82 protein-coding genes (1 of these 82 only partly in view) are annotated in these 82941 nt (G+C 70.1%); 36 read left to right on the forward strand and 46 right to left on the reverse strand.

The features are described 5' to 3' along the window. Positions 1 to 116, forward strand: the 3' portion of a protein-coding gene (locus NVS83_RS21880) for a TRAP transporter large permease (RefSeq protein ID WP_258734377.1). Its footprint begins 1156 nt before the window's first position; the window shows 116 of its 1272 coding nt (coding positions 1157–1272); its start codon lies beyond the left edge, outside the window; the stop codon is at positions 114 to 116. A 127-nt stretch (positions 117 to 243) separates the two neighbouring features. Here NVS83_RS21880 and NVS83_RS21885 read toward each other — a convergent pair whose 3' ends face one another. The 3 genes from NVS83_RS21885 to NVS83_RS21895 all read right to left on the reverse strand — a co-directional run bounded on the left by NVS83_RS21885 (position 244) and on the right by NVS83_RS21895 (position 1772). Beyond that, entirely contained in the window at positions 244 to 429 is a 186-nt protein-coding gene (locus NVS83_RS21885; RefSeq protein WP_258734378.1) for a hypothetical protein, read from the reverse strand. Between the two features lie 53 nt (positions 430 to 482). Next, entirely contained in the window at positions 483 to 890 is a 408-nt protein-coding gene (locus tag NVS83_RS21890; RefSeq protein WP_258741273.1) for a hypothetical protein, read from the reverse strand. Positions 891 to 965: 75 nt separating this feature from the next. Further along, positions 966 to 1772 (reverse strand): sterol desaturase family protein, encoded by an 807-nt coding sequence (locus NVS83_RS21895; RefSeq protein WP_258741275.1) that lies wholly within the window; start codon positions 1770 to 1772, stop codon positions 966 to 968. Between the two features lie 174 nt (positions 1773 to 1946). On the opposite strand from NVS83_RS21895, the gene NVS83_RS21900 reads away from it, so the two are divergent. Next, positions 1947 to 3056 carry a Zn-dependent alcohol dehydrogenase gene (locus tag NVS83_RS21900; RefSeq protein ID WP_258741277.1) on the forward strand — a complete coding sequence of 370 codons (1110 nt, stop codon included), beginning with the start codon at positions 1947 to 1949 and terminating at the stop codon, positions 3054 to 3056. 46 nt (positions 3057 to 3102) lie between these two features. On the opposite strand, the gene NVS83_RS21905 is transcribed toward NVS83_RS21900, so the two are convergent. From NVS83_RS21905 to NVS83_RS21930, 6 genes are all read right to left on the reverse strand, one after another. Further along, positions 3103 to 3831, reverse strand: coding sequence for a GntR family transcriptional regulator (locus tag NVS83_RS21905; RefSeq protein WP_258734382.1), 729 nt, complete (start codon positions 3829 to 3831; stop codon positions 3103 to 3105). Between the two features lie 70 nt (positions 3832 to 3901). After that, positions 3902 to 4699, reverse strand: coding sequence for an alpha/beta fold hydrolase (locus tag NVS83_RS21910; RefSeq protein ID WP_258741279.1), 798 nt, complete (start codon positions 4697 to 4699; stop codon positions 3902 to 3904). A gap of 19 nt (positions 4700 to 4718) precedes the next feature. Then, on the reverse strand, positions 4719 to 5015 hold the full coding sequence (locus NVS83_RS21915; protein WP_258734384.1) for a DUF6166 domain-containing protein: 297 nt from the start codon (positions 5013 to 5015) through the stop codon (positions 4719 to 4721). A gap of 87 nt (positions 5016 to 5102) precedes the next feature. Then, positions 5103 to 6614 carry a tripartite tricarboxylate transporter permease gene (locus NVS83_RS21920; protein WP_258734385.1) on the reverse strand — a complete coding sequence of 504 codons (1512 nt, stop codon included), beginning with the start codon at positions 6612 to 6614 and terminating at the stop codon, positions 5103 to 5105. A gap of 7 nt (positions 6615 to 6621) precedes the next feature. Further along, complete coding sequence (locus tag NVS83_RS21925) at positions 6622 to 7119, reverse strand: tripartite tricarboxylate transporter TctB family protein (protein ID WP_258734386.1); 498 nt, start codon at positions 7117 to 7119, stop codon at positions 6622 to 6624. Positions 7120 to 7222: 103 nt separating this feature from the next. Further along, on the reverse strand, positions 7223 to 8206 hold the full coding sequence (locus NVS83_RS21930) for a Bug family tripartite tricarboxylate transporter substrate binding protein (RefSeq protein WP_258741280.1): 984 nt from the start codon (positions 8204 to 8206) through the stop codon (positions 7223 to 7225). Positions 8207 to 8557: 351 nt separating this feature from the next. Here NVS83_RS21930 and mdcA point away from each other — a divergent pair, with 351 nt between their 5' ends. Genes mdcA through NVS83_RS21965 form a run of 7 tightly spaced genes read left to right on the forward strand, consistent with a single transcriptional unit; the run spans position 8558 to position 14733 of the window. Beyond that, on the forward strand, positions 8558 to 10216 hold the full coding sequence (mdcA, locus tag NVS83_RS21935) for a malonate decarboxylase subunit alpha (protein ID WP_258741281.1): 1659 nt from the start codon (positions 8558 to 8560) through the stop codon (positions 10214 to 10216). Between the two features lie 11 nt (positions 10217 to 10227). Next, positions 10228 to 10548, forward strand: coding sequence for a malonate decarboxylase acyl carrier protein (gene mdcC, locus NVS83_RS21940; protein ID WP_258741282.1), 321 nt, complete (start codon positions 10228 to 10230; stop codon positions 10546 to 10548). Next, complete coding sequence (locus NVS83_RS21945) at positions 10545 to 11441, forward strand: biotin-independent malonate decarboxylase subunit beta (protein ID WP_258741283.1); 897 nt, start codon at positions 10545 to 10547, stop codon at positions 11439 to 11441. The genes mdcC and NVS83_RS21945 overlap by 4 nt, the downstream gene beginning before the upstream one ends. Then, complete coding sequence (locus NVS83_RS21950) at positions 11438 to 12175, forward strand: biotin-independent malonate decarboxylase subunit gamma (protein WP_258741284.1); 738 nt, start codon at positions 11438 to 11440, stop codon at positions 12173 to 12175. Before NVS83_RS21945 ends, NVS83_RS21950 begins: the two co-directional genes overlap by 4 nt. Positions 12176 to 12179: 4 nt before the next feature. After that, on the forward strand, positions 12180 to 12920 hold the full coding sequence (gene mdcG / locus NVS83_RS21955; RefSeq protein WP_258741285.1) for a malonate decarboxylase holo-[acyl-carrier-protein] synthase: 741 nt from the start codon (positions 12180 to 12182) through the stop codon (positions 12918 to 12920). Continuing rightward, complete coding sequence (gene mdcB / locus NVS83_RS21960; protein ID WP_258741288.1) at positions 12917 to 13813, forward strand: triphosphoribosyl-dephospho-CoA synthase MdcB; 897 nt, start codon at positions 12917 to 12919, stop codon at positions 13811 to 13813. The genes mdcG and mdcB overlap by 4 nt, the downstream gene beginning before the upstream one ends. Beyond that, positions 13804 to 14733: an acyltransferase domain-containing protein gene (locus NVS83_RS21965; protein WP_258741290.1), complete on the forward strand. Its 930-nt coding sequence runs from the start codon at positions 13804 to 13806 to the stop codon at positions 14731 to 14733. Before mdcB ends, NVS83_RS21965 begins: the two co-directional genes overlap by 10 nt. A 28-nt stretch (positions 14734 to 14761) precedes the next feature. On the opposite strand, the gene NVS83_RS21970 is transcribed toward NVS83_RS21965, so the two are convergent. The 9 genes from NVS83_RS21970 to NVS83_RS22010 form a co-directional block, all read right to left on the reverse strand. Continuing rightward, positions 14762 to 15112: a RidA family protein gene (locus NVS83_RS21970; protein ID WP_258741292.1), complete on the reverse strand. Its 351-nt coding sequence runs from the start codon at positions 15110 to 15112 to the stop codon at positions 14762 to 14764. Positions 15113 to 15130: 18 nt separating this feature from the next. Next, positions 15131 to 16750: a hydantoinase B/oxoprolinase family protein gene (locus tag NVS83_RS21975; RefSeq protein WP_258741293.1), complete on the reverse strand. Its 1620-nt coding sequence runs from the start codon at positions 16748 to 16750 to the stop codon at positions 15131 to 15133. A gap of 1 nt (position 16751) precedes the next feature. Then, entirely contained in the window at positions 16752 to 18884 is a 2133-nt protein-coding gene (locus tag NVS83_RS21980; RefSeq protein ID WP_258741294.1) for a hydantoinase/oxoprolinase family protein, read from the reverse strand. Between the two features lie 36 nt (positions 18885 to 18920). Further along, the gene (locus tag NVS83_RS21985; RefSeq protein ID WP_258741295.1) at positions 18921 to 20333 is read right to left on the reverse strand and encodes an aldehyde dehydrogenase family protein; all 1413 of its coding nucleotides are present in this window, start codon (positions 20331 to 20333) and stop codon (positions 18921 to 18923) included. A gap of 19 nt (positions 20334 to 20352) precedes the next feature. Further along, entirely contained in the window at positions 20353 to 20964 is a 612-nt protein-coding gene (locus NVS83_RS21990) for a thiamine pyrophosphate-dependent enzyme (protein WP_258741296.1), read from the reverse strand. A 14-nt stretch (positions 20965 to 20978) separates the two neighbouring features. Continuing rightward, complete coding sequence (locus tag NVS83_RS21995; protein ID WP_258741297.1) at positions 20979 to 21503, reverse strand: thiamine pyrophosphate-binding protein; 525 nt, start codon at positions 21501 to 21503, stop codon at positions 20979 to 20981. Positions 21504 to 21783: 280 nt separating this feature from the next. Continuing rightward, on the reverse strand, positions 21784 to 22224 hold the full coding sequence (locus NVS83_RS22000) for a PaaI family thioesterase (protein ID WP_258734401.1): 441 nt from the start codon (positions 22222 to 22224) through the stop codon (positions 21784 to 21786). Next, entirely contained in the window at positions 22221 to 23765 is a 1545-nt protein-coding gene (locus tag NVS83_RS22005; RefSeq protein WP_258741301.1) for a class I adenylate-forming enzyme family protein, read from the reverse strand. The genes NVS83_RS22000 and NVS83_RS22005 overlap by 4 nt, the downstream gene beginning before the upstream one ends. Then, positions 23762 to 24757, reverse strand: coding sequence for a zinc-binding dehydrogenase (locus NVS83_RS22010; RefSeq protein WP_258741302.1), 996 nt, complete (start codon positions 24755 to 24757; stop codon positions 23762 to 23764). The genes NVS83_RS22005 and NVS83_RS22010 overlap by 4 nt, the downstream gene beginning before the upstream one ends. 515 nt (positions 24758 to 25272) lie before the next feature. Between NVS83_RS22010 and NVS83_RS22015 the strand changes: the two genes are divergently transcribed. From NVS83_RS22015 to NVS83_RS22035, 5 genes are read left to right on the forward strand one after another with little or no spacing between them, the layout of a single operon-like run. Further along, positions 25273 to 26151 (forward strand): FAD binding domain-containing protein, encoded by an 879-nt coding sequence (locus NVS83_RS22015; protein WP_258741303.1) that lies wholly within the window; start codon positions 25273 to 25275, stop codon positions 26149 to 26151. Beyond that, positions 26151 to 26636 carry a (2Fe-2S)-binding protein gene (locus tag NVS83_RS22020; RefSeq protein ID WP_258741305.1) on the forward strand — a complete coding sequence of 162 codons (486 nt, stop codon included), beginning with the start codon at positions 26151 to 26153 and terminating at the stop codon, positions 26634 to 26636. The genes NVS83_RS22015 and NVS83_RS22020 overlap by 1 nt, the downstream gene beginning before the upstream one ends. Further along, on the forward strand, positions 26633 to 29044 hold the full coding sequence (locus tag NVS83_RS22025) for a xanthine dehydrogenase family protein molybdopterin-binding subunit (protein ID WP_258741306.1): 2412 nt from the start codon (positions 26633 to 26635) through the stop codon (positions 29042 to 29044). Before NVS83_RS22020 ends, NVS83_RS22025 begins: the two co-directional genes overlap by 4 nt. Further along, positions 29028 to 30014, forward strand: a complete 987-nt coding sequence (locus tag NVS83_RS22030; protein ID WP_258741311.1) for an ABC transporter substrate-binding protein — start codon at positions 29028 to 29030, stop codon at positions 30012 to 30014. Before NVS83_RS22025 ends, NVS83_RS22030 begins: the two co-directional genes overlap by 17 nt. A gap of 39 nt (positions 30015 to 30053) precedes the next feature. Further along, a complete protein-coding gene (locus NVS83_RS22035; protein WP_258741312.1) occupies positions 30054 to 30644 on the forward strand; it encodes an SRPBCC family protein in 591 nt (196 codons plus the stop codon). A 36-nt stretch (positions 30645 to 30680) separates the two neighbouring features. Here NVS83_RS22035 and NVS83_RS22040 read toward each other — a convergent pair whose 3' ends face one another. From NVS83_RS22040 to NVS83_RS22060, 5 genes are all read right to left on the reverse strand, one after another. Continuing rightward, positions 30681 to 31613: a LysR family transcriptional regulator gene (locus NVS83_RS22040; protein WP_258734409.1), complete on the reverse strand. Its 933-nt coding sequence runs from the start codon at positions 31611 to 31613 to the stop codon at positions 30681 to 30683. A gap of 173 nt (positions 31614 to 31786) precedes the next feature. Then, on the reverse strand, positions 31787 to 32362 hold the full coding sequence (locus tag NVS83_RS22045) for a tripartite tricarboxylate transporter TctB family protein (RefSeq protein ID WP_258734410.1): 576 nt from the start codon (positions 32360 to 32362) through the stop codon (positions 31787 to 31789). Continuing rightward, entirely contained in the window at positions 32359 to 33867 is a 1509-nt protein-coding gene (locus tag NVS83_RS22050) for a tripartite tricarboxylate transporter permease (RefSeq protein WP_258741314.1), read from the reverse strand. Before NVS83_RS22050 ends, NVS83_RS22045 begins: the two co-directional genes overlap by 4 nt. Positions 33868 to 33963: 96 nt before the next feature. Next, positions 33964 to 35031 carry a Bug family tripartite tricarboxylate transporter substrate binding protein gene (locus tag NVS83_RS22055; RefSeq protein ID WP_258741315.1) on the reverse strand — a complete coding sequence of 356 codons (1068 nt, stop codon included), beginning with the start codon at positions 35029 to 35031 and terminating at the stop codon, positions 33964 to 33966. An 84-nt stretch (positions 35032 to 35115) separates the two neighbouring features. Beyond that, on the reverse strand, positions 35116 to 36180 hold the full coding sequence (locus NVS83_RS22060; protein WP_258741316.1) for a Bug family tripartite tricarboxylate transporter substrate binding protein: 1065 nt from the start codon (positions 36178 to 36180) through the stop codon (positions 35116 to 35118). A gap of 877 nt (positions 36181 to 37057) precedes the next feature. Between NVS83_RS22060 and NVS83_RS22065 the strand changes: the two genes are divergently transcribed. Genes NVS83_RS22065 through NVS83_RS22075 form a run of 3 tightly spaced genes read left to right on the forward strand, consistent with a single transcriptional unit; the run spans position 37058 to position 40266 of the window. Continuing rightward, positions 37058 to 38185 (forward strand): type III polyketide synthase, encoded by a 1128-nt coding sequence (locus tag NVS83_RS22065; RefSeq protein WP_258741317.1) that lies wholly within the window; start codon positions 37058 to 37060, stop codon positions 38183 to 38185. Between the two features lie 12 nt (positions 38186 to 38197). After that, positions 38198 to 38707: an isoprenylcysteine carboxyl methyltransferase family protein gene (locus tag NVS83_RS22070; RefSeq protein WP_258741319.1), complete on the forward strand. Its 510-nt coding sequence runs from the start codon at positions 38198 to 38200 to the stop codon at positions 38705 to 38707. Positions 38708 to 38721: 14 nt separating this feature from the next. Continuing rightward, positions 38722 to 40266 carry a DHA2 family efflux MFS transporter permease subunit gene (locus NVS83_RS22075; protein WP_258741415.1) on the forward strand — a complete coding sequence of 515 codons (1545 nt, stop codon included), beginning with the start codon at positions 38722 to 38724 and terminating at the stop codon, positions 40264 to 40266. A gap of 43 nt (positions 40267 to 40309) precedes the next feature. Here NVS83_RS22075 and NVS83_RS22080 read toward each other — a convergent pair whose 3' ends face one another. The 6 genes from NVS83_RS22080 to NVS83_RS22105 all read right to left on the reverse strand — a co-directional run bounded on the left by NVS83_RS22080 (position 40310) and on the right by NVS83_RS22105 (position 44672). Next, complete coding sequence (locus NVS83_RS22080) at positions 40310 to 40879, reverse strand: cytochrome b (RefSeq protein ID WP_258741321.1); 570 nt, start codon at positions 40877 to 40879, stop codon at positions 40310 to 40312. 99 nt (positions 40880 to 40978) lie between these two features. Then, positions 40979 to 41776, reverse strand: a complete 798-nt coding sequence (locus NVS83_RS22085) for a zf-HC2 domain-containing protein (protein WP_258741322.1) — start codon at positions 41774 to 41776, stop codon at positions 40979 to 40981. Beyond that, positions 41773 to 42381: an RNA polymerase sigma factor gene (locus tag NVS83_RS22090; protein WP_374115102.1), complete on the reverse strand. Its 609-nt coding sequence runs from the start codon at positions 42379 to 42381 to the stop codon at positions 41773 to 41775. The genes NVS83_RS22085 and NVS83_RS22090 overlap by 4 nt, the downstream gene beginning before the upstream one ends. Before the next feature lie 43 nt (positions 42382 to 42424). Next, the gene (locus tag NVS83_RS22095) at positions 42425 to 42955 is read right to left on the reverse strand and encodes a tetratricopeptide repeat protein (RefSeq protein WP_258741324.1); all 531 of its coding nucleotides are present in this window, start codon (positions 42953 to 42955) and stop codon (positions 42425 to 42427) included. Positions 42956 to 43133: 178 nt separating this feature from the next. Beyond that, the gene (locus tag NVS83_RS22100) at positions 43134 to 43349 is read right to left on the reverse strand and encodes a YjiS-like domain-containing protein (protein WP_258741325.1); all 216 of its coding nucleotides are present in this window, start codon (positions 43347 to 43349) and stop codon (positions 43134 to 43136) included. Between the two features lie 105 nt (positions 43350 to 43454). Next, the gene (locus NVS83_RS22105; protein WP_258741326.1) at positions 43455 to 44672 is read right to left on the reverse strand and encodes a cytochrome P450; all 1218 of its coding nucleotides are present in this window, start codon (positions 44670 to 44672) and stop codon (positions 43455 to 43457) included. A gap of 326 nt (positions 44673 to 44998) precedes the next feature. On the opposite strand from NVS83_RS22105, the gene NVS83_RS22110 reads away from it, so the two are divergent. The 5 genes from NVS83_RS22110 (at position 44999) to NVS83_RS22130 (ending at position 52262) form a co-directional block, all read left to right on the forward strand. Continuing rightward, entirely contained in the window at positions 44999 to 46630 is a 1632-nt protein-coding gene (locus NVS83_RS22110; RefSeq protein ID WP_258741333.1) for a bifunctional AfsR/SARP family transcriptional regulator/alpha/beta hydrolase, read from the forward strand. 138 nt (positions 46631 to 46768) lie between these two features. Continuing rightward, positions 46769 to 47599 carry an aldo/keto reductase gene (locus NVS83_RS22115; protein ID WP_258741335.1) on the forward strand — a complete coding sequence of 277 codons (831 nt, stop codon included), beginning with the start codon at positions 46769 to 46771 and terminating at the stop codon, positions 47597 to 47599. A 121-nt stretch (positions 47600 to 47720) separates the two neighbouring features. Next, on the forward strand, positions 47721 to 49049 hold the full coding sequence (locus tag NVS83_RS22120; protein WP_258741339.1) for a PQQ-dependent sugar dehydrogenase: 1329 nt from the start codon (positions 47721 to 47723) through the stop codon (positions 49047 to 49049). A 304-nt stretch (positions 49050 to 49353) separates the two neighbouring features. Further along, a complete protein-coding gene (locus tag NVS83_RS22125) occupies positions 49354 to 50346 on the forward strand; it encodes a TRAP transporter substrate-binding protein (RefSeq protein WP_258741342.1) in 993 nt (330 codons plus the stop codon). A gap of 53 nt (positions 50347 to 50399) precedes the next feature. Next, positions 50400 to 52262, forward strand: coding sequence for a TRAP transporter large permease (locus NVS83_RS22130; protein ID WP_258741347.1), 1863 nt, complete (start codon positions 50400 to 50402; stop codon positions 52260 to 52262). Between the two features lie 16 nt (positions 52263 to 52278). Here NVS83_RS22130 and NVS83_RS22135 read toward each other — a convergent pair whose 3' ends face one another. Further along, positions 52279 to 53217: an AEC family transporter gene (locus NVS83_RS22135; RefSeq protein WP_258741348.1), complete on the reverse strand. Its 939-nt coding sequence runs from the start codon at positions 53215 to 53217 to the stop codon at positions 52279 to 52281. Positions 53218 to 53619: 402 nt separating this feature from the next. Here NVS83_RS22135 and NVS83_RS22140 point away from each other — a divergent pair, with 402 nt between their 5' ends. Continuing rightward, complete coding sequence (locus NVS83_RS22140; RefSeq protein ID WP_258741350.1) at positions 53620 to 54402, forward strand: alpha/beta hydrolase; 783 nt, start codon at positions 53620 to 53622, stop codon at positions 54400 to 54402. A gap of 75 nt (positions 54403 to 54477) precedes the next feature. After that, the gene (locus NVS83_RS22145) at positions 54478 to 54903 is read left to right on the forward strand and encodes an organic hydroperoxide resistance protein (RefSeq protein WP_258741351.1); all 426 of its coding nucleotides are present in this window, start codon (positions 54478 to 54480) and stop codon (positions 54901 to 54903) included. Between the two features lie 37 nt (positions 54904 to 54940). Here the strand turns inward: NVS83_RS22145 and NVS83_RS22150 are convergent, their stop codons facing one another. Together NVS83_RS22150 and NVS83_RS22155 are read right to left on the reverse strand one after the other, a co-directional pair. Further along, entirely contained in the window at positions 54941 to 55591 is a 651-nt protein-coding gene (locus tag NVS83_RS22150) for a Vgb family protein (RefSeq protein WP_258741353.1), read from the reverse strand. A 9-nt stretch (positions 55592 to 55600) separates the two neighbouring features. Beyond that, positions 55601 to 56821, reverse strand: a complete 1221-nt coding sequence (locus NVS83_RS22155) for a helix-turn-helix domain-containing protein (protein ID WP_258741358.1) — start codon at positions 56819 to 56821, stop codon at positions 55601 to 55603. Positions 56822 to 56930: 109 nt separating this feature from the next. Between NVS83_RS22155 and NVS83_RS22160 the strand changes: the two genes are divergently transcribed. Further along, on the forward strand, positions 56931 to 57185 hold the full coding sequence (locus NVS83_RS22160; RefSeq protein WP_258741359.1) for a hypothetical protein: 255 nt from the start codon (positions 56931 to 56933) through the stop codon (positions 57183 to 57185). Positions 57186 to 57207: 22 nt separating this feature from the next. Then, entirely contained in the window at positions 57208 to 57948 is a 741-nt protein-coding gene (locus tag NVS83_RS22165; protein WP_258741360.1) for a DUF899 domain-containing protein, read from the forward strand. Between the two features lie 14 nt (positions 57949 to 57962). Here NVS83_RS22165 and NVS83_RS22170 read toward each other — a convergent pair whose 3' ends face one another. The 6 genes from NVS83_RS22170 to NVS83_RS22195 are packed head-to-tail and all read right to left on the reverse strand — an operon-like array spanning position 57963 to position 62903. Beyond that, positions 57963 to 59114, reverse strand: a complete 1152-nt coding sequence (locus NVS83_RS22170) for an S-methyl thiohydantoin desulfurase domain-containing protein (protein ID WP_258741362.1) — start codon at positions 59112 to 59114, stop codon at positions 57963 to 57965. Then, positions 59111 to 59761, reverse strand: a complete 651-nt coding sequence (locus NVS83_RS22175) for a DUF1989 domain-containing protein (RefSeq protein WP_258741365.1) — start codon at positions 59759 to 59761, stop codon at positions 59111 to 59113. The genes NVS83_RS22170 and NVS83_RS22175 overlap by 4 nt, the downstream gene beginning before the upstream one ends. Before the next feature lie 46 nt (positions 59762 to 59807). Next, positions 59808 to 60632, reverse strand: coding sequence for an amino acid ABC transporter ATP-binding protein (locus NVS83_RS22180; protein ID WP_258741367.1), 825 nt, complete (start codon positions 60630 to 60632; stop codon positions 59808 to 59810). Further along, entirely contained in the window at positions 60629 to 61342 is a 714-nt protein-coding gene (locus tag NVS83_RS22185) for an amino acid ABC transporter permease (RefSeq protein WP_258741368.1), read from the reverse strand. The genes NVS83_RS22180 and NVS83_RS22185 overlap by 4 nt, the downstream gene beginning before the upstream one ends. Before the next feature lie 18 nt (positions 61343 to 61360). Beyond that, positions 61361 to 62020, reverse strand: a complete 660-nt coding sequence (locus tag NVS83_RS22190) for an amino acid ABC transporter permease (protein ID WP_258741369.1) — start codon at positions 62018 to 62020, stop codon at positions 61361 to 61363. Positions 62021 to 62048: 28 nt separating this feature from the next. Continuing rightward, on the reverse strand, positions 62049 to 62903 hold the full coding sequence (locus tag NVS83_RS22195) for a transporter substrate-binding domain-containing protein (RefSeq protein ID WP_258741370.1): 855 nt from the start codon (positions 62901 to 62903) through the stop codon (positions 62049 to 62051). 227 nt (positions 62904 to 63130) lie between these two features. On the opposite strand from NVS83_RS22195, the gene NVS83_RS22200 reads away from it, so the two are divergent. The 4 genes from NVS83_RS22200 to NVS83_RS22215 are packed head-to-tail and all read left to right on the forward strand — an operon-like array spanning position 63131 to position 67188. After that, the gene (locus NVS83_RS22200) at positions 63131 to 63784 is read left to right on the forward strand and encodes a DUF1989 domain-containing protein (RefSeq protein WP_258741371.1); all 654 of its coding nucleotides are present in this window, start codon (positions 63131 to 63133) and stop codon (positions 63782 to 63784) included. 10 nt (positions 63785 to 63794) lie between these two features. Further along, on the forward strand, positions 63795 to 64946 hold the full coding sequence (locus NVS83_RS22205; protein WP_258741372.1) for a RidA family protein: 1152 nt from the start codon (positions 63795 to 63797) through the stop codon (positions 64944 to 64946). Then, positions 64943 to 66439: a leucyl aminopeptidase family protein gene (locus tag NVS83_RS22210; protein WP_258741374.1), complete on the forward strand. Its 1497-nt coding sequence runs from the start codon at positions 64943 to 64945 to the stop codon at positions 66437 to 66439. The genes NVS83_RS22205 and NVS83_RS22210 overlap by 4 nt, the downstream gene beginning before the upstream one ends. Next, a complete protein-coding gene (locus NVS83_RS22215; protein ID WP_258741375.1) occupies positions 66436 to 67188 on the forward strand; it encodes an amino acid ABC transporter ATP-binding protein in 753 nt (250 codons plus the stop codon). Before NVS83_RS22210 ends, NVS83_RS22215 begins: the two co-directional genes overlap by 4 nt. Here NVS83_RS22215 and NVS83_RS22220 read toward each other — a convergent pair. The 3 genes from NVS83_RS22220 to NVS83_RS22230 are packed head-to-tail and all read right to left on the reverse strand — an operon-like array spanning position 67172 to position 69415. Further along, positions 67172 to 67867 (reverse strand): ABC transporter permease, encoded by a 696-nt coding sequence (locus NVS83_RS22220; RefSeq protein WP_258734453.1) that lies wholly within the window; start codon positions 67865 to 67867, stop codon positions 67172 to 67174. The genes NVS83_RS22215 and NVS83_RS22220 overlap by 17 nt on opposite strands. A 3-nt stretch (positions 67868 to 67870) precedes the next feature. Next, positions 67871 to 68572: an ABC transporter permease gene (locus tag NVS83_RS22225; protein WP_258734454.1), complete on the reverse strand. Its 702-nt coding sequence runs from the start codon at positions 68570 to 68572 to the stop codon at positions 67871 to 67873. Between the two features lie 30 nt (positions 68573 to 68602). After that, positions 68603 to 69415, reverse strand: a complete 813-nt coding sequence (locus NVS83_RS22230; protein WP_258741377.1) for a transporter substrate-binding domain-containing protein — start codon at positions 69413 to 69415, stop codon at positions 68603 to 68605. A 171-nt stretch (positions 69416 to 69586) separates the two neighbouring features. Here NVS83_RS22230 and NVS83_RS22235 point away from each other — a divergent pair, with 171 nt between their 5' ends. Further along, a complete protein-coding gene (locus NVS83_RS22235; RefSeq protein ID WP_258741378.1) occupies positions 69587 to 70489 on the forward strand; it encodes a LysR family transcriptional regulator in 903 nt (300 codons plus the stop codon). A 26-nt stretch (positions 70490 to 70515) separates the two neighbouring features. Here NVS83_RS22235 and NVS83_RS22240 read toward each other — a convergent pair whose 3' ends face one another. Both NVS83_RS22240 and NVS83_RS22245 read right to left on the reverse strand, forming a co-directional pair. After that, positions 70516 to 71415 (reverse strand): sugar phosphate isomerase/epimerase family protein, encoded by a 900-nt coding sequence (locus NVS83_RS22240; protein ID WP_258741380.1) that lies wholly within the window; start codon positions 71413 to 71415, stop codon positions 70516 to 70518. A gap of 122 nt (positions 71416 to 71537) precedes the next feature. Continuing rightward, positions 71538 to 72500, reverse strand: a complete 963-nt coding sequence (locus NVS83_RS22245) for a LysR family transcriptional regulator (protein WP_258741385.1) — start codon at positions 72498 to 72500, stop codon at positions 71538 to 71540. A 147-nt stretch (positions 72501 to 72647) separates the two neighbouring features. On the opposite strand from NVS83_RS22245, the gene NVS83_RS22250 reads away from it, so the two are divergent. Genes NVS83_RS22250 through NVS83_RS22270 form a run of 5 tightly spaced genes read left to right on the forward strand, consistent with a single transcriptional unit; the run spans position 72648 to position 79173 of the window. Further along, positions 72648 to 75017, forward strand: coding sequence for a xanthine dehydrogenase family protein molybdopterin-binding subunit (locus NVS83_RS22250; protein WP_258741386.1), 2370 nt, complete (start codon positions 72648 to 72650; stop codon positions 75015 to 75017). Continuing rightward, entirely contained in the window at positions 75014 to 76711 is a 1698-nt protein-coding gene (locus NVS83_RS22255) for an FAD-binding protein (RefSeq protein ID WP_258741388.1), read from the forward strand. The genes NVS83_RS22250 and NVS83_RS22255 overlap by 4 nt, the downstream gene beginning before the upstream one ends. Next, positions 76708 to 77049 carry a 2Fe-2S iron-sulfur cluster-binding protein gene (locus NVS83_RS22260; protein WP_258734461.1) on the forward strand — a complete coding sequence of 114 codons (342 nt, stop codon included), beginning with the start codon at positions 76708 to 76710 and terminating at the stop codon, positions 77047 to 77049. The genes NVS83_RS22255 and NVS83_RS22260 overlap by 4 nt, the downstream gene beginning before the upstream one ends. Positions 77050 to 77074: 25 nt before the next feature. Beyond that, entirely contained in the window at positions 77075 to 77950 is an 876-nt protein-coding gene (locus NVS83_RS22265) for an FAD binding domain-containing protein (protein WP_258741389.1), read from the forward strand. After that, entirely contained in the window at positions 77947 to 79173 is a 1227-nt protein-coding gene (locus NVS83_RS22270; protein ID WP_258741391.1) for a xanthine dehydrogenase family Fe-S subunit, read from the forward strand. The genes NVS83_RS22265 and NVS83_RS22270 overlap by 4 nt, the downstream gene beginning before the upstream one ends. Positions 79174 to 79234: 61 nt before the next feature. Here the strand turns inward: NVS83_RS22270 and NVS83_RS22275 are convergent, their stop codons facing one another. The 3 genes from NVS83_RS22275 to bamA all read right to left on the reverse strand — a co-directional run. Further along, positions 79235 to 79714 (reverse strand): cupin domain-containing protein, encoded by a 480-nt coding sequence (locus tag NVS83_RS22275; RefSeq protein WP_258734464.1) that lies wholly within the window; start codon positions 79712 to 79714, stop codon positions 79235 to 79237. A 49-nt stretch (positions 79715 to 79763) separates the two neighbouring features. Next, positions 79764 to 81278 (reverse strand): FAD-dependent monooxygenase, encoded by a 1515-nt coding sequence (locus NVS83_RS22280; protein ID WP_258741396.1) that lies wholly within the window; start codon positions 81276 to 81278, stop codon positions 79764 to 79766. A 519-nt stretch (positions 81279 to 81797) separates the two neighbouring features. Beyond that, positions 81798 to 82941 (reverse strand): outer membrane protein assembly factor BamA (gene bamA / locus NVS83_RS22285; RefSeq protein WP_258741400.1); only part of this gene is annotated, 1144 nt, incomplete at its 5' end.

Below are 82941 nucleotides of genomic sequence, written 5' to 3' on the forward strand. Positions count from 1 at the left end.
TCGGCGAGGTGATGAAGTACAATTGGTGGTTCATCCTCATCATGTTCGTCGTCCTGCAGATCGTCACCTATATGCCGAGCATCTCGCTGTTCCTGCCCGCCGTCCTGATCAAGTAGACGCCCGCGACCCGGAGCCCGCTCCCCGCCCCGAAACGGGCGCCGCCCGCGGCTCGCCGGAGAACCGGGAGCGCGCGGGCGGCGTGGCGATGTCGGGGGTTTGCGCGGTGCCTGGGCTCAGGCCGCGTCACCTGTGGCGCTTTTCATCGCGCGTCACTTCGGGGAACAGCCACATGGCAACGACCATGAAGATCCCCAGCAGGACCACGGCGTATTTCGGGCCGACCTGCCCGAGATGGGCCTGCAGGGCATAGCCCGCAGCCGCGGCAAGAATCACGATCAGCGAGATGGTCAGCTTCACGACGGCGGGCATTGTTACCTCCGGACGAAAGATCGAGGATGGCGTGGGTTGTCACGTCGGCCTCCTCAGGCGAGAGGGGCGAAGACCGCGGCGCCCACATGGTACAGCGCGGCGATGGTGGCGACCTGCACCACCAGCAGGGTGGCCAGCACGGCCCGGCCGTCGCGCAGGCGCTCGGGCCAGATCTCGTAGGTCGCCGGGGCGAACAGGAAGGCGAGCCCCATGACGATGATCAGCGAAGTCACCTTGAGCTCGCTGAAGCCGTAGAAGACGGTGGCCCCGACCAGCACGCACATGAGCGCGCCGTTGACGAGCGCCAGCGCGACGCTGGCCGGCCGGCCGAGGATCCGCGCTCGCTCCAGCATGACGCCCAGCGGGAAGGAGCCGGAGAGCACGAGCAGCCCGATGCAGCACAGCGTCCAGAACAGGCTGAACCAGGCGAGCGGCACGATATTGGGTTCGATGGCAGCCATTGCGACCTCTTCGCGATTGAGCCGTTTCGAGGATGAGAGGCGGGCCGGCCCGCGCGGCGGCGGGCCGGTGGACGCCTATTCAGCCGGTTCGACGACGGGAGAGGAGCCGCCCATCGGCGCGGCGGGCCTCGGCGTGCGCGAGGTCTTGCGCATGTCGCGCTTGATGTAGCGGGTGTCGTAGCCGTTGAAGAGATGGCCGAAGAACCCGCGGTTGAGGTCGGAGGTGCCGAACAGCCAGTCCATGATCGGGAAGGTGAGGTTCATGTTCCTCTCCATCATGATCGACTGGTTGTGGTGCGCGGCATGGTGGCGGCGGTTCGTGTTGATGAACGGCATCGTCCGCACGAACCAGTTCTCGTCGATATGCGTGGTGAAGTGCATGAATTCGTAGAGCAGGTAGACCGAGCTCGTGGTGATGATGAACAGCCAGCCGACATTCGGCGAGATCAGCCAGGACAGCGCGATCGCGCCTGGGATCGACATCAGCGTGAAGGTCACCAGCGCATAGGGCGGGAAGAAGGTCACGCGCCAGTCGTGATGGCCGGCGAAGCGCATCTCCTCCTCGGTGAAGAACTGGTGGTGCATCAGCGTGTGGCGGTTGTAGACCGCGCGCAGCAGCGGGATGCGCGAGGGCCGGTGCATCACGAAGCGGTGGATCGCCCATTCGAAGAAATTGCAGAACAGGAAGACCACCGGGACGGTGAGCCATTCCCACCAGCGCACGTCGTGCACGTTCGAGACGTAGACGTAGAGTGCGGTGAAGCCGATCGTGTAGATCACCGCGATGTGCAGCCAGCCATTGTACCAGCCGGCGACCCGTTCCCTGTAGGTCGCGCGGTACTTGCGCTGGCGATCGGTCATGGCGCTGACAGCGAGTTCCATGTCGTTCTCCTCAAGCCTTCCCTCACATCGCGCTCGCTCGCGCAGGCCGGTCGAGCGCTTGCCTTCTGTTGAGATGCAACTAATATATCAATGCTACATCAGATGGCAAGTGCCTGTCGCCGCTCGGTTCGCGACGCGGACCGGGGAGCGGGGCACGTCAGGGGAGGAAGACGAGTGCCGTTGAGTTACCAGGCCGCCGTGCTGCATGCGCCGCACGCGCCGCTCGCGATCGAAACGGTGATCGCGGAACCGCTGAAGCCCGGCGACGTGTCGGTGCGAATCAAGGCCGCGAGCCTGTGTCACACCGATCTCGAGGTGATCGAGGGCGGCCTCAGATTTCCGATGCCGATCGTGCTCGGCCACGAGGCGGCGGGCATCGTCGAGGAGGTTGGATCGGATGTGTCGGGGGTGCGGCGCGGCGACCATGTGGTGCTGTCGTGGAACCCGCATTGCGGCGGTTGCTTCTACTGCGACCGCAGCCAGCCGATCCTGTGCGAAGGCTATCTCGCCAACGGCCCGCAGGCGTTCGGCTTCGACGGCGAGCCGCGCGCCCGGCTGCAAGACGGGCGGAGCCTGCGCCAGCTCATGTATCTTGGCGCGTTCGGCGAGATCTGCATGGTGCCGGCTCAGCAGGCGATCGTGATGCCGAGGGATCTGCCCTTCGACCGCGCCTGCCTGATCGGCTGCGGCGTGATGACCGGCGCCGGCGCGGCGATGAACGTTGCCTCGATCCGCGACGGCGACACGGTGATGGTGCTGGGCTGCGGCGCGGTCGGCCTTGCCGCGGTGCAGGGCGCCCGGCTCGCCGGCGCGGGGACGGTGGTCGCGGTCGACCTCAATGCCGACAAGCTCCGGCTCGCCGCGCTGATGGGGGCCGATGTCGGGGTCAACGCCGCCGAGGAGGACCCGGTCGAAGTGGCGCGCCGGCTCACCAACGGGCGCGGCGCCGACGTGGTGATCGAATCGGCCGGCAATGCGGGCGTCTTCCGCACCAGCGCCGAGGCGGTGCGCCCGGGCGGCGAGATCATCTGGCTCGGCAAGATCGACGTCGAGAAGGACGTCGCCTTCCGCTGGGGCTCGCTGATGGGCGAGAAGCGCATCCGCCGCTCGAGCTATGGCGGCGCCCGGCCGCAGCGGGACTTTCCCCTGCTCGCGCAGGCCTATCTCGACGGGCGCCTGAAGCTCGACGAGCTCATCTCCCGCCGCATCGCGCTCGACGAGATCAATGCCGGCTTCACCGCCCTGAAGCGCGGCGAGACCATCCGCAGCGTGATCATGTTCTGAAGGCGGGCGACGCCGGCGATGCCGCGCGCATCGCCGGCATCAACGCTCAGTCGTCGAGCGTCTTGCGGGCGAAGGATTCGATGTAGTCCATCAGCCGGTCGGAGGCCGCCGCGGCCCCCGCACGATCGCCGCGGGCGATGGCGGCGGCGAGCTCGGCGTGGAGGTTCGCCGCCAGCGGCAGGTCGGCGACGCGCTTGTAGTGCTGGTACCAGAAGCGGCGCGAGAGCGCGTGCATCAGCCCCATCGAGCGGGCGGCGAACTCGTTGCGGGCCGCCTCGGCCGCCAGCGTGTTCAGCTCGCGGTCGTACCGCATGAACTCGATCCCGTCGGAGCGCTCCGCCGCTTCGCGCATGCCGCGCGCGATCTCGTCGAAGGCGGCGCGCTCCTCCTCGCTGGCGCGCTCGGCCGCCAGCTCCGCGATCAGGCGCTCCAGTACACGCCGCGTCTCGAGCAGGCGAAGCTGGGTGCGCAGGTTGATCTCGGAGACCAGGATGCCGCGGCGCGGCAGCACGATGACGAGCCCGTCCCGGGCGAGGCGCTGCAACGCCTCGCGTATCGGCGTGCGGCCGATGCCGAGCCGGTTCGCCAGCGTCAGCTCTGCCAGCACCGTGCCCGGCGGAAGCTGCAGCGTGGAGATCAGTTCCTCGAGCTCGCGATAGGCGCGATCCGTGAGGGTGAGATCCTCGTCATCCTTGTCGCGTGGCCGACGTCCGCGGGAAGTCGAGGATTTCTGCGCGTCGGACTTGCTGACCCGCTTGATGCCTGCACTCGGCATGGGCACTCCTGAACAACATGCGCCAGCGATAGTGCCGACAGTGATGCACTATTGCAATGCCACTGGAATATCACTGGAATCCGACAATGGTATTATACGATTCCGCGGCACATGAGCACAGGATCCTGCGGGCGAAGCGGTGCGGGTCTTGGGCCATCAGATTGTGGCCGGCGCCGCTCCATTCCTCGTAGCGCGCGCCCGGGATGAGCGCAGCGATTCGCCTTCCGTGGCTGGCGGGGCATTCCTCGTCGGCCTCGCCGTGAAGCACCAGAGTCGGCAGGCCGATGCGAGGAAGATCGGGTTCCAGGTCGCATCCGCGCACCGAGGCCCAGGCCCCGGCGACGGCGAGCGGGTCGGCATATTCGCGCAAGGCGAGACGGGTCGCGCGCTCCTGGGCTTCCGCCACCAGCGCCTCGGGCGTCTGCGCGCGGAACCACACCGCCTCGCCGCCCGGCCGGGCGGTGCCGCTCGCGAGCACGAGCCGCTCCAGCCCGTGCGCGCCGTGGCGCCTCAGCGTCTCGATCACCACCAGCACGCCCATGCTCCACCCCACCAGCACGGCGGGCTTGGGAGCCATGGCGAGGATGGCGGCAAGGTCGTCGGAGAAGCCGGCCAGCGTGTAGCCGTCGAGCCCCGCCGGGCGGTGCGAGCGCCCGCGCCCGCGAAGATTGGGGATGATGAGCGCGCGCGGGGCGTCGAGCCGGCCGGCCACCGCCTCCCAGCTCGCCGCGGTGCCCTGAATGCCGTGCACCAGAACGATGGAGCCGGCATTCGCCGCGTTCGCCGCCCTGCCCCCGTCCGCCGCGCGGCCGTACCACTCGACCGGGCCCGCGGGCGTGTCGAGCAGGTGAGCCTCAAGACCATCCACGTCCGTCACGCCCTTGCGATCAGGCCGCGACGGCGCCCAGCGCGGCGTCGATGTCGGCGCTGGTGTATTCCCACTCATTGCCGAAATTCGCGACCACGTCGCGCATGAAGCGCTCATAGTGGCTCTTCGCCAGCGTGGGATTGCCGAAATGGTCGACCAGCATGGCGAAGGCGAGCTGCGCGGGGGCGTGGCCCTCATAGCTCCACTCGAAGCCGTCGCGGCTGATTTCGAGCAGGTCGGTGCGCTCCGGCAGCGGCGCGCCGTCGACCGTGACGGCGACGCCGTCGATGGTTCGGTCTCCACGATAGTTCTTCATGTTCGTGCTCTTCTTTCGCAGTGACGGATGGCTGGGAGGGGGGCGCGGCCGGAAGGCATGCGCCGCCCCTGTCTCACTTGGCGCGTCTCACTCGGCCGCCACCGGCCGGCGCGAGCGCAGGCGGCTGAGGCCGTCGGAGATCGGGCCCCACAGCAGCAGCGCGAGGGCGATCACCATCAGGCTGGTCACGAGGCCGTTCTCCCAGAACACCGAGAGATCGCCGCCCGAGCCGATCAGCGCCTGGCGGAACGCGTCCTCCGCCCGATCGCCGAGCACGAGGGCGAGGACCATCGGCGCGAGCGGGTAGTCGAGCTTCTTGAACGCGTAGCCGACCACGCCGAAGATCAGCATCAGCCAGATGTCGAACTCGGCATTCGCCACCGTGTAGGCGCCGATCGCGCACATCATCAGGATCACCGGCGCGATCAGCGCGAACGGGATCCGCATGATGGCGGCAAACAGCGGGACGGTGGAGAGCACCACGATCAGCCCGACGATGTTGCCGAGATACATGGAGGCGATGAGGCCCCACACGAAGTCGCGCTGCTCGACGAACAGCAGCGGGCCGGGCTGCAGGCCCCAGATCATCAGGCCGCCGAGCAGCACCGCCGCCGTGGCCGAGCCGGGGATGCCGAGCGCCAGCATGGGCAGCAGCGCCGCCGTGCCGGCCGCATGGGCCGCGGTCTCGGGGGCGATGACGCCCTCGATCTCGCCCTGCCCGAAGCGCTCGCCGCGCGAGGAGAAGCGCTTGGCGAGGCCGTAGCCCATGAAGGAGGCCGCCACCGCGCCGCCCGGCGAGATGCCGAGCCAAATGCCGGCGAGGCAGGAGCGGATGAAGGTGAAGATGTAGCGCGGCATCTGTGCCCAGGTGCGCAGCACCACGATCGGGTCGATCTTGGCGTTCTTGCCCCGGAAGCTCATGCCCTCCTCGAGCGCCAGCAGGATCTCGGAGATGCCGAACATGCCGATGACGACGACCAGGAAGTCGACGCCGCTCATGAGCTCGGTCACGCCGAAGGTCATGCGCATGTCGCCGGAGATGGTGTCGATGCCGACGCCGGCCAGGATGAAGCCGAAGGCGAGCGAGACGATGATCTTCGCCTTGTTCTCCTTGCCCATGCCGATGAAGCTGCAGAAGGTCAGGAAGAACACCGCGAAGAATTCGGCCGGGCCGAAGCGCAGCGCGAACTTCGCCACCAGCGGCGCCAGGAAGGTGATGAGCATCACGCCGGAGATGGCGCCGACGAAGGAAGCGGTGAAGGCCGCGGTCAGCGCCTCGCCGGCCCGGCCCTGCTGGGCCATCGGGTAGCCGTCGAAGGTGGTGGCGACCGACCAGGGCTCGCCGGGAATGTTGAACAGCACGGCGGTGATCGCCCCGCCGAACAGCGCGCCCCAGTAGATCGAGGTCAGGAGGATGATGGCGCTGGTCGGGTCCATGCCGAAGGTCAGCGGCAGCAGGATCGCCACGCCGTTGGGCCCGCCGAGGCCCGGCAGCACGCCGACCACGATGCCGAGCAGCACGCCGATCAGCATGAACAGGAGGTTGTGGAGCGACAGGGCGACCTGGAAGCCGTCGAGCAGATAGACAATGTTTTCCATGGCGCCCTCAGAAACCGAGCATCGCTTCGAGCGGGCCCTTGGGAAGGGGAACCTCGAACTGCATCTCAAACACCCAGAAGGTGATGACCGGGATCAGCACCGAGGCGGCGAGGATCGTCCACCAGCGGAACGAGCCGAAGGCGATCATGAAGCCGGCCAGGAAGAAGACCGAGGCCACGTAGATGCCGAGATAGCCGATCGCCAGCACGTAGAGGGTGAGCGGCAGCAGGACCATCGACACCTGCCGGAGCTGCCCCCAGGTGACGAGGATGCCGCGTTCCGCGCGCAGCCCCTGGAAGAACACCACCGCGGAAGCGGCGAGCAGGAGCCAGGCCATGCGGGCGGGGAAGAAGCCGCTCTGCGGCCCGCCGTCCCAGCCGGCGCCGCGCCCGTAGCTGTCCCACAGCACGGCGATGGCGACGGCGCAGAGAAGGAGGGCGACGATGCATTCGACCGCCCGGCGCGAGAGGCCGGACTCGGTCTCGTAGGGTTCAAAGGATGACATGGGCCACTCCAGGCGCATGGACCGGGCCGTCACCGGCGCGGTCATGAAAGGGGGCAAGGAGACGGCCCGCGCCTCGGAGGCGCGGGCCGCAGTGCGGCCGGGATCAGTTGGTCGGCAGGAAGCCGGCCTTGGCCATGAGGTCCTTGTGCTTGGCTTCGTCGGCGTTCAGGAAGTCGACATAATCCTTGCCGGTGCGCACATCGGCCTTCAGCGCGTTGCGCTCGAGATATTCCTTCCACTCGGGCGTCGCGGTGACCTTCTCGATCAGGTCGACATAGTAGGCCTGCTGCTCGGGCGTCACGCCGCTGGGCAGGAACAGGCCGCGCAGCATGTTGTAGGTGAACTTCAGCCCCTGCTCGCTGCAGGTCGGCACGTCGCTCCACGCCATGTCGCCGGTCACCTTGGCGGTGTAGGCGATGCGCTTGGGCGACAGCACGCAGAGCGGGCGGGTGAGCCCGGCGCGCCAGTTGGCGACGTCCTCGGACGGGTTGTTGGTCTCGACCACGATGTGGTTGCCCGCGAGCTGGGTCGAGGCCTCGCCGCCGCTCTTGTAGGGGATGTAGGAGATCGGCGCGCCGAGCTCGCTGAAGACGCCGAAGCTGACGAGCTCGTCCTCGCGCTTGGAGCCGCCGCCGCCCACCTTGAGCGGCGGATGGGCCTCCTTGGCCGCCTTGGCGAGGTCGCTCACCGACTTGATCGGCGACTCCGCGTTCACCCACAGGCCGAATTCGTCCTGCGCCACCATCGCGACCGGCGTGAAGTCGTGCCAACTCACCGGGATCTTGGTGGCGAGCGGGGTCATGTAGATCGTGCTGGAGGTGGTGATCAGCTTGTGGGGATCACCCTTCGACTTCTTCATCTCCATCATCGCCTCGCCGCCCGTGGCGGCCGGCTTGTTGACGACAATGAAGGACTCCTTCGAGAAGCCGTGCTTCTGGATGATGGCCTGCATGGTCCGCGCCATCTGGTCGGACGCGCCGCCGGGGCCGAACGGGACGATGATCTCGACGGATTTGGTCGGCTCCCAGGCCGAAGCGGCAAGTGTGGACAGCAGCAGGGCTGCGCCGGCAAGGGCAGCTCTTTTCATGGGTGTTCCTCCATTTAGGGCGTGTTCCGTGTGGCGCGTGTAGCCCGCACCTTGGAATGATACTGGATCAAAGCTTCATGATGTGCAACTCATATATTTCAGATATCCTAGTTGCGGACAATGCGCACAAGACGTTATCGTGCCAAGCTGGAGGGGCCGATCCGCGCCCCGAAAATGCCCTGCCCGCACACACCGAGGCGGGGCTCGTGTCGGCGGCTCATGTGCCGTTGCCATGCAAAAAACATATCAGGAGGAAGCACGATGGACAGAGAAATTGGCGGCGCTGTGTGCGACCTTCCCGGCGGCGCGGCGATGCCGTTGCGGCACCTTGCTCGCTGAGGTCCGGGCCCGATGGACGCGTCTACCCATCCCGCCCGCGGGGGCTGGAACAGCCTCGCGCGCAACTATGAGGCCCGTATCGCCCGCGGGCACGCCCTCGTCGGCGGCAAGGTGGTCCCGGCCGACCGGACGACCGCGCTTCTCGAGGCGGTGATCGAGCCCGGCGACCGGATCTGCATCGAGGGCAACAACCAGAAGCACGCGGACTTCCTCGCCCGGGCGCTGGCCGAGGTGGCGCCCGAACGGGTGCACGATCTGCACGTCGTGCAGTCCAACATCGCGCTCGCGCCCCATCTCGACATCTTCGAGAGCGGCATCGCCCGGCGCCTCGACTTCTGCTACGCCGGCCCGCAAGGGCTGCGGCTCGCCCAGCTCGTGGCCGCCGGCAAGGTCGAGGTCGGCGCGATCCATACCTATCTGGAGCTCTACGGCCGCTACTTCACCGACCTCACTCCGCGCGTCAGCCTGATCGCGGCGGAGGCGGCGGACCGCGACGGCAATCTCTATACCGGCCCCAACACCGAGGACACGCCGGCCATCGTCGAGGCGACGGCGTTCCGGTCCGGCGTGCTGATCGCCCAGGTCAACCGCATCGTGGACAAGGTGCCGCGGGTCGACGTGCCGGGCGACTGGGTGAACTACGTCGTCGAGGCGCCGAAGCCGCACTACATCGAGCCGATCTTCACCCGCGACCCCGCCGCCATCACCGACATCCAGGTGCTGATGGCGATGATGGTGATCCGCGGCATCTATGAGAAATACGGCGTTACCCGGCTCAATCACGGCATCGGCTTCGACACGGCGGCGATCGAGCTGATCCTGCCGACCTATGCCGAGGAGCTGGGCCTGCGCGGCAAGATCTGCCGCTACATGTCGGTCAATCCCTGCCCGACCCTGATCCCGGCCATCGAATCCGGCTTCATCGACGCCATCCACTGCGCCGGCTCGGAGCTCGGCATGGAGCGCTACGTCTCCGAGCGCTCGGACGTGTTCTTCATCGGCCGCGACGGCACGATGCGCTCCAACCGCGTCTACTGCCAGCTCGCCGGCCACTATGCCGACCTGTTCATCGGCTCGACGCTGCAGATCGACCTGGAGGGCAACTCCTCCACCGCCACCCATGCGCGCATCACCGGCTTCGGCGGCGCGCCCAATTTCGGCTCGGAATCGCGCGGACGCCGCCACGGCAGCCCGGCCTGGCTCGCCGCCGGGCGCGAGGCGCATCGCCAGGGCATGCCGCGCGGGCGCAAACTGGTGGTGCAGATGGTCGAGACCTTCAAGGAAGGGCTGTCGCCGACCTTCGTCGAGCGGCTCGACGCCTGGGACCTGATGGACACGTTCAGCATGCCCCTGCCCCCGGTGATGGTTTATGGCGACGACCTCACCCACATCGTCACCGAGGAAGGCATCGCCAACCTGCTGCTCTGCGACAGCCTCGCCGAGCGGGCGCAGGCGATCCGCGCCGTGGCCGGCTACACCGAGGTCGGCCGCAAGCGCGACCGGCAGATGGTGGAGATGCTGCGCGCGCGGGGCGCGGTGGTCTATCCGGAAGATATCGGCGTCGACAAGCGGCTCGCCAGCCGCGACCTGCTCGCCGCCCGCTCGATCAAGGACCTGGTGCGCTGGTCCGACGGTCTCTATGCGCCGCCGGCGCGCTTCAGGAACTGGTAGGAGGACGCGGCATGGAGCGTCTGGAATTTCGTTTCGCCGGCCGGCCCGGCACGCCTTTCGCCGAAACCGGCGAGGCGCTGGTCGGCGTGGTCGGCTCGGGCAATCTCGAGGTGATGATCGAGCGCGTCGATCTCGGCGGCGGCTGCCTCGCGGTGGTCGACACATCGATCCACGGCTTCGGCGACACCTGGCAGCAGGTGCTCGCCGACTTCGTCGACCGGCGCGGCCTCGCCAACATCCGGCTGTCCATCAATGACGGCGGCGCGACCCCGGCGGTGGTGGTGCTGCGGCTCGACCAGGCCTGGGCCGGGCTCGAGGAGGGCGAGCGATGATCCCCGCCCGTCACTCCTTTCAGGAAGCCGGAGCCCGCGCCCGCATCCGCGCCCTGCTCGACGCCGGCACATTCCGCGAGTTCTGCGGCCCAGCGCAGCGGCACACCAGCCCGCATCTGCCCACCCTCGGCATGCCGGTCGCCTTCGACGACGGGGTGGTCGTCGGCGGAGGCGCCATCGACGGCCGCCCGGTGCTCATCGCCGCGCAGGAAGGCGCGTTCATGGGCGGGGCGGTCGGCGAGGTGCACGGCGCCAAGATCACCGGCCTGATCGAACGCGCGCTCGACACGCGCCCCGACGCGGTGGTGCTGCTGCTCGACAGCGGCGGCGTGCGCCTGCACGAGGCCAATGCCGGGCTGATCGCGGTCGGCGAGATCCAGCGCGCGGTGTTCGACGCCCGCGCCGCCGGCATTCCCGTCGTGACGGTGATCGGCGGGCGCAACGGCTGCTATGGCGGCACCTCGATCATCGCCCGCTCCTGCGACCGCATCGTCGCCAGCGAGGAAGGGCGCCTGTCGGTGTCCGGCCCGGAAGTGATCGAGGCGGTCGAGGGCGTCGAGGAGTTCGACGCGCAGGACCGCGCGCTGGTCTGGCGCACCATGGGCGCCAAGCACCGCCGGCTGATCGGCGAGATCGACGCGCTGGTCGCCGACGACATGGAGGCGTTCCGCGGCGCGGTGTCGGAATCGCTCGGCAGGTCCCGCCCGCTCGATCTCGACGAGCTCGAAGCCGAACATGCGCGCCTTGCCGAGCGCATCGCCCGCTTCGAGGGCGTCAGCGACGCCCGCGAGATCTGGGCGGCGCTCGGCGTGAACGACCCCGACCGTGTCTCCGAGATCGAGGCCGACGAGTTCAACCGGCTGGTCGCCACCCTCGAAGGAGCCCGAGCATGAACGCCGATGCCGCCCTTTCCGCGCCGCCGATCTCCTCGACCGAACGGCTCATCGATGCGCTGTTCGACGAGGCGAGCGTCTCCCGCATCGGTCCGCTGGTGACCGGCACCGGCACGCTCGACGGGCAGGCCGTCGCCATCCTCGCCACCGCCGAGCGCGCGCAGATCGGCGCCGACCTCGCCCTCGCCATGGCCCGCAATGTGCTGGACGTCATGCGCGAGGCCCCGGCCCGGCCGATCCTGATCGTCGTCGACAATAGCGGCCACCGGCTCGGGCGCTGGGACGAGCTGATGGGCAACAATGGCTATCTCGCCCATCTGAGCACGTGCCTCTACCTCGCCCGCCGGCGCGGCCACCGCGTGATCGGCCTCGTCAACGAGCTCGCCGTGAGCGCGGGCTTCATGGCGCTGGGTATGGCGACCGACGCCTGCTACGCCATGCCCGAGGCTGAGGTGCGGGTGATGGCACTGAACGCGATGTCCCGCGTCACCAAGGTGCCGCTCGACCGGCTGACCGAGCTGTGCGCCACCTCGCCGGTGCTCGGCCCCGGCGTCGCCAACTTCATCCGCGTCGGCGCGCTGCGGGGCATCTGGTCGGGCGACCTCTCCGCGCATCTGCGCGAGGCGCTGGCCGAGATGCCGGGCGAGCGCGACACGCGCCGCGAGCTCGGGCTCGAGCGGGGAGGCCGCACCCTCGCCCGCGACATCGCCGCCCAGGTGCGTGCCGGAGTGTGAGCCGATGCGGCCCGACCACGGCGCGTGGATCGGCGAGGCGCGGGCGCACCCCTTCCGGGGAGCGTCGCCCGGGACGCCGTCCTTCGCCCGCCACGATCTCGTCTGGCTCGATCCCGCCTATCCGGACGCGATCGAGGCCGGGCGCGTGGAGGATCGTGCGCTGGCGGCGGCGTGGATTCGGACCAATCGTCCGCTGGTGGTCCGGCGCGACGAGCAAAGCCCCGCGCCCGCCGGCTCGGGATGGATCGCCCTCGGCCTGCCGCTGCCGACCCGGCTCGACCGGCGCCGCATCGGCCTGCGCGTTCCCGACGCCATGATCGTCCGGCGCGGCCGCATGCCGCTTCTCGCAGAGGCCGGCCCGTCCGCCTTCTCCGGCTGGCGCGCGCTCCTGCGCGACCTCGCCCGCGACCTCGCCTCCTGCGGCGCCACGGTGCGCGTCTACGGGTCGCTCGGCTGGCAATATCTGACCGGAGAAGGCTATCTGCACCCCGCCTCCGACATCGACCTGCTGATCGAGCCCGGCGCGAGGCTCAACCTCCGTCGCCTGCTCGCCGTGCTGGGAGAGGCGGCATGGGCCGACCGCCCGCGCCTCGACGGCGAGATCCGGCTGGCGCCGGACCGCGCGGTCGCCTGGCGCGAACTGCTCTCGAACGCCCCGCAGGTGCTGGTGCGCGAGCTCGACGGCCTGTCGCTGGTCCCGCGCGCGGCAGCGCTGCGCGAATTGCAGCCGGGCGTCCCGGCATGACGGGCGCTCTTCCTGCGTCCGCCCTGCCGAGCCCGCTTGAGGAGGCGGCAGCCGGGATCGACCGCTGCGCCGTCTGGGCGCTGGAGATGGAGGTCCGGCTCTATCCCAAGGCCGGGCTGGTGAGTTTCGTCGACACCGGCAGCCATGACGACATGGACGCCGGCACCTTCCGGCGCAGCGCCGCCGCGCTGAAAGGCTATTTCGGCCGCATGGCCGAGGCCGGCGCACGTGGCGCCCCCTTCGCCGAACTGAAGAGCCTCGGCGTGGCGGCCGAAGCGCGGATGTTCGCCGCGACCGGCGGCATCAACACCCATCGCGGCGCGGTGTTCTCGCTCGGCCTGCTTGCCGCCGCCGCCGGCCGGCAGGACGCACTGGCCACGGGCAACGCGAAGACACGCAGCCGCGACCTGTGCCGCGCGGTCGCCCTGTGGGGGCCCGACATCCTCGCCGCGCGCCCGAGCGTCGATGCGAGCCACGGCGCGCAGGTCCGCGCGCGCTATGGCGCGGCAGGCGCCCGCGAGCAGGCCGCGGCGGGGTTCCCGGTGCTGCGCGACCACGCCCTGCCCGCCTTCGATGCCGTCTTCGATCGCGGCGGCGATGTCGAGCGGGCGGGATTGCAGGCCTTCTACGCCACCATCGCCGTGCTCGAGGACAACAACCTGCTGCACCGCGCCGGGTCGGACGGCCTGGCCTTTGCGCAGGGCGCGGCGCGGGACTTCCTCGCGCGCGGCGGCATGCTGGCGGCGGACGGCTATCGCCGGGCGCGGGCGCTGCACGAGGCGTTCGTCGCCCGACGCCTCAGCCCGGGCGGCGCGGCCGACCTCGTGGCGGCGGTCCTGTTCCTCGCGGCGATGACCGGGCGCGTGCCGCCGCGGACATTCGCATGGCCGTGATGCTGCTGTGCCCGGGCCAGGGCAACCAACACCCGGCGATGTTCGAGCGCCTGCGGGACGAGGCGCCGGCGCGCCCGGTCCTGGAGCTCGCCTCCGAGCGCCTCAGCTTCGACCTCCGGCGGCTCGGCGGCGCGGACGACCGGCTGGACTATGCCGACAACCGCACGGCGCAGATCCTCCTCACCGCCCACTGCCTCGCGGTGCGCGCCGTGCTCGGGACGGAGATCGGCGACATCTGCATCGGCTACAGCGTCGGCGAGATCGCCGCCGCGGCCTGCGCGGGCTGCCTCGACCCGGTGGCGACCTTCGATCTGATCGAGGCGCGGGTGCGCTGCATGGATGCAGCGCGCCGCGACAGCGGCATCGAACAGGGCATGACGGCGGTGATCGGCATCCCGCTGGCGCGCATTGCCGCCTTCGCCGACGAGGCCGGCCTCGCCATCGCCATCGTCAACGGTCGCGATCACGTGGTGCTCGGCGGCGCGGCCGGCGTGCTCGACAAGATCGAGGCGGAGCTGGCCGCACGCGGCGCGCACACGGTGAAGAGGCTGCCGGTGCGGGTCGCCTCGCACACGCACTTCATCGCCTCGGCCGGGCCGGCCTTCCGCGGGGAGCTGGAGGCCGCGCCGCTGCGCACGGCGCGCCTGCTGATGCTCTCAGGGATCGACGGGCGCACCATACGGGCGAAGGACGAGGCCGTGGCCGCGCTCTCCGAGCAGCTACACACCCGGCTCGACTTCCGCCACTGCCTCGAGCTCGCCGGCGAGCGGGGCGTGGGCTGCGCGATCGAGATCGGCCCCGGCCACAGCCTGACGCGCCTGTGCGCGGAGGTCCTGCCGCAGGTCGCCGTGCGCCCGTTCGAGGATTTCCGCTCACCCGTCGGCCTCCTGAAATGGATCGAGCGGGCGTCGCGGAGCTGAGCACGCCGGCGGGGAGCCCTCCCGCGCCTCAGACGGCGGCGGTGACGAGGATCTCCACCCGGCAGGCCGGGTTGTTCATCTCGACCTTGCCGCAGCAGCGCGTCGGCGTCCGGCCGGCCACCACCCAGGCGTCCCAGACCGCGTTGAACACCGCGAAGTCCTCCATGGTGCGCAGCCAGACCTGCGCTGTGAGGATCCGACCGCGCTCGGAGCCGGCCTCCTTCAGCAGGTCGTCGATCTTGTCGAGCACCTGCTGCGCCTGCCCGGCGATGTCGAGGCTCATGTCGTCCGGCACCTGCCCGGCGGTGTAGACGATGCCGTTGTGCACGATCGCACGGCTGCGACGATGGTTCTGGTCGATGCGGGTCATGTCGTTCATGCCGGACTGCCTTTCGGTTCAATTCTGCGTAGCGGGTCCGCCGGCCGGCGTGCCGTAGCCGCCGCCACCCGCGGTCTCCATCAGGATGCGATCGCCGGCCTTGAGCACGCGCGGCTCGGTGGGATCGACCTGCGTCCCGTTGATGACGAGGCGCCCGGGCTTGCCCGAGCTGCCGCCCGCAAAGCCCGCCGTGGGGGATTTGAGCTGGGTCATCAGGAACGAGGTCATCACGTCCGAGGCGTCGGGCAGGATCTCGAACTCGAAGCTGATGCCCCCGCCCCCGCCATGCTGGCCGGCACCGCCGCTGCCGCGCCGGATCTCGCGCCGCAGCACCCGGATCGGCGCCAGGTTCTCCATCATCTCGACCGGGGTATTGCCGAGATTGGCGGGGAAGCTCAGCGCCGAGAAGCCGTCGCGCCGCGCCGTCGCGCCCTGTCCCGCATTGAGGAAGTTCACCACCGCGAAGCGCTTGCCGCGGTACTCGCCCGACATGGTCAGCGAGGAGTTCGGCGATCCCGCCGCCCACACCTTGTCCGGCAGCACGTCCGCCAGCGCCTTGAACACGGCGGCCGGCAGCAGGTGGCCGATCGCGCTGCGCCCGCCGGACGCGGCCGGATAGGTCGGGTTCAGCAGAGAGCCGAGCGGCGCCGTGGTGGAGATCGGCAGGAAGCTGCCTTCGTTGTTGGGAATGTCGGGGCAGAGCAGCGCCTTCAGCCCGTAGACCGTGTAGGCGAAGGTGTAGATCGGCACCACGTTCAGCGCGTGGGGAAGCTGCGGACTGGTGCCGGCATAGTCGATCGAGATCTCGTCGCCCTTCACCGTCAGCTCGCACTGGATGACGATCGGCTTGTTGTCGAAGCCGTCATGCTGGACGGTCGAGCGGTAGACGCCGTCCGGGATGGCGCGGATGGCGTCGCGCATCGCCTTCTCCGAGCGCGCGCGCACCTCGGCGCCGAGCGCGTCGAGATCGACCGTGTCGAGCAGGCCCTGGAGGCGCTCGCCCATGGTCCGGCAGCCGGCGACCTGCGCCCAGACATCGCCCATGCCCTGCTCCGGCACGCGGATGTTCTGGGAGATGAGCTCGATCAGCACCTCGTTCGGCCTGCCGCCATCGAGGAGCCGCATGAGCGGGATCTGCAGGCCTTCCTCGTAAATCTCGCGGCTCGAATTGGAGCGCAGCTTGCCGCCGATGTCCGGCAGGTGCGAGACCACCGCCGCGAAGGCGACGAGCTCGCCCCGGTGGAAGATTGGCGTCGCCGTCGTCACGTCGTGGACGTGGCCCGAGCCCTTCCACGGATCGTTGGTGATGAACACGTCGCCCGGCTTGATCGTCTCGGGCGGAAACTTTTCGAGGAAGTGCCGCACCGTCGCCGGCAGGCAGCCGATGAAGCCCGGCAGCGACATGGTCGACTGCGCCAGCGAGCGCCCCTGCGCGTCGGTGAGCACGATGGCGAAGTCGTTGCCATCGCGCACCAGGGTCGAAAAGCAGGTACGCACGAAGGCGGCCGAGGCCTCGTCGACCACGCTGATGAGGCGCTTCCAGAGGATCTCGAGCTCGATCGCGTCGAAGCCCCCGTTGCTCCGCGCCTCCGTGACGGAGGCCGCGTTCGCGGGACGTTCTGCGGCGAGGTTGTCCATGTCAGTCGAACTCCTTGATCGTCACGGCGACGGTGAGGTCCGGCCGGATGGTGACGTCGGCCTCCACGGCGACGACGATGGTCGACTCGCGCTCCTCCAGGATCAGCGGCCCCTGCAACGTACGGCCCGGCTCGATCGAATAGCGGTCATGGACCGGGACCGGGCCGAAGCCACCCTTGAGCGGCAGGTAGATCTCGCGGCGGCCGGTCGCGCCCTGCGAGGCGCCGTCCCCGCCGCGCACGCGGTTGTCGCCCCATTCGAAATGGTGGCCCTCGCTCGGCGCCCGCCCGACCAGGCGCCAGGTGATGACCTGCGGCGCCGCGTTGGGAACGAGCCGGCCATACAGCCGCTCATACTCGGCCTCGAAGGCGGCGAGCAGCACGCCCGCCGTGGCCGGCGAGACGCCTTCATAGGGGATCGACACCGAAATCTCGGCGCCCTGCCCGTAATAGCGCATGGCCGCGCCGATCACCCATTCGACATCCTGCGCGCCCGCCTCAGCGAGTTCGACCTCGCTCTGCCGGCGCAGCGCGGTGAGGTTCTCTTCCACCTGCGCCCAGTCGACATCGGCGAGGAGCTGCGGGTTCGACCAGGCGCGGTCGATGCGCGCCGGCGCGGCCAGCATGCCGAGGCACGAGCCGGCGCCGGCGGCGATCGGGATCAGCACCCGCGGGATGCGCAGCTTGCGCGCCACTTCCACCGCGTGCACCGGCCCGGCGCCGCCGGTCGCGACCATGGTGAAGTCGCGCGGGTCGAGGCCGTTCTCGGCGATGTGGATGCGCGCGGCGCTCGCCATGTTCTCGTTGACGACGTTGCAGATGCCCCAGGTCGCCTCCAGCGGGCTGACCTTCAGTTCGCCCGCGAGCCGCGCCATGGCGGCGGTCGCATTGGCGACGTCGAGCGCCATTTCGCCGCCGAGGAAATTGTCCGGGCTGAGATAGCCGAGCAGCAGGTCGGCATCGGTCACCGTCGGGTCGGTGCCGCCGCGCCCGTAGCAGGCCGGCCCCGGCACCGAGCCCGAGGATTCCGGCCCGATATTGAGCAGGCCCAGCCGGTTGCAATGGGCGATCGAGCCGCCCCCGGCGCCGATCTCGATGAGTTCGATGCTCGGGATCAGGATCGGCAGCCCGGACCCGCGCTTGAAACGCTCCACCCGCGCGCATTCGAAGCTGTGCGCGATCGGCGCGTCACCGCCCACGGCGACGCAGGCCTTGGCGGTGGTGCCGCCCATGTCGAAGGCGAGCACATTGTCGATGCCGCTCTGCCGCGCGGTGTTGAGCGCCGACATCACCCCCGCCGCCGGCCCCGACTCCAGCAGCAGGATCGGCGACTGCGCGCCCGATTCCGCCGAGCTGAAGCCCCCGCTCGACACCATCACCCGCAGCGGGATGCCCGGGCGGATCGCGGCGATGCGCGCGTCGAGCTCCTGCAGGTAGGTCGCGACCAGCGGCTTCACGTAGGCGTTCGCCGCCACGGTCGAGGTGCGCTCGAACTCCTTGATCTCGCGCGCGAGATCGGAGGACAGCGACACCGACAGCTCCGGCAGCGCCGCCTTCAGCCGGGCCTCGATCGCCTTCTCGTGCTCGGTGTTGACGTAGGAATGCAGCAGCGAGACCGCAACGGATTCGACCTCGAGCCCGCGCAGCGCCTCGACCATGCGGGCGAGCTTGTCATCGTCGAGCGGGTCGAGCACCTCGCCGCGCGAGTCGAGCCGCTCGGCCACCTCGATGCGATCGCGCGCCTCGATCAGCGGCTTGGGCAGCTCGATGTCGAGATCGTAGATGTCGTAGCGCCACTCGCGCCCGATATCGAGCGCGTCGCGCATGCCGCTGGTGGTGACGAGCCCGGTCTTCGCGCCCTTGCGCTCGATCAGCGTGTTGGTGATCAGCGTCGTGCCGTGCACCACCTCCGCCAGCGCGGGGGCCGCGTCGGCGCTGCCATAGGACTGCTCGACCTGGCGCAGCAGGTCGCGGATCACCGTCGTCACCGCCTCGCCCGGATCGGCCGGCGTGGTGGGCGACTTTGCCACCCAGATGCGGCCCTGCGGCGAGAGGGTGGCGACGCCGTCGGTGAAGGTTCCGCCGATATCGACGGCTATGCGCAACGTATTGTCGAAAGCGACAGGCTTGTTCATCTCGATCGTCGTTTCTGAACGGAGAGAAATCGGTGCTCAGTAGGCAATGGTGATGAGCCGTTCCTCGGTCATCTCGCGGATGGCGTAGGCTGGCCCCTCGCGGCCGAAGCCGCTGTCCTTCACCCCGCCGAACGGCATCGCGTCGACCCGGGCGCTCGACGCCTCGTTGATGTGCACGCCGCCGAAGCGCAGAAGCCGGGCGGTCCTGAGCGCGGTGCTGATGTCGGAGGTGAACAGCCCGGCCGAGAGGCCGAACGGGCTCGCATTGGCCCGTGCCACCGCCTCGCCGACATCGTCGAACTCGATCACGCTCACCACCGGCGCGAAGATCTCCTCGCACACGACGCGCATGCTCTCGTCCACGCGGTCGAGGACGGTCGGCTCGAACACCGAGCCCTCATGCGTGCCGCCGGTGAGGATGCGCGCGCCACCCGCCACCGCCTCGCGCACCCAGGAGGCGGCCCGCGTGGCATGTTCGGGGGTGATCATCGGCCCGATGACGACCGAGGGATCGGCCGGATCGCCGGCCTTTGCGGCCTGCACCGCCTCGACCAGCCTCGGCACGAAGCGCCCGGCTATGCGGCGGTCGACGAACAGCCGCTGCACCGAGGTGCAGACCTGCCCGGCCTTGCGGAAGCCGGCATTGACGATCTTCGGGATCGCCCGCTCGATGTCGGCGTCGTGGCACACGATGGTGCTCGCAATGCTGCCGAGCTCGAGCTGCGTACCGCGCAGGCCGGCGGCGGCCTGGATCTCCCGGCCCACCCGCGTGCTGCCGGTGAAGGCATAGAAGGCGATGCGCGGATCCTCGAGCAGGCGCCGGCCGATCGCCGAGCCCGGCCCGTGCAGCAGCGCCAGCAGTTCGGGCGGCAGCCCGGCGTCAATCAGCGCGCGGCACAGCTCGACCGCCGAGAGCGGGGTGTGGTTGGAAGGCTTGATCACCACCGCGTTGCCGCCGGCGAGCGCGGGGGCCACCTTGTGCGCCAGCACGTTGAGCGGCGAGTTGAACGGAGTGATGGCGCAGATCACCCCGCGAGGCACGCGGATGGTGAAGCCCAGCCGGTCGCGCACGCCTGCGCCCGCTTCCATCGGCACCAGCTCGCCATGCAGCCGCTTGGCCTCCTCGGCCGAGAGCTCCAGCGTCTGGACGCAGCGGCGGACCTCGTTGTCGCCGTCGGCGCGGGTGAAGCCGGCCTCGTCGCGCATCAGCGCGATCAGCCTCTCGCTGCGCTCCTCCACCAGCCGCGCCGCGGCGGAGAGGATGCGGTAGCGCTCATAGGGCGCCAGCGTCGAGGCCTCGACGGCCGCCAGCGCGCCCGCCACCGCCTCGTCGACCTGCTCGGGCGAGGCGACCGCCATCTCGGCGAACACCTCGCCGCGGAACTTGTCGACCAGCCGGTCGGTCGAGACGCCGTCGACCCAGCGGCCGCCGATGAGAAGCTTGGACATCGCTACACCCACCGGTCCGTCACGCGCTGGCCTTGAGGCCGTTCATGAAGTTGAGGCGGATCTTCACCGGGTCGCGCTCGGTGACGCCGGCGGGCTTGGTCTGGTCGATCTTGGCCACGATCAGCCACGGCCCGTCTTCCGTGAGCGCGCGCCCGACCAGCGCATCGAAATGCTCCTCGTCGGCGGCCCACTGCGCCTGCTTCAGCCCGGCCCCCTTCGCCATCTCGACAAGGTCGACGGTGGAGGAGGTCAGGGTCTTCTGCGCGCCGGTGATGTGGTAGGCGCCATTGTCCCAGATGATGATGGCGAGGTTCTTCGGCGCCACCGACGCCACGGTGCCGAAGCTGCCGAGCTGCATCAGGATCGAGCCGTCGCCGTCGAGCGCAAACACCTTGCGCTGCGGCTGGGCGATGGCGACGCCCAGCGCGATCGGCGTGGCGAGGCCCATGCTGCCGAGCATGTAGAAGTTCTGCGGTCGCTGGCCGCTCGCCCACAGGTCGAAATTGGTGTGGCCGATGCCGGCCACCACCGCTTCCTCGGACTTCAGCTTGGCGACCAGTCGGCGCGTGAGCGCGGTGCGGTTCAGCAGGGCGGCGCCGTCACGGGTGACGTTGGGCTCGATGTTCGACATGGATCAGTTCCCCTTCACGCGGCGCGCTTGGTCAGCAGCGGCGACAGGATGAGGGCCGCCGGGGCCTGGGTCGCGAAGGCCTGCCGGACCATGCCGTCGACCACGAACGCGACATGGGCCCGCTCCTGGATGGCGAAGTGCTCGATGCCGAGGCTCTGCAGGACCGGGCGCATGGTGCGGCAGACGATCGCCTGCCCCTGCTGGAACTCGCCCAGCGTCCCGCGCTCCGAGATCATCAGCAGCAGCGGGATCTGGAACGGGCAGGCGAGCGAGGCCAGCGCGTTGACGATGGTGGCGAAGCCGCTCGTCTGCATCAGCGCGATGCCGCGCTTGCCGGCCATGTAGGCGCCGGTGACGATGGCGACCGCCTCCTCCTCGCGCGCCGGCGCGACCACGGTGAAGAACGGGTCGGCCTCGATGAGCCGGATCAGGCGCGAGAGCACATTGTCGGGAACGTAGGTGACGAGACTGACCTCGTTCGCCTTCAGGACGCGGACGACAATCTCTTCCCAGGTTTCATTCGTCGTTTCGCCAGACATGCCTATTCCAGCTCCAGATTTCGCAAGAGACCGCAGTGTCGGCCGACGACGACGTAACTGCCCGCATCGCGGGGACGGGACCCCGTACCGCGGGAACGACGTTAGCGGGCGTCATTTGTCGGCACAAATTGTGAATTTTTGTCCATTATTAGTTTAAGACGATAAATGGATGCTGCGGCGATGCCCGCTTCGGACCGGCTGAATGGAGGCGACAAAGGTATAAAATTACCTCATTCTGCCTGCCGCAGGGCTCACGCCGTCCCGTCTCCCGAAGACCGCCTCAGCCCGGCTTCGCCTCCTCGGGCGGCGCGGTCAGGAAGCTGCCGCGGCCGCTGGCGAGCAGGCGGCCGGCCTCGTCGAAGATCGACGCCTCGCAGCTCGACACCTGCTTGCCGAGCCGGATCACCCGGCCCCGGGCGACAAGGTCGCCCTTGATGGCGATGCGGTGGTAGTCGACGCGCAGGTCGATGGTGAGCACGGGGCGGCCGATCGAGTTCATCAGGGCGAAATTGGCGGCGAAGTCGATCAGCGCGGCGTGGATGCCGCCCTGCGTCTGGCCGATGCCCGGATTGGCGACCCATTCCGGGCGCCAGCGCGCCTTCGCCTCGATCGTGTCGTCGCCGAGCGAGAGCACCTCGATGCCGAGCCAGGACAGATAGGGGCTGCGGTCGACGATCGCCTGCACGTCCGCCGCCGTCTTGCCGAGTGTGCGAACGCTCATGACCGTGCCCCTTCCTGCCGCGCCCCGGCGCCCGCTTCTTCACGCATCCGCCGCGCCTCCGCCTCCAGGAAGCGGCGGTCGATCTTGCCGACGCCGGTCATCGGCAGCGCGTCGAGGAACGTCACCCGACGCGGATACTGGTAGGGCGGCGCGTTGCGCAGCGCGTGCTGCTTGACCTCCTCGTCGGTCAGCGACGAGCCGGACCGCCTCACGAGGAAGGCATAGGGCACGGTGTGCCTGATCTCGTCCGGCGCCGGCACCACCACGGCCTGCTCGATGTCGGGATGGCGCTCCAGCATCAGCTCCACCTCGGCCGGATAGATGTTGTGGCCGCTGGAGGTGAACATGTCGTCGGAGCGCCCGACGAAATGGTACCAGCCGGCCTCGTCGCGGCGCAGGATGTCGCCGGTGTTGAACCAGCCCTCGGCGTCGAAGCGCTTGGCCATCTGCTCCGGGTTGTTGTGATACCCGTTCATCATGCCGGGCCCGCGCACGTGCAGCGTGCCGAAATCCTCGCTCTCCCCGCCCACCAGCCGGAACTCGTTGCCCGCGATCGGCCAGCCGATCGAATGGCGCGGGCGCGGCGCGCCCTCGGGATGGCGGCCGAACAGCGCGGCGCTGGTCTCGGTGATGCCGAAGATGAGGTTGATCTTGGCGTTCGGGAACAGCTCGGCGACCTGGTCGATCAGTTCGTCCGAGGCCGGCGCGCCGCCCATGGTGGCGAGCCGCACGAAGCCGTAGTCGCGCCCGGCCAGCAGGTCGCGCTGCTGCAGCATCATGGCCAGGATGGTCGGCACGCCCGAGACCACCGTGGTGTGGTAGCGGTTGATCGCCTCGATATAGGGACGCGCCTCGAACTTGCGCATCAGCACGACCGTGGCGCCGCCGAACAGCACGCACTTGATCGAGTTCATGGCGTGCTTGTGGTAGAGCGGCGCGGCGACGATCATCCGGTCGGCCGGCGAGAAGTCGCGGTCGCGCGAGATCGTCCCGGCCACCCAGCTATGGGCCCGGTGCGACAGCAGCACGCCCTTCGGCCGCCCGGTCGAGCCGGACGTGTAGGGCTGGAACGCCACCGCGTCGTGGTCGGGCACGAAAGGCTCGAACGGGCCGGGGTCCTTGAACGCGTCGAGCCCGTCCGCGCCGTCGGAATCGACCACCACCACGGGCGTGCCCGCCGGAAGCTTCTCCCTGAGGCCGGCCTCGCAGAACACCAGCTTGATCGCCGAATCCTCGAGGATCCAGGCCAGCGTATCGGGCGGCAGCAGGATGCCCATCATCACCGGGATCACCCCGGCGCGCATCGAGCCGTAGAACGCCTCGAGGAATTCGGTGCGGTTGGAGCACAGCACGCCGACCCGGTCGCCGGGCCGGAAGCCGCGACGCACCAGTCCGCGCGCCACCGCGTCGCAGGCCGCGTGGAAGGTCGGATAGTCGATCTCGCGCGGGTTCTGCGGGTCGTGCAGGTCGATGATCGCCAGATGACCCTTGTCGCGGAACGCGCTGCCGAGGCAGCCGAGATTGGGGATGGCACCTGTCATGGGGTCACGATCACCTTGCCGAAAATGCGCCGCTCCTCGAGCAGGGCCACGCCCTCCGCCGCGCGCTCAAGCGGCAGCCGCGTCTCCATCACCGGCTTCAGCCGGCCGGACGCGACATGCTCGAGGCAGGCCACGATGTCGTCCGGCACATAGGCGCGGCTGCCGATGATCTCGGTCTCGCGGTGCCACAGGAAGCGGACGTCGATGGAGCTGAGATGGCCGGCGGTCGAGCCGCACGTCAGGATGCGCCCGCCCACCGCCATGCAGCGCTGGGTCTGGATCCAGGTGTCGCCGCCGGTGAAGTTGACCGCGACGTCGACCCCCTTCTTGCCGCTCGCTGCCCATACGGCGCGGGAGAATTCCGGCGTCTCGACATAGTTGATGATGTGGTCGGCGCCGAGCTCCTTCAGCTTGCGGCCCTTCTCCTCGGAGGAAGTGCAGGCAAAGACTTCGCAGCCGGCCATCTTGGCGAACTGCAGGCAGGAGACGCCGACGCCGCCGCTGGCGCCGAGGATCAGCACCTTCTCCCCAGCCTTGATCCGGCCGCGCGTGAACAGCATGCGGTGCGAGGTACCGTAGGCGATCGGCAGCGCGGCCGCCTCCTCGAAGCCGACGTTGTCGGGGATCTCGATGAGCTGGCGCTGGTCGACGGCGATGAACTCGCACAGCCCGCCATTGCCGTTCTCGCCCAGCACACCGCCGGTCGGGAAGCGCGGGAACAGCACCACCCGCTTGCCGACCCACGCCGCATCCACGCCCGGCCCGGCCTCGCGCACGATGCCGGCGATGTCGCCGCCGGGGATCCGCGGCATCTTCGTCGGCATGTCCGGCATGCCGTGCATGACGAACACGTCCATGTAGTTGAGGCCGCAGGCCCTGATCTCGACGAGCGCCTGACCCTCGCCCGGGACCGGCCGGTCCCACTGTTCGAACCTGAGCTGCTCGACGCCGCCATGGGCGTGCAGGGCGACGACATTCATGGGTGCATTCATGGCGGAGCGGATTCCGTCCTCGCTGATCGTTCTTTCGAAATCGATAAGCGGTCGGGAGCCACGCCACAAATTATTAAATCTTTTCGATTGTTCGCCTCAGGAAATATATTTGGCTGAACGCCATCGATGGCCAATTCATTGAATGGATTGACCTATTCCCTGCGGAAGCGGGGCTCGGGGGCGCCCCGCCACTGCCCGGCGAAGGGCAGAGCTGCGCACGGGATGCGCAGGCGCTGGCGCATCTATAGGCACCTCACCGCCCTCCCTGCTATTTATTTTCATAATCAATCAATCAAGCAGAATTAGTAATTTGTCGTGATGAAGAGCATTCGTGATAATTCGCCTAATCAAAATAAAGCCGGGGAACTTGGGTAAGATGGATAATGGGTAGGTCGCATTAAGCGCCAGGTCGGCACCGCGTGCCGGCCCGCACCTCGTCATTGGGTTCGCCCGCATGACGCCGAGCCGAGCGATGCTGCCGGCGCGGCGTCGGACCAAGCAGTCGAAACACGCCGATGAAGCCGCCTCCCTTCGCCTATTTCCGTCCCGGCACGCTCGACGAGGCGATCGCCATCCTTGGCCGGACCGAGAACGCCAAGGTGCTCGCCGGCGGCCAGTCGCTGATGGCGATGCTCAATCTGCGCTACGTCTTCCCCGACGCGCTGGTCGACATCAACGACCTCTTCGAGCTGAGCGGCATCGAGATCGCGCCGGAGCGCATCCGCATCGGCGCCATGACGCGCCAGCGGCGGATCGAGCTCGACGCGGGACTGTACGAGGCGATGCCGATCTTCCGCGACGCGCTGAAGCTGGTCGGCCATCGCCAGACCCGCAACCGCGGCACCATCGGCGGCAGCCTGTGCCATCTCGATCCCGCCTCCGAGCTGCCCACCCTGGCGCTGCTGCTCGACGCCGGGATCGAGACCGCCGGCCCGGCCGGTGTCCGGTGCATCCCGGTCGACGAGTTCATCACCGGCTACATGATGCCGGGCATCGGGCCGGACGAGATCGTCACCGCGATCGAGTTCGCCCCGTGGAGCGCCGCCCACGGCCACGCCTTCCACGAATTCGCCCGCCGGCACGGCGACTTCGCGGTCGCCTCGGCGGCGGTGATGGTGGAGCGCGACCGGCAGGGCATCGTTACGCGCTGCGCCATCGCCATCGGCGGCATCGGCTCGGTGCCCCAGCGCCACGGCGCGGGCGAGACCGCGCTTACCGGCAGCGATGGCGGACCGGATGCGATCGCCGCGGCGCTGGAAAGCTGCGCCGGGCTCGACATCCTCGGCGATTTCCACGGAGGCCCCGACTACCGGCTCAGCGTCGCGCGCACGATGCTGCGCAGAAGCCTCACTGCCGCGCTCGCGCGCGCTTCCGAGCGGACCCAGCAGGCCTGATGTACGAGATCGAACTCCTGATCAATGGCCGCCCCTTCCGCGGCGCGGCCGAAGCCCGCACCACGCTGGCGGATTTCCTGCGCCACACGCTGCGGCTGACCGGCACGCATCTGGGCTGCGAGCACGGCGTGTGCGGCGCCTGCACCGTGCTGGTCGACGGGGTGAGCGCGCGTTCCTGCCTCATGCTCGCGGTCCAGGCGGACGGCGCCATCGTCGAGACGGTGGAAGGGCTCGCCGCGCCGGACGGCACGCTGCACCCGCTGCAGCAGGCCTTCCGCGATGCCCATGGCCTGCAATGCGGCTTCTGCACCCCGGGCATGCTGATGACCCTCGTCGAGCTGCTGCGCGAGACCCCGCACCCGAGCGAGGACGAGGTCCGCGACGCCATTTCCGGCAATATCTGCCGCTGCACCGGCTACCAGAGCATCGTCGACGCCACGCTCGCCGTCGCCGGGGCCGCCGGCACGGAAGGGAGCGAGCCATGACCGACGCGCCCGCATCTCAACCCCGCGTCGTGACACGTCCCTCGGTCGGGCGCCCCGTGCCCCGGCTCGAGGACCTGCCCCTGCTGACCGGGGCGGGCCGCTATCTCGACGACATAGAGCTGCCTGAGCTGCTTCACTGCGCCTTCGTGCGCAGCCCGGTCGCCCATGCCCGCATCGAGAATATCGATGTGGACGCGGCGCGCGCCATGGACGGCGTGCACGCCGTGCTCACCCTCACCGACCTGATGCCGAAGCTGACCTCGGGCCGGATGCCGCTCGGTGCCAGCCCGATCAAGGGCGAGAACAGCAGCACGCCCTTCGTGCTGGCCGACCGCGAGGTCGCCTATGTCGGCGAGCCGATCGTGCTGGTGGTCGCGCGCTCGCGCTACCTCGCCGAGGACGCGGCCGCGCAGGTGCAGGTCGATTTCACCCCGCTCCCGGTCGCCAGCGACGCGCGCGCGGCCATGGCGCCCGAGTCCCCCCTCGTGCGCACCGAGCTGAAGAGCAACGTTCTCAACAGCTTCAAGGTCGGCTTCGGCGACGTGGAGGCGGCCTTCGCCGGCGCCGCCCACGTCTTTTCCGACGTGCTCTCCCAGCATCGCGGCTGCGGCCATTCGATGGAAGGACGCGGCGTGCTCGCCGAGATCCGCCCCGGCGACGAGCTCTGCGTGTGGTCGTCGACCCAGATGCCGCACGACCTCTACTACATGCTGCAGACCATGCTCGGCCTGGATCAGGACGCGCTGCGCGTCGTGACGCCGGATGTCGGCGGCGGCTTCGGGCCGAAATACTGCCTGTACCCGGAAGAGGTCGCCCTGCCGGCAGCGGCGCGGCTGCTGCGGCGCAGCCTCAAATGGGTCGAGGACCGGCGCGAGACCTTCATCTCCTCGATCCAGGAACGCGACCAGTACTGGTCGGTCGAGGTCGCGGTCGATGCCGAGGCCCGGCTGCTGGGCATACGCGGCAGCCTCGTCCACGACCAGGGCGCCTATGCGCCCAAGCCCGTGAACCTGCCCTATAACGGCGCCACCGCCATGAGCGGGCCCTACATCCTGCCCGCCTACAGCATGGACGTGCACGTGGTGCACACCAACAAGGTGCCGGTCTCCTCGGTGCGCGGGGCCGGCTATCCGCAGGCCGTGTTCGCCATGGAGCGGACCATGGACCTGATCGCCGCCGGCATGGGGCTCGACCGTGCCGAGGTCCGCCGGCGCAACCTGATCCCGCCCGAGCAGATGCCCTACACCAAGAAGCTCAAGGCCCGCTCCGGCGCGGCGATGGTGTATGACAGCGGCGACTATCCGGCCTCGCAGCGCGAGGCGCTCGCCGCCGCCGGCTGGGACGACTTCCCCGAGCGCCAGAAGCGGGCGCTGGCGGAAGGGCGCTATATCGGCATCGGCATGGCCAACGCCGTCAAGGGCACCGGCCGCGGCCCGTTCGAGAGCGGCGTGGTGCGCGTCGGCCAGAACGGCAAGGTCAGCATCTTCACCGGCGCCGCCGCCATGGGCCAGGGCCTCGCTACCGCGCTGGCGCAGATCTGCGCCGACCAGCTCGCGGTCCCGCCCGAGGACGTGACCGTGATCTCGGGCGACACTTCGAAGACGCCGCTCGGCCTCGGCGGCTTCGCCAGCCGCCAGCTCGTCACGGCGGGCTCCTCTGTTCATCTGGCGGCCCGCGCGGTCGCGCAGAAGGCGATCCGGGCGGCGAGCTCGATCCTCGAGGTGGATGAGGACCAGCTCGAGCTGCGCGAGGGGCACGTCCATGTCCGGGACGGCAATCGCAGCCTCGGCCTGGGCGAGATCGCCCGCATGCTGCGCGGTGCTCCCGGCTACGCCTTCCCCGCCGGCGTCGACCCCGGCCTCGAGGCGAGCGCGCAATGGCGCACCGACTCGCTCGCCTACGCCAATGCCTGCCATGTGGTCGAGGTCGAGGTCGAGCCGACGCTCGGCAGCGTCGAGATCACCCGCTACGTCGCGCTCAACGATTCCGGGCGGATGATCAATCCGATGATCGTCGAGGGCCAGGTCCAGGGCGGCATCGTGCACGGCATCGGCAACGCGCTCTACGAGTTCATGGGCTACGACGATTCCTGCCAGCCGGTGACCACCACCTTCCAGGAATATCTGCTGGTGACCGCCACCGAGCTGCCGCGGCTCGAGACCATCTTCCGCGAGACCCCCTCGCCCAAGAACCCGATCGGCGCCAAGGGCGTCGGCGAGACCGGTACCATCCCCGCGGCCGCGGCCGTGATCTCGGCGGTGGAGAACGCGCTCGCGCCGTTCGGCATCCGCATCTCCCAGACGCCCGTTCCTCCCCAGTCCCTGTTCAGGCTGATCGAAGCAGCGCGCCAGTCGCAAGCCGGGCAGCCGCCCCGACGCAAGGATCTTCCAGATGACCAAAAAACTTGAGCTCACGCTCGCCTGCGGCGACTACGAGATCATCCGCCCGCTCAAGGAAGGCGTGGTCCGGCCCGACGGCATCGAGCTCAACATCCTGACTGGGGCGGATTCGGCGACGCGGCACTGGCGGTTCCTGCGCAACGGCGAATACGACGTCGCCGAATGCTCGGCCTCGTCCTACATCGCCGCCCGCGACCGCGACATGCCGTTCCGCGCGCTGCCGGTGTTCCCCCATCGCCGCTTCCGCCACGGCTTCATCTTCACCAACACCTCGAAGGGCATCACCAAGCCGACCGACCTGATCGGCAAGAAGGTGGGCGTGAAGTTCTATCTGGTGACCGCGACGCTGTGGCTGCGCGGCATCCTCGAGCACGAATACGGCGTGCCGCACCAGTCGATCGAGTGGTTCGCCGAGCTTGACGAGGACATCAGCTTCACCCCGCCGCCCGGCGTGAAGCTGACGCGCCTGCCGGACGACAAGTCGGTCGAGGCCATGCTGGCCGAGGGCGAGCTCGACGCCGTCCTGCACCCCGACATCATCGACCCGATCGTCCAGCGCGACCCGCGCGTCGGCCGCCTGTTCCCGGACTACAAGGCCGAGGAGCAGGTCTATTTCGAGCGCACTGGCATCTTCCCCATCATGCATGTGCTGGGGCTGAAGCAGGAGCTGGTGGAGAAATATCCCTGGGTGGTGCCGAACCTCTACCAGGCCTTCGACGAGGCCAAGAACATCGCCATGAAGCGCATGCGCAACCCGCGCCTGGTGCCGCTCGCCTGGTACCAGGAGGCCTGGGACGAGCAGGAGCGCCTGCTCGGGCCGGACCCGTGGGAATACGGCCTCAGCGACGCCAACCGGCGCAATTTCGAGACGCTGGTCGGATACTCCTACGAACAGGGCCTGATCGGCCGGCGGATTCCGCTCGACGAGCTCTTCCTACCGGTCTCGCAGGGGCGCAAACGCGGCAAGTTCCGCACCTGACGCACAGCCAGACCGACAGGAGGAAAGGGAAGACCCGCCATGGAAATCAGGAACAGCTTCGAGATCCCGCTGCCGCCCGACGAGGCGTGGAACGTGCTGATGGACATTCCGCGCATCGCGCCCTGCATGCCCGGCGCGGCGCTCACCGGCCAGACCGGGGACAGCGGCTATGAGGGACAGGTGGCGGTCCGGCTCGGCCCGGTCGCCCTTTCCTTCAAGGGCGTCGCCCATTTCATCGAGCGCGACGCCGCCGCGCGGCGGGCCCGGCTCAAGGGACAGGGCGCGGACCAGAAGGGCCGCGGCGGCGCCAGCGGGCTCGTCACCTTCGAGCTCAGCCCGAGCGGCGCCGGCACCCGGGCCGACATCACCACCGAGGTGACGCTGTCCGGCCCGGTCGCCCAATATGGACGCGGCACCGGCGTGATACAGGGCGTGGCGACGCAGCTCTGCAACCAGTTCGCCGACAATCTGAGGGCGCTGATCGCGGCCCCGGGTGCCGGCGGAACGGCGCCGGACGGCACCCCGGCAGCACCAGCGGAGGCCCCGCCGGCGGCCAAGCCCATCAACGGCTTCTCGCTGATCCTCACCGTTCTCTGGCAAAGCCTGCGCCGCCTCTGGTCGCGCGCCTGACACTCCGGCTGGAGGCGCCGGCCGGGCGGGCGCCGCTCACAGCACCTTGGCGCCGTGGATCTGCTCGGACGACTTGATGGTCGCCATCAGGATCTCGAGGATCCTCTGCGTGCTCGGCGAGTGCGAGCGCAGATGGCGGGTGATGAGGCAGATCTCGCGGGTGAGCAGCGGCTCGTGCAGCTCGCGGAACTCGAACTCGGTCAGCGGGCTCGTGCGCGCGGCCAGCAGCGGCAGGACCGAAATCTTGCCCCCGAGATGAAGCAGCGCGTAGAGCGAGGTCGTGCTCGAGGCATGGTCGTGGTTCTCGGCCCGGTCGAGCAGCCCGAGCTCGGGCTGGCGGGCGAGGATGGCGCCGATGCCAGTATCGTCGGTGAGGCCAACATAGTCGAACGGCTTGAGGTCGCTCCACGTCAGCCGCCCGCGCCGCTTGGCGAGCGGATGGTCCTTCGGGAACACGACGCCGAACGGGTCGGCCAGCACCGGCACGTAGTCGAGGTCCGGGAAGTTGTTCAGCGGGCTGGAGAGGCCGAAATCCACCCCGCCGTCGAGCACCGAGCGCTCGATCTTGTCCGAGCCCTGGTCGTAGACGGAGATGGTGACGTCCGGGTAGAGCCGGCGGAACGCGCTCAGCGTGGGCGCCAGCACATGGGCCATGATCGACGGCGCAACGGCGATCTTGATGTGGCCGCGCTGGCTCTTCGAGATCGCCTGCAGGTCGGAGAGCGCATTGTCGAAGTCGCGCAGCACCCGCTCGGCGACCGTCTTGAACCAGACGGCGTCCTTGGTGAGCTCGACCCGGCGGGTGGTGCGGTCGAACAGCTTCAGGCCGGCCTCTTCCTCGAGCTGCTTGATCGTCGCCGTGAGCGATGACTGCGTCTGGAAGAGACGGCTCGCCGCCAGAGTGAAGGATCCGGTTTCGGCGACGGCGACGAAGCACCGCAAATGCCGAAGCTTGATGGCTGCGCCCATGTGCCGAAGCGGTTCCTGTCCTGATTCTCGCCTCTGATCGGAGGGCCCAACGTAGCACGGCGCACGCGCGCCAAGAGCGTCAAACCGCGCACACTGGGCAATGCCGGCCGGAGCGGCCGGACCGGCCGTTCGGCCGCCGCGCCCGCGCGGGGCACGGCCAGGCGGGAGCGGCATCAACTGCCGAGGATCGGGAACACGCCCTCGGGAAGCGGCAGGTGCAGGAGCAGGTCGAACAGCAGGTAGATCAGCCCCGCCGTTCCCAGCACGTAGAGCAGGCAGACCAGCCACGACGCCTTCGCCACGATGCGCAGGTACAGCACCGTGAACACCGGCAGCGTGACGAGCAGGCCAACCGTGTAGAGGCCGACGAAGAAGAACACGATCCAGCTCACCACCGATCCCCACATGCGCTTGTCGGCGCGGGTGAAGATCTTGTGGAACTCGTCCTCGTTGCCCTGGTCCTCGTCGCCCTCGACCAGCTGGACATCGTCGCTGCCATGCCCGCCCCCGGCGCGGGCCGGGACGGCGGCGGGGGCCGGCGAGAGCGTCTGCCAGATCAGCGCGCCGAGGTTCAGCAGGCACAGGATCAGCCCCACCGCACTCAGCAGGCGCGGGAAGAAGGCGGCATTGGCCGGCCATTTGAGGCTCAGCGTGTAGGCGCCGGCCATGATCGCGATCAGGCCGAAGGTGATGATCCAGTCGCCATAGGCGACCGTGCGGGGGCTGCCCGCCACGCTCTTCGCGCTCATGAACGCACCTCCTTGAGGCTGGCCGCCTGCCGGTCGCGCGCATGCTTGCGCACGTCCCAGCCGGTCTTGAACAGGATGGCCACGGCGGCGATCGCCAGCACGATCACCAGGGGTCGCTGGATCCACGTCCAGCCATAGAGCGAGCTCGACAGGAACAGGTAGCGCTCGCACAGATCGCCCAGCACCGCGCCGAGCAGCAGCGGCGCGCGCGGCCAGTTCCACCGCAGGCAGACGACGCCGACGAAGGCCGAGGTCGCCATCACCCAGATGTCGAACATGCGGTTGTTCTCCGCATAGGCCCCGAGCACCACGAGGATCAGCAGGAACGGCACCAGGATCGGGCCTTCGGTGAAGGTCAGGCGCGCGAGCGGCTTCAGCAGCGGCAGGGCCAGGATGACCACGATGATGTTGGCGATGATCGTGATCCACACCATCGAGAAGGTCACGTCGAGATGGGTGGTCAGCATCTCCGGGCCGGGATTGAGGCCGGAGATCAGGAACGCGTTCAGCAGGATCGCCGTGCTGACGCTGCCGGGCAGGCCGATGGCGATCATCGGGATAAGCGCGCCGCCGTCCTTGGCGTTGTTGTTGCCGCCGGCGGCCAGCAGGCCGTCGATGCTGCCCTTGCCGAACTCCTCGGGATGCTTGGAGGTCTGCTTGGCGTGGCCATAGGCGATGAACTGCGCCACCGAGCCACCGACGCCCGGGATCACGCCGATGCCGGCGCCGATCAGGCCGGCGACGGCAACCGTCTTCCAGTAGCGGAACGTGTCGAGGATGCCCTGACCGACGCCGACGATCTTCCGGCTCGCCGACTTGCCCGCGATGCTCTCCTTGCTGAGCATGAGCTGGAGGATCTCCGGGCCGCCGAACAGGCCGATCACCACCGGCACGATGCCGATGCCGTCCCACAGCTCGAGCTGGCCGAAGGCGTAGCGTGGCACGCCCGCCTGCGGGTCGATGCCGACCAGCGCGATCAGCAGGCCGAGGCAGCCCATGATCAGCCCGCGCAGCATCTGACCGCGCGAGAGCGAGGCGATGAAGATCAGGCCGACCACCGTCAGCATGAAGAATTCCGGCGGCCCGAAGGCCAGCACGATCGGACGGATGACCGGGATCGACAGCCCGAGCGCCAGCGCGCCGATGATGGCGCCCACCAGCGAGCTCATCAGCACCGCGCCGAGGGCGCGGCCGGCCTGCCCCTTGCGCGCCATCGGATGGCCGTCGAGCACCGTCGCCGCCGACGTCGCCTCGCCCGGAATGCCGAACAACACCGCCGTGATGTCGCCCGTCGTCGACGTCACCACCTTCATGCCGAGCAGGAAGGCGAAGACGTGGATCGGCGGCATGCCGAAGGTGAAGGGAAGCATGAGCGCCATGGCCACCGGGCCGCCGATGCCCGGCAGGACGCCGACGACGAATCCGATGAAGATGCCGATCATCATCAGCATCATTGAGTCCGGGCTGAGAACCTGGAGCAGGCCGGACAGCACTGCGTCGAGCATAATTCGTCCTATCGTCTCTGGAAGGGCCTCCCGCGCCGGACGGCCGGCATGGGGAGGCGCGGTTCCGGGATCTTGCGTCCCGTTATTGCGTGCCCGTTATTGCGTGAACGACTCGTGGAGCAGGTCGAGATACTCCTTCGGCGCGCCCTCGGTCGCGGTCTTGATCAGCTCGGCCACGCGCTTGCCCGAGAGGGGCTCGACCGGGCGGTTGAGCTGACGGGATTCGTCGAGGAAGGCGGTGCTCGCCACGGTGCGGTCGAACGCGTCGCGCAGGCATTGCAGGCGCTCCGGGGCGATGCCGGGCGGCGCGGCGAGCGCACGGCCGGCGGCCGTCACCGACGCCTGCACCGTGATGAGCGGCAGGAACTTGGCGTCCACCACTTCCGACAGCGGTGCCAGTTCGGGCCGGCTCGGCTCGCGCTCGGTGCCGAAGACCCAGAGCGTGCGCGCGGTCTGCGCCTTCTCCGCCGCCTCCGCAGCGCTCAGCGAGGAGGCGAAGAGGTCGAGATCGCCGCGGCCGAGCGAGGCGAACACCTCCGGCGCGCCGCTGAAGCCGGTGATGACCTGCGACTTGGTCTCGATGACGGTCGCGAGCAGCCGGGCGGTGATGTATTGCGGCGAGCCGAGGCCGGTCGAGCCGATGCGCACCGTGCGCTCGCCGCCGATCTTGGCGATATCGGCGAGGCTCTTGATCGGGCTGTCCGGTCCGGTCGCGATCACGTCCGGCTCGCCGGAGACCCGGCCGATCCACGAGAAGCCGTTGGTCTTGAAGGCGACGCCGGCCGCCCCGCCGAACTCGGCGGCGATCATGCCGCTCGCCGCGATGAGCTGGATCCGCAGCCCGTCGGGCTTGGCGGCCCAGGTCTGGTTGGTGGCGAGCAGGCCGCCGGCGCCGGGCTGGTTGCGCACGATCATGTTCGCCGCGCCGAGCTCGTCGCCCATATATTTCGCGACCATTCGGCCATAGGCGTCGAACCCGCCGCCGGCGGAGAACGGAACCACCAGCTCGACGGTCTTGTCCTTGAAGAAGGCGCACTCGTCCGCCGCGCGGGCGGCGGTGAGTGGCACAAGAGCGAGCGCCGCCACCAGCGACAGCGTGCTCAGACCCTTCGCCGGGGCGAACGCCCGGCCATTTTCGGCTTGCTTGAAAAACGTTCCGGCCATGTCTCGGCTCCCGGCAACCTCATCCTGCCGGCCGGCGGAACACGCATCCCGCCGGCCGGAGCGGCCACGTGTCGAACAGCAGGGCTACTGGGCGTAGGCCTTGTGAAGCAGCTCAAGATAGTCCTTGGGCGCGTCGTCGGTCACGCTGCGCACCAGGGTGGTCATCTTCTGGCCGTCGAGCGGAGCGACGGGACGGTTGATCTTCTTGGATTCGTCCAGAAGCTTCTCGCTCGCCATCGTGCGGTCGAATGCATCGCGCAGGCACTTCAGGCGATCTTCCGGCACCTTGGGCGGAGCGGCCAGAGCGCGTCCGGCGGCGACCACCGCGGCCTGCGCCTTGATCAGCGGCAGGAACTTGGCGTCGACGACCTCGGAGAGCGGCTTGATCCCCGGCCGGCCGGGGACCGCCTCGGTGTCGAACGACCACAGGATGCGCGCGGTCGCGGCCTTCTCGGCCGCCTCGGCGGCGCTGAGCGAGGAGGAGAAGAAGTCGAGCTCGTTGCGGCCGAGCGAGGCATAGACCTCCGACGAGCCGCTGAAGCCCGTGATCAGGTCGGTATCAACGTCGAGTATCTTCGCCAGCAGGCCGGCCTCGATATAGTCGATGTCGCCGACGCCCGAGGAGCCGATCCGGATCTTGCGCTCGGCCGCGACCTTCTTGACGTCGTCGATCGACTTGATCTGGCCCTCGGCCGCGGTGGCGATCACGTCGGGCTCGCCGGAAACGCGGCCGATCCAGGAGAACTGGCCGCTCTTGAAGCCGACGCCGTCGGCGCCGCCTAGCTCGGAGGTGATCATGCCGCTCACCGACATGAGCTGAATCTTCAGCCCGTCGGGCTTGGCGGTCCAGGTCTGGTTTGTGGCGAGCAGGCCGCCCGCGCCGGGCTGGTTGCGCACGATCATATTGGCCGCGCCGAGCTCGTCGCCCATATATTTCGCGACCAGGCGCCCATAGGCGTCGAAGCCGCCGCCGGCCGAGAACGGCACGATGAGCTCGACCGTCTTGCCCTTGTAGAAATCGCAGCCATCGGCCGCCTGGGCCGGGCCGGCAAAGGCGGCGGCGAGGACGACGGGCAGCACCAGCGGCAGCGTGCGGGCGCCGCGGCGCCCGACGCCTGCGGCGTCACGGAAGGAAAACAACGCGCTCAATTTGATCTCCCACTCAATAGTTCCTGGAAGGACCGTTTCGTTTTCCAACCGACTTACGGGTCGACGCGTCGAAAAACACCCGGCAATTTTTGATAAATGCCAACCTGAGCGATGCAATGAAGGAGAATTCGATCGGCTATACTTCAGGAGCGGGCAAGGACGACGCAAGCAGTGGCGGCGCGCAGCCCGCATTCCGGAGCGATAGCCAGCAGGTCTCCTCTTACCAATTCGCACACCGCGCGAGGCCGTAAGAGGGCATTATTGCGACGCCAGCTAGAGGCACAAATTCATAATAATTCTGGCTTATTCGTTTTTGATTATATATGGCCCCGCCGCGATCGGTAACGCGCTTAGCAAGACGACATCCGGCGCCCGCCGCGCGGACGACCCCGATTTACAGGGGCGCCTCGTTTTTCATCATGGCGAGCGGGAGATGCGAGTTGCGCGGCCAATATCTCCGCGAAACGCGCCTTCAGCGGAGGTGAGCGTCGAATAATTAGGCATCCCAGAAGACGCGAACCGCGGCCGCTTACCACTATCATGGCACCTCGTCCGATCGCTCGTCGCGAACGACCCACCGCACGGCCCGCCCGGCGACCCGACGCCAATTTTCGCGCGGGCCCCGCCCGATCGAGCGGATGATCGTCTGCGCGCCCGAGCGCATCATCATCGCCCATGGCCGGTGATATGATCGCGGCGGCGTCGCCGGGCTGAAGCGCGCCTTCCGCCGGGTGCTCTGAGCGACGCCGCCGTTGGAACGCGTGGCGGGACGCCCTGTCACGCGCTCGTGATGAGCCGTGCCGGCCCGCCGGGCGAATAGCGGCGGGCCGGGCGGTGTTTGCCTCGGGTTGAGGGGCACCTGCACGAGTGACACCACATGCGCCTGATATCCGATCGCGAGCCCACGGCCCGGCCCATTCCTGCCGCCGGCGCGGCGCCCGTCCCTTCCCGCGACGCGCCGCCCGCGCGCCTGCTCTCGCTCGCGACCGCCGTGCCCGAGCACGTGCTGAAGCAGTCCGACGTCGCCGGCGCGATGCACCGCTTCTTCACCGAGGTCTTCAGCAGCTCCAGCACCATGGCCGGCATCTTCGCCAGCACCGGCATCCGCCAGCGCTACGCCGCCTGCCCGCTCGACTGGTATCTCGAACCGCGCGGCTGGCCCGAGCGCACCGCTGTCTACATGACGGCCGGCGGCGACCTGTTCGTCGAGGTGGCGAACAAGGCGCTGAAGGGCGCCGGCTGCAGCGCCGCCGAGGTCGATACCGTGGTCTATGTCTCGACCAGCGGCATCGCCACCCCGAGCCTCGACGCGGTGGTGCATGCGCGCATGGGTTTCCGCGCCGATGTCGAGCGGGTGCCGGTGTTCGGGCTCGGCTGCGCCGGCGGCGTCACCGGCCTCGCCATCGCCTCGCGCCTCGCGCAGGCGCGCCCGGGCTCGACCGTGCTGATGGTCACGGTCGAACTCAGCACCCTCGCCTTCCGCCTCGACCGCCAGGACAAGGCGCATCTGATCTCGACCGCGCTGTTCGGCGACGGCGCGGCGGCCTGCGTGCTGCGCACCGACGGGCATGGCCTCGCCGCGATCGAGGGCGCGGGCGAGCATCTGTGGCCCGACACGCTCGACATCATGGGCTGGAGCATCGACCCGGTCGGCTTCGGCGTCATCCTGCGCCCGGACGTGCCTTCCTTCGCCGCGACCCATCTCAAGCCCGCCGTGACGGGCATATTGGAGCGCATCGGCCTCGCGCCGGAGGATGTCGGCCGCTTCGTCTGCCACCCCGGCGGGACGAAGGTCGTGGCGGCGATCGAGCGCGCCTTCGGCCTCGGCCAGGGCGCGCTCGACCACGAGCGCGGCGTGCTGGCGGATTTCGGCAACATGTCGGCGCCGACGGTGCTGTTCATCCTCGACCGGGTGATCGCGCAGGGCCTGCCGGAGCGCGCCGCGCTGGTGACGATGGGGCCGGGCTTCACCGCCTCCTGCGTCTCGCTCGCTCAGGCGGCATGAGGGGCGACGGCAATGGACGCGATCCTCATCCTCGGCTTCGTCACGCTGCAGCGGCTCGGCGAGCTCGTGCTGTCGAACCGCAACACCGCGCGCCTGCTCGCCCGGGGCGGGCATGAGGTGGGGCGCGGGCACTACCCCTTCATGGTCGCGCTGCACGCACTGTGGCTCGCCGGCCTGTGGTGGCTCGCTCCGGGGCGACCGGTCAGCGTCATCCTGCTCGTGGTCTACGGGTTGCTGCAGGTGATGCGCGTATGGGTCATCGCCTCGCTCGGCCGGCGCTGGACCACGCGCATCATCGTCCTGCCGCAGGCGCCGCTGCTCCGGCGCGGGCCCTACCGCTTCCTCGCTCATCCCAACTATGTCGTCGTCGCCGCCGAGATCGCCATGCTGCCGCTGATCTTCGGGCTCACCGGCTATGCCGTGCTGTTCTCGGCGGCGAACGCGCTCATCCTGTGGGTGCGCATCCGCACCGAGAACGCCGCGCTCGGCATCGGCGCGGCGCGGCTGGAGATGCGGGCGTGAGCGCGGACGCCGCCATGCCCGGCGGGGTGGTGGCGCCGCGCACCTGGATCGGCTTCGCCGCCATGTGCCTCGGCATGTTCATGGCGGTGCTGGATATCCAGGTCGTGGCGACCTCGCTGCCGGCGATCCGCGCCGCGCTCGGCATTCCGGCCGAGCTGATGAGCTGGGTCCAGACCGCCTATCTCATCGCCGAGGTGATCGCGATCCCGCTGACGGGCCTGCTCACCCGCGCGCTCGGCATGCGGCGGCTGTTCGTGGGCGCCACCGGCGTCTTCACGCTCGCCTCGCTCGGCTGCGCGGCGAGCACCAGCTTCGCCACGCTGGTGGCGGCGCGGGTGGTGCAGGGCTTTTCCGGCGGCATGCTGATCCCGCTGGTGTTCTCGGCGGTGTTCCTGCTGTTCCCGTTCCGCCTGCAGGGCTTCGCTACCACGCTCGCGGGCATGCTCGCGGTGCTGGCGCCGACCGTCGGGCCGGTGGTCGGCGGCTGGATCACGCAGACCACCTCCTGGCACTGGCTGTTCCTCGTCAACATCGTGCCCGGTATCCTCGCCTGCGCGGTCGGCCTCGTGGCGCTGGCGCGGCAGGACCTCGACGCGCCCCTGCTACGCAGCCTCGACACGGCCGGCCTCGCCTTGCTCGCGCTCTGCCTCGCCAGCCTCGAGATCGGGCTGAAGGAGGCGCCGCAGCGCGGCTGGCTGGCGCTGCCGGTGCTGGCGCTGCTCGCCGCCAGCCTCGTCGCCGGCGCGCTGTTCGTGCGGCGCATGCTGGCGGGCGCGGCGCCGCTGGTCGAGCTGCGCACCTTCCGCGACCGCGGCTTCGCCATCGGCTGCGCGCTCAGCTTCATTCTCGGCATGGGGCTCTACGGCTCGGTCTACCTGATGCCGGTGTTCCTCGCCTTCGTGCGCGGCCACGGGCCGCTCGCCATCGGCGTGGTGATGCTGGTCACCGGCGTCACCCAGCTCGTCACCTCACCCATAGCGGTGGCGCTGGAGCGGCGCGGCAGCGCGCGCCTGCTTACCCTCGCCGGCTTCGTCATGTTCGGCGCCGGCCTCGCCATGAGCGCGTTCTCGACCCGCGAGACCGATTTCGACGGCATGTTCTGGCCGCAGGTGGTGCGCGGCGGCGCGATCATGCTGTGCCTGCTGCCGCCGACCCGGCTCGCGCTCGGCCGGCTGGCGCCCGAGGCGGTGCCCGACGCCAGCGGCCTGTTTAACCTGATGCGCAATCTCGGCGGCGCCATCGGCATCGCGCTGGTCGACACCGTGATGTTCGGCCGCGCGCCGATCCTTGCCGAGGCGCTGAAGCAGAGGCTGCTCGCCGGCGACACCTCCGCCGCCGAACTCGTCGGGCTGCCGGCGGACGCGCTGAGCGGCCCGGTCACGACACCGATCGACCCGGCGATCGAGGCCTTCGTCCGGCCGCTGATCGAGAAGGCGGCACTGGTCCAGTCGATCAACGAGGCCTGGGTCCTGCTGGCCGCCGCCATGTTCGCCGGCTGCATCCTCGCCCTGCTGGCGCGGGCCGCGGATGGCCGCCCCGGGCCCGGCCCCACCCATTAGCGCGGGGCGGATCCCGGGACGGCTTCGCCTGAAGCTGCGCCCCTCATTCGGAACGGTAGACCATGCGCCGCAGCACGTCGTCGCGCAGGAGGTGATGGTGCAGCAGCGCCGCGGCGGCATGCAGCTCGGCGACGCCGATCAGCGTCCACGCCACGGCATTGTGCATCTCGGCGAGAAGATGGCTGTTCTCCCGCCCCAGCACGATCAGCGGCGGCACCGAGAAAAGGTCGAAGAAGCGCAGGCCGCCGCCCGCGGACCAGCCGAACAGGAAGCCGAGCACGGCCTGGGCGAGCAGCAGCGCGTAGAGCGCCAGATGCACCGTGCCGGCCGCGAGCCGCTCCAGAGGGCCTCCCGCCGGCGGCAGGGCATGGGGACGGGCGAGCCGCCAGACGATGCGGGTGAGCACGACGAGCGCGAAGACGATGCCGAGCGCGGCATGGGTCGAGATCAGCGCGTGGCGCAGCGGCGTGCCGCGCGGGAGAAGTTCCCAGACATGGGCGCTTGCGAACTGCGCGAGTACGAGCACCGCCGTCGCCCAGTGCAGGGCGATGGTGAGCCCGTCGTGCCGGTCGGCGGGAACGGAGCGGGTGGGTGCTGTGGCGGGAAAGGACATCGGGAGCCTCCTTCGAGTGGATGCCCGCCAACACCTTGGCGCCCAAGGATATTCGCCCGTTTCGAGAACTTTTCCCGCGCCCCGCCGCTGCACGCGCCGTCAGGCGGCGAGCCGCTCGGCAAGGCCCGTCGCGAGGTCCTTCATCCGCTCCGGGCCGGCATGGCCGATCAGCATGAAGGCATGGTCGGCGCTCGACCAGTAGACGACGTTCATCCCGCGGCGCCGTTCGCTCTCCATCGGCTGCCGGCCGCCCTCGGGGTGGGCGGTGATGCACAGCGCCATCGGCCCGGTCTCGGGATCGAGATAGGCGATCTGCACCAGCGGCCGGCCGTCATAGCTCAGGATCTGCGCGCGCCGATATTCGGCCGAGGGCAGCGCCACCGCTTCCGGCGACAGCGACAGGCCGAGCCGCTGCTCGATGAAGGCGAAGTCGGCGCGCTGGCTCTGCGGCGAGGGCGTCGGCCCTGACAGCGTCTCGCGCGTGTAGAGCGACATGTAGCCCGCCACCGCCTTGCGCCATTCGCTCGCCTCGTCCTCCTCCTGCGCAGCCGGCGCGGTGAGGCGCTCCAGGGCGCGGTCGGCGACGATGCCGGCGAGCAGGGAGGCCGCCATGGCGCCGACGAGGCTTCGGCGGGTGAGCCATCCGTTGCGGGCGGGCGCCGGCGAGGGCGTCGCCGCCAGCGCCGCGGCGAGCCGGTCCCGCGGCGCGGCGTCGAGCAGCGGCGCAAACGCGTCGCCGAAGGGCAGGCTCGCCCGGGCGAGGAACTCGATCCGCTCGGCGACGCGCGGGTCCTGCGCGGCCAGCGCCTCGAGGCGCGCCGCCTCCTCGGGCGGGAGCTCGCCGTCGAGAAAGGCGGTGATCTCCTCGTCGGTGATCTTGTCGGGGTCGATGCTCATCGTGCCTCCACCTCCGAAAGCCGGGTCGCGATGCGGGCGCGGGCGGCCGCGAGGCGGCTCATCACCGTGCCGATCGGGATGTCCAGCACGTCGGCCACCTCGCGGTACGAAAGTCCCTCGACATAGGCAAGGAACACCGCGCTGCGCTGCGCCTCGGGCAGCGCGTCGACCTGCTCCAGCACCTGGCTCGCGAGCACGCGCGTCTCGGCCTGGCTCGCGCCGTCGACCGACAGCACGTCCCCGGAATCGAGGACGCCCTGGCCGAGGCGGACCTTGCGCGAGCGCAACTCGTTGAGCCAGATCGAATGCAGGATGGCGAGCAGCCAGTGGTCGAGCCGGGTGCCGGGCTGGAACTGGCCGGCGCGCTCCAGCGCGCGCAGGCAGGTCTGCTGCACGAGATCGTCGGCGACGTCGCGCTGGCGCGACAGCACGAGGCCGTAGCGCCAGAGCCGGGACAGGTGCCGCGACAGACCCTGCCTTATCTCCGCTTCACTCGCGATGCTCGCCTCCGTCGGACGTACCGACAAGCGGACGGCCGGTCGCTGTGCGGCCCGCCCTGCGTCGCCAGCATAGACCGGCGAGGGGACCTGCGCGAATGCTGCCATGGCAAGGCCCGCCGTGTTTGCCGGTTCGCCCTTTCCGTGCGGCTCAGATGCCGGACGGATCGGCCAGCGCCTCGCTCAGGTCGCGATATTCCTCGCAGCCGGTGCCGCAGATCTTCTCGATCGTCTGGAGCTGCTCGCGGGCAAGATCGAACCGTCCCTTGATGACGTAGGCCTCGCCCAGATATTCGCGCACCTTGGCGTAGTTCGGGTCGAGCTTCACCGACTGGAGATAATAGGTGATGCCCTCGTCGGTGCGCCCGAGCTTGCGGGTGGCATAGCCGCGATAGTTGAGCACCTTGGCCGTGTTCGGGTCCTTCACCGTGTCGAGCACGGCGAGCGCCTCCTCGTAGCGCCCGGCCTTGGCGAGCGAATAGGCATAGTCGGCACGGTTGTCGTCGGGGATGTTGGCGCCCTGCTGCTGGACGCATTTCTGCGCCTTCTGGTCGTAGATCTGGCCCTTGGGGCAGGTCGGGGTGGTGTCCTCGCCGAGGGCGTGGGCGGGCACCGGCAGGGCGGCGATGGCGAGGCTGCCGCCGACGATCAGGGCGGCGGCGCGAAGCTTGGTCGTGGTCATGTCTGGTCTCCGGGGAGTGGCGACGTTGCCTGACGCGAACACCCCAGCGGCGACCTTATTCACCGGCGGATGCGATTTTTCCGGCGGTCACCGCCGACGGGCCCGGATGCCCCGTCGGCGAGGGTGCATGCGGCGGGCGCATCGACCGCCCGCCGCGAGGCCGGATCGACCGGCCGCCTCAGCGCATGGCGTCGAGGATGTCGCCGCGCGTCAGACCCATGTCGTCGAGCAGGTAGTCCGGCAGCGACAGCATGAGCCGGTAGTCGCGGCGCCGGCGGCGATGGGCGGCAGACGCCCAGCGCGGCCAGAGCCGGCGCCAAGGCACGGCGGGGAACGATATCGAGTTCAGGCCGGTCGTCGGACCGGATCCAACAACAACTTGATAAGGCATCATTCATTCCTCCTTTCCGAGGACGGGACAGGTCATTCAGGCCTGTTGTGAAAAGCCGCGCCGCCGGCGCACGCGCGGACGCACGCACCCGCCGCCGGCGCGGCGGCGTCAGTGCAGACGCACCGGCATCGGCGTGATCTCGCGGATGCCGCCGAAGCCGCTCAGCCGCGGCAGCTTGCGGATCTCGACCTCGCGCACATTGGCGGCGAGCGCGGCGAGGCATTCCTCCATCTCGATCCGCGCCAGCGTCTCGCCGATGCAGCGGTGCGGGCCGAGGCCGAACACCGGATGCAGGCGCGGATGGTCGGCGCGGCGGATGTCGAAGCGCTCCGGCTCGGCATAGAGGCCGGGATCGCGCAGCGCCGACATGGTGCTGAGCCTCAGCGCGGTCCCCGGGAACACAGTGACGTTGCCGATCTCGATCGGCGCCGTCGCCACGCGCAGTACCGAGCCCACCGAGGGGTCGAAGCGCATCGCCTCGGCGACCGCACCGGGAATCAGGCTGTTGTCCGCCCTCACCGCCTCCCAGTCGCGATGCTGCACCAGCAGCGCCACCAGCATGGCGAAGGCCGCCCGGGTGGTGTCGCTGCCGCCGATGATGACGCCGATCACCTGGAAGATGAGGCTCTCCAGCGGCATCACCGGGTCGCGCCGCCAGCTCGCGGCGAGATGCGACAGCAGGTCGTCGCGCGGCCTGTCGAGGCGCAGGCGGATCTGCTCGGCGACGTAGCAGAACAGCTCGCCGGTCGCGTTCTCGATCGCCCGATGGTGCTCGTAGGGGTAGATCGGCCCGATGGCGCGGGCGATGGTGTAGACGCGCCGGGCGAAGAACGCGCTGTCCTCCTTCGGCAGGCCCAGTATCGCCGCGATCATCTCCGCCGGCACCCGCGCGGCCATGCGCTCGACGAAATCGAACATCTCCCCGCGCGGCAGCTCGGCGACGATGCGCTCGGCGACCGCGCGCACGTCCGGGCGCAGGCCGAGCATCGCCTTGTAGGCGAAGCTGCGGGCGAACAGGCCGCGCTTGGCGCGGTGCTGCTCCGAGTCGGAGAAGATGAAGAAGTCCTTCAGGAAGCGCGCCGTGATCCCGTCCGGGATCTGGTTCAGGGCGACGTACTCCGTTCCCTCGACCTGCCGCGTGCGCGGGTCGGAGAGCAGCGGGATGACGTCGTCCGCGCGCAGCACGAGATACTGGCCCTCCGCCAGCTGAACCAGCGGATGCTCCCTGCGAAGCGCCGCGAGGCCGGCATGCGGATCGTCGATAAGCGCTCTCGGGTCGACGCGCACAGGTGCGCTCTTCCCGACCAGATTGTTGATTCGAAGCATGTGTTTGCTCGTCCAATGCTCGCCGCCGACGTCGCCCGTATGGCGGCGTTGCGCGAGGTGGTGGTGATGTCACGAATGGCGGGGCGAGCATGTCGCGCGCCAGCGTTGTGGCGAGCGTTGTAACGGCGATGGTTTTTAGCGGCCGAAACGTTGTTTTTCGGCGTAGAATGCGTTTGTCCGTCCAACGGAACGGGGCGTTCGACGTCGCACTTCACTTGAGATGATGTCCGGAACGCAACGATTCCGCTGCGGCACATTGTGATGTATCGCTGCACGCCCTTATCGGGCCACCGCAAGGCCGGCCCACCTCACGTAAAGGCTGTCGCATGCGCCACGAAGCTGCATTTGAAGGTCCCGACGCGGCCCCGGACCTCGAGATTTCGCTGCTCGGCGAATTGCGCGTGGTCCGGCTGGGGGCAGAGGTCACGCTTCCCGCCTCGCGCAAGGCCCGCGCGCTGCTGGCCTTTCTGGTCGCGACCGGCCGCCCGCACCGGCGCGAGCGGCTGAGCGAATTGTTCTGGGATCTTCCCGACGATCCCCGGGCGGCGCTGCGCTGGTCGCTCACCAAGCTGCGCAAGGTGGTCGACAGCCCGGGACGCCCGCGCATCATCGCCGACCGCGAGCGCGTCAGCTTCGACGCCGAAGGGCTCGCCATCGACATGCGCGGCGTGCGTGGTGCGCTGCGCGATCCCGGCGCCGACATCCCCATGAGCGCGCTTGAGACCCTGGCCGAACGGCTGGAGCAGGTTTTCCTCGACGGGCTCGACGGCGCCGGCGCGGATGATGGGGCGTTCGATTCCTGGCTGACCGCCGAGCGCGAGGACATGCGTGCCGCGCGCTGCAGGGTCCTCTACCGGCTCGCCACCCATCCCGACATGGACCCGATCCCGGCGCAGAAATGGGCCCGGCTGTGGCGCGAGGTCGACCCCGAGGGCAACGAGGCCCGCCGGCCGGGCCCGCCGGTGCCCCATCGCCGCGAGATGGCGGAGGCCCGCGAGAGGCCGCCCCCGCCCGCCCTCATCGCCGGACCGGGCACGGGGCTCTTGCAACTGCCGATTCCCCGCTCGCCGGTGCCCCGCCCCTCCGTGCCGCAGCTCATCGAGCGCGCCCTTCGCTCCCAGCGCATCGGCTTCTGCGAGGTCGGCGACGGGACCAAGATCGCCTACGCCATCACGGGCTCCGGCCCGCCGCTGCTGAAGGCCGCGAACTGGCTCAACCACCTCGAATTCGACTGGTCGAGCCCGATCTGGGGCCGCGGCTTCGCCGAGATCGCGCGGCTGCGGACCTTCGTGCGCTATGACGAGCGCGGCTGCGGCCTGTCGAACTGGGATGTCGACGATCTCACCTTCGACGCCTTCGTCGAGGACCTCGAGGCCGTGGTCGACAAGCTCGGGCTGGAGCGCTTCCCGCTGCTCGGCATCTCGCAGGGCGCGGCGGTCTCGATCGAATATGCGGTCCGCCACCCCGAGCGCGTCTCCGGCCTGATCCTGATCGGTGGCTACGCGGCCGGCTGGCGCCACCTCTCCTCCCCCGAGGAGCAGGCGCGGCGCGAGGCGGTGCGCGACCTGACCAAGGTCGGCTGGGGCACCGACAATCCCGCCTACCGCCACATCTTCTCGCAGACCTTCATGCCCGATGCGGGCCCCGACGAGCTCGCCTGGTTCGACGAATTCCAGCGCCGCACCACCTCCGCCCACAACGCCGCCCGCTTCCAGGACGCGTTCGGCGACATCGACGTGCGCGACCGGCTGGCCAAGGTGCGTACGCCGACCATCGTGCTCCATTCCCGCTACGACCAGCGGGTCCCGCTGGAGGTCGGCCGGGCGCTCGCCTCCGGCATCCCGGACGCGCATTTCGTGCCGCTGGAAAGCCGCAACCACATACTGGTCGACAACGAGCCGGCGTGGCTGACCTGCGTCGACGCGGTGCGCCGCTTCATGCTGAAGATGCGCATCTGAGACGAGCCGCGCCGGAGCTCCCGCGCGCGGCTTCGTGACCCGCCTCCGCCATCAGGGGGATGGCGGGCGGTGCGTGCCTTGGGGCAGGCTGGGGACGACTCCTCATACCCGAACTCCTCACATCCGAAGGCAGAGCCGATGTCCTCCAACGTTCCCGCCATCCCTCTCAATGACGGCAGCAGCCTTCCGCAGATCGGGCTCGGGACATGGCAGATCGCCAATGACGCCGTGCCCGCCATCATCGAAGCGGCGGTCGGGGCCGGCTACCGCGCCATCGACACCGCCGCCGCCTATGGCAACGAGGCCGGCGTCGGCGAGGGCATCCGGCGCTCCGGCCTGCCGCGCGCCGAGATCAAGGTGACGACCAAGCTGTGGAACGACAGCCACGGCCGCGATGCGACACTGCGAGCCTTCGAGGCCAGCCTCGCCGGCCTCGGCCTCGATACGGTCGACCTCTACCTCATCCACTGGCCGGTGCCGGCCAGAGGGCTCTATGTCGAGACCTGGAAGACGCTGGTGGAGATCGCCCGCGAGGGGCGCGCCCGCAGCATCGGCGTCTCGAACTTCACCGCCGAGCACCTCGAGCGGGTCATCGAGGCGACCGGCGTCGTGCCGGCGGTCAACCAGATCGAGCTGCACCCGCACTTCCAGCAGCACCAACTGCGCGCCTTCCACGCCGCGCATGGCATCGTCACGCAATCCTGGAGCCCGCTCGGGCGCGGCAGGCTTCTCGACGATCCGGTGCTGGAGGCGGTCGCGCGCAAGCACGGGCGCAGCACCGCGCAGGTCGTGCTGCGCTGGCACGTCGAGAACGGGCTGGTGGTGATCCCGAAATCCGTCCGCGCCGCGCGGCTCGACGAGAACATGGCGATCTTCGACTTCGCCCTCGACGCCGACGACATGGCGGCCATCGCTGCGCTGGACCGGACCGACGGGCGCGGCGGCCCGGATCCGGCGACCTTCGGCTGAGGCGCCCGGGCGGATGGGAGCGGACGCCTTCCCCGGCTGCACGCCGCCGTCGCAGTGGCGCCCTCTCCTCTCCCGGACTACCTTCGAACGCGCAGCCTCCTCCTCACGAGACGGGACGATCATGGCCGGCAGTCGCAGCCTCGGCGGTTTTCTGAGCTGGTGCATCACCTCGGCGGCGCACGCGCTGGCCGATCTGCGCCGCCATCCCGGACTTGGCGAGGAGGCGGGCTACGGCGCGAGCCCCAGCCTGCCGACGCCGCGACCGACGCGGATCCCGATCATGAAGATCGCCCCCGCGGTCGGCTGGCCGCCGGGCGGCAAGCCGGTCCCGGCGCCGGGCTTCAAAGTCGAGGCCTTCGCCACCGGCCTCGACCATCCGCGCTGGGTCTACGAGCTGCCGAACGGCGACATCCTCGTGGCGGAGAGCACGTCGCCGCCCCGCCCGGCGGGCATGGGCGGGCTGCGCGCCGTGGTCGAGGACCTCGTCATGGTGCGCGCCGGCGCGGGACGACCGAGCGCCAACCGCATCACCCTGCTGCGCGACGCCGACGGCGACGGCGTGGCGGAGCAGCGCTTCGCCTTCCTCGAAGGGCTCTATTCGCCCTTCGGCATGGCGCTGGTCGGCGACCGGCTCTATGTCGCCAATGCCGACACGCTGGTGCGCTTCCCCTATGAGGACGGCGCCACCCGCATCACCGCGCCGGCGGAGAAGGTCTGCGACCTGCCGGCCGGGCGCAACCACCACTGGACCAAGAGCCTGGTGGCGAATGCGGACGGCTCGCGCCTCTATGTCGGCGTCGGCTCCAATTCCAACGTCGCCGAGTTCGGCATGGAGGAGGAGGTCGACCGCGCCGCCATCCTCGAGATCGATCCGGCGACCGGCACCCACCGCGTCTTCGCCGGCGGCCTGCGCAACCCGGTCGGCATGGACTGGAACCCCGTCACCGGCGAGCTGTGGACCAGCGTGAATGAGCGCGACGAGATCGGCGACGACCTCGTGCCGGACTACATGACCTCGGTGAAGGACGGCGCCTTCTATGGCTGGCCCTACTGCTATTTCGGCCAGATCGTCGACGAGCGGATGAAGCCGCAACGCCCCGACCTCGTCGCCCGCTCGCTCAAGCCGGACTACGCGCTCGGCTCGCACACTGCCTCGCTCGGCCTGACCTTCGCCAGCGACGGGCGCTTCGGCGAGCGCTTCCGCGGCGGCGCCTTCATCGGCCAGCACGGCTCGTGGAACCGCAACCCGCCGGCCGGCTACCGCGTGATCTTCATCCCCTTCACCGAGGGCAAACCGTCCGGCCCGCCGGAGGAGATGCTCGGCGGCTTCCGGGTCGACGGCAAGGCGCTGGGCCGGCCGGTCGGCGTCATCATCGACCGGCGCGGCGGCCTGCTGGTGGTCGACGATGTCGGCGACTGCGTCTGGCGGGTCCGCGCGGCCGCTCCCTGAGCCCGGCCGCGCAGGCGCCTGCGCACCCCAGCCGCGCGCCCGGCATCTTACTGAAAAATGTCTTCGCGCGATGGCCACGCGGCCGTCGTCGTCCTGCGCGATTACATCGCATGCGACCCTGAAATCCGTCCCCGACGCCCGAATACTTGACCGGAGCAAGCCCGTCCTTCCCGCCGGAAGGGCGCACGGGAATGTTGTTGACAGATCTATAAATAATCCCGGATAGTCCCCCCCAACAGCCCGATCAACGAGGCTGAGCATGATGGTGGGGCAAGCCATCCCGCCTGATCAGGGAGGATTTACCATGGAGCGCGGTCCCTCGCGTCGGACCTGTCTCGTCGGCATGGCCGCCGGCGTCCTGTCGATGCCCTATATCAGCCGGGCGCACGCCGCCGCACCGATCCAGCTCAAATTCGCTACCGCCGACACCCAGCAGGACAAGTCCTACCTGGTCGGCGAACGCTTCGGAGCCGAGATCGCGGAGAAGACCGGCGGCAAATACAAGGTCCAGATGTATGTGGGCGGCGCGCTCGGCAGCACGGTCAACATCGGCAGCAGCCTGCAGACCGGCATCGTCGACTGCGCCATCCTGACCTCGGGCTACATCGAGAGCCTTGTGCCGACCGTGCAGGTGATCGACCTCCCCTTCATCTTCAAGGACGAGGCCAATGCCGCCAAGATCCTGGACGGCGAGGTCGGCCAGAAGCTGCTCGCCGACATGGCGCCCAAGGGCATCGTCGGCCTCTCCTGGGGCTGGTACGGCTGGCGCCAGCTCGAGCTGCACGACCGCGTGGTGAAGACACCGGACGACATGCACGGGCTGAAGATCCGGATCCAGCCCGGCCCCGTGTTCGCGGCCATGTTCAAGCAGCTCGGCGCCATCCCCATCGTGCTCGACGGCAGCGAGGTCTACCTCGCTCTGTCGCAGAGCACGGTCGGCGCGGTCGACTTCCCGGTGCCGACGGCGGTGACCTTCAAGGTCTACGAGGTGACGAAGAACCTCGCGCTCACCCGCCACGTCTACAATGCCGGCGCGCTGATGGTCAGCAAGGCGCTGTGGGGCCGGCTCTCCCCGGCCGAGCGTGACATCTTCAAGGCCGCGGCCGTCAACGTGCAGCCGTTCTGGCGGCAGGCGGTGGCGGACGCCACCACCGACGGCATGAAGTTCCTCACCGACCACGGCATGCAGGCGACGGAGACGGACTTCGCCGCCTTCCGCGCCAAGATGGACCCGGTCTACGCGCAGTTCCGGCCGAAATACCGGGAGCTGTTCGACAAGATCATGGCCCAGCAATAGAGGCCGACGCCGCCCTGCCCCTCGGGGCCCCAGGCATCGCGGAACCCCCGACCATGAATACCCCAACCGCCCAGGCCCACCGGACGGGCTGGATCTTGCTGCTCGACCGCCTGCTCGACATCACGGTCGGCATCGCGCTGATCGGCGAGTTGCTCGTCGTCATCGGCAACGTGCTCGGCCGCACCTTCATCGACGCCCCGCTGCTGTGGAGCGACGAGGTGGCGACGCTGGCGCTGTCGACCATCGCCTTCATCGGCGGGGCGGTCGCCTATCGCCGCGATGCCCACATCTCGGTGCGCACCATCGTCAACATGCTGCCGGAAAAGACGCAGGCGGTGGTGCTCGCCGGCGCGGACTGGGTGGTGCTGGGGCTCGGCCTCCTCAGCTTCTTCTACTCGATCGGCCTCGTCGAGGCGCGGTGGGAGGAGCTGACCCCGATCCTCGAGATGCGCGGCGCCTGGTTCGCGGTGCCGCTGTCGGTCGGCATGGTCATGCTCGCGGTCTACGCGCTCGTCCGGCTCTATGAGCAGCCGCGCGGCGCGGTGCTGGCGGCGCTCGTCGCCGTCCTCGTGCTCGCCGCGCCGTTCGTGCTGTTCGGCTTCCTCGCCGACGCGCCGATGGCGAACGGCAGCGCCATCAGCATCGCGCTGCTGCTCGTGCTGGTGACGGTGCTGCTCGGCCTGCCGGTGGGCTTCGCCCTCATGCTCGGCACCATCCTCTATCTGCACATCGGTACCTTCGTGCCGCTGATCGCCGTGCCACAGAACATGGTGGACGGCGTCGGGCGCTTCGTGCTGCTGGCCCTGCCCTTCTTCATCTTCGCCGGCTTCATCATGGAAGGCGGGGGCATATCGCGCCGGCTGGTCGAACTGATCGCGGCGCTGGTCGGGCGGCTGCGCGGCGGCCTGATGCAGGTGATGGTCGTCAGCATGTACATCGTCTCCGGCATCTCCGGCTCCAAGGCCGCCGATGTCGCCGCCGTCGGCCTCGTGATGCGCGACATGCTGGACGAGGAGGGCTACGACCGCGCCGAAGCCGCCGCCGTGCTCGCCGCCTCGGCCGCCATGGGCGAGTGCATCCCGCCGAGCCTCGCCATGCTGGTGCTCGGCTCGGTCACCTCGCTGTCGATCGGCGCGCTGTTTGCGGCCGGGCTCATTCCCGCCGCGGTGATCGCGCTGTGTCTGATGGCGCTGATCTATTTCCGCGCGGCGAAATTCAACACCCGCCAGCACGGCAGCCGCAACTGGCCGCTGATCCGCCGGCTGGCGCTGCGGGCGATCATCCCGTTCTCCATGCCGGCGCTCTTGTTCGGCGGCATCTTCAGCGGCTTCGCCACCCCGACCGAGATTTCCGCCTTCGCCGTGGCCTACGGGCTCGCCATCGCCGCGCTGCTCTACCGGGAGGTGAACCTCAGGCAGTTCGGTCGCATGATCGCGGAAGCCTCGACCGTCTCGGCTATGGTGCTGTTCACCCTCGCGGCGGCGCAGACCTTCTCCTGGGTGCTCTCCGCCGCCCAGCTTCCCCATTCGCTGGCCGCGCTGGTCGCGACCTGGCACGACAACGCCACCCTGTTCATGCTGGCCTCGATCACGGCGGTGGTGATCCTCGGCTCGCTGCTGGAAGGGCTGCCGGCGCTGCTGATCCTGGCGCCGCTGCTGCTGCCGCTCGCGCCCGATCTCGGCATCGACCCGCTGCACTACGGCATCGTGCTGCTGGTGGCGATGGGCATCGGCGCCTTCCTGCCCCCGCTCGGCGTCGGCTTCTACATCGCCTGCGCGGTCACCCGCGCGCCGGTCGACCGCGCCTCCGCCTTCATGATCCCCTATGTGCTGATCCTGCTGATCGGCCTGCTGCTGGTCACCTTCGTGCCATGGTTCACCCTGCTGGTGCCGGGACTGCTCGGTTTCGCGAGCTGAGGCACGGGCCTCCCGCTCAGTGCGGGAACAGCACGAGGATCACCACGCCGAGGGTCGCGATGCTCAGCACGCTGCTGGCGAGCACCATCGAGCCCGCCGCGGTGGAATCGAGCCGGTAGTCGACCGCGAACAGGATGCCGAAGAAGCCCGACGGCACCGCCGCGAGCAGGATCGCCATGCGGGCGATGTCGGCCGGCACCGGCAGCAGCCAGACGAAGAGCGCCGTCACGCCCGGCCGCACGATGTCCGCCAGCGCCGTCGCCCCGACGATCCGCCAGTCGAGGCGGAACGCCTGTCCCGAAAGGATCAGCCCGGTCAGGAACAGTGCCACGCCGGCGGCGGCGGTGCCGATCAGCTCGAGGCTGGCCCCGATCACCGGGCCGATCGGGACCCGCAGCAGCGACAGCAGGATGCCCAGCGCCGGCGCCAGCACGACCGGCTTGCTCAGCGAGCGCCGCAGCGCGGCGAGGATGCGCGCCCCCGGCGCGGCGGCACTTTCCCGGCCGGGCATGTTCATCTCGACCAGCAGCAGCGCGAGCGGGCTGACGAGCAGCGATCCCGCCGCCAGCCCCACCGCGACCGGCACCGCGCCGGCCGGCCCGGCCACGGCGGCGGCGATCGGCAGGCCGACCCCGGCGAAATTGGGAAAGGCGATGGTCAGCGCCTGCATCGACGCATCCGCGCGCGACGCCGGGGCGAGGAGGTACCAGCCGAGGAAGGCCGCCAGCATCACCGCCCCGAGGAGCGCGACCAGCGGCCATTGCGCCAGCATCTCGCTGCGCGGCGCCGAGGCGGTGGCGACGAACATCGACGCCGGCAGGGCGAAGCTCATGACCAGCGTGTTGAGGCTGCCCACCTGGCGGTTGTCGACCACGCGAAGCCGGCCGGCGCCGTAGCCGAGCGCCATCACGAAGAACACCGGCGCGATCGCCAGCAGAATGACATCGGCCCTCATGGCGCATTCCCTCATGGCTGTCGGGAAGCACCCCTCCGGCCGCCCATGCGGCCCCGGCGCTCCTTTACGGGCATCGATCATCCCGTCAAACGCTGCGGAATGCTGTCGCAAATACACGCCGCGCCGCGACGCGCGTGTATTCGTCGCAAGATCATGTCGAGCGCCTGCCGAAGACGATCCCGGGGCGCGGATGAACGCCCGACGATCAGCTTGAATGACCGGAATATTTGCCTGTTCGCACCAGCAATTACTTGCGCAGTTCTTCGCGACAATCACCGCAGAAAGAACTGACTAGCTTCGGCGTCACGAAACAGTCGCCTGCATCCCGCGCCGCACGGTTCCGCCGCCGGCGCTCCGGTCATCCGCTAGGGGCGGGAGCCCCATACGCCAAGAGGTGATGCCATGCCGTACCGTGCCCTTCGCCCCGCCGCGCTCCTCACCGCGCTGCTCACGCTCGCCGCCCCGGCCGCCGCGGCCGATCCGGTCCACAACATCGTCCTGGTGCACGGCGCCTGGGTCGACGCGTCCGGCTGGAAGCCGGTCAGCGACATACTGACGAAGGACGGCTTCCACGTCTCCATGGTCCAGGAGCCGCAGACCTCGTTCCCGGACGACGTCGCCGCCACCAAGCGCGTGCTCGACATGCAGGACGGTCCCGTCATCCTGGTCGGCCACTCCTATGGCGGCTCGATCATCACCGAGGCGGGCGTGCACCCCAAGGTCGCCGGCCTCGTCTATGTCGCCGCCCACTCCCCGGATGTGGGCGAGGACGAGAGCGAGCTCGGCCACAAGATGCCGAGCGTGCTGGCCAAGACCCCCGGCGCCATCGAGAAGACGCCGGACGGCTACACCTATCTGAAGCCCGACCTGTTCCCGAAGCTGTTCGCACCGGACCTGCCGAAGCAGCAGGCCACGTTCGAGGCCCGCTCGCAGGTGCTCGCCAAGGCTGACGTCTTCAGCACCCCGCTGACCGCCGCCGCGTGGAAGACCAAACCCGTCTGGGGCGTCGTCGCCGGCGACGACCAGATCATCAGCCCGGACCTCGAGCGCTTCTACTACAAGCGCGCCGACGCCCCCTTCGTCGTCATCAAGGGCGCCAGCCACTCGGTCTACGAGACCCACCCGGCCGAGGTCGCCGCCGTGATCGAGAAGGCCGCCCGCACGGTTGGCGCGAAAACGCCCTAGGATACCCCTACCGGATGCCGCCGGCAGATGAGCCGGCGGCGCGGCTTCGCGGCGCCCTCAACCAGGAAGACCATCATGGCCATTCTCTATTCGACGCGCGTCACCGCCAGCGGCGGGCGCAAGGGCAGCATCCGCAGCGAGGACGGCCTCCTCGCGCTCGCGCTGGCCATCCCGAAGGAGCTGGGCGGCATGGGAGGGGCCACCAATCCCGAGCAACTCTTCGCCGCCGGCTACGCGGCCTGCTTCGAGAACGCGCTGCTGCGCGTGGCGCGCCAGTCCGGGCACCGCTTCGCGGACGGCGATGTCGAGGTGGTGGCCGAGATCGGCCTCAGCCGCAACGAGGCGGACGCCTTCGTGCTGCATGCGAGCCTCCCCATCACCATGGCCGGCATCGATCAGGCGAGCGCCGAGGAACTCGTGCGCGGCGCCGACGCCATCTGCCCCTATTCCAACGCCGTGCGGGGCAATGTCGACGTCGTCAAGACGGTGACGGTGCGCTGAGCGTCGCCGCGCCCACGCGGACAGGGCGGGCGCCCGGTCAGGTGGCCGTGCCGCCGCGCCCCGGCCGGCGGACGACGCGCAGCTTGCCGCTGGTCGCGCCGCCGCAGAAGAAACGGTCGGCGCCGTCCGATTCGAGCCCCGAGACGACGGTTCCCGCCGGCATGTCGAGCCGCTCCATCACCTCGCCGGTCTGCGGGTCGATGCGGCGGACGTCGCAGGTCTCGTCCTGCCAGGTGCCGTGCCAGAGCTCGCCGTCGACCCAGGTCACGCCGGTGACGAAGCGGTCTGTCTCGATGGTGCGCAGCACGGTGCCGGTGTCGGGATCCACCTGGTAGATCTTCCGCGCGCGGTACTGGCCGACCCAGAGCGAACCCTCGGCCCAGGCGAGGCCCGAATCCTCGCCATTGCCCGGCGCGGGGATCGTCGCGACCACCTCGCCGGTCGTGGGGTCGATCCTGTGGATCGCCGCCTCGGCGATCTGGAACAGGTGCCGGCCATCGAAGGCCGTGCCGGCATCGGCCGGAACCGAAAGGGCGCCGACGATGGCGCCGCTGTCCGGGTCGAGCGCGTTCAGCCGGTCGCCGGAGGCGAACCAGATCCGCCGGCCGTCATAGCTGACGCCGTGGACGCCCTTCGCCTCGGGAAACGGGCCGTATTCGCGGATGATCTCGGCGGGGGAGTGTCTCATGGCGCCAGTCTAGCCCTCGCTTATTCGGGCGGGGAGTAACAAGCTTGTCGGGAAGCCGGGCACGCTCGCCGCCAGCCAGCGCCGCGCGGGTCCGCGCCCGAAGCTCTCCACCTTCGCCTCCTGCGCCAGCGCGTCGAGCGCGCGTTGCACGGTGCGCGCGCTGACCCCGAGCGCCAGCGCCAGCGCCGAGCTCGACCAGGCCTCGCCGTCGGCGAGTAGCGCCAGCACCTCGCCATGCTCGCCCTCGACCGGCGGCGCCAGCACGCCGACCGGCGTCTCTCTGTGCGGCAGCAGCACGAAACCGCGCCGCGTGGCGTCGAGCCGCGCCAACGGCGCCAGCGCGGCGCGCAGTCGGCCGATCTCGACCCTCAGCCGCGCGCGGTGGGATTCGTCCGCCTCGCGGGCACGGAAGGCCCGCGCGACCAGTGCCGCGCGCGAGACGTCGCCCGGCCACGGCTCGGCCAGCGCCCGGGCGAGCGCGAACAGCACCGGCCGCCCCGCGAGCGTCACGACATCCGCCCCGCGACGCACCACCATGCGGCACGCATCGACGAGCAGCGCGCCCGAGCCGATCAGCGCCTCGACTTCGCCGAGCCCGAGCAGCCTCTGCCCCTCCCGCCCGATCAGCCGGGCGGCGGGTGCGTCGAGGGCGCGCGCAGCGGTCTCCACTTCGGCCGCCAGCGCGGCGATGCCGCTCGCCCGCGCCGCGCGCCTGGCCTCGTCGAGCGCTGCGCGTGCCGGTCCGGCCTGAATGCGGCGTATGGCGATGCCGGCCGCGACCAGCCAGTAGCCGGGCCGCGAGGCCGGCGGCAACGCGTCGACATCGACCGCCGCCAGCACGGTTTCGGCCTCGCCGAGACGCCCGATCAGCAGCAGCAGCCGTGCCTCGAGGGCGCCGGCATGGGCGGCGTTGGCCGCGTCGCCCAGCCCCGCCAGCCGCGCCCGCGCCGCGCCCAGCACCTCGGCGGGATGGGCGAGGTCACGCGAGACCAGCGCGATCTCGGCCTCGGCGAGTACGCAGCGGGCCCGCGCCGTCGGCTCCCTCGGGCCGAAGCCGCGCGCCGCGCGGCGCAGCAGCAGCCGGGCGCGTTCGAGATCGCCGAGCTGGGCCATGGCGATGCCGCGCAGCGCCAGCGCCGGCGGGTCCTCGCGCAGCGTGACGCGCTTCAGCGCGGACAGCGGATCGCCCGCCGCCAGCGCCCGGGCGGCGGCGGTGATCAGCGAGTCCATGGAAATCCCGTCACACTTGTCACTCTCACCCGGCCCCGGCCCCGCCCTAGCCTGCTCCCGTCGCCGCAGGGAACGCGGACGACAATCGATCGCAAGCCGGAGAATGACAATGCCGACAGCCGCAACCGAAGGCAGCGAAGCGATCCGGCCGGCGTTCGGCCTCACCGACGGGCTCACCCTCGCGGCCGCACCGACCTTCGCCCTGATGGCGGGGATCACCGCCCTGAACGCGCCGCCCATGGCGCTCTGCTCCGCCGCGCCCGGCGGCCTGCCGATCGACGGCATGAGCGCGATGTACCTGCAGATGAGCCTGTTCCACCTCTCGCCCTGGCTGAAGCGCGCCCGCGGGCGCGCCTCCCGCTGACCGACAGACAAGGAGACCGACCATGAACAAGGCGATCAATCCCGCGACGAGCGACGCCGCGACACCCGTCCCGAGCCACGCGGTCGTGCCGCGCGCGGAGTGGCTCGACGCCCGCAAGGCGCTCCTCGCCCGCGAGCGCGCCCTGACCCATGAGCTCGACGCGCTGCGCGCCGAGCGCCGGGCGCTGCCCTGGGTCAGGATCGACAAGCCGTACGTCTTCGAAGGCCCCGGCGGCCGGCGCAGCCTCGCCGACCTGTTCGGCGGGCGCAGCCAGCTCGTCATCTACCATTTCATGCTGACGCCGGGCTCGGACCATATCTGCCCCGGCTGCTCCTTCATCGCCGACCATGTCGATGCGGCGCGCCGGCATTTCGAGCAGGCAGACCTCTCCTTCGCCGCCGTCTCGCGCGTGCCGCTGGCTCGCATCGAGGCGGTCAAGGCCCGCATGGGCTGGAGCTTCCCGTGGGTGTCCTCGCAGGGCAGCGACTTCAACTTCGACTTCGGCGTGTCGTTCACGCCCGAGGACATCGCCACCGGCCGCGCCATCTACAATTACGGCACCGTCATCCGCCGCAGCCAGGACATGTTCGGCGCGAGCGTGTTCGTGAAAGGCGAGGACGGCGCCGTCTACCACACCTACTCGACCTATCACCGCGGCGCGGAACTGCTGATCGGCGCCTTCAACTGGCTCGACCTCGTGCCCAAGGGCCGCAACGAGACGACCGGCACCATGGGCTGGGTGCGGCTGCACGACGAATACTGAGGCGCCCCTCCCTCCTAGCCCCGGCGGTCCGGCTCCACGCCGAGCCGTCGGGGATCGAACAGTGCCCGCCCCTCGGGCGTCTCGAACGCCGTGTCGAGCACCGGCACGCGCACCACCGCGACGCGCCGCCCCTCCGCCTCTCCCGTGGACGCGAGCGGCACCAGGCTCGCCGCGTCGAGCACTGCGATCGGATCGGGGCTGGCGGCGGCGAGCGCGCCGTCGACCCACAGGAAATGGTGCTCGTTCTTTATCCAGATCCTCGCCCGCCGGCTGGCGGACGGCCCGGTCCCGACAAGCTCGTACGCCGCCTCGCGGAAGGCGTAGGGCTCCTCGCTGCGCCAGCGCATGCTCACCTCGCCCTCGAAGGAGAGCTCGCCTCCGGCGAAGGCCAGCACCGCCTCGAGCCGCTCCGCCGCCGTCCCCGGTCCGCACAGGCGCCGCCCGACTTGCATCGCATGGCCGATGCTGCCGGCGACCAGCCCGCCGCGCAGTTGCCCGAGCGGGCCGGGATAGGCGAGGCAGGCGAGCCCGCGGCCCGACGCCGCCCGGTTGAGCTGGCGCGCCATGCGGTCGGCCATGGTGGCGCTCGCCGCCGCGCCGATCACCGCCTCGCCGCCGAGCCGGTCGACGAGGGCGAGCGGGGCCGGCGACAGGCCGGCGAGGTCCAGCTTCGTCATGCCGAGTTCGGGAATGCAGCGCCCCGCCGCGTCGGCGTCGAGCACCGGCAGGCCGAGCCGGTGCGCTGCGATCAGCAGCGCGGCGGTGGCGAGCGAGCCCAGTTCGACCGGTACCAGCGCCCTGAGCGGCGTGCCGAGCCGGGCCGACATCAGCCGCACCGCCTTCTCGAAGCGCGTCGGCAGGTCGAGATCGCCGGCCGGCACGCCGAGCGCGGCGCGGGCGGCGGGGTCGAGCGGGTCGGCGGGGTCGCGCCCGCCGATGATGATGCCGCAGGCGACGGGCGCGTCGTCCGGCAGCGTGTAGATGGGGGCGAAGGCGATGTCGGACGGCGCCAGCCCTTCCTGTCGCAGCAAGGCGAGCCCGGCCTGCGCGGAGCCGCCGCCGCCGGTGCCGTAGAAGCTCAGCCCCGTGAACAGCGCCTCGAGGCCCAACACATCGAGACCCGGTGTATCGAGCCGCGCCTCGTCGCCCGCACCGGCCCGCCTCATGCCCCGGCGCCTTCGAAGATCGAAAGCCCCAGCCGCGTCGCCTCGAAGCCGTTGCAGATGTTGCGCTCCTGCGGGCAGTTCGAGATCGCCACCACGAGGTCCATCTGCGCCTCGAGGTCGATATGGTCGCCGGCGCGCGAGAGCGGCGCCTCGACGCCGATGGCGCCGTCCGCCTGCACCGGCACGTTCATAAACACGTTGAAGGTGTAGGGAATCTCGCGATAGCTCACGCCGTGCGGCTCCATCACCGCGGCGAGGCTGGCGCGGCAGTTCGGCCCGTCCTCGACGCCGTAGCGCAGCCGGTTCAGTCCCCGGCAGCAGGTGCCGGCGAGCAGGTCGTGCCGGCCGACCGTGTCGGCGAGCACCTTCAGCATCGGCCGGGCGTCGTCGGAGAACACGGTGCTGCCGGTGCCGACATGGATGTTGCCGTTCAGCATGATGGTGGTGTGGATCGAGATCTTCTCGCCGAGATCGTGCTTGTTGAAGCAGATGAAGTCCGCCACCTGCTGCCCATCGAGATCGACGATGCGCAGCACCTGCCCCTTGGCGAGCTCGAAGCCGATCCGCCCCTTCGGCTCGATGACGTGCTCCCAGATCGGCTGGCGCCGGGCATCCTCCGCGCGAGGGCTGTCGGATCGGCTATTCATGGTCTCAACTCCTGGATAAGGCCTCGGCTCCGCGGCCCGGCGCCTGTCAGCGAGCGGGCTGCGGTGAGGGAAACGGCGGGGCCAGCGCGGCGAGGAAGCGCACCAGCCGCGCATCGCGCGGCGCGTCGAGCAGGCGGGCCGCCGGCCCCTCCTCGACCACATGGCCGCCATCGAGGAAGGCGAGCCGGTCGCACAGCCGCCGCACGAAGCCGAGGCTGTGGCTGACAACCACCAGTGCCCGGCCCTCGCCGGCGATCGTCCGCAGCAGCGCAGCGACCTCGCCGGCGAGCTCGGGGTCGAGGGCCGAGGTCGGCTCGTCGAACAAGAGCACCGGCGGGTCGAGCGCCAGCGCGCGGGCGATGGCGACGCGCTGCTGCTGGCCACCGGAAAGCTCGGTCGGCCGCATCGCCGCCCTGTCGGCGATGCCGAGCCGGGCCAGCAGGGCGCGGGCGCGCTCGGCCGCCACCGGGCCCGGGCGGCCGAGCACGACGCTCTGCGCCCGCGTCACGTTGCCGAGCACGTCGAGATGCGGCCACAGATGAAGCTGCTGGAACACGAAGCCGATGCGGTGGCGTTCGCGCGAGATGTCGCGCCCGCGTCTCCACCTCCGGCGCACCACGCCGGCCGGCGAGACCTCGGGGCCGAAGGCGTGCCCGCTCACCCGCACGAAGCCGTCGTCGGGCGGGTCGAGATGGGCGATGGCGCGCAGCAGCGTGGTCTTGCCGCAGCCGCTCGGCCCGATGATGCCGAGCACCTCGCCCGGCGCCACCGCAAGCGAGACGTCGTCGACCACCGGCCGGCCGGCGAAGCTCTTGCGCAGGCCGATCACCTCCAGCGCCGGCGCCGTGTCCGGCTGCGCGGCCCCACTCATGGACGCGGCCCGAAGGCGTCGAGGGAGAGGAAGCGGTCGGCGATCCGCCCCTGCGGCCGGCGCCGTGCATGGCGGCGCGAGCCGCGCGTGCTCGCCGTAGCCAGCGCGTGGCTGAGCACCCAGTAGAGCGTGCCGGTCGCCACGAACACCTCGACCGGCGAGAAGGTCTGCCCCTGCACCAGCAGCGCCGAATAGGTCAGCTCCGGCACGGTGATGCTGGAGAGCACCGCCGATTCCTTGATCAGCATCTGGGCGATGTTGGTGGAAGGCGGCAGCAGCCCCGGCACAAGCTGTGGCGCGATGATGTGGCGTACGCTCTGCAGCCGCGTCATGCCGACCGCGCGGCCCGATTCCATCTGCCCGCGCGGCAGGGCGAGCACGGCGGCGCGGATCACCTCGGCGAAATAGACCGCGCCGAACAGCGCCAGCGCGAAGGTCCCCGTCACCGTCGCCGGCAGGCGCGGCCCGAAGAATGGCAGGCCGAAATGCAGCAGATAGAGCAGCACCAGGAACGGCATGCCCCGGACCACCTCGATCAGCAGCGACGCCGGCAGGCGCAGCACCGGGTGACGGGCGAGCTTGAGCGCCGCGATCGGGATCGCCATCACGAAGCCGAGCACGATGGCAAGCGCGGACAGCATCACCGTGACGGCGAAGCCGCGCGCGAGGACCGGCCAGTTGTCGATCAGTATGGCGGGATCGAACGACATGATTCAGATCCGCATCGCTCAGACCCGCCGCGCCGCCAGCCGGCGCTCGACGAGGGCCGCGCCGAGACTCACGCTGGCATTGATGGCGACATAGAGCAGCGCCACCGCGCTCAGCGTCTCGAACGGGCGGAAATTGCCGGCATAGATCTGCTGGCCGGTGCGGAACAGCTCGACCACCGTGATGACCGAGAGCAGCGCCGTCGCCTTGACGAGGATGGTGAACTCGCCGATCAGGCTCGGCAGGATCGCGGCGTAGAGCTGAGGCAGCACGACCCGCAGCCAGATCGCCGCCGGACGCAGGCCGAGCGCGACGGCCGCCTCGATGGCGCCGGGGCTGAGCGTCGCCAGCCCGCCGCGCATCATCTCGCTGACGAAGACCGCGCTGTTGAGCGACAGGGCGAGGATGCCCGCGCTCATCGGCCCGAGGTCGATCCCGACCGCCGGCAGCACGTAGTAGAAGACGAAGATCTGCACCAGCAGCGGCGTGCCGATCACCACGCTCATCAGCACCGCGACCGCCGCGTTGACGGGCCGCCACTTGCAGGCCCGCAGGATGGTGAGCGCGGTGCCGCCCAGCAGGCCAAGCAGCGTCGCCGCCAGCGCGATCTCGACCGTGAGCAGCGCGGCCGGCAGCAGCCGTGGCAAGGCCTGCAGCAAAAACGCCGGATCGAAGGTCATGCCGTCCTCGCCGGACCGGCCGGGCGGCTCAGACCGCGCCCGGCGGCAGGTAGCCGCTGTCGGGGATCGGCATGCGGAAGCCGAACCACTTGTCCTGGAACGCGTAGAGCTTGCCGCTGTCGCGAAGCTGCCGGATCACGCCGGAGATGTAGTCGCGCAGGTCCTTGTCCTCCGGCCGCGTGACCCAGCCCATATAGCTGATCGTCTCGCTGGCCGGGCCGGCGAGCGCGAACACGCCCGGCTGCTGCTTGATGAGCACGGCGGCGTTGGGAAGGCTCTGCACCACCACGTCCACCTCGCCATTGGCGAGGGCGAGATAGGTCTCGGGGAAGCTCGGATAGAGCTTGAGGTCGGAAAAGCCCTTGCCGCCGGCCTTCTTCAGCTTGGCGTCGGTGGCGCGGGCGGCCTGCTCGGTGGTGGTGCCGAGCTGGGTGCCCACCACCTTGCCGTTGAGGTCGGCGCCGGAGGAGATGCTGGCATCGCCCGCGCGCTTGATGAAATAGGGGGTGCTCTCGGCGATCGGCAGGGTGAAGGCGTATTTCTTCGCCCGCTCCTCGTTGATGCCGACCGAGGTCGCCACGAAGTCGAACTTGCCGGCCAGCACGCCTGGCAGGATGCCCTGGAACGGCACGTCGAGCTGGGTGAGCTCGACGTCGAGATCGGCCACCACGACGTTGAGGATGTCCTTGCCGTAGCCGACGATCTTGCCGTCCTCGACGAACTCGAAGGGCGGGAACGCCGCCTCGGTGCCGACGGTCAGCTTCTTGGTGCGGCGGATCCGCTCCAGCGTGGTCTCGGCAAAGGCGGGCGCCGTGCCGAGCGCCGCGACGGCAGTACCGCCGAGCAGGGTCAGGCCGAAGGCACGACGGGTGAGGGACATCATCTCGAGGGCTCCAGGGCAGCGGCGTGGGGAGAGGACGGAAGCGACGCTAGCCCCGTTCAACGAGCGCGAGAAAGCATCAAAAACGCACAATTGCGATGCCTCAAAGGCTCCAGCCTCGCAATGGGTGCGGTGCTTTCCGGGCATCGAAGCGGGACCAAATTGATGCTTCCCCGCGCCCGCCCCGCCGGGCACTAGTGCCGGACAGCGTGACGCAGGAGGCCGTGCCCATGACCGCACCCGACAACTCTCCGGACCGGGGACCCGTGCGGACGGGGGAGGCGCGTCTCGACGAGGTACTGGCGCCGCGCGCGCGGATCGGCTTCGCGATGGACCGGGGCGAGGTGCTGCGCATCACCGATCTGGAAGGCCAGCAGGTCGCCGACCTGGTCTGCTTCAACCGGCACAACACCGCCGAGAAGCTCTCGGTCCACGTCACCATGATGGACCAGGGCTCGATCTACATGGTGAAGGGCAAGAGCCTGCTCTCCAACGACTGCAACAGCCTGATGACCCTGACCGAGGACACGTGCGGGCGCCACGACCTGCTGGCGGGCTCGTGCAACGAGGGGGCGAACTTCAAGCGCTACGGCCTGCACCACACCCCGAACTGCCGCTGCAACCTCGAGGTCGCGCTCGCGCCCTTCGGCCTGCCGCTGCGCGAAATCCCCTACAGCTTCAACGTCTTCATGAATGTCGACCTGAAGCCGGACGGGGCGATCCGCACGGTCGAGCCGCTCTCGAAGGCCGGCGATTTCGTGGAGCTGCGCGCCGACATGGACCTGATCGTCGGCATCTCCAACTGCCCGTCCGACCAGGGCCCGTGCAACGGCTACAAGCTCACCCCGCTGCGCGTCGAGGTGCTGCGGGCACCGGAGGCGTGAGGCGGGGCCGATGGTCGAGACACGCTCCCTCCCGCTCGCCGTGCGCGGCGCCGAAAGCCTCGCGGTGCGGGCCGGCGGGCTCGTCGTCACCGGCGGCCTCGCCGTTGCCCCCGGCGGAGACCCGCTCGCGCCCGCGCAGGCGGTGCTGGAGGCGCTGGGCAGCGGCCTGCCCGCCGCCGCGCGGCTGAAGGCCTATCTCGCCGACATTCGCTCCGCCCCGGCCCTGCGCGCGCGCCTGCCGGCCTTTCCCGCCGCCACCTCGGCTGTCAGGGCGATGCTGCCCGACGGCGTCGACGGGCTGGTCGAGCTGATCGCCGGCGCGGATGAACCGCCGGTGCGGCACTCCTCACCGGGCGGCCCGGGTGTCACGCAGCTCGGCGGGCTCCTGTTCTGCGACGGCGCGCGCTTCGATCCTTCGAGCGGTGCGGAGGAAGCGGGTGATCTGCGCGCGCAGGCACGGCAGGTGCTGGGCGGCATATTGGGTGCGCTGGCGCCGCTCGGCGCGGGCGCGGGCGATCTGGTGAAGGTCAACAACACCGCCGCCTGCTGGCACAATTACGGCTTCTACAACGAGGTCTACAACGAGCTTCTCGCCGGCGCGAACGCCGCGCGCTGCTCGGTCGGCGGGGTGCTGGAGCATCCGCTCGCGCTGGTCGAGGTGGACGCGGTGGCGGCGAGCGGCGGCGCGTTGCGCTTCGTCGATTCCACCATGAGCGGCGTCGGCCGCACCGGCTTCAGCTATCGCGACGACACCGTCTATCTGCCCGAGCTCGGCCCCTGCAAGGGTCCCCATGCCCATGGCGCGCGGGCGGGCGATATCGTCTTCGTCGCCGGCGAATGCCCCTATGACGCGCAGGACCGGCTGGTCGGCCCGGGCGACATCGCCGCTCAGACCCGCCAGACCCTGCGCAATGTCGAGCTCTCGCTGGAAGCACTTGGCGCCCGCCTGTCGGACGTGGTGCGCACCAATGTCACGCTCTCGGACATGCGGCTGTTCGAGGGTTTCGATGGCGCCTATGCCGCCGCTTTCACCGGCCCCTACCCGGCCCGCACCGTGGTCGGCGCGCCGCTCGGCCAGTACGGAATCCTGGTCGAGATCGAGGCCATCGCCGTGATCGGCGCCGGCCGCGAAGGTGTGTTCCTGACCGGGGAGCCGGCATGAGCGCGCTCACCGTGGTCACGACGCCGGCGGCGCAGATCGCCTGCGACGCGCTGATCCTGCCGCTTGCCGCCGACCACAAGCCTCTCGACCCGGCGCTCGCCCGTGTCGTCGCGGCGGAGGACGTCGCCGGCCGGCCGGACGAGGCCGTCGTCATCGCGAGCCTCGGCCTGCTGCCGGCGGCGCGGCTGGTGCTCACCGGCCTCGGCGCCGGGCCGGTGACGCCGGAAGAGGCGCGCCGGGCCGCCGGCGCCGCTGTGAAGGCTCTGCGCGGGCGCGGGGTGAGCCGGATCGTCATCGACACCGCCGGCCTCCCGGAGCACGACGCGGACGGCTTCGCGCGCGTCGTGCAGGCGCTGGTCGAGGGCGCGCTCTCGGCCGACTACGAATTCGCCCGCTACCGCACGCAGGAGCCCGGCCGTGCGCGGATCGCGCATCTCGCGATCGCCGTTCCCGCCGGGCGGCAGGTGCAGGCGGAACCGGCGCTGCGCCGCGCCGGCGCGGTGGCCGATGCCGTGAACGCCGCCCGCGACCTCTGCAACGAGCCGCCCAACCGGCTCACACCCGCCGCCTTCGCCGCCCGCATCGAGGCGCTCGGCGCCGATCCTCGCCTGAACGTGAGCGTGCTCGGCCGCGCGGCGATGGAGGAGCTTGGCATGGGCGCGCTGCTCGCGGTGGCGCAGGGCTCGCGCCACGAGCCCCGCTTCGTGCGCGCCGACTACCGGCCGGCGGCAGCGCCGAACCTCGATGCGCCGCTCGTCCTCGTCGGCAAGTCGGTGACCTTCGACACCGGCGGCATCTCGCTCAAGCCCGCGCTCGACATGGAACGGCAGAAGACTGACATGGGCGGCGGCGCGGCGGTGTTCGGCGCGCTCACCGCGGCGCTGGCGCTCGGCCTTCCACTCGCGGTCACCGGCCTGTTCCCGATCGTCGAGAACATGCCGGGCGGCGGCGCCACGCGGCCGGGCGACGTGGTGCGCACCCTTTCGGGCCGGACCGTGGAAATCCTCAACACCGACGCCGAGGGCCGGCTGATCCTCGCCGACGCGCTGCACTACGCGCGCTCGCTGAATCCCCGCGCCATCATCGACCTCGCGACGCTGACCGGAGCGAGCTCGATCGTGTTCGGCCCGGTCGGCATCGGCCTGTTCGCGAGCGACCTGGCGCTGGCCGTAGCGTTCCAGCAGGCGGAAGCGACGGCGGGCGAGCGGGTCTGGCCCCTTCCGCTGTGGCCGGAGTACCGTGAGCTGCTGCGCAGCCGGATCGCCGACCTGCGCAACATCTCGACCACGATCCAGCAGGGCAGCATGATGACGGCGGCATCCTTCCTGCGGGCCTTTGTCGGCGACGAGCCGTGGGCCCATCTCGACATCTACAACACCGCCTGGAACGAGGCCGAGCATCCGCATCTGCCGAAGGGGCCGACCGCGAGCGGCACCCGCCTGCTGGCCCAGTTCCTGATCGACGAGGCGCAGCGCGCCGGCGCGCCCGCATGAGGCAGTTCGCTCCCGGCATGCCGGTGATCGAGATGTCGGGCGTGCACCTCGCCCTCGGCGCGGCCGAGATCCTGCGCGGCATCGACCTCGTGGTCGGCTGCGGCGAGCGCGTCGCCATCATCGGCCCCTCGGGCTCGGGCAAGTCGAGCCTGATCCGCTGCATGAACGGGCTGGCGCGCCCACGTGCGGGGCGGGTCACCGTGCTCGGCGAGGACCTCGCCACCCCGGCCGGGCTGAAGGAGTGCCGGCGGCGCACCGACATGATCTTCCAGTCGTTCAATCTCTATTCGCAGATGACGGTGCTGGAGAACGTGATGCTGGCGCCGCGCCGCCTCCTCGGCCTGCCGGCACCGGCGGCGCGGGCGCGCGCGCTCGAACATCTCGCGGCGATGGAGATGGACGGCTTCGCCGCGCGCTACCCGTTCGAGCTCTCCGGCGGCCAGCAGCAGCGCGTGGCGCTCGCCCGCGCGCTCGCCAAGGCCCCGGACATCCTGCTGCTCGACGAGCCGACCTCGGCCCTCGACCCGGAGCTGGTGCGAAGCGTCATGGCGGCCATCGTCACTGCCACCGCGCGCGGCATCACCACCGTGACCGTCACGCATGAGATCGGCTTCGCGCGCGAGCACGCCCACCGGCTCGTGTTCCTGTGCGAGGGACGGGTGGTGGAGCAGGGCCCGCCGGAGGAGATGCTGGCGCGGCCGAACAGCCCGCGCCTCGCCGGCTTCCTGAAGGCTAGCGCGCGCGCCTGAGCTGCGGCGTGGCGTGCCATTCCACCAGCCGCACGAAGCGCGAGACCGCGAACACGGCGGCGAGATAGACCAGCGCCGCGAACACCAGCGGCGGCACCAGCTCGAAGGTGCGGAAATAGACCTGGTTCGCCGCGCCCATCAAGTCGCGCACGGTGATGAAGCTCACCACCGCCGTGCCCTTCAGCACGAACACCGCCTCGTTGCCGAAGCTGCGTATGCCGAGCCGCACCGCATGCGGCGCGACGATGAAGCGAAACACCTGCGGGCGCGAGAAGCCCGCCGCCCGCGCCGCCTCGACCTCGTTCGCCGGCACGTTGCGCAGCGCGCCGGCGATGATGTGGGTCTGGAACCCGGCCGAGTTCAGCGACAGCGCGATCACCGCCACCGTGAACGGGTCGCGCAGCAGGAACCACAGCACGCTCTGGCGGATGCCCGGCACCTGCGGCAGGCCGTAATAGACCAGGAACAGCACCACCAGCAGCGGCGCGCCGCGAAAGAACAGCACGAATCCATGGCCGAGGCCGCGCAGCGCGCGGTTGCGGGCGTTGCGCGCGAAGGCGAAGGGAAGCGCGATCAGGAAGCCGATCGGCAGCGTCAGCACGAACAGCAGCAGCGTCGTGCGCGCGCCTTCCAGGAGCAGCGGCAGATAGGGCCCGAGGCCGGCAACGAGATCGGGCATGCCTCAGGCGCCCAGGAATTTCGAGGCGCGGCGCTCGATCCGTCCCTCGACCAGCCAGATCGCGGCGGCGAGGACGAGATAGACAGCCAGCGCGGCGAGATAGAAGGTCAGGTAGTGCTTCGTGTTCTTGCCGGCGTCGCCCGCCACCCGCAGCAGGTCCTCGAGGCCGACCGCGGCCACCAGCGGCGTCGCCTTGAGCGTCACCACCACGAGGTTCATCAGCCCCGGCAGGGCGAAGCGCAGCGCCAGCGGCAGCTTCACCGTGACGAAGGTCGGCAGCGGGCGCAGGCCGAGCGCGGCGGCCGCCTCCAGCGGGCCTGCAGGCACGGCCGCGAAGGCGCCGCGGAACACTTCCGAGCAATAGGCGCCATGCACCATGCCGATCGCCAGCACCCCGGCCCAGAACGCGTCGATCGCGACGAAGCCGTCGACGCCGAAAGGGGCCAGCAGCGCCTGCAGCGCGAAGGAGAAGCCGTAATAGACCGCGAAGATGACCAGCAGCTCCGGCAGGCTGCGCATCACCACCTCGTAGCCGCCCACCAGCCGCGCCGCGGTGCGCCGGCGCGAGGTGGCGACCAGCGCCCCGCCGAGGCCGAGCGCGGTGCCGAGCACCACCGAGGCGGCGGCGAGGGCGAGGGTGACGAGGAGCCCCCGCGCCAGCGCATCACCCCAGCCCGAGCCGAAGGCCAGAAGGGACAGGTCCATCATGTCTCCCCGACCCGGTCGGTCGGGCCGTCACTTCCAGAGCGGCTGGGCGCTCACATCCACGCCCGGCTTGAAGTAGCGCGCGGCGATCTCCTTGAACGTGCCGTCCGCATAGACGGCACGGATGGCGTCGTTGACCTTGTCGCGCAGCGCGGTCTCGTCCTTGCGGAACATGGCGCCGGCGCCGCGCCCGAGGAGCGGGTCGCTGTAGCTCGGGCCGAACCACGCATAGCCCGCGCCCTCCGGGGAGGCGAGGAACACGCTCACCGGAAGCTGCGCGTTGAAGCCGTAGTCGATGCGGCCGGCCTCGAGGTCGGCATTCACCTGGTCGAGATTGTCGTAGCCGCGCACGTCGACCTTATCACCCCATTTTTCCTTGATGAAGCGCTCGCCGGTGGAGCCGGACAGCACGCCCACGCTCTTGCCGTCGAGGCCCGCCGGCAGGGTCACGGCGCTGCCCTTCGGCCCGTAGAAGCGGAACTGGTCGGTGATGTAGGGGATCGAGAACAGCCCGACCTTCGCCCGCTCGTCGTTGATCGACATGTAGGAGAAGATGAAGTCGTACTTCTTCGCCTGCAGCGCCGGGATCATGCCGGAGAAGTCCTGCTTCACCCAGGTGCATTCGAGCCCGGCATGCTTGCAGATGGCGTTGCCGAGGTCGATCTCGAAGCCGGTGAAGCTGCCGTCGGCCTCGGTCTGGTTGAAGGGCGGGAAAGCGCCCTCGGTGGCGATCGTCACCTTCTCGGGCGCAGCCGCGTGGCTCACCCCCGGAAGGCTCGCGCCCAGCGCCGCGACGATCATGCAGATGCTCGAGGCGCGACCGATCAGGCCGGACAGATTCATCGTCAGCTCCTTGCTTCAACCAGCTTGGGAAAGAGGGCGGCCGAAGCGGATCAGGCGCCTTCCCGTTCATCTGTACGCCCTAGGCTCCCGCATTATACTGCCGCTTGAGAAGCACAGATTTGGAAGCATAGTGGTGCCTTTCCGGCACCGTTCAGGGAAGCCTCGCGCCGCATGCTGCACTCGCGCCTGATCCGCTACATCGACGAGGTCGCCCGCGCCGGCTCGATCCGCCAGGCGGCGGAGAAGCTCAACGTCGCCTCCACCGCCATCAACCGGCAGATCATCGCCTTCGAGGAGGAGCTCGGCCTGCCGATCTTCGAGCGGCTGCCGCGCGGCGTGCGGCTGACCACGGCCGGCGAGATCCTGGTCGAGCACATACGCAACACCATGAAGGACCACAGCCGCGCGATGCTGCGCATCGGCGACGTGAAGACGCTCCGGCGCACCAAAATCACGGTGGCGACGCTGGAGGCGCTGACCGCCGACGTGCTGGCCCATGTGGTGAGCGAGTTCCAGCAGACCTATCCGCTCACCAAGATCATCGTGCGGGCCATGCCGGCGGACGCCATCGTCACCGTGGTTGCGGGCGGGGACGCGGATTTCGGCGTCGGCTTCGACTTTCCCTCCGAGACCGGCCTCACCGTCCATGCCCGGGTGTCGTGCAGCCTCGGCGCGGTGGTGCGCCCTTCACACCCGCTCGCGACGCGCGCCAGCGTGCGGCTGAGCAACTGCCTCGACTACCCCTTCGTGCTGCCGGCCGAGGACCTGACCCTGCGCCAGCTTTTCGACCGCATGGCACGAAAGGCGCGGGTGTCGATCGAGCCGCTGATGGAGACCAACTCGATCGACCTGCTCAAGCGCAACGTGATGCTGGCGGACGTGGTGACGGTGCTCACTCGCGCCGATGTCGAGCTGGAGCGGCTGCGCGGCGGGCTCGCCTTCGTGCCGTTCCGCGACGCCGATGTCGGCGCCCAGACGCTGACCATCGTCCACCGCAACAGCGCCCGCTTCGATGCGGTGACGATGCACTTCGCCGAGAAGCTCGCCGAGCTGGCGCACCAGATCGGCGACTGACGCCGCGACTGCGGCCGCCCGCCGCCTCAGGCCCGCGCCGGCGCGCTCGGGCGGGCATGGGCGGCCTGGAGCTGCGCCCGCGTATAGGCGATCGCCTGCCGCGCCAGCACCTCGCCGTCGGCCCACAGGTTGCGCCAGATGGCGAGGTCAGCCGAGAGCTGCTCGGCGACCACGGTGGAAGAGAAGGATTCGAAGGTGATCGGCCCCGCATAGCCGATGTCGGCGAGGCCGTGGAAGAAGCCGGTGAAGTCGATATGGCCCGAACCCAGCGGGCCGCGATGGTTCTCGCCGATATGCACATAGCCGAGCCGGTCGCCGACCAGGTGCAGCGGGCGGACGAAATCGTCCTCCTCGATGTTCATGTGATAGGTGTCGAGGTGGATCATCACATTGTCAGCGCCGATCTCGTCGGCCAGCGCCAGCGCCTCGGCGGCGGTGTTCATGACGTGGGTCTCGTAGCGGTTCACCACTTCGAGGCCGAGCGTGACGCCGAGCCCCGCCGCCTCGCCGGCGAGGTCGCGCAGCACCGACACCGCATTGGCGCGCCCGCGCGCGCTCACCGGCCGCGAATATTTGCCGAGCGCGCTGAACAGCGCCCCGGTGAGAATATCGCCGCCGAGCGCCGCCGTCTTCTCGATCGAGGAGCGCAGCAGCCGCACGCCGCGCTCCACCACCGCCGGGTCCTCGTTCGAGATGTCCGCCTCGAAGGAGAGGCCGCGCGAGCAGGCAACCTTGAGCGAGGCGCCCTCGATGGTGGCGCGCGCATGGGCGACCTCGAAGCTGTCGAGCCCGTGCAGCGACAGTTCGAGCAGGTCGTAGCCGGCCTCGACCGTGCGCTGCACCGCGAATTCGATCGACTCCGGGGAGGTGTCGCCGACCCAGACGAGCGCATGCACGCCGAGCGGGTTGGTCATGGAATCGGTCATGGTCGGGAACTCCTCTTCTGCTAGCGGCGCTCCCGGGGCGGCCGGATCGCCGCAGCCCGGCCGTCGGGACGCCGCCCCTTTTCCGCGATTCGCCACCTGTCGGCGACGCGGGTTGCGGGAGGCTATGCCGCGCCGGCGCCGGCGGGAAGCTGGCCTTTAAGCGGTGCCTGCCCCTCGCCGCCGGTCGCCGTGGCGGCCATCAGATGGGCACGCGCCACCTCCGCGATGCGCGGCAGCTTATGGTCGTGCAGCATGGCGACCCCGGCCATCAGCGGCGGCACATCGTCGACGATGGCGAGGCGCCGCACCGCCCGCCCGTCCACCGCCCGGTCGTTGCGGAACGGCGTATTGAACAGCGTGTAGCCGAGCCCGTTGGCGACCATGGAGCGCGCCATCTCCGGCGACTGGGTGCGGTAGGCGACCCGCGGCGAGCGCCCGGACGACCAGAACACCTGGCGGAAATATTCGGCGCTGTGGGGGAGATCGAGCAGGATCATCGGCTCGTCCGCCAGCTCCGCGATGGACACTGCCGCGCGCTCCGCCAGCGCGTGGCCTGGCGGCACGAGGGCGTAGACCGGGCACGCCATGAGCGGAGCGAAGGCGATCGAACCGGGTATGCCGAGGTCGAACATCACGGCGAGCTCCAGCGCACCGCCATGCAGTTCCTCGATCAGCCCCAGATGGTCGCGCTCGTGGCAGTTCAACTCCGCCTTGGGATGCGCGGCGGTGAAGCCGGCCATGAGCGCGGGCATCACCACCGGCGCCAGGGTGAGGATGCAGCCGATCTCTGCCGTACCCACCACCTCGTCGGAAAGTTCCAGCGCGAAATGGTCGAACCGCTCGGCCTCCTTCAGCAGATTGCGCGCCGCCGCGACCAGCCGTCGCCCGGCCGGGGTCAGCGCCAGTCCCCGCGCCTGGTGGCGCACGAACAGCGTCACGCCGAACCTGTCCTCGAGTTGGCCGATGGCGATGGAGAGCGAGGGCTGCGAGACCCGCAGCCCCTGCGCAGCCGCCGTGATGCTGCCCTTGTCCGCCACGCTCACGAGGTAGCGCAGATGCTTCAGCGTGTAGTGCGCGCGGCTCATCGGACGCCCCCCGGACCAGCCGGAGCCGATCTTTAAGAATAGCTATGGCTCGGATTAGTTTTATATCTTTCTCATATAATCAAGCCCGCTGTTAGCCTCCCCATGTGAGGAGCCTTCTGCCGGGGCTCCGCTTGGCGAGAGGTGGCGGTGGGCATCGGAAGCGAAGTCTCGAAGGTCCGTGACGTCCCGCAGGGCCGAGGTATCGGCGCACGTCTGGCGCGCAAGGAGGACGAGCGCTTCCTGCACGGGCGCGGGCGCTACATCGCCGATCTGCGCTTCGCCAATCTGCGCGAGGTCGCTTTCGTCCGCAGCCCGGTCGCCCATGCACGGCTGACGCGCGTGCACGTGCCCGATCACCTGCGCGCCAGCGTCTTCCTCGCAAGCGACCTGTCGGACGTCAGCCCGATCCGCGCCGTCTCCCCCCTGCCCGGCTTCTTCCCCACCGAGCAGCCGCCGCTGGTGGTCGACCGCATCCGGCAGGCGGGCGAACTCGTCGCCATGTGCGTCGCCGACACGCGCGCGGAGGCCGAAGACATCGCCGCCCGGGTGCGGCTCGACTACGAGGAGCTGCCGGCCGTCGTCGACATGCTGGAGGCGCAGCAGCCCGGCGCCGCGCAGGTCCATGACGGCATGGCGAACAATGTCTATGTCCGCGTCGCCTTCGAGGGCGACATGGCCGACATCGCCGCGAACGCCCCGGTGCGCGTGCGCCGCCAGGTGCGCACCTCGCGTCAGGTGATGTCGCCGATCGAGTGCCGCGGCTTCGTCGCCGAGTGGGACACCCGCACCTCCCAGCTCGTGCTGCACGGCGCGACCCAGTTCCCGCACGTGGTGCGCAACGGCCTCGCCCGCGTGCTCGGCATCCCCGAACTGCAGATCCGCGTCATCTCGCCCGATGTCGGCGGCGGCTTCGGCTACAAGGCGATCCTCGGCGCGGAGGAGGTCTGCCTCTCCTGGCTCGCCATGCGCTGCGGCCATCCGGTGCGCTGGCTCGAGGACCGGCGCGAGCAGCTCGTCGCCAACGCCAATTGCCGCGAGCACGCCTACGACATGACCGCCTATGCGGATGCGCAGGGCCGGCTGGTCGGCTTCGAGGCCGAATGTGCGGTCGATACCGGCGCCTATTCCGCCTATCCCTTCACCTCGGCGATCGAGGCCTCGCAGGTCTCGGCCATCCTGCCGGGGCCCTACGACATCCCGGCCTATCGCTGCAGCACGGCGGCCATCGCCACCAACAAGTGCCCGAACCTGCCCTATCGCGGCGTGGCGCGGCCGGGCTGCTGCTTCGCCATGGAAGTGATGATCGACGCCGTCGCCCGCACGGTCGGGCGCACCCCCGAGGCGGTGCGCTACGCCAATCTCGTGCGGCCCGAGCAGATGCCCTACGACAACGCCTCCGACAAGCATTTCGACAGCGGCGACTATCCCGCGCTGCTGCGCATGGCACTCGAGGCGATCGACGTCGAGGCGGTCCGCGCGCGCCAGGCGGCGGGCGAACCGGACGGGCGGCGCATCGGCATCGGCATGGCGATCTTCTCCGAGCAGACCGCCCACGGCATGACCGCCGACGGCACCCGCCGCACCCTCTACGAGCAGGCCTTCGCCCGCATCACGCCCGACGGGCGGCTGGAGGTGCGCGTCGGCATCCAGACCATCGGCCAGGGGCTGGAGACGACGCTGGCGCAGGTCGCCTGCTCCTATCTCGGCATTGACCCGGACCGGGTGCAGGTCAAGCTCGGCGATACCGAGCTCTCGCCCTATTCGAGTGGTGCCTGGGGCTCGCGCGGCATGGTCTGGGTCGGCGGGGCGGTGGCCGCCGCCTGCGACGACCTCGCCTCCCGCGTCATGGCGTTCGGCGCCGCGCTCCTTCAGACCACGCCGGACCAGGTGACGCTGGCGGAAGGGCGCGTTGCCTCCGCCGCCGGCTCGGTGTCGCTGGAGGACATCGCCCGCGCCTATTATCTCGCCCCTGCCGACTTGCCGCCCGACATCGACCATCACGGGCTGGAGGTCACCGCCGGCCACGCCCCGGCCTGCCTCACCGGCATCCACACCGGCTCGGCCCATGCCTGCGTGGTCGCGGTCGACCCGCAGACGGGGCAGGTGGAGATCCTCGACTACGTGGTCAGCGAGGATGCCGGCGTGGTGGTCAACCCGATGGTGGTGGACGGCCAGATCATCGGCGGCACCGCGCAGGGCATCGGCACCGCGCTGTTCGAGGAGATGCCGTTCTCGCCGGAGGGCCAGCCGCTGGCGACCACGCTCGCCGACTACCTGCTGCCCGGCTCGGCCGAGGTGCCCAATGTGCGCGTCCTGCACATGGAGACGCCCTCGCCCTACACCTCCTTCGGCCAGAAGGGGGTGGGCGAAGGCGGCGCCATCGGCCCGGGCGGGGCGATCGCCAACGCGGTCAACGATGCGCTGGCACCGCTCGGGGTCGAGATGCTGAAGCTGCCGATGACGCCGCGCCGCATCGTCGAGGCGCTCGCCGCCGCCCGGCGCGGAGACGCCCGATGAGCGCGGACGCCGGCGAGACGCTGCATTTCGACACCGACGTGCTGGTGGTCGGCGGCGGCGGCGCGGGCATGTATGCCGCGCTCTCGGCGGCGGCGGACGGCGGCCGGGTGATCCTGCTCGACAAGAACGTGGTCGGGCGCGGCGGCGCCACCATCATGGCGCAGATGACCTGCGCCTCGGCGCTGGGCGAGGCCGAGCCGGACGGGCCGCAGGCGCATCTCGCCGACACGATCGAGGCCGGCCGGGGCCTGTGCGACGAGACGCTGGCCGGCATCGTCTGCGAGGGCAGCCCGACGCGCATCCGCGAGCTCGGCGCGTGGCGGGTGAACTGGGCCCGCGACGAGGAGGGCCGCATCGCCCAGGTGCTGGCGCCCGGCCACAGCCGCAGGCGCTGCGTCTATGTCGACTTCCTCTCCACCGGCGCCGCGATCTCCGCCGCGCTGCGCCGCGAGACCGGCCGCAACGCCGCCGTGCGCCGGCTCTCCAACGTCACCGTCACCGACCTCGTGGTCAGCGACGGCGAGGTGACGGGCGCGGTCGGCTTCGACATTGCGGGCGGGGCGAGCGTGACCATCCGCGCCGGCGCCACCGTGCTCTGCCTCGGCGGCATGGCGAAGCTCTACCGCCGCACCACCGCCCCGGCCAACTCCGCCGGCGAGGGGCTCGGCCTCGCACTGAGGGCCGGGGCGCGGCTGGTCGACATCGAGTTCCTGCAGTTCTACCCCAACGGCCATCTCGCCCCGCGCATGGTCGGGCTCGACCCCACCACCTGGGAGCCGACCCGGGTCAAGCTCGGCGGCCGGCTTCTCAACAGCGAAGGCGAGGAGTTCCTCGCCCGCTACGGCGAGGGCGGCGAGGGCTACAACACCACGCGCGACCTGCTCACCCACGCCATCTACCGCGAGGTGGCGGAAGGGCGCGGCACGCCCAATGGCGGCGTCTACCTCTCCTTCCAGCACATCGCGCCCGAGCGGCTGAAGGCGGCGCTCGGCCCGTTCATCGACATCTTCGCCGCCAACAACATCGACATCTCCAGGCAGCCGGTCGAGATCTTCCCCATCGCCCACTACCAGATGGGCGGCATCGTGGTGACGCCGGACCTCGCCACCGACGTGCCCGGCCTCTACGCCGCCGGCGAGATCGTGGGCGGGGCGAACGGCGCGAACCGCTTGTCGGGCAATGCGCTGCCCGAGGCGCTGGTGTTCGGCGAGCGAGCCGGCCGCTCGGCGGCCGCGCATGCCCGGGCCCGCACCGGCACGGCCTGGGACGAGAAGGCCGCCGCGCCCCACCTCGCGCGCCTGCGCGAGCGCCGCGCCGCGCGTCCCGGCGGGCCGCCGCCGGTGGCGCTGCTGGGCGAACTGCGCTCGCTGATGTGGGACAAGGTCGGCGCCTTCCGCAACGAGGCAGACCTCGAGGCCGCGCTTCGGCGCATCCGGCAGATGCAGGCCGACGACCTGCCGGCTCTGTCGGTGGGCGATCACAAGGTTCACAACACCGACCTCGTGGAGTGGTTCGAGCTGCGCGGCGGGCTGGTGGCGGCCGAGGCGCTGACCCTCGCCGCCCTGCGGCGCCGCGAGAGCCGGGGCGCGCACCAGCGCGACGACTTCCCCGACACCGACCCCGCTCTCACCCGCAACCAGTTCCTCCGCCTCGACGGCGGCGCGCTGGTCTCGAGCTTCGGAGCCGCGCCATGACCGCGCCCCCGACGAAGACCGCGCGGCTCGAGATCTGGCGCGGCACCGACCGCGCGGACGGCCGCTTCGAAATTCACGAGGTGGCGTTCCAGGACGGCGATTCCGTCCTCGACGGCCTCATCCGCCTGCGCAGCGAGGGGCTGAGCGACCTCGCCTTCCGCTATTCCTGCTTCAACGCCAATGTCTGCAAGGAATGCACGATGCTGATCGACGGGCGGGTCGAATATGCCTGCATCGCCCGCCTCACCGAGACGCTCACCCGGCTGGAGCCGATGCCGAAGATGGCGGTGCTGCGCGATCTCGTCACCGATACGCTGACCCCGAGGGAGAAGCCGTGAGACGCCTTTCGCGCGGGGTTCGGCCATGAAGCCGGCCGCCTTCGACTATGCCCGCCCCGGCACGCTGGAGGAGGCCGCGCGCCTGCTCGCCGACACCGGCGCCGGTGCCGCCGCCAAGGCGATGGCCGGCTCGCAGTCGCTGGGTCCGATGATGAATCTGCGCCTCGCCCGGCCCGGGCGCGTGGTCGACCTCACCGCCATCCCCGCCCTGCGCGCCGTCACCCGGCGAGCGGACGCGCTGGTTATCGGCGCCTGCGTCACCCATGCGGACATCGAGGACGGCCGGGTGGAGGACGTCACCGCCGGGCTGCTGCCGCATGTGGCGGGCCGCATCGCCTACCGCGCGGTGCGCAATCGCGGCACGCTCGGCGGCAGCCTCGCCCATGCCGATCCGGCCGCCGACTGGCTGACCGCGCTCTCCCTCGTCGGCGCCGTCGCCGAGCTCCGCTCGCCGCGCGGCGGGCGCGAGGTCGCCGTGAGCGGCCTGATGGTCGCCTCCTTCACCACCGTGCTGGAGCCGGACGAGATCATCGCCGCGATCCGGGTGCCGGTCGCCGGCGCGGGCGCACGCTGGGGCTGGACCAAGCTGTCCTCCAAGGTGGGCGAGTTCGCCCACGGCCTCGCCGGCGTGTTTGCCGACCCCGCGCGCGGCATCTTCCGCGCCGCCATCGGGGCGCTCGACACCGCGCCGATCGTGCTCGACGACGCCGCGCCGCTTTTCGGCGGCCCGTTCGGCGAGCGGCTGGACCAGCGGCTGGACGAGGCCGCGCTCGACCGCCCGCTCGATGAGCGCGGCGTGGTGGACGACTATGTGCGCGCCATGGCCCGTGTCGCGCTGGCACGCGCCGCCGCGCAGGCGAGCGCACGGCAGGCGGGCGCAGGCGAAGGAGAGCGGGCATGAGAACCGTCGCCCTCAGCGTCAACGGGCGCCCGGCCGCCGCGCCGGTGGCGGCCCGCACCAGCCTCGCCGACTATCTGCGCGAGACACTGTCGCTGACCGGCACCCATGTCGGCTGCGAGCACGGGGTGTGCGGCGCCTGCACTGTGCTGATCGACGGCGTGCCGGCGCGCTCCTGCATCACTTTCGCCGCCGCCTGCGAGGGCGCCAGCGTCACCACGATCGAGGGGCTGGAGGCCGACCCGGTCACGGACGCGCTGCGCGCCGCCTTCTCGCGCCATCACGGCCTGCAATGCGGCTTCTGCACCCCGGCCATGCTGGTCACGGCGCGCGACATCGTCACCCGCCTGCCCGACGCGGACGAGGCGCGCATCCGCGCCGAGCTGAGCGGCAATCTGTGCCGCTGCACCGGCTATGTCGGCATCGTCGCGGCGATCCGGGAGGTGCTGGCCGCGGCGCCCGCAGCGCCCAGGCAGGTGGAACGCGCGCTCGGCCCGGTCGGCGCGCGCACGCCCGAGCCGGCCCGCACCGGGCCCGAGGCGCCTTCCGCGCAGCCCGCGCCGTCCAGCATTGCTGCGCAGGAGAGCGACACCGACGGCGCGGCCGACATCGCCGCGCAGGATTGGGATCAGGTGCTGAAGGACGGCACCCGTCTCGCCCAGTCCTTCACCGTCACCTTCCCGCCCTCGACCGTCTGGCGCTTCTTCGCCGATGCCGGGCGAGTGGCGGGCTGCATGCCCGGCGCGCGGGTGAGCGCGCTCGGCGTGACGGACGGCGGGCGGCAGAGCGTGCGCGGCGAGGTGCGGGTCAAGCTCGGCCCGATCGTCAGCGCCTTCGGCGGGGTGGCCGAGATCGAGACCGACGAGGCCGCCATGAGCGGCACCGTGCGCGGCCTCGGGCGCGACGCCAACAGCGATTCTCGCGCCCGCGCGGTGATCCGCTACGACGTCGCCGACGCGGATTCCGGAACGCCGGGCGGCACGCGGGTGGACGTCACGCTCGCCTTCCTGCTGTCCGGCACGCTGGCGCAGATCGGCCGCTCGGGGCTGGTGCGCGACGTCGCCGACCACGTCACCCGCCAGTTCGTCCGCAATCTCGAGGCGGCCCTCTCCGGCACCCCCGCCGCCGCGCCCGAGGCAGACGTGCTCGATGCCGGCGCGGCCGCCCGCTCAGTGCTAGGCGCGCGCCTGCTGCGCTTCTTCCGCCGGCTGTTCGGGCGCGGCTGACGGGCCGCGCGGATCGGTTCAGTTCGCCCGCGTGCTGCGCAGAGCCGACCGAGCGCGGGCTTCAGGTCGGCTGCTCGTTGCGGTTCAGCGGCGGGCCGAGGAACTCCACTTGCCAACGCGCGCCGAAGGCGTTCAGCGCGTCGCGGTCCGGTATGCCGTCACGCATTATGCCGGAGAGCTCGGTGAAGAAGGCGGTCGCGTCGAGCGCGGGGGCGATGAGGATGTACTGGCGCGCCGGCGCGTCGGTCACGTTGACGAAACCGTGTGCCGCGCCGCCGGGAATGCTCACCACGTCGCCCGCCTCGGCGAAGAAGCGCCGCCCGTCCACCTCGTAGAGATAGCGCCCCTCGATCACCCGGAAGATCTCCGCCTCGCGGTGGCGGTGGCGCGGCGGCCCGGCGCCGGGGGCGTTGACGGTCTCGATGAAGCAGAATTCGCCCCCGCTCGCCGCGGGCGGCAGGCGCACGAACAGGTCGAGCCCGATGGCGGGAACCTTGATCGGCGGCTCCGTTCCCGGAGAGTGGAGAAAGCTGACGCTCATGGGTGTGTCCTCGATGACGGATACGTGCGAAGCCGGCGGCGGATGGATTTCAGGGCGATGGGTTTGCGGCGGCCGGCGGGCGGGCACCGAGCGCCTGCATGTAGCGGGCAACGCGCTCCCATTCGCCATCGGCGACCGCCATGGCGAGATAGCCGTCCGGCCGCACCAGCTCGATGCCGCCCGCGGCCGGGTTCGGCCGGACCGCCGGGTCGACCGGCCCCTCGAACAGCCCCGCCGGCGGCGGCCCCGCCCCTTCGCCCGCGCGCAGCGTGAAGAGCGGCGTGTCGCCGGCGCCATAGGGCGCCTCGTCCTCGCGCGGGGCCACGCGCGCGCCGGCCCGCGCGCCGGCCTGCCAGGAGACGCCGTTGAGCGGGCTGTCCTCATAGCCGATCGAGGTCTCGGTGAGGTTGCCCTCCAGCACATGCTGCACCGGCGGCAGGCCGAGTGCGAAATGCATCACCGCGTTGCGTATGTGCCGGGCGAGCGGGTTCTTCAGCGTGGCGAGCCGGGTCAGCCGGCCGGAGGTCGCGATCACCTGCGCGCCGACGGCGCGGCGCTCGGGATCGTAGCTGTCGAGCAGCGCCGGCGCGGTGCACAGGCCGCGATGCACCAGGGCGAGCTTCCAGGCGAGGTTTATGGCGTCCTGCATGCCGGTGTTCATGCCCTGCCCGCCGGCGGGGCTATGCACATGCGCCGCGTCGCCGGCGAGAAACACCCGCCCCGCCCGGTAATGGGCGACCTGGCGCTCGTTGATGCGGAAGGCCGAGGTCCAGATCGCGTCGCGCAGCACGATGCCGCCTGGCCCGCGCCGGTCCAGCAGGGTCTGGAAGGTCTCCACCGGCGGCGGCGGCGCGGCGCGGCTCGAGGCCTCGTCCGAGGCGCCGAGCCCGACGATCATCCGGTAGCGGTCCGGCCCCATCGGGAACAGCACCAGCGGCCCTTCCTCGTGCCAGTAGGTGGCGAATTCGTTGACCGGGCACGGCACGCCGGCCATGTGGAAATCGCCCTGCGCCCAGTCACTGCCGAGCGTGTCGCCCTCGAAGGGCAGGCCGAGGTGGTGGCGGACCACGCTGTGCGCGCCGTCGCAGGCGATCATCCAGCCATGGCGCACGCTCTCGCCGCGCCCGTCGGCATGGCGCAGCGTGGCGCTCACCCCCTCCCCGTCGGCGTCGAAGCCCTCGAGCTCAACGCCAAGCTCGGCGCTGACGCCGAGTTCCTCCAGATGGCGTACCAGCACCCGCTCGGTCTCGCTCTGCGGCAGCATCAGCACGAAGGGATAGGGCGTGGCGACGTCCTTGAGCTCGACGCGGGCGATCGGCTCGTCACCGGCGAGGATGTTGGCGACGGTGACCCTGTTGCCGAGCCCGACCAGCTCGGCGGAGAGCCCGGCGCCGGCGCGCGCGAACAGCTCCAGCGTGCGCGGCCACAGCGCCACCGCGCGCGAGGTGTTCGCCCGCGCCGTCATCGCGTCGACGAGGCGCACCGGCACCCGGTAGCGGGCGAGCTCGAGCGCCATGGTCAGCCCGACCGGCCCGGCGCCGACGATGAGGACACTGTCGGCCATGGGGTGATCCTTCGGCTCGCGCTATCGGCCGGTGCCGCGAGGGAGCGGCGGACGAAGATGCACCGGCCTGCTGCGGAACGGCGCGCCGCCAGCCTATCCCCGCCATCCCCGCCACGCCAGTACGCGCGGAAGAGGGCGGGTCGGCGCTCGCGGGAGATGGCGCCGAACGGACGGCCCGTGCGGCGGCGAGCTTGATCTCGCCCCCAGCGCGACGGAATCCGATAAGCGCTGAAGTCGTAGAGCGTCGGGGGCGAGCCCGCTATGCTCGGCCTCGGGAGTCGCCGCAACAGACGGCAGCGCCGGCGTGCCGTCGGCCATTCCCGCATGCCTGACCCCGACGTCGCGCGATCGAGGGATTTCGTCCGTTCTCCCGCAGTTCATCGCCGTTCCGACACCGCTGTCCTCGGCACACAAATCGGAGCGATCAAAACCCGCCAATGATGGCGAGGTCGGGAAACAAGTTGCTATCAGGGCAAGCGGCGGCCCTAGCTTCACAGTCGTTCTTACAACTGCGTTCATCTAGAATTTCGTGCCGCCGCTAAACCGGAAGGCCTGCGTCTGATCGTAATCCTCCTTGGTGAGGACCCAGGCATAGTCGAAGCGCAGCGGACCGAAGGGCGACTGCCAGATCAGGCTGACGCCGACCGAGGAGCGGATCGAGTCGTTGTCGGCCACGCAGACATTGGCGTAACCCTTCGTCTTCGACCCCTGTATCGCGCTGCAGTCCGTCAGACTGTCTTCCCACCCGCTGATATTGGTGAAGGTCGTGTTGCCCTCGTACCCCCAGAGCGAGCCCGCATCCGCGAACAAGGCCATCTTCAGATTGACCTCCTTCGGCATGAAGGACAGCGGGAACTGCAGCTCCGCGCTTGTGCCCCAGTAGAGCGTGCCGCCGAGCGCGTCCGGATCGGAGCCGTCGGTCCCCGAAGCAAGGTCGCGCGGGCCGATGCCGTTGGATTCGAAGCCGCGCACCAGGTCCGGGCCCTTGAAGAAGTTGTCCAGGATGCGCAGGTCCTCGCCGCCCCAGGAGGAGATGTTGCCCGCCTGGCCGCGCAGCATGAAGACAGCGTCGCCATAGACCGGCATGTACCAGCGCGAGTCGAAGGTCGACCGGACGTAGTTGACGTCGCCCCCGACGCCCGCGAAGTCCTGCTTCAGTTCAAGCAGGTAACCGCTTGTCGGCTCGAGATTATTGTCGAGCATGTTGTAGGTCAGCGTGTAGCCGACCAGCGAGGTGATGTAGGCCTCGTTGTTGATCTCGAGCAGCGCCCACGACGGCGTGCCGTAATCCTCGATCGTGTCCTCGTCGATCGTGATCTCTTTTTGATAGAGGCTGTAGCGTAGACCCAGCGTCAGCTCGTCGGTGAGCGGCAGGGAGACGCGCAGCGTGCCGCCCGCCATCGACGAGTCGTAAGGGCTGTAACTCGTCGCTTCGGTCTCTTTCCAATAAAGGTCGAAGCCGGCCGCGATGCGGTAGTCGAGGAAATAGGGCTCGGTGAAACTGAAGTCCAGTCCCTGCGTATCTTCCCCCAGTGAGCCCGCGAGGCGGACATACTGGCCGCGGCCGAGGAAGTTCTTCTCCGAGACCGACACCTCGCCGATGAAGCCGTCCGTGGTCGAGTAGCCGCCGGAGACCGAGAACTCGCCGGTCGGCTGGTCCTCG

Origin of the sequence: Ancylobacter mangrovi (assembly GCF_024752335.1) — a bacterium.
GTDB classification, from domain to species: Bacteria; Pseudomonadota; Alphaproteobacteria; order Rhizobiales; family Xanthobacteraceae; genus Ancylobacter; species Ancylobacter mangrovi.

Coding starts and splice junctions, on each gene's coding strand:
- NVS83_RS21885 (WP_258734378.1), bottom strand. CDS start 429: ATGCCCGCCGTCGTGAAGCTGACCATCTCGCTGATCGTGATTCTTGCC.
- NVS83_RS21890 (WP_258741273.1), bottom strand. CDS start 890: ATGGCTGCCATCGAACCCAATATCGTGCCGCTCGCCTGGTTCAGCCTG.
- NVS83_RS21895 (WP_258741275.1), bottom strand. CDS start 1,772: ATGGAACTCGCTGTCAGCGCCATGACCGATCGCCAGCGCAAGTACCGC.
- NVS83_RS21905 (WP_258734382.1), bottom strand. CDS start 3,831: ATGCCGAGTGCAGGCATCAAGCGGGTCAGCAAGTCCGACGCGCAGAAA.
- NVS83_RS21915 (WP_258734384.1), bottom strand. CDS start 5,015: ATGAAGAACTATCGTGGAGACCGAACCATCGACGGCGTCGCCGTCACG.
- NVS83_RS21920 (WP_258734385.1), bottom strand. CDS start 6,614: ATGGAAAACATTGTCTATCTGCTCGACGGCTTCCAGGTCGCCCTGTCG.
- NVS83_RS21925 (WP_258734386.1), bottom strand. CDS start 7,119: ATGTCATCCTTTGAACCCTACGAGACCGAGTCCGGCCTCTCGCGCCGG.
- NVS83_RS21930 (WP_258741280.1), bottom strand. CDS start 8,206: ATGAAAAGAGCTGCCCTTGCCGGCGCAGCCCTGCTGCTGTCCACACTT.
- mdcA (WP_258741281.1), top strand. CDS start 8,558: ATGGACGCGTCTACCCATCCCGCCCGCGGGGGCTGGAACAGCCTCGCG.
- mdcC (WP_258741282.1), top strand. CDS start 10,228: ATGGAGCGTCTGGAATTTCGTTTCGCCGGCCGGCCCGGCACGCCTTTC.
- NVS83_RS21945 (WP_258741283.1), top strand. CDS start 10,545: ATGATCCCCGCCCGTCACTCCTTTCAGGAAGCCGGAGCCCGCGCCCGC.
- NVS83_RS21950 (WP_258741284.1), top strand. CDS start 11,438: ATGAACGCCGATGCCGCCCTTTCCGCGCCGCCGATCTCCTCGACCGAA.
- mdcG (WP_258741285.1), top strand. CDS start 12,180: ATGCGGCCCGACCACGGCGCGTGGATCGGCGAGGCGCGGGCGCACCCC.
- mdcB (WP_258741288.1), top strand. CDS start 12,917: ATGACGGGCGCTCTTCCTGCGTCCGCCCTGCCGAGCCCGCTTGAGGAG.
- NVS83_RS21965 (WP_258741290.1), top strand. CDS start 13,804: ATGGCCGTGATGCTGCTGTGCCCGGGCCAGGGCAACCAACACCCGGCG.
- NVS83_RS21970 (WP_258741292.1), bottom strand. CDS start 15,112: ATGAACGACATGACCCGCATCGACCAGAACCATCGTCGCAGCCGTGCG.
- NVS83_RS21975 (WP_258741293.1), bottom strand. CDS start 16,750: ATGGACAACCTCGCCGCAGAACGTCCCGCGAACGCGGCCTCCGTCACG.
- NVS83_RS21980 (WP_258741294.1), bottom strand. CDS start 18,884: ATGAACAAGCCTGTCGCTTTCGACAATACGTTGCGCATAGCCGTCGAT.
- NVS83_RS21985 (WP_258741295.1), bottom strand. CDS start 20,333: ATGTCCAAGCTTCTCATCGGCGGCCGCTGGGTCGACGGCGTCTCGACC.
- NVS83_RS21990 (WP_258741296.1), bottom strand. CDS start 20,964: ATGTCGAACATCGAGCCCAACGTCACCCGTGACGGCGCCGCCCTGCTG.
- NVS83_RS21995 (WP_258741297.1), bottom strand. CDS start 21,503: ATGTCTGGCGAAACGACGAATGAAACCTGGGAAGAGATTGTCGTCCGC.
- NVS83_RS22000 (WP_258734401.1), bottom strand. CDS start 22,224: ATGAGCGTTCGCACACTCGGCAAGACGGCGGCGGACGTGCAGGCGATC.
- NVS83_RS22005 (WP_258741301.1), bottom strand. CDS start 23,765: ATGACAGGTGCCATCCCCAATCTCGGCTGCCTCGGCAGCGCGTTCCGC.
- NVS83_RS22010 (WP_258741302.1), bottom strand. CDS start 24,757: ATGAATGCACCCATGAATGTCGTCGCCCTGCACGCCCATGGCGGCGTC.
- NVS83_RS22015 (WP_258741303.1), top strand. CDS start 25,273: ATGAAGCCGCCTCCCTTCGCCTATTTCCGTCCCGGCACGCTCGACGAG.
- NVS83_RS22020 (WP_258741305.1), top strand. CDS start 26,151: ATGTACGAGATCGAACTCCTGATCAATGGCCGCCCCTTCCGCGGCGCG.
- NVS83_RS22025 (WP_258741306.1), top strand. CDS start 26,633: ATGACCGACGCGCCCGCATCTCAACCCCGCGTCGTGACACGTCCCTCG.
- NVS83_RS22030 (WP_258741311.1), top strand. CDS start 29,028: ATGACCAAAAAACTTGAGCTCACGCTCGCCTGCGGCGACTACGAGATC.
- NVS83_RS22035 (WP_258741312.1), top strand. CDS start 30,054: ATGGAAATCAGGAACAGCTTCGAGATCCCGCTGCCGCCCGACGAGGCG.
- NVS83_RS22040 (WP_258734409.1), bottom strand. CDS start 31,613: ATGGGCGCAGCCATCAAGCTTCGGCATTTGCGGTGCTTCGTCGCCGTC.
- NVS83_RS22045 (WP_258734410.1), bottom strand. CDS start 32,362: ATGAGCGCGAAGAGCGTGGCGGGCAGCCCCCGCACGGTCGCCTATGGC.
- NVS83_RS22050 (WP_258741314.1), bottom strand. CDS start 33,867: ATGCTCGACGCAGTGCTGTCCGGCCTGCTCCAGGTTCTCAGCCCGGAC.
- NVS83_RS22055 (WP_258741315.1), bottom strand. CDS start 35,031: ATGGCCGGAACGTTTTTCAAGCAAGCCGAAAATGGCCGGGCGTTCGCC.
- NVS83_RS22065 (WP_258741317.1), top strand. CDS start 37,058: ATGCGCCTGATATCCGATCGCGAGCCCACGGCCCGGCCCATTCCTGCC.
- NVS83_RS22070 (WP_258741319.1), top strand. CDS start 38,198: ATGGACGCGATCCTCATCCTCGGCTTCGTCACGCTGCAGCGGCTCGGC.
- NVS83_RS22075 (WP_258741415.1), top strand. CDS start 38,722: ATGCCCGGCGGGGTGGTGGCGCCGCGCACCTGGATCGGCTTCGCCGCC.
- NVS83_RS22080 (WP_258741321.1), bottom strand. CDS start 40,879: ATGTCCTTTCCCGCCACAGCACCCACCCGCTCCGTTCCCGCCGACCGG.
- NVS83_RS22085 (WP_258741322.1), bottom strand. CDS start 41,776: ATGAGCATCGACCCCGACAAGATCACCGACGAGGAGATCACCGCCTTT.
- NVS83_RS22090 (WP_374115102.1), bottom strand. CDS start 42,381: ATGGCAGCATTCGCGCAGGTCCCCTCGCCGGTCTATGCTGGCGACGCA.
- NVS83_RS22095 (WP_258741324.1), bottom strand. CDS start 42,955: ATGACCACGACCAAGCTTCGCGCCGCCGCCCTGATCGTCGGCGGCAGC.
- NVS83_RS22100 (WP_258741325.1), bottom strand. CDS start 43,349: ATGATGCCTTATCAAGTTGTTGTTGGATCCGGTCCGACGACCGGCCTG.
- NVS83_RS22105 (WP_258741326.1), bottom strand. CDS start 44,672: ATGCTTCGAATCAACAATCTGGTCGGGAAGAGCGCACCTGTGCGCGTC.
- NVS83_RS22110 (WP_258741333.1), top strand. CDS start 44,999: ATGCGCCACGAAGCTGCATTTGAAGGTCCCGACGCGGCCCCGGACCTC.
- NVS83_RS22115 (WP_258741335.1), top strand. CDS start 46,769: ATGTCCTCCAACGTTCCCGCCATCCCTCTCAATGACGGCAGCAGCCTT.
- NVS83_RS22120 (WP_258741339.1), top strand. CDS start 47,721: ATGGCCGGCAGTCGCAGCCTCGGCGGTTTTCTGAGCTGGTGCATCACC.
- NVS83_RS22125 (WP_258741342.1), top strand. CDS start 49,354: ATGGAGCGCGGTCCCTCGCGTCGGACCTGTCTCGTCGGCATGGCCGCC.
- NVS83_RS22130 (WP_258741347.1), top strand. CDS start 50,400: ATGAATACCCCAACCGCCCAGGCCCACCGGACGGGCTGGATCTTGCTG.
- NVS83_RS22135 (WP_258741348.1), bottom strand. CDS start 53,217: ATGAGGGCCGATGTCATTCTGCTGGCGATCGCGCCGGTGTTCTTCGTG.
- NVS83_RS22140 (WP_258741350.1), top strand. CDS start 53,620: ATGCCGTACCGTGCCCTTCGCCCCGCCGCGCTCCTCACCGCGCTGCTC.
- NVS83_RS22145 (WP_258741351.1), top strand. CDS start 54,478: ATGGCCATTCTCTATTCGACGCGCGTCACCGCCAGCGGCGGGCGCAAG.
- NVS83_RS22150 (WP_258741353.1), bottom strand. CDS start 55,591: ATGAGACACTCCCCCGCCGAGATCATCCGCGAATACGGCCCGTTTCCC.
- NVS83_RS22155 (WP_258741358.1), bottom strand. CDS start 56,821: ATGGACTCGCTGATCACCGCCGCCGCCCGGGCGCTGGCGGCGGGCGAT.
- NVS83_RS22160 (WP_258741359.1), top strand. CDS start 56,931: ATGCCGACAGCCGCAACCGAAGGCAGCGAAGCGATCCGGCCGGCGTTC.
- NVS83_RS22165 (WP_258741360.1), top strand. CDS start 57,208: ATGAACAAGGCGATCAATCCCGCGACGAGCGACGCCGCGACACCCGTC.
- NVS83_RS22170 (WP_258741362.1), bottom strand. CDS start 59,114: ATGAGGCGGGCCGGTGCGGGCGACGAGGCGCGGCTCGATACACCGGGT.
- NVS83_RS22175 (WP_258741365.1), bottom strand. CDS start 59,761: ATGAATAGCCGATCCGACAGCCCTCGCGCGGAGGATGCCCGGCGCCAG.
- NVS83_RS22180 (WP_258741367.1), bottom strand. CDS start 60,632: ATGAGTGGGGCCGCGCAGCCGGACACGGCGCCGGCGCTGGAGGTGATC.
- NVS83_RS22185 (WP_258741368.1), bottom strand. CDS start 61,342: ATGTCGTTCGATCCCGCCATACTGATCGACAACTGGCCGGTCCTCGCG.
- NVS83_RS22190 (WP_258741369.1), bottom strand. CDS start 62,020: ATGACCTTCGATCCGGCGTTTTTGCTGCAGGCCTTGCCACGGCTGCTG.
- NVS83_RS22195 (WP_258741370.1), bottom strand. CDS start 62,903: ATGATGTCCCTCACCCGTCGTGCCTTCGGCCTGACCCTGCTCGGCGGT.
- NVS83_RS22200 (WP_258741371.1), top strand. CDS start 63,131: ATGACCGCACCCGACAACTCTCCGGACCGGGGACCCGTGCGGACGGGG.
- NVS83_RS22205 (WP_258741372.1), top strand. CDS start 63,795: ATGGTCGAGACACGCTCCCTCCCGCTCGCCGTGCGCGGCGCCGAAAGC.
- NVS83_RS22210 (WP_258741374.1), top strand. CDS start 64,943: ATGAGCGCGCTCACCGTGGTCACGACGCCGGCGGCGCAGATCGCCTGC.
- NVS83_RS22215 (WP_258741375.1), top strand. CDS start 66,436: ATGAGGCAGTTCGCTCCCGGCATGCCGGTGATCGAGATGTCGGGCGTG.
- NVS83_RS22220 (WP_258734453.1), bottom strand. CDS start 67,867: ATGCCCGATCTCGTTGCCGGCCTCGGGCCCTATCTGCCGCTGCTCCTG.
- NVS83_RS22225 (WP_258734454.1), bottom strand. CDS start 68,572: ATGGACCTGTCCCTTCTGGCCTTCGGCTCGGGCTGGGGTGATGCGCTG.
- NVS83_RS22230 (WP_258741377.1), bottom strand. CDS start 69,415: ATGAATCTGTCCGGCCTGATCGGTCGCGCCTCGAGCATCTGCATGATC.
- NVS83_RS22235 (WP_258741378.1), top strand. CDS start 69,587: ATGCTGCACTCGCGCCTGATCCGCTACATCGACGAGGTCGCCCGCGCC.
- NVS83_RS22240 (WP_258741380.1), bottom strand. CDS start 71,415: ATGACCGATTCCATGACCAACCCGCTCGGCGTGCATGCGCTCGTCTGG.
- NVS83_RS22245 (WP_258741385.1), bottom strand. CDS start 72,500: ATGAGCCGCGCGCACTACACGCTGAAGCATCTGCGCTACCTCGTGAGC.
- NVS83_RS22255 (WP_258741388.1), top strand. CDS start 75,014: ATGAGCGCGGACGCCGGCGAGACGCTGCATTTCGACACCGACGTGCTG.
- NVS83_RS22260 (WP_258734461.1), top strand. CDS start 76,708: ATGACCGCGCCCCCGACGAAGACCGCGCGGCTCGAGATCTGGCGCGGC.
- NVS83_RS22265 (WP_258741389.1), top strand. CDS start 77,075: ATGAAGCCGGCCGCCTTCGACTATGCCCGCCCCGGCACGCTGGAGGAG.
- NVS83_RS22270 (WP_258741391.1), top strand. CDS start 77,947: ATGAGAACCGTCGCCCTCAGCGTCAACGGGCGCCCGGCCGCCGCGCCG.
- NVS83_RS22275 (WP_258734464.1), bottom strand. CDS start 79,714: ATGAGCGTCAGCTTTCTCCACTCTCCGGGAACGGAGCCGCCGATCAAG.
- NVS83_RS22280 (WP_258741396.1), bottom strand. CDS start 81,278: ATGGCCGACAGTGTCCTCATCGTCGGCGCCGGGCCGGTCGGGCTGACC.